Origin of the sequence: Streptomyces sp. NPDC017529 (assembly GCF_044329785.1) — a bacterium.
In the GTDB taxonomy this organism is placed as follows: Bacteria; Actinomycetota; Actinomycetes; order Streptomycetales; family Streptomycetaceae; genus Streptomyces.
The window spans coordinates 518,673-634,015 of record NZ_JBIRJY010000003.1; the positions used below are offsets into that span (position 1 = coordinate 518,673).

Annotated in this window: 86 protein-coding genes and 2 tRNA genes (1 of these 88 only partly in view); 51 read left to right on the forward strand and 37 right to left on the reverse strand. The window is 72.1% G+C overall.

Annotated features, from left to right (window positions below; translation table 11 throughout):
- Window positions 1-122: 122 nt before the first annotated feature.
- The 5 genes from ACH4K4_RS09600 to iolC form a co-directional block, all read right to left on the reverse strand.
- Window positions 123-1,616, reverse strand: a complete 1,494-nt coding sequence (locus ACH4K4_RS09600; RefSeq protein WP_398166019.1) for a CoA-acylating methylmalonate-semialdehyde dehydrogenase — start codon at window positions 1,614-1,616, stop codon at window positions 123-125.
- Between the two features lie 87 nt (window positions 1,617-1,703).
- Entirely contained in the window at window positions 1,704-3,602 is a 1,899-nt protein-coding gene (iolD, locus tag ACH4K4_RS09605; RefSeq protein WP_398166021.1) for a 3D-(3,5/4)-trihydroxycyclohexane-1,2-dione acylhydrolase (decyclizing), read from the reverse strand.
- Window positions 3,599-4,492 (reverse strand): 5-deoxy-glucuronate isomerase, encoded by an 894-nt coding sequence (iolB, locus tag ACH4K4_RS09610; protein WP_398166022.1) that lies wholly within the window; start codon window positions 4,490-4,492, stop codon window positions 3,599-3,601. The genes iolD and iolB overlap by 4 nt, the downstream gene beginning before the upstream one ends.
- Before the next feature lie 30 nt (window positions 4,493-4,522).
- A complete protein-coding gene (locus ACH4K4_RS09615) occupies window positions 4,523-5,416 on the reverse strand; it encodes a deoxyribose-phosphate aldolase (RefSeq protein WP_398166024.1) in 894 nt (297 codons plus the stop codon).
- A gap of 80 nt (window positions 5,417-5,496) precedes the next feature.
- Entirely contained in the window at window positions 5,497-6,522 is a 1,026-nt protein-coding gene (gene iolC, locus ACH4K4_RS09620) for a 5-dehydro-2-deoxygluconokinase (RefSeq protein ID WP_398166026.1), read from the reverse strand.
- A gap of 293 nt (window positions 6,523-6,815) precedes the next feature.
- Between iolC and ACH4K4_RS09625 the strand changes: the two genes are divergently transcribed.
- The 7 genes from ACH4K4_RS09625 (at window position 6,816) to ACH4K4_RS09655 (ending at window position 13,268) form a co-directional block, all read left to right on the forward strand.
- The gene (locus ACH4K4_RS09625; RefSeq protein ID WP_398166027.1) at window positions 6,816-7,736 is read left to right on the forward strand and encodes a sugar phosphate isomerase/epimerase family protein; all 921 of its coding nucleotides are present in this window, start codon (window positions 6,816-6,818) and stop codon (window positions 7,734-7,736) included.
- A 34-nt stretch (window positions 7,737-7,770) separates the two neighbouring features.
- Window positions 7,771-8,796 carry a Gfo/Idh/MocA family protein gene (locus ACH4K4_RS09630; RefSeq protein ID WP_398166029.1) on the forward strand — a complete coding sequence of 342 codons (1,026 nt, stop codon included), beginning with the start codon at window positions 7,771-7,773 and terminating at the stop codon, window positions 8,794-8,796.
- 137 nt (window positions 8,797-8,933) lie between these two features.
- Window positions 8,934-9,107, forward strand: a complete 174-nt coding sequence (locus tag ACH4K4_RS09635; RefSeq protein ID WP_398166031.1) for a hypothetical protein — start codon at window positions 8,934-8,936, stop codon at window positions 9,105-9,107.
- Entirely contained in the window at window positions 9,104-10,612 is a 1,509-nt protein-coding gene (locus ACH4K4_RS09640) for a sugar porter family MFS transporter (RefSeq protein ID WP_398166032.1), read from the forward strand. Before ACH4K4_RS09635 ends, ACH4K4_RS09640 begins: the two co-directional genes overlap by 4 nt.
- A 240-nt stretch (window positions 10,613-10,852) precedes the next feature.
- Window positions 10,853-11,056 (forward strand): MerR family transcriptional regulator, encoded by a 204-nt coding sequence (locus ACH4K4_RS09645; protein ID WP_360122798.1) that lies wholly within the window; start codon window positions 10,853-10,855, stop codon window positions 11,054-11,056.
- Window positions 11,057-11,142: 86 nt separating this feature from the next.
- The gene (locus ACH4K4_RS09650) at window positions 11,143-12,084 is read left to right on the forward strand and encodes a 2-dehydropantoate 2-reductase (protein ID WP_398166033.1); all 942 of its coding nucleotides are present in this window, start codon (window positions 11,143-11,145) and stop codon (window positions 12,082-12,084) included.
- Between the two features lie 122 nt (window positions 12,085-12,206).
- Window positions 12,207-13,268, forward strand: coding sequence for a Gfo/Idh/MocA family oxidoreductase (locus tag ACH4K4_RS09655; protein ID WP_398166034.1), 1,062 nt, complete (start codon window positions 12,207-12,209; stop codon window positions 13,266-13,268).
- A 15-nt stretch (window positions 13,269-13,283) separates the two neighbouring features.
- Here ACH4K4_RS09655 and ACH4K4_RS09660 read toward each other — a convergent pair whose 3' ends face one another.
- Window positions 13,284-14,504, reverse strand: coding sequence for a cation:proton antiporter (locus ACH4K4_RS09660; RefSeq protein ID WP_398166036.1), 1,221 nt, complete (start codon window positions 14,502-14,504; stop codon window positions 13,284-13,286).
- Window positions 14,505-14,515: 11 nt separating this feature from the next.
- The gene (locus tag ACH4K4_RS09665; protein ID WP_398166038.1) at window positions 14,516-15,274 is read right to left on the reverse strand and encodes a DedA family protein; all 759 of its coding nucleotides are present in this window, start codon (window positions 15,272-15,274) and stop codon (window positions 14,516-14,518) included.
- Between the two features lie 228 nt (window positions 15,275-15,502).
- On the opposite strand from ACH4K4_RS09665, the gene ACH4K4_RS09670 reads away from it, so the two are divergent.
- Both ACH4K4_RS09670 and ACH4K4_RS09675 read left to right on the forward strand, forming a co-directional pair.
- Window positions 15,503-15,799, forward strand: a complete 297-nt coding sequence (locus tag ACH4K4_RS09670) for a heavy-metal-associated domain-containing protein (RefSeq protein ID WP_398166039.1) — start codon at window positions 15,503-15,505, stop codon at window positions 15,797-15,799.
- Window positions 15,800-15,804: 5 nt separating this feature from the next.
- A complete protein-coding gene (locus tag ACH4K4_RS09675; protein ID WP_398166041.1) occupies window positions 15,805-18,192 on the forward strand; it encodes a heavy metal translocating P-type ATPase in 2,388 nt (795 codons plus the stop codon).
- 511 nt (window positions 18,193-18,703) lie between these two features.
- Here the strand turns inward: ACH4K4_RS09675 and ACH4K4_RS09680 are convergent.
- The 5 genes from ACH4K4_RS09680 to ACH4K4_RS09700 form a co-directional block, all read right to left on the reverse strand.
- Window positions 18,704-19,993, reverse strand: coding sequence for a citrate synthase (locus ACH4K4_RS09680; protein ID WP_398166042.1), 1,290 nt, complete (start codon window positions 19,991-19,993; stop codon window positions 18,704-18,706).
- 115 nt (window positions 19,994-20,108) lie between these two features.
- Complete coding sequence (locus ACH4K4_RS09685; RefSeq protein WP_398166043.1) at window positions 20,109-22,376, reverse strand: ATP-dependent RecD-like DNA helicase; 2,268 nt, start codon at window positions 22,374-22,376, stop codon at window positions 20,109-20,111.
- Window positions 22,377-22,675: 299 nt separating this feature from the next.
- Window positions 22,676-23,551, reverse strand: a complete 876-nt coding sequence (locus tag ACH4K4_RS09690; protein WP_398166044.1) for a sugar phosphate isomerase/epimerase family protein — start codon at window positions 23,549-23,551, stop codon at window positions 22,676-22,678.
- Window positions 23,548-24,651, reverse strand: a complete 1,104-nt coding sequence (locus ACH4K4_RS09695) for a dihydrodipicolinate synthase family protein (protein WP_398166046.1) — start codon at window positions 24,649-24,651, stop codon at window positions 23,548-23,550. The genes ACH4K4_RS09690 and ACH4K4_RS09695 overlap by 4 nt, the downstream gene beginning before the upstream one ends.
- Window positions 24,648-25,799 carry a Gfo/Idh/MocA family protein gene (locus ACH4K4_RS09700; RefSeq protein WP_398166048.1) on the reverse strand — a complete coding sequence of 384 codons (1,152 nt, stop codon included), beginning with the start codon at window positions 25,797-25,799 and terminating at the stop codon, window positions 24,648-24,650. Before ACH4K4_RS09700 ends, ACH4K4_RS09695 begins: the two co-directional genes overlap by 4 nt.
- Window positions 25,800-25,998: 199 nt before the next feature.
- On the opposite strand from ACH4K4_RS09700, the gene ACH4K4_RS09705 reads away from it, so the two are divergent.
- From ACH4K4_RS09705 to ACH4K4_RS09725, 5 genes are all read left to right on the forward strand, one after another.
- The gene (locus tag ACH4K4_RS09705) at window positions 25,999-27,171 is read left to right on the forward strand and encodes a LacI family DNA-binding transcriptional regulator (RefSeq protein WP_398166049.1); all 1,173 of its coding nucleotides are present in this window, start codon (window positions 25,999-26,001) and stop codon (window positions 27,169-27,171) included.
- Window positions 27,172-27,218: 47 nt separating this feature from the next.
- Window positions 27,219-28,178, forward strand: coding sequence for a GNAT family N-acetyltransferase (locus tag ACH4K4_RS09710; protein WP_398166050.1), 960 nt, complete (start codon window positions 27,219-27,221; stop codon window positions 28,176-28,178).
- 29 nt (window positions 28,179-28,207) lie between these two features.
- On the forward strand, window positions 28,208-29,017 hold the full coding sequence (locus ACH4K4_RS09715) for a sugar phosphate isomerase/epimerase family protein (protein ID WP_398166321.1): 810 nt from the start codon (window positions 28,208-28,210) through the stop codon (window positions 29,015-29,017).
- 499 nt (window positions 29,018-29,516) lie between these two features.
- Window positions 29,517-31,340 (forward strand): glycoside hydrolase family 3 protein, encoded by a 1,824-nt coding sequence (locus ACH4K4_RS09720; RefSeq protein ID WP_398166052.1) that lies wholly within the window; start codon window positions 29,517-29,519, stop codon window positions 31,338-31,340.
- A 216-nt stretch (window positions 31,341-31,556) separates the two neighbouring features.
- The gene (locus tag ACH4K4_RS09725; RefSeq protein ID WP_398166053.1) at window positions 31,557-32,186 is read left to right on the forward strand and encodes a hypothetical protein; all 630 of its coding nucleotides are present in this window, start codon (window positions 31,557-31,559) and stop codon (window positions 32,184-32,186) included.
- Window positions 32,187-32,243: 57 nt separating this feature from the next.
- Here the strand turns inward: ACH4K4_RS09725 and ACH4K4_RS09730 are convergent, their stop codons facing one another.
- From ACH4K4_RS09730 to ACH4K4_RS09750, 5 genes are all read right to left on the reverse strand, one after another.
- Window positions 32,244-33,665, reverse strand: a complete 1,422-nt coding sequence (locus ACH4K4_RS09730; protein ID WP_398166055.1) for a S28 family serine protease — start codon at window positions 33,663-33,665, stop codon at window positions 32,244-32,246.
- A 183-nt stretch (window positions 33,666-33,848) separates the two neighbouring features.
- On the reverse strand, window positions 33,849-37,697 hold the full coding sequence (locus tag ACH4K4_RS09735; RefSeq protein WP_398166056.1) for an ABC transporter ATP-binding protein: 3,849 nt from the start codon (window positions 37,695-37,697) through the stop codon (window positions 33,849-33,851).
- Window positions 37,698-37,828: 131 nt separating this feature from the next.
- Entirely contained in the window at window positions 37,829-38,971 is a 1,143-nt protein-coding gene (locus ACH4K4_RS09740) for an esterase-like activity of phytase family protein (RefSeq protein ID WP_398166057.1), read from the reverse strand.
- A 96-nt stretch (window positions 38,972-39,067) separates the two neighbouring features.
- Entirely contained in the window at window positions 39,068-40,711 is a 1,644-nt protein-coding gene (locus tag ACH4K4_RS09745) for a penicillin-binding transpeptidase domain-containing protein (RefSeq protein WP_398166059.1), read from the reverse strand.
- A gap of 195 nt (window positions 40,712-40,906) precedes the next feature.
- Complete coding sequence (locus ACH4K4_RS09750; protein WP_398166061.1) at window positions 40,907-43,696, reverse strand: discoidin domain-containing protein; 2,790 nt, start codon at window positions 43,694-43,696, stop codon at window positions 40,907-40,909.
- 207 nt (window positions 43,697-43,903) lie between these two features.
- On the opposite strand from ACH4K4_RS09750, the gene ACH4K4_RS09755 reads away from it, so the two are divergent.
- The 5 genes from ACH4K4_RS09755 (at window position 43,904) to ACH4K4_RS09775 (ending at window position 50,869) form a co-directional block, all read left to right on the forward strand.
- On the forward strand, window positions 43,904-44,713 hold the full coding sequence (locus ACH4K4_RS09755; RefSeq protein WP_398166062.1) for an ATP-binding cassette domain-containing protein: 810 nt from the start codon (window positions 43,904-43,906) through the stop codon (window positions 44,711-44,713).
- Window positions 44,685-47,015, forward strand: a complete 2,331-nt coding sequence (locus ACH4K4_RS09760; protein ID WP_398166064.1) for a YhgE/Pip family protein — start codon at window positions 44,685-44,687, stop codon at window positions 47,013-47,015. The genes ACH4K4_RS09755 and ACH4K4_RS09760 overlap by 29 nt, the downstream gene beginning before the upstream one ends.
- Window positions 47,012-47,689 (forward strand): TetR/AcrR family transcriptional regulator, encoded by a 678-nt coding sequence (locus ACH4K4_RS09765; protein WP_398166065.1) that lies wholly within the window; start codon window positions 47,012-47,014, stop codon window positions 47,687-47,689. The genes ACH4K4_RS09760 and ACH4K4_RS09765 overlap by 4 nt, the downstream gene beginning before the upstream one ends.
- A gap of 171 nt (window positions 47,690-47,860) precedes the next feature.
- Complete coding sequence (locus ACH4K4_RS09770) at window positions 47,861-49,555, forward strand: NAD-dependent malic enzyme (protein WP_398166322.1); 1,695 nt, start codon at window positions 47,861-47,863, stop codon at window positions 49,553-49,555.
- 345 nt (window positions 49,556-49,900) lie between these two features.
- A complete protein-coding gene (locus tag ACH4K4_RS09775) occupies window positions 49,901-50,869 on the forward strand; it encodes a nitroreductase/quinone reductase family protein (protein WP_398166067.1) in 969 nt (322 codons plus the stop codon).
- 55 nt (window positions 50,870-50,924) lie between these two features.
- Here ACH4K4_RS09775 and ACH4K4_RS09780 read toward each other — a convergent pair whose 3' ends face one another.
- Window positions 50,925-52,613 (reverse strand): thiamine pyrophosphate-binding protein, encoded by a 1,689-nt coding sequence (locus ACH4K4_RS09780; protein ID WP_398166069.1) that lies wholly within the window; start codon window positions 52,611-52,613, stop codon window positions 50,925-50,927.
- Window positions 52,610-54,103, reverse strand: coding sequence for a sodium:solute symporter (locus ACH4K4_RS09785; RefSeq protein ID WP_398166070.1), 1,494 nt, complete (start codon window positions 54,101-54,103; stop codon window positions 52,610-52,612). Before ACH4K4_RS09785 ends, ACH4K4_RS09780 begins: the two co-directional genes overlap by 4 nt.
- A gap of 142 nt (window positions 54,104-54,245) precedes the next feature.
- On the opposite strand from ACH4K4_RS09785, the gene ACH4K4_RS09790 reads away from it, so the two are divergent.
- The gene (locus ACH4K4_RS09790; protein WP_398166072.1) at window positions 54,246-55,886 is read left to right on the forward strand and encodes a PucR family transcriptional regulator; all 1,641 of its coding nucleotides are present in this window, start codon (window positions 54,246-54,248) and stop codon (window positions 55,884-55,886) included.
- Between the two features lie 29 nt (window positions 55,887-55,915).
- Here ACH4K4_RS09790 and kdpB read toward each other — a convergent pair whose 3' ends face one another.
- Complete coding sequence (gene kdpB, locus ACH4K4_RS09795; protein ID WP_398166074.1) at window positions 55,916-58,111, reverse strand: potassium-transporting ATPase subunit KdpB; 2,196 nt, start codon at window positions 58,109-58,111, stop codon at window positions 55,916-55,918.
- Window positions 58,112-58,744: 633 nt separating this feature from the next.
- Between kdpB and ACH4K4_RS09800 the strand changes: the two genes are divergently transcribed.
- The 3 genes from ACH4K4_RS09800 to ACH4K4_RS09810 all read left to right on the forward strand — a co-directional run bounded on the left by ACH4K4_RS09800 (window position 58,745) and on the right by ACH4K4_RS09810 (window position 65,019).
- A complete protein-coding gene (locus tag ACH4K4_RS09800) occupies window positions 58,745-59,029 on the forward strand; it encodes a hypothetical protein (RefSeq protein ID WP_398166075.1) in 285 nt (94 codons plus the stop codon).
- 207 nt (window positions 59,030-59,236) lie between these two features.
- On the forward strand, window positions 59,237-59,701 hold the full coding sequence (locus ACH4K4_RS09805; protein WP_398166077.1) for a hypothetical protein: 465 nt from the start codon (window positions 59,237-59,239) through the stop codon (window positions 59,699-59,701).
- 194 nt (window positions 59,702-59,895) lie between these two features.
- The gene (locus ACH4K4_RS09810) at window positions 59,896-65,019 is read left to right on the forward strand and encodes a toxin glutamine deamidase domain-containing protein (protein ID WP_398166324.1); all 5,124 of its coding nucleotides are present in this window, start codon (window positions 59,896-59,898) and stop codon (window positions 65,017-65,019) included.
- Between the two features lie 23 nt (window positions 65,020-65,042).
- Here the strand turns inward: ACH4K4_RS09810 and ACH4K4_RS09815 are convergent, their stop codons facing one another.
- Complete coding sequence (locus ACH4K4_RS09815; protein WP_398166079.1) at window positions 65,043-66,044, reverse strand: HEAT repeat domain-containing protein; 1,002 nt, start codon at window positions 66,042-66,044, stop codon at window positions 65,043-65,045.
- Between the two features lie 204 nt (window positions 66,045-66,248).
- Window positions 66,249-67,235, reverse strand: a complete 987-nt coding sequence (gene speB, locus ACH4K4_RS09820) for an agmatinase (RefSeq protein ID WP_398166080.1) — start codon at window positions 67,233-67,235, stop codon at window positions 66,249-66,251.
- A gap of 113 nt (window positions 67,236-67,348) precedes the next feature.
- Here speB and ACH4K4_RS09825 point away from each other — a divergent pair, with 113 nt between their 5' ends.
- Window positions 67,349-68,143 carry a phosphatase gene (locus ACH4K4_RS09825; protein WP_398166081.1) on the forward strand — a complete coding sequence of 265 codons (795 nt, stop codon included), beginning with the start codon at window positions 67,349-67,351 and terminating at the stop codon, window positions 68,141-68,143.
- A 155-nt stretch (window positions 68,144-68,298) separates the two neighbouring features.
- On the opposite strand, the gene ACH4K4_RS09830 is transcribed toward ACH4K4_RS09825, so the two are convergent.
- From ACH4K4_RS09830 to ACH4K4_RS09845, 4 genes are all read right to left on the reverse strand, one after another.
- Window positions 68,299-69,390, reverse strand: coding sequence for a cation diffusion facilitator family transporter (locus ACH4K4_RS09830; protein WP_398166083.1), 1,092 nt, complete (start codon window positions 69,388-69,390; stop codon window positions 68,299-68,301).
- 73 nt (window positions 69,391-69,463) lie between these two features.
- The gene (locus ACH4K4_RS09835) at window positions 69,464-70,348 is read right to left on the reverse strand and encodes an acyl-CoA thioesterase (RefSeq protein ID WP_398166085.1); all 885 of its coding nucleotides are present in this window, start codon (window positions 70,346-70,348) and stop codon (window positions 69,464-69,466) included.
- A gap of 45 nt (window positions 70,349-70,393) precedes the next feature.
- On the reverse strand, window positions 70,394-71,599 hold the full coding sequence (locus ACH4K4_RS09840; RefSeq protein ID WP_398166087.1) for an acyl-CoA dehydrogenase family protein: 1,206 nt from the start codon (window positions 71,597-71,599) through the stop codon (window positions 70,394-70,396).
- 80 nt (window positions 71,600-71,679) lie between these two features.
- Window positions 71,680-72,339 carry a TetR/AcrR family transcriptional regulator gene (locus ACH4K4_RS09845; protein WP_398166088.1) on the reverse strand — a complete coding sequence of 220 codons (660 nt, stop codon included), beginning with the start codon at window positions 72,337-72,339 and terminating at the stop codon, window positions 71,680-71,682.
- 176 nt (window positions 72,340-72,515) lie between these two features.
- Between ACH4K4_RS09845 and ACH4K4_RS09850 the strand changes: the two genes are divergently transcribed.
- Genes ACH4K4_RS09850 through ACH4K4_RS09865 form a run of 4 tightly spaced genes read left to right on the forward strand, consistent with a single transcriptional unit; the run spans window position 72,516 to window position 78,260 of the window.
- Complete coding sequence (locus ACH4K4_RS09850; protein WP_398166325.1) at window positions 72,516-74,147, forward strand: carboxyl transferase domain-containing protein; 1,632 nt, start codon at window positions 72,516-72,518, stop codon at window positions 74,145-74,147.
- 31 nt (window positions 74,148-74,178) lie between these two features.
- On the forward strand, window positions 74,179-76,167 hold the full coding sequence (locus ACH4K4_RS09855) for an acetyl/propionyl/methylcrotonyl-CoA carboxylase subunit alpha (RefSeq protein ID WP_398166326.1): 1,989 nt from the start codon (window positions 74,179-74,181) through the stop codon (window positions 76,165-76,167).
- Window positions 76,164-77,102 (forward strand): hydroxymethylglutaryl-CoA lyase, encoded by a 939-nt coding sequence (locus tag ACH4K4_RS09860; RefSeq protein WP_398166090.1) that lies wholly within the window; start codon window positions 76,164-76,166, stop codon window positions 77,100-77,102. The genes ACH4K4_RS09855 and ACH4K4_RS09860 overlap by 4 nt, the downstream gene beginning before the upstream one ends.
- Before the next feature lie 3 nt (window positions 77,103-77,105).
- The gene (locus ACH4K4_RS09865; RefSeq protein ID WP_398166091.1) at window positions 77,106-78,260 is read left to right on the forward strand and encodes an acyl-CoA dehydrogenase family protein; all 1,155 of its coding nucleotides are present in this window, start codon (window positions 77,106-77,108) and stop codon (window positions 78,258-78,260) included.
- A 79-nt stretch (window positions 78,261-78,339) separates the two neighbouring features.
- On the opposite strand, the gene ACH4K4_RS09870 is transcribed toward ACH4K4_RS09865, so the two are convergent.
- Window positions 78,340-79,953 carry a beta-N-acetylhexosaminidase gene (locus ACH4K4_RS09870; protein ID WP_398166092.1) on the reverse strand — a complete coding sequence of 538 codons (1,614 nt, stop codon included), beginning with the start codon at window positions 79,951-79,953 and terminating at the stop codon, window positions 78,340-78,342.
- Window positions 79,954-80,156: 203 nt separating this feature from the next.
- On the opposite strand from ACH4K4_RS09870, the gene ACH4K4_RS09875 reads away from it, so the two are divergent.
- A complete protein-coding gene (locus tag ACH4K4_RS09875) occupies window positions 80,157-80,432 on the forward strand; it encodes a hypothetical protein (protein ID WP_398166093.1) in 276 nt (91 codons plus the stop codon).
- 72 nt (window positions 80,433-80,504) lie between these two features.
- Complete coding sequence (gene glmS, locus ACH4K4_RS09880; RefSeq protein WP_398166095.1) at window positions 80,505-82,334, forward strand: glutamine--fructose-6-phosphate transaminase (isomerizing); 1,830 nt, start codon at window positions 80,505-80,507, stop codon at window positions 82,332-82,334.
- A gap of 494 nt (window positions 82,335-82,828) precedes the next feature.
- Here the strand turns inward: glmS and ACH4K4_RS09885 are convergent, their stop codons facing one another.
- Window positions 82,829-83,350, reverse strand: coding sequence for a universal stress protein (locus ACH4K4_RS09885; RefSeq protein WP_398166097.1), 522 nt, complete (start codon window positions 83,348-83,350; stop codon window positions 82,829-82,831).
- Window positions 83,351-83,770: 420 nt separating this feature from the next.
- Here ACH4K4_RS09885 and ACH4K4_RS09890 point away from each other — a divergent pair, with 420 nt between their 5' ends.
- From ACH4K4_RS09890 to ACH4K4_RS09905, 4 genes are all read left to right on the forward strand, one after another.
- Complete coding sequence (locus ACH4K4_RS09890; protein ID WP_360122936.1) at window positions 83,771-84,043, forward strand: hypothetical protein; 273 nt, start codon at window positions 83,771-83,773, stop codon at window positions 84,041-84,043.
- A 348-nt stretch (window positions 84,044-84,391) separates the two neighbouring features.
- Window positions 84,392-85,861 (forward strand): GlxA family transcriptional regulator, encoded by a 1,470-nt coding sequence (locus ACH4K4_RS09895; RefSeq protein WP_398166099.1) that lies wholly within the window; start codon window positions 84,392-84,394, stop codon window positions 85,859-85,861.
- 5 nt (window positions 85,862-85,866) lie between these two features.
- A complete protein-coding gene (gene orn, locus ACH4K4_RS09900; protein WP_398166100.1) occupies window positions 85,867-86,472 on the forward strand; it encodes an oligoribonuclease in 606 nt (201 codons plus the stop codon).
- 110 nt (window positions 86,473-86,582) lie between these two features.
- Window positions 86,583-86,658, forward strand: a tRNA-His gene (locus ACH4K4_RS09905).
- A gap of 134 nt (window positions 86,659-86,792) precedes the next feature.
- Here the strand turns inward: ACH4K4_RS09905 and ACH4K4_RS09910 are convergent.
- On the reverse strand, window positions 86,793-87,443 hold the full coding sequence (locus tag ACH4K4_RS09910; protein ID WP_398166102.1) for an NAD(P)-dependent oxidoreductase: 651 nt from the start codon (window positions 87,441-87,443) through the stop codon (window positions 86,793-86,795).
- A gap of 124 nt (window positions 87,444-87,567) precedes the next feature.
- Here ACH4K4_RS09910 and ACH4K4_RS09915 point away from each other — a divergent pair, with 124 nt between their 5' ends.
- The 3 genes from ACH4K4_RS09915 to ACH4K4_RS09925 all read left to right on the forward strand — a co-directional run bounded on the left by ACH4K4_RS09915 (window position 87,568) and on the right by ACH4K4_RS09925 (window position 91,507).
- A complete protein-coding gene (locus tag ACH4K4_RS09915; protein WP_398166103.1) occupies window positions 87,568-88,527 on the forward strand; it encodes an AraC family transcriptional regulator in 960 nt (319 codons plus the stop codon).
- A 239-nt stretch (window positions 88,528-88,766) separates the two neighbouring features.
- Window positions 88,767-89,921, forward strand: a complete 1,155-nt coding sequence (locus ACH4K4_RS09920) for a glycoside hydrolase family 5 protein (protein ID WP_398166105.1) — start codon at window positions 88,767-88,769, stop codon at window positions 89,919-89,921.
- A 170-nt stretch (window positions 89,922-90,091) separates the two neighbouring features.
- Window positions 90,092-91,507, forward strand: coding sequence for a glycoside hydrolase family 6 protein (locus ACH4K4_RS09925; protein ID WP_398166107.1), 1,416 nt, complete (start codon window positions 90,092-90,094; stop codon window positions 91,505-91,507).
- 115 nt (window positions 91,508-91,622) lie between these two features.
- Here the strand turns inward: ACH4K4_RS09925 and ACH4K4_RS09930 are convergent, their stop codons facing one another.
- Entirely contained in the window at window positions 91,623-92,681 is a 1,059-nt protein-coding gene (locus ACH4K4_RS09930) for a LacI family DNA-binding transcriptional regulator (protein WP_398166109.1), read from the reverse strand.
- Window positions 92,682-92,874: 193 nt separating this feature from the next.
- Between ACH4K4_RS09930 and ACH4K4_RS09935 the strand changes: the two genes are divergently transcribed.
- The 4 genes from ACH4K4_RS09935 to ACH4K4_RS09950 all read left to right on the forward strand — a co-directional run bounded on the left by ACH4K4_RS09935 (window position 92,875) and on the right by ACH4K4_RS09950 (window position 97,609).
- Window positions 92,875-94,206: an extracellular solute-binding protein gene (locus ACH4K4_RS09935; RefSeq protein ID WP_398166111.1), complete on the forward strand. Its 1,332-nt coding sequence runs from the start codon at window positions 92,875-92,877 to the stop codon at window positions 94,204-94,206.
- 3 nt (window positions 94,207-94,209) lie between these two features.
- Entirely contained in the window at window positions 94,210-95,148 is a 939-nt protein-coding gene (locus ACH4K4_RS09940; RefSeq protein WP_398166112.1) for a carbohydrate ABC transporter permease, read from the forward strand.
- A 9-nt stretch (window positions 95,149-95,157) separates the two neighbouring features.
- Window positions 95,158-96,000 (forward strand): carbohydrate ABC transporter permease, encoded by an 843-nt coding sequence (locus tag ACH4K4_RS09945; RefSeq protein ID WP_398166113.1) that lies wholly within the window; start codon window positions 95,158-95,160, stop codon window positions 95,998-96,000.
- Window positions 96,001-96,154: 154 nt separating this feature from the next.
- On the forward strand, window positions 96,155-97,609 hold the full coding sequence (locus tag ACH4K4_RS09950) for a GH1 family beta-glucosidase (protein WP_398166115.1): 1,455 nt from the start codon (window positions 96,155-96,157) through the stop codon (window positions 97,607-97,609).
- Window positions 97,610-97,676: 67 nt separating this feature from the next.
- Here ACH4K4_RS09950 and ACH4K4_RS09955 read toward each other — a convergent pair whose 3' ends face one another.
- The 3 genes from ACH4K4_RS09955 to ACH4K4_RS09965 form a co-directional block, all read right to left on the reverse strand.
- Window positions 97,677-98,726: a chitinase gene (locus ACH4K4_RS09955; protein WP_398166116.1), complete on the reverse strand. Its 1,050-nt coding sequence runs from the start codon at window positions 98,724-98,726 to the stop codon at window positions 97,677-97,679.
- A 184-nt stretch (window positions 98,727-98,910) separates the two neighbouring features.
- Entirely contained in the window at window positions 98,911-100,350 is a 1,440-nt protein-coding gene (locus ACH4K4_RS09960) for an ATP-binding protein (RefSeq protein ID WP_398166118.1), read from the reverse strand.
- Window positions 100,351-100,387: 37 nt separating this feature from the next.
- The gene (locus ACH4K4_RS09965) at window positions 100,388-101,083 is read right to left on the reverse strand and encodes a response regulator transcription factor (RefSeq protein WP_398166119.1); all 696 of its coding nucleotides are present in this window, start codon (window positions 101,081-101,083) and stop codon (window positions 100,388-100,390) included.
- 128 nt (window positions 101,084-101,211) lie between these two features.
- Here ACH4K4_RS09965 and ACH4K4_RS09970 point away from each other — a divergent pair, with 128 nt between their 5' ends.
- The gene (locus ACH4K4_RS09970; protein WP_398166120.1) at window positions 101,212-101,793 is read left to right on the forward strand and encodes a hypothetical protein; all 582 of its coding nucleotides are present in this window, start codon (window positions 101,212-101,214) and stop codon (window positions 101,791-101,793) included.
- A 12-nt stretch (window positions 101,794-101,805) separates the two neighbouring features.
- Here the strand turns inward: ACH4K4_RS09970 and ACH4K4_RS09975 are convergent, their stop codons facing one another.
- Window positions 101,806-102,672: a spermidine synthase gene (locus tag ACH4K4_RS09975; RefSeq protein ID WP_398166121.1), complete on the reverse strand. Its 867-nt coding sequence runs from the start codon at window positions 102,670-102,672 to the stop codon at window positions 101,806-101,808.
- A gap of 62 nt (window positions 102,673-102,734) precedes the next feature.
- A complete protein-coding gene (locus ACH4K4_RS09980; protein WP_398166123.1) occupies window positions 102,735-103,289 on the reverse strand; it encodes a hypothetical protein in 555 nt (184 codons plus the stop codon).
- Window positions 103,290-103,520: 231 nt separating this feature from the next.
- On the opposite strand from ACH4K4_RS09980, the gene ACH4K4_RS09985 reads away from it, so the two are divergent.
- A complete protein-coding gene (locus ACH4K4_RS09985; protein WP_398166124.1) occupies window positions 103,521-105,008 on the forward strand; it encodes a tetratricopeptide repeat protein in 1,488 nt (495 codons plus the stop codon).
- A 40-nt stretch (window positions 105,009-105,048) separates the two neighbouring features.
- On the opposite strand, the gene ACH4K4_RS09990 is transcribed toward ACH4K4_RS09985, so the two are convergent.
- Window positions 105,049-105,642 carry a histidine phosphatase family protein gene (locus ACH4K4_RS09990; protein ID WP_398166125.1) on the reverse strand — a complete coding sequence of 198 codons (594 nt, stop codon included), beginning with the start codon at window positions 105,640-105,642 and terminating at the stop codon, window positions 105,049-105,051.
- Window positions 105,643-105,942: 300 nt separating this feature from the next.
- Between ACH4K4_RS09990 and ACH4K4_RS09995 the strand changes: the two genes are divergently transcribed.
- The 7 genes from ACH4K4_RS09995 to ACH4K4_RS10025 all read left to right on the forward strand — a co-directional run bounded on the left by ACH4K4_RS09995 (window position 105,943) and on the right by ACH4K4_RS10025 (window position 112,695).
- Complete coding sequence (locus tag ACH4K4_RS09995) at window positions 105,943-106,869, forward strand: phosphatase PAP2 family protein (protein WP_398166127.1); 927 nt, start codon at window positions 105,943-105,945, stop codon at window positions 106,867-106,869.
- Window positions 106,766-108,055, forward strand: a complete 1,290-nt coding sequence (locus tag ACH4K4_RS10000) for a hypothetical protein (RefSeq protein WP_398166129.1) — start codon at window positions 106,766-106,768, stop codon at window positions 108,053-108,055. Before ACH4K4_RS09995 ends, ACH4K4_RS10000 begins: the two co-directional genes overlap by 104 nt.
- Complete coding sequence (locus ACH4K4_RS10005) at window positions 108,046-109,599, forward strand: hypothetical protein (protein WP_398166130.1); 1,554 nt, start codon at window positions 108,046-108,048, stop codon at window positions 109,597-109,599. The genes ACH4K4_RS10000 and ACH4K4_RS10005 overlap by 10 nt, the downstream gene beginning before the upstream one ends.
- Window positions 109,600-109,625: 26 nt before the next feature.
- Complete coding sequence (locus tag ACH4K4_RS10010; RefSeq protein ID WP_398166328.1) at window positions 109,626-111,005, forward strand: AAA domain-containing protein; 1,380 nt, start codon at window positions 109,626-109,628, stop codon at window positions 111,003-111,005.
- Window positions 111,006-111,227: 222 nt separating this feature from the next.
- Window positions 111,228-111,611, forward strand: a complete 384-nt coding sequence (locus ACH4K4_RS10015; RefSeq protein WP_398166131.1) for a hypothetical protein — start codon at window positions 111,228-111,230, stop codon at window positions 111,609-111,611.
- Window positions 111,612-111,857: 246 nt separating this feature from the next.
- Window positions 111,858-112,553, forward strand: a complete 696-nt coding sequence (locus ACH4K4_RS10020; protein WP_398166132.1) for a hypothetical protein — start codon at window positions 111,858-111,860, stop codon at window positions 112,551-112,553.
- A gap of 68 nt (window positions 112,554-112,621) precedes the next feature.
- Window positions 112,622-112,695: transfer RNA gene (locus tag ACH4K4_RS10025), tRNA-Lys, on the forward strand.
- 78 nt (window positions 112,696-112,773) lie between these two features.
- On the opposite strand, the gene ACH4K4_RS10030 is transcribed toward ACH4K4_RS10025, so the two are convergent.
- A complete protein-coding gene (locus ACH4K4_RS10030; protein ID WP_398166133.1) occupies window positions 112,774-113,997 on the reverse strand; it encodes a M6 family metalloprotease domain-containing protein in 1,224 nt (407 codons plus the stop codon).
- A gap of 387 nt (window positions 113,998-114,384) precedes the next feature.
- On the opposite strand from ACH4K4_RS10030, the gene ACH4K4_RS10035 reads away from it, so the two are divergent.
- Window positions 114,385-115,343, forward strand: partial view of a putative bifunctional diguanylate cyclase/phosphodiesterase gene (locus ACH4K4_RS10035; protein ID WP_398166135.1) — the 5' portion only. It continues 955 nt past the right edge of the window; only the first 959 of its 1,914 coding nucleotides appear in the window; it begins with the start codon at window positions 114,385-114,387; its stop codon lies off the right edge, out of view.

The following is a 115,343-nucleotide window of genomic DNA, read 5'->3' on the forward strand; positions in this document are numbered from 1 at the left end:
CATTTGCTCCCGGCTGCGGCCCGGGCGCCCCAGGGCGCCCCGGGGGGGGGGGGGGGGGTGGCGGGGGGGGGGGGGGGGGGGGCGGGGGGGCGGGGCGCCCCCCCCCCGCCCCCCCGGCCACGTCAGTGGTTGCTGGGGAAGCCCAGGTTGATGCCGCCGTCGGACGGGTCCGGCCAGCGGGTGGTGACGACCTTGCCGCGGGTGTAGAAGTGCACACCGTCGTTGCCGTAGATGTGGTGGTCGCCGAAGAGGGAGTCCTTCCAGCCACCGAAGGAGTGGTAGCCGACCGGCACCGGGATCGGCACGTTCACGCCGACCATGCCGGCCTCGACCTCCAGCTGGAAGCGGCGGGCCGCGCCGCCGTCCCGGGTGAAGATGGCGGTGCCGTTGCCCCACGGCGAGGAGTTCACGAGCGAGATCGCCTCGTCGTAGGTGTCCACGCGGACGACGGACAGGACGGGGCCGAAGATCTCGTCGCGGTAGGCGTCCATCTCGGGCGTGACGTTGTCGAGCAGCGAGACGCCGATCCAGTGGCCGTTCTCGTGGCCGGCGACGGTGAAGCCCGTGCCGTCGATCACGACGTCCGCGCCCTGGGCCGCAGCGCCCGTCACGTACGAGGCGACCTTGTCGCGGTGCGCCTTGGTGATGAGCGGGCCCATCTCGGAGGCCGGGTCCTCGCCGGGGCCGATGATCAGCGCGGCGGCCCGCTCCTTGATCTTCTCGATCAGCGGGTCGGCGGTGCCGCCGACGGCCACCACGACGGAGATCGCCATGCAGCGCTCGCCCGCCGAGCCGTACGCGGCGTTGATCGCGGAGTCCGCGGCCAGGTCCAGGTCGGCGTCCGGCAGGACCAGCATGTGGTTCTTGGCGCCACCGAGGGCCTGCACGCGCTTGCCGTTGGCCGTGCCGGTGGTGTGGATGTAGCGGGCGATGGGGGTGGAGCCGACGAAGGAGACGGCGGCGACGTCCGGGTGCTCCAGGATGCGGTCCACCGCGACCTTGTCGCCGTTGACGATGTTCAGCACGCCGTCCGGCAGGCCCGCCTCGGCGGCCAGCTCGGCCAGCTTGTAGGCGGCCGAGGGCACCTTCTCGCTGGGCTTGAGGACGAAGGTGTTGCCGCAGGCGATGGCCAGCGGGAACATCCACATCGGCACCATCGCCGGGAAGTTGAACGGCGTGATGCCGGCGACGACGCCGAGGGACTGGCGGATGGCGGCCACGTCCACGCGGGTGGAGACCTGGGTGGACAGCTCGCCCCTGAGCTGCTGCGGGATGCCGCAGGCCAGCTCGACGATCTCCAGGCCGCGGGCGACCTCGCCGAGCGCGTCGCTGTGCACCTTGCCGTGCTCGGCGGTGATCAGCGCGGCCAGCTCGTCGCGGTGCGCGTCGATCAGCTCGCGGTAGGCGAACAGCACGGCCGTACGCTTCGCCAGCGAGCTGGTGCCCCAGGTGCGGAACGCCTCCTTGGCGGCAGCGACGGCCGCGTCCACCTCGTCCACGGAGGCGAAGGCGACCTGCTTCTCCTGGGCGCCGGTAGCCGGATTGTAGACGGGGCCGAAGGTGCCGGAGACGCCCTCGGCGGGCTTGCCGCCGATCCAGTGGTTGACGGTCTTCATGCGGAGGCCTTTCTGCGTGACGGCAGCGAGCGGATGTCGTGACGGCGGTCGGACGGTGGCGGCGGGCGGTCGGTGCGGCGGGCGGTGTCAGAGGTGGCGGCGGCGGTCGGCGGCGTGCCGGTCGTATTCCTCGCGGGCCGCGACCGCCGCCGGACGCGTCGCGGTCTCGGCCACAGGGACATCCCACCAGGCTTGGGCGGCGGGCGCGCCCGGCACAGTGTCGGCCGTTTCGGTCTCGACATAGACACATGTGGGGCGCTCGTCGGCGCGGGCCGCGGCGAGCGCGGCGCGCAGCCCGCCGACGGTCGAGGCGCGGATGACGTGCATGCCCAGGGACGCGGCGTTCGCGGCGAGGTCCACGGGCAGCGGGTCGCCGGTGTAGGAGCCGTCGGCGGCGCGGTAGCGGTAGGCGGTGCCGAAGCGCTCGGCGCCGGTCGCCTCGGAGAGGCCGCCGATGGAGGCGTAGCCGTGGTTCTGGACGAGCACGACGTTGATGTTGATGCCTTCCTGGACCGCGGTGACGATCTCGGTGGGCATCATCAGGTACGTGCCGTCGCCGACCAGGGCCCATACGGGGCGGTCGGGGACGGCCAGCCGCACCCCGATGGCGGCGGGGATCTCGTAGCCCATGCAGGAGTAGCCGTATTCGAGGTGGTACTGGCGGCGGGAGCGGGCGCGCCACAGTTTGTGCAGGTCGCCGGGGAGCGAACCGGCCGCGTTGATGACGACGTCCTGGTCGCCGACGGTGGCGTCCAGTGCGCCGAGGACCTGGGCCTGGGAGGGGCGTACGGAGTCGTCGGGCGCGGCGTAGGCGGCGTCGACGAGGGTTTCCCAGCGGGTCTTGGCGGCGCCGTACTCCGCCTCGTAGGCCCGTGTGACGCGATGTCCTGACAGGGCCTCGGTAAGCGCTTGCAGTCCGGCGCGGGCGTCGGCGACCAGGGAGGTCGCGGCGAGCTTGTGGGCGTCGAAGGAGGCGATGTTCAGGTTGACGAAGCGGACGCCAGGGGCGGCGAAGAGGGTGGAGGAGGCGGTGGTGAAGTCCGTGTAGCGGGTGCCGACGCCGATGACGAGGTCGGCCTGGCGGGCCAGCGCGTCGGCCGTGGCGGTGCCGGTGTGGCCGATGCCGCCCACGTCGGCCGGGTGGTCGTGGCGCAGGGAGCCCTTGCCCGCCTGGGTGGAGGCGACCGGGATGCCGGTGGCGTCGGCGAGGGCGCGCAGCGCGTCCTCGGCCTCGCTGTGGTGGACGCCGCCGCCCGCGATGATCAGTGGCCGTTCGGCGGCGCGTACCGCCCGTACGGCTTCGGCGAGCGCGGTGGCGTCGGGCGCGGGGCGCGGCACCCGCCAGACGCGGTCGGCGAAGAACTCCTCGGGCCAGTCGTACGCCTCGGCCTGTACGTCCTGCGGCAGCGCGAGGGTGACGGCACCGGTCTCGACGGGGTCGGCGAGCACCCGCATCGCCTGGAGGGCGGCCGGGACCAGTGCCTCGGGGCGGGTGACGCGGTCGAAGTAGCGGGAGACCGGGCGCAGCGCGTCGTTGACGGACACGTCGCCCGCGTACGGCACTTCGAGCTGCTGGAGGACGGGGTCGGCGGGGCGGGTGGCGAAGATGTCGCCGGGCAGCAGCAGGACCGGGAGGCGGTTGACGGTGGCGAGGGCCGCGCCGGTGACGAGGTTGGTGGCGCCGGGGCCGATGGACGTCGTGACGGCGTGCGCGGACAGGCGGTCGCGCTGGCGGGCGTAGCCGACCGCGGCGTGCACCATGGCCTGTTCGTTGCGGCCCTGGAGGTAGGGCATGGTGTCGGGGCCCGCCTCCAGGAGGGCCTGGCCGATGCCGGCGACGTTGCCGTGTCCGAAGATGCCCCAGCAGGCGTTGACCAGGCGCTGCCGCGGGGGCGCGCCGGGTGCCGCGGAACCGTCCCGCTCCGTGTACTGGTGGGCCAGGAACCGGACCAGTGCCTGCGCCACCGTGAGGCGTCGAGTGGTCATCGGGTGTCTCCCGCGGGGGCGTCGTAGAGGGGCAGGCGGGGGTCCACGGCCTGGTCGGGCCAGGTGTCGCGGATCCAGCCGTGCTCGGGGTGGTCGCAGATCAGCCAGGCGCGCTCCTCGCCGGGACCCGCCATCACGTTGAGGTAGTACATGTCGTGGCCGGGGGCGGCGATGGACGGGCCGTGCCAGCCGTCGGGGATCAGTACGGCGTCGCCGCCGCGCACTTCGGCGAGCACGTCCGTGCCGCGGCCGTTGCCGGAGGGGCTGACGCGCTGGTAGCCGAGCCCTTCGGAGCCGTGGGCCGGGGCGATCTCGAAGTAGTAGATCTCCTCCAGCTCGCTCTCCTCGCCCGGCCGGCACTCGTCGTGCTTGTGCGGCGGGTACGAGGACCAGTTGCCGCCGGGGGTGAGCACCTCGACGGCGATGAGCTTGTCGCACTCGAAGACGCCGGCCGCGCCGAAGTTGTTGACCTGGCGCGAGCAGTTGCCCGTACCGCGCAGCTCCACGGGCACACCGCTCGCGGCGCCGTAGCGCGCGGGCAGCCGGCGCGTGCAGCGGGCGCCGGTCAGCGCGAACCGGCCGCCCGCTGCGCTGCTGATGCGCACTTCGGCGTCGCGCGGTACGTACGCGAAGTCCGTGACCCCGCTGAACACGTCCTTCCGCCCGGCCAGTTCGTACGTCCCGTCTCCCTGGACCGCGACCGAGCAGCCGCCGTTCAGGGGCAGCACGATCCACTCGCTGTCGCCGGTGGCGAACGCGTGGCTCCCGCCGGGCGGCAGCGCGAGGACGCGGAGGGACGAATGGCCCCAGCCCGCCCGCTCCGGGTCGATGTCCAGCTCGTACGGTCCGTCGGCCGCTTCCCGGGCCCTGATGTGAAACTCGGTGCTCATGGCTGCAAGTCTCCTCCTCGCCACTGACAGTTACCGGTGGAGCAGTGACACGGCGGTGTCCACGGCCGCGGTCACGTCCCCGTCGGCCGGGTAGAGCAGCGACCGGCCCGCCACCAGCCCCTGCACGGTCGGCAGCCGCAGCGCCTTGCGCCACTTCTCGTACGCCGCTTCCTGGTCCTCGGCGGTGTCCTTGATGTCGCCGCCGAGCAGTACGGTCGGCAGCGTCGAGGTCTCGCAGACCTGCGCCATGTCGTCCGGGTCGTCGGTGACCGGCAGCTTCAGCCAGGTGTACGCGGAGGTGCCGCCCAGCCCCGAGGCGATGGCGACGGACTTCGTGACGGCTTCCGCGCTCAGGTCGTTGCCGACCTTGCCGTCCACCCGGCGGGAGAGGAACGGCTCGACGAAGGTGGGCAGTTCCCGTTCGGCCATGGCGTCGATGGCGCGGGCCGTGGACTCCAGCGTGGCCAGCGAGCCGGGGTCCTCGTAGTCGATGCGGAGCAGCAGCTTGCCGGCGTCGAAGCGCAGCCGGGCGATGTCCTGGGGGCGGTGGCCGGTGAACCGGTCGTCCATCTCGAAGGAGGCGCCGGCGATACCGCCGCGGTTCATGGAGCCCATGGCGACCTTGCCTTCGAGGGCGCCGAGCAGCAGCAGGTCCTCCAGGATGTCGGCAGTGGCGAGCACGCCGTCCACGCCGGGCCGGGACAGCGCGAGGCACAGGCGTTCCAGCAGGTCGAGGCGGTTGGCCATGGCCAGTTTGCGGTCGCCGACGGCGAGCGCGCCGCGCGCCGGGTGGTCGGCCGCGACGATCATCAGCCGGCCGCTGTCGCCCATCAGGGGACGGCGGGTGCGGCGCGCCGCGGCCTCCGCGACGGCTTGCGGGTGCCGGGCCCGCAACGTCACGAGGTCGGAGATCCGAGTGGTCAAGGCGGTCTCACCTTCTGGGGGCGGGGGCGTACGGGGGTGGGCGCCGCGCCCTGCGGGGACAGGGCGCGCCGGTCGCGGGCTCAGCGCGCGCCGAGGAACTCCTCGACCTCGTCGCACGTCGGCATGGCGGACGAACAGGCCAGCCGGGACGCCACGATCGCGCCCGCGGCGTTGGCGTAGCGCATCATCGGCTCCAGTTCCCAGCCCGACAGCAGTCCGTGGCAGAGCGCGCCGCCGAAGGAGTCGCCGGCGCCCAGGCCGTTGACGACTTCGACGGGGGTGGGCGGCACCTCGGCGGTGCGGCCGTCGCGGTGCGCGGCCAGTACGCCCTTGGGGCCCTGCTTGATCACGGCGAGTTCGACGCCCATGTCCAGCAGCGCCCGCGCGCACCGCTCCGGGTCGCGGGCACCGGTCGCGACCTCGGCCTCGTCCACGTTGCCGACCGCGACGGTCGCGTGGGCGAGCGCCGCCTCGTAGTACGGACGGGCCGTGGCCATCGCCGCCGCCCCGGTGGCGCCGCCGTCTCCGGAGGCGCCGCCCCGGCCGCCCCAGAACATGGGCCGCCAGTCCAAATCGAAGACGGTGGGGCCCGCCTTGGCGCGGGCTTCGACCGCGGCAAGGGTGGCGGCGCGGCTGGGTTCCTCGCACAGGCCGGTGCCGGTGATCCAGAAGACGCGGGCGGCGCGAATCGCGTCCACGTCCAGTTCTTCGGGGTGGATGACCAGGTCGGGGGCCTTGGGGCGGCGGTAGAAGTAGAGCGGGAAGTCGTCCGGCGGGAAGATCTCGCAGAAGGTGACGGGCGTCGGGTACGCCTCGACGGGGGTCACCCAGCGGTCGTCCACGCCGAAGTCGCGCAGCGCCTGGTGGACGTAGTCGCCGAAGGGGTCGCGGCCGGTGCGGCTGACGACCGCGGTGCGCCGGCCCAGTCGGGCGGCGGCGACCGCGACGTTGGTGGCCGAGCCGCCGAGGAACTTCCCGAACGTCTCGACCCGGGACAACGGGACGCCCGTCTGCAGGGGGTAGATGTCCACCCCGATGCGCCCCATGGTGATCAGGTCGAACGGACCGGTCCCGCCGGTCTCTCCGGTCTGCCGCGGCTCGCTCATGTGCGCCCCTTCGGTTCGTCGCTGACCACAGGTCTAACGGGGAGCCCGAGACGGTGTCAATACTTTGTCCTTACATTCTGACGTCGGAGTTCCCGCGGAGAGATCGCCGCCTTGCGGCGCCAGGGGCGGGCGGCGCACCGTACTCACGAGTTACAAAGTCCTTAAGTCCTTATGTCAGGACGAAGTCTTGACACTCCCCGGAGCGGGATGGAGGCTGTGCCCCACAAACCGGCCCCACAACCCAGCCCCGCGCCTTCCCGGTCACCGCCGACCGGCGAGAGGAGAGCCGCAGCATGTCCGTTCCCCATGCCGTCCCGCGCGTCCTGGACCGCCTGCGCGTCGGATCGGCCCCCGACTCCTGGGGAGTCTGGTTCCCCGACGACGAACAGCAGGTTCCCTGGCGGCGCTTCCTCGACGAGGTCGCCGAGGCACAGTACGAGTGGATCGAACTCGGCCCCTACGGCTACCTTCCCACCGACCCCGCCGTCCTCCGCGCGGAGCTCGCCGCACGCGACCTGAAGGTCTCGGCCGGCACCGTCTTCACCTCCCTGCACCACGGCCCGGACGTATGGGACAAGACCTGGGCGCACGTCAGCGAGGTCGCCACCCTCGCCCGCGCGATGGACGCGGGGCACCTGGTGGTCATCCCCTCCTTCTGGCGCGACGACAAGACCGCCGAGGAACTGGAGCCGCGCGAGCTGACCGCCGAGCAGTGGCACCACCTGAACAGCGGCATGGAACGGCTGGGCAGGCGGGTACGGGAGGAGTTCGGCCTCGACATCGTCGTGCACCCGCACGCCGACACCCACATCGACACCGAGGAACACGTCGAGCGCTTCCTCGACGGAACCGACTCCTCGCTGGTCAGCCTCTGCCTGGACACCGGGCACTACGCGTACTGCGGCGGCGACAGCGTCAAACTCATCAAGACCTACGGCGAGCGGATCGGCTACCTCCACCTCAAGCAGGTCGCCCCGGACATCCTCGCGGACGTCGTCGAGAAGGGCACGCCCTTCGGGCCCGCGGTCCGGCAGGGCGTCATGTGCGAACCGCCGCTCGGCGTCCCCGCGCTGCCGCCCGTCCTGGAGGCCGCCCAGGAACTGGACGTCGACCTCTTCGCCATCGTCGAGCAGGACATGTACCCCTGCCCCTCCGACCAGCCCCTGCCCATCGCCCGGCGCACCCGCCGTTTCCTGCGCTCCTGCGGCGCCTGAGTCCCTTCCGTACGGAGCGAGGAGTTCCCACCAGATGAGCCAGCAGCACGGAACGCTGGGCGTGGCGGTCATCGGCACCGGCCGCATGGGCGCCGACCACGTACGCCGCATCAACGACGTCATCAGCGGCGCGCGGGTGGCGGCCGTCGTCGACATCGACGCGGACCGGGCCAAGCGCGCCGCCGACGGCGTCACGGGGTGTACGCCCTACACCGACCCCGCGGCCGCCATGGCGGACCCGGGCGTCGACGCCGTACTGATCGCGTCGCCGGGCGCCGCCCACGAGGACGCGCTGCTCACCGCGTTCTCGCACGACCTGCCGGTGCTGTGCGAGAAACCGCTCACCCCCGACCCGGCCTCCGCGCTGCGCGTCCTGAAGGCCGAGCAGGAACTGGGCCGCCGGCGGGTACAGGTCGGCTTCATGCGCCGGTACGACACCGACTACCTCAAGCTCAAGGCGTTGCTGGACCAGGGCGCCTACGGCCGCACCCTGATGCTGCACAACAAGCACCGCAACGCCGACACGCCCCCCGGCTTCACCAACGCCATGATGATCCACGACTCGGTCGTCCACGAGATCGACGTGACGCGCTGGCTGCTGGACGAGGAGATCACCGCCGTACGCGTGCTGCGCCCGGCCGCCACCGGCAACGCGCCCGGGGGCCTGAGCGACCCGCAGCTGATCCTCTTCGAGACCGCGGCCGGGCAGGTCGTGGACACCGAGCTCTTCGTCAACTGCGGCTTCGGCTACCAGGTCACGTGCGAGGCGGTCTGCGAGGGCGGCACCGCACGGATCGGCGACGACCGCGGCGTATTCGTCAACACCGCCGGCACATGGGGCGGCTCGATCACACCGGGCTTCGTGGAACGCTTCGAGGAGGCGTACGACCGGCAGGTGCAGCGCTGGGTGGACGCCACCCGGCGCGGCGAGGTCGAGGGACCGAGCTGCTGGGACGGCTACGCGGCGGCCGCGGTGTGCGAGGCGGGCGTACGCGCCCAGGCCGCCGCCGGCGAGCGCGTCGCCGTCGAACTGGCCGAGCGCCCCGCGCTCTACCGCTGAGCCGCGGCCGGCTCCCGCCGCGCCCGTGTCACACCCCCTGTTACGGCCGTCGCGCCGCCGCACGGCACGGCGTGCGTTCCGGCCTGCCCTCCGGCCGGAGACGCGGCCCGCGTCACCACCCGAAAGGCCTCCCCCTTGTGAAGATCGCTCTGGACCCGTACCTGTTCCGCCACGTACCACTGCCCGAACTGCCCGCCCTGGTGGCCGAGCCGGGCTACGAATGGATCGAGCTGTCACCGCGCGACGGCGTCAACCCGATCCTCCTGCACCCCCGCATCGACGCGTACCTCACGGCGAACCGGAGCCGATGACGATGGCCGCACCGACCAGGCCGGCGGGGGCCGCAGGCGGGACCGACGCCGCGGGTGCCTCTCCGGCGGAATCCGCGTCCCCCTCGGCATCCGCCGTCTCCCCCGCGGCCCGCACCGCCAGGCGCTTCATCGTCGCCATCGCCGCAGTCGCCGCGCTCGGCGGCGCCCTGTTCGGCTACGACACCGGAGTCGTCTCCGGCGCGCTCCCCTTCATGGAGGCCCACTTCGGCCTCAGCTCGCTGGGCGAGGGCGTCATCACCAGCGCGCTGCTCATCGGCGCGGCCTTCGGGTCACTGGCCGGCGGACGGATGTCCGACCTGCTGGGGCGGCGCGACTCGCTGCTGTGGGCGGGCGCCGTGTTCATCGGCGGCGCCGTCGCCGTGGCGCTCGCGCCCACCGTCCCCTTCATGGTCGTGGCGCGCTTCGCCCTCGGCCTCGCGGTGGGCAGCGCCTCCGTGATCACCCCGCTGTACCTGTCGGAGATCGCACCGCCGCACATCCGCGGCCGGCTGGTCTCCTTCAACTCCCTGATGATCGTCAGCGGCCAGCTGCTGGCGTATCTCGTCAACGCCGTTCTCGCCCGGTGGGAGGCGTGGCGCTGGATGCTGGGCCTGGCGGCGCTGCCCGCCGTCGCCCTGTTCATCGGGCTGTTCTTCCTTCCCGACACTCCTCGCTGGTACGTCGGCAAGGGGCGTACGGAGCAGGCCGCGCGGGTCCTGCGGCGCACGCTGCCCGCCGGGGAGGTCGACGGGGAGCTGGCCCGTATCAACCGGGCGCGGGCCCTGGAGGCCGACGCGCGGCGCGGCGCCTGGCGGGACCTGCGCACGCCGTGGGTGCGGCGCATCCTGCTCGTCGGCATCGGGCTGGCGGCGGTCCAGCAGATCACCGGTGTCAACGCGGTCATCTACTTCGCGCCCAAGATCCTGGCCGGCACCGGGCTGGGCACCGACGCCGCGATCACCGCCACCATCGCGGTGGGCGCCGTCTCCGTCCTCGCCACCGCGGTCGGGATGTCGCTGATCGACAAGGTCGGACGCCGGCCGATGCTGCTCACCGGGCTTTCCGGGATGACCGTGTCGCTGGCTCTTCTGGGCGCCTCCTTCCACCTCCCGAAGTCCACCGGCGTCAGCATCCTCGTCCTCGGCCTGATGGTCCTCTACATGGGCTTCATGCAGGGCACCTTGAACACCGGCGTCTGGCTGCTGCTCGCCGAGATGTTCCCGCTGAAGGTGCGCGGCCTGGCCATGGGCGCCGCGGTGTTCGTGATGTGGCTGGTCAACTTCGCGGTGGCGCTGGTCTTCCCGGTGCTCCTGGACGCGGCGGGCGCGAGCGTCACGTTCTGGATCTTCGGCCTGATGTGCGTGGTGTCCCTGCTCTTCTGCAAGCGGTACGCGCCGGAGACCAAGGGCATGGCGCTGGAGGACCTGGAGCACGAACTTCGCAAGGAGGGTGCGGCGGCGGGCGCGGCGAACGGGAACACCCCGGAACGCCGGACGGAGACGTAAGGCCGAGCACGCGAACCGCCCGCTCCCGCCGCCCATTTCTTCATACCGTGACAGCGTGCCCCATCCGTTACGGCTGTCACCGTTACGCAGGTCTTCCGTCACAGCCGTTCGACAGCCCCTCCCCCTTGCGCGGTCCGCGTCGTTCACCGGGCGCAGGCTGAGTGATCACCAGACCGCCGCAGCTCCCCCGCCGGCTCCCCCGAGCCGCCACTGCGAGCGGCTGAGGGAGGTGCACGACACATGACCGACCGCAGGCTCTGGTCGTACAAGGAAATCGCCGCACACATCCGGGTCCAGCCGGACACCGTGCGCTCCTACCGCAAGCACGGGCTACTGCCGCCACCTGATCTGGTGGAGGGCGGAAGACCGTACTGGTTCGCCGACACCGTACGGGCCTGGGTGGCCCAGCGCCCCGGACACGGCGGCCGTCGCGACAAGACCTGACCTCCCCTCAGCACCCGCCGTCAGCACGGCCCCGCGCCACGGTGCGCGGGGCCTCCCGGGAAGGGACCAGGACTTACGCTCGGTACATGCCACCGATACCCGAACCTCCCACGCCCCGCCGCATCGCCGTGATCGGCGGTGGCGCGATCGGCGGTCTCGTGGCGGCGCTCGCCCACCGCGCCGGGCACGACGTCACGCTGTGCGTCCGGACGCCGCTGGACCGGCTCACCCTCGAATCGGGCGGCGAAGTCACCGACGCCGGTGTACGTTTCGCCGTCGATCCGGCAGCGGCCGTCCCCGCCGACTGGGTCTTCCTGACGACCAAGGCCCAGGACACCGCCGGCACGGCCGGCTGGCTGCGCCGCCTGTGCCACGGCGAAACGGTGGTCACCGTGCTCCAGAACGGCATCGACCACACCGAGCGCGTGGCGCCGCACGTCCCCGACGGTACGGAAATCCAGCCGGCGGTCTTCTACGTCTCGGTGGAACGCACCGCCCCCGGCCGCGTCAAGCACTACGCCGGCAACGAGATCCACGTACCGGACGGCCCGCTCGCCGCCCGACTCACCGCGCTCCTCACGGCGGGCCTGAAGGTCGTGCCGGTAACGGACTTCACGACGGCCCTCTGGCAGAAGCTCTTCACCAATCTCGCGGCCAACCCGCTCACCGCCCTCCTCCAGCAGCGCATGGGCATCTTCTCCGACCCCGGCATGGCCGCGCTCACCCGCGACATCCTGGCCGAGGCCGCCACCGTGGCCCGGGCCGAGGGCGCGGACATCGGCGATGCCGACATCGACCGCGTACTGGAGATGTACGCGCTGGTCCCGCCCGACGGCGGCTCGTCGATGCTCTACGACCGCCTGGCCGGCCGCCCTTTGGAACACGAACACATCACCGGCGCAGTGGTGCGCGCCGGCGAACGCCGGGGCATCCCCACACCCCTGAACGGCATGCTCCTCACCCTGCTGCGCGCGGTGGACCGCGATCTCCGCGCCGCCAGGGAGGGCGCGGCCATCGTCCGGCACTGAGGGGTCCGCGTCCGACCGCACGGACCAAGGGTTGACATCCTAATGTAAGGACATGCACGCTGCGGCGGAGCGCCGGCCCGCCCGGATGCCGCGCGGCGCATCCCTCACAGAGGAGTTGGCACATGAAGATCGGCCTGATCGGCACCGGACGCATCGGCGCGTTCCACGCCGAGACTCTGAAGTCCGTCCCCGGTGTGGAACGCATCGTCGTCGCCGATGCCGACGCGGCCCGCGCCCGGGTGCTCGCGGACACCCTCGGCGTCGACGCCGCCGAGACACTCCCGCAGTTGTACGAGGACGGCCTGGACGGCGTCGTCGTCACCGCCGCCACCAGCGCGCACGCCGAACTGATCCACCAGGCGCTGGACGCGGAGGTACCGGTCTTCTGCGAGAAGCCGGTGGCGCTGGACGTACCGGGCACGGTCGGCGTCGTGGAGCGCGCCGGGGCCGGTTCGGTCCCCGTACAGATCGGCTTCCAGCGGCGCTTCGACCGCGGCTACCGGGCCGCCAGGGAAGCCCTGCGGGCCGGCGACCTCGGCTGGATCCACACCCTCCGGGCCTGCACCAGCGACCAGTCGCCGCCGCCCGCGGTCTACGTGCCCACTTCCGGAGGGCTGTTCCGCGACTGCAGCATCCACGATTTCGACATCCTGCGCTGGCTGACCGGCCGTGAGGTGGTCTCCGTGTACGCCCAGGGCGCCAACCGCGGCGAGTCCTTCTTCGCCGAGGGCGACGACGTGGACACCTGCGCCGCGCTGCTGCGCTTCGACGACGACACGCTGGCCACCGCCACCGCGACCCGCTACAACGGCGCGGGCCACGACGTCCGCCTGGAGGTGTGCGGCTCCAAGGGCACGCGCATCGTCGGCCTCGACGACCGCGTCCCGCTGCCGAGCGCCGAACCGCACGTCTCGTGGCAGCAGTCCGCTCCGTACACCACTTTCATGGAGCGCTTCCACGACGCGTACGTCACCGAGCTCGCCGCCTTCGTGGAGGTCGCCGCCGGCCGCGCGGAAAACCCGTGTTCACCCGCCGAGGCGCTGGAGGCGCTGTATATCGCCGAGGCGTGCGACCGCTCCCGCCGCACGGGCGAACCGGTCGAGATCGCGGACGTACGCGCCGCCGAGGCCTCCGGTGCGGCCGAAGCCGAGGCGCCTTCGACACCGGCCGGCGTCGATCCCTGATCCGGCCCCAACCGCTTACCAGGACTCGGAAGCCCCCTTCCGCGGCCCCTCCGGGACCGGCGCCAGCCCTTCCGCCCCGGCCCGCAACCGCATGGCCACCAGCGGGAAGACCAGTACGGAGATCATCGCGGCGCCCACCATGGCCGCCGCCTCGCCCGCGTCGAGCACGCCACTGTCCTGACCGATCGTCGTGATCGCGACGACCAGGGGCAGCGCCGTCGACCCGTACAGCATCAGGGCGGCCCGGTCCTTGCGGCCGAGGTCGCGGGGCGCGAGCAGGACGAGCGGCAGGCCGCGTACGACCAACAGGAGGACGAGGAAGAGCGGGAGCAGCAGGAGCGAGCGGCCGTTCTCGAAGAGGGACGACAGGTCGAACCCGACACCGGTGACGATGAAGAACAGCGGCACCAGGAAGCCGAACCCCATCGCCTCCAGCCGTCCGAGGATTTCCTGGCTGCTGTCCGGCGCGGCCTCGTGCAGCACCAGCCGCATGACGACCCCGGCAGCGAACGCGCCCAGCAGGATGTCCAGTCCGAACACCTGCGAGATGCCGAGCATCACGGCCAGCAGCAGCACGAACAGGCGGATGGCGAACTGGCCGCTGCTGTGCAGGGTGCGGGCGATGATCCGGTAGAACCACATCGGGCTGGGCTTGAGGGCCCAGTAGACGGCTCCGGCGGTCAGCAGCGCGAAGGCGAAGAGCAAGATGGTCGACTCGCCGGGGTCGCGGCCGCTGAGCAGCAGCGCCATCGCGATGATCGGCCCGAACTCGCCGACCGCGCCGGTCGCCATCATCACCGATCCGAAGCGGGTGCCCAGGTCGCCGGAGTCCCGCAGTACGGGCAGCACGGTACCGAGCGCCGTACTGGTGAGCGCGGTGCCGACGACGATCGCCTTGGAGGCGTCGCCGGCGGCGAAGGCGAAGGCGGCACCCAGGCCGACGGCGAGCGCGGCGAGCCACGCGTATCCGGCCCGCTTGAGGGTGTCGCCGCGCACCTTCGCGAACTCGATCTCGTACCCGGCGAGGAACATCAGCGTGGCGAGGCCGAGGTGGGAAAGGGCGTTGACGACCTCGCCGGGGTGCGCCCAGCCCAGGACGTCCGGGCCGATCAGGATGCCCAGCACGATCTCGAAGATGACCAGTGGCACGGGCAGCCAGCGGCCGATGCCGTAAGCGAGGAGCGGGGCGGCCACGGCGATCGCCATGATCAATACGAGCGTTGCTGACTGCGACATAAGCCGCTTTTCTACCACAAGGTACAGCGCGTTCCCGCTTCGCCGGCCGCCCGCCCCGGCAACCCGCCGGGCACGTCCTCCGGTACGCCGCCGGACCGCTCCCGCGACCCGGCGGACAGGCCGTCAGCCCGCCCGCACGGCGGGCGATCACGCCCGGCCGCGCTTCCTCCGGACACGCCGGGATCCCGCTCTGCGGTGCCGAGGTCCTTAAGGGCGCGGCGCACGGCACACCGGCGCGCCACCCACTGCACCGATGCGCCCGCGGCGGCCATCAGGACCGAGACGCCCACGCCGATGCCGATGGCGTACCACGTGTTGCCCGTCGCGGCGCTGCCGAGATATCCGAGCCCCACCGAGTACGCGGCCCAGACCGACTCGGCCGTTCCGGTGCCCGCCAGGTAACGGCGTACCGGATACCGCACCACCCCCGAGGACAGTGCCCCCACGATCCGCCCGCCAGGCAGAAAACGGACCGCCACCACGAACGGCACGCCGTGCCGCTCCATGTGCGAGGAGGCCCATTCCAGCAACGCCCGCCGCCGCGTCCGGCGAAGCATCCAGGACCGTACGGGACCGCCGAAGCGCCGCGCAACCAGGTGCATCATCAGGTCACCGAGGGTCGCGCCGCCCGCGACGACGAGCAGGACGGCGGGGAGATCCAACGTTCCCCGGGACGCGAGCACCCCGGCGGTCACCAGGAAAGCGGAATTGGGTACCAGAGGGGGCATCGTGGTGAGCGCCAGCAACCAGTACAGGGAGAGCGCGTCCATGGCCCCCGCCTCCTCGCCTCCGCCCTCAAGGCCGATACCCCAAGGCTGACGCGCGGCGGGGCACTCGGCAACGCGACAAGGGCACAGACCTGGCATCCATACCCCCTAGGGGTATAGAGTCGGGTCATCGGGAAGCGCTGGGGCCCTGGGGCAACCGGGCTTCCCTCCGACCACGCGTGCAGGACGACACACACCGAGCACGGCGAACACACGCACCAAGGAGAGACCATGACTGCCGAACAGACCAACGGCTCCTGCTGCTCCCCCGAGGGCACCTGCCACTCGGGTTCCGCCGACGTCCAGGTGGGCGGCGTCACCACCACGTACAAGGTCAGCGGCATGACCTGCGGCCACTGCGAAGGCGCCGTGTCCGCCGAGATCTCCGAGATCCCGGGCGTGAACTCGGTGCAGGCGTCCGCCGCCACCGGCCTGGTGACCGTCTCCTCCAAGGCGCCGCTGGACGAGACGGCCGTGCGCGCGGCGGTCGACGAGGCGGGGTACGAACTCGAAGGTCTGGCGGCCTGAGTCCGATGTCCGGTACGACCACGCAGGCGCGGGTCGAGCTCGCCATCGGCGGCATGACCTGCGCCTCGTGCGCGGCGCGCGTGGAGAAGAAGCTCAACCGGATGCCGGGCGTCAGCGCCACCGTCAACTTCGCCACCGAGAAGGCGCGGATCGAGTACGGCGACGAGGTGTCGGTCGACGACCTGATCGCCACGGTCGAGAAGACGGGGTACACCGCGCAGCGGCCCGCGCCGCCCGAGCCCCCGAAAGCGGACCCGGCCGGCGCCTCCCAGGAGACCGGCCCCGGCCTGCCGGAAAGTACGCAGGACGGCCCCGGCTCCCACGACCGTGAACTGGGCGAACTGCGCCGACGGCTGACCGTATCCGCCATCCTGGCCCTTCCTGTCGTCCTGCTGTCGATGGTCCCCACCCTCCAATTCGACAACTGGCAGTGGCTGTCCCTGACCCTGGCCGCGCCCGTCGTGGTCTGGGGCGCGTACCCCTTCCACCGGGCCGCCTGGACGAACCTGCGGCACGGCGCGGCCACGATGGACACCCTGGTCTCCATCGGAACGCTCGCAGCCTTCGGATGGTCCCTGTGGGCACTCTTCTTCGGCGACGCGGGCATGCCCGGCATGCGGCACGGTTTCGACTTCACCGTGGCCCGCACGGAAGGCTCCTCGGCCATCTACCTGGAGGCCGCGGCCGGAGTGACGGCCTTCCTGCTGCTCGGCCGATATCTGGAGGCGCGTTCCAAGCGGAAGGCGGGCGCCGCGCTGCGCGCGCTGATGGAGCTGGGCGCCAAGGACGTGACGGTGCTGCGAGACGGGCGCGAGGTGCGCGTCCCGGTGGGTCAGCTGGCCGTCGGCGACCGGTTCGTCGTACGTCCCGGGGAGAAGATCGCCACCGACGGCACGGTCGCCGAGGGCACCTCCGCGGTGGACGCGTCGATGCTCACCGGCGAATCGGTACCGGTCGACGTGGCGCCCGGCGACCCGGTGACGGGCGCGACGGTGAACACCAGCGGCCGGATCCTGGTCGAGGCCACCCGCGTCGGCGGGGACACCCAGCTGGCCCGCATGGCCCGGCTGGTCGAGGACGCGCAGAGCGGCAAGGCCGAGGTGCAGCGGCTCGCCGACCGCGTCTCCGCCGTCTTCGTCCCCGTCGTCCTGCTGATCGCGCTCGGCACGCTGGCCGGGTGGCTGCTGGCCACGGGCGACACGACCGCGTCCTTCACGGCCGCCGTCGCCGTACTGATCATCGCCTGTCCGTGCGCCCTCGGGCTGGCGACGCCGACCGCCCTGATGGTCGGCACGGGCCGCGGCGCCCAGCTCGGCATCCTCATCAAGGGGCCCGAGGTCCTGGAGTCCACCCGCCGAATCGACACCGTCGTGCTGGACAAGACCGGCACGGTGACTTCGGGCCGGATGAGCCTGTACGAGGCCGTGCCGGCGCCGGGGGTCACGGAGGAGGAAGTGTTGCGGCTGGCGGGCGCCCTGGAGCACTCCTCCGAGCACCCGATCGCGCGAGCCATCGCGGAAGGGGCGCGCGAGCGCTTGGGCGCACTCCCGGAGCCGGAACACTTCGAGAACGTGGCGGGCCTGGGCGTACGGGGCGTGGTGGACGGCCGCCACGTCCTGGTCGGGCGCGAGCGGCTGCTGCGTGAGGGCACCCAGGGGGTGTCGTTCCCGGAAGCCGGTGGCGTCGCCTCAGGCGGCGCGGACGATGTCCGTACGGACTCCGGAGCCGGCACCCCTTCGGACTCCGCGGCCCACGGTCTTCCGGACGCCCTGGCCGCCGCCAGGGACGCCGCCGAGGCCGCCGGGCGGACCGCCGTGCTCGTCGCCTGGGACGGGCGGCCACGCGGCCTCCTGTCGGTCGCCGACACCGTCAAGGAGACCAGCGCCGAAGCGGTCCGCCGGCTGCGCGCACTGAGGCTTACCCCGGTGCTGCTGACCGGGGACAACAGGGCGGTGGCCGAGGCGGTGGCGGCACAGGTCGGCATCGACGAGGTGATCGCGGAGGTACTGCCCGAGGACAAGGTCGCGGTCGTCGAGCGGCTGCGCGGCGAGGGCCGGAGCGTCGCGATGGTCGGCGACGGCGTCAACGACGCGGCCGCCCTGGCCACCGCCGACCTGGGGCTGGCCATGGGCACCGGCACGGACGCCGCCATCGAGGCGGGGGACCTCACCCTGGTACGCGGCGACCTGCGGGTCGCGGCCGACGCCATCCGGCTCGCCCGCAAGACGCTCGCCACGATCAGGGGCAATCTCTTCTGGGCTTTCGGCTACAACGTCGCGGCAGTGCCGCTGGCGGCGGCCGGGTTGCTCAATCCGATGATCGCGGGGGCGGCGATGGCCTTCTCCTCGGTTTTCGTGGTCAGCAACAGCCTTCGGTTGCGGCGCTTCCGGTGACGGATGTACGCGGCGCGGATTCTTTGCGCCCTTCACAATTCTCCTACAACTGACACAACACCCATACGGAAGGGCCTCGATCTCCAGGTCGAGGCCCTTGACCGCTTTCGCCCAGTTATGGCAAGAGACGCAGATCACAGTCGATGGAACGTAACCATTGTGGGGGGTCGCGAGTCTAACCGTACGGTGCAGGCACCTCGGCGGGTCCTGCACCGCAACGGCCAGGCTGGTCTTGGGGGACCTTGCCCGGCAACGCGTGGCCGGGGCGACGTGCCCGGGGAGCTTTGAGCGGCCCTCCCGTACGTGCGCGTCCCGGCAGATCGCGGCACCACCAAAGCGCCCGGACGGATCCCGTGGGGGGAATCCGACCCGGGGAACAGGGAAGCGCCCCGCGCTCCGGACCCGTGGGGGGATCTGGAGGCGGGGCGCTTTCTGCTGGACGGGCCGGCCCGGGCCGCCACGCGGGCGACCGGCCGGCCGGCAGCTGTCCCGTACCGCCGGGGGTGGCGCGTCAGCGCTCCTCGACCGGGACGAAGTCGCGCTCGACGACGCCGGTGTAGATCTGGCGCGGGCGGCCGATGCGGGAACCCGGCTCCTTGATCATCTCGTGCCACTGGGCGATCCAGCCGGGCAGCCGACCGAGCGCGAAGAGCACGGTGAACATCTCGGTCGGGAAGCCCATGGCCCGGTAGATCAGACCGGTGTAGAAGTCCACGTTCGGGTAGAGCTTGCGCGAGACGAAGTAGTCGTCGGAGAGCGCGTGCTCCTCCAGCTTGAGCGCGATGTCCAGCAGCTCGTCGGACTTGCCGAGCGCCGAGAGGACGTCGTGCGCCGCCGCCTTGATGATCTTCGCCCGGGGGTCGAAGTTCTTGTAGACGCGGTGCCCGAAGCCCATGAGCTTCACGCCGTCTTCCTTGTTCTTCACCTTGCGGATGAAGGAGTCGACGTCGCCGCCGTCGCGCTGGATGCCTTCCAGCATCTCCAGCACCGACTGGTTGGCGCCGCCGTGCAGCGGGCCCCACAGCGCGTTGATGCCGGCCGAGATCGAGGCGAACAGGTTCGCCTGCGAGGAGCCGACCAGGCGCACGGTGGAGGTCGAGCAGTTCTGCTCGTGGTCCGCGTGCAGGATCAGCAGCTTGTCCAGGGCGCTGACCACGACCGGGTCGAGGTCGTACTCGGCGGCCGGCACCGAGAAGGTCATGCGCAGGAAGTTCTCGACGTAGCCGAGGTCGTTACGCGGGTAGACCACCGGGTGGCCGACCGACTTCTTGTACGCGTACGCCGCGATCGTCGGCAGCTTGGCCAGCAGCCGGATCGTCGAGATGTGGCGCTGCCGCTCGTCGAACGGGTTGTGGCTGTCCTGGTAGAACGTCGACAGCGCGCTGACCACCGAGGACAGCATCGCCATCGGGTGGGCGTCCCGCGGGAAGCCGTCGAAGAACCGCTTGACGTCCTCGTGCAGCAGGGTGTGGTAGGTGATGTCCTGCTTGAAGTTCGCCAGCTGGTCGACGGTGGGCAGCTCACCGTTGATCAGCAGGTACGCGGTCTCGACGAACGTGCTGCGCTCTGCAAGCTGCTCGATCGGGTAGCCGCGGTACCGAAGAACGCCGTTCTCACCGTCCAGATAGGTGATCGCGGATTTGTACGCGGCAGTGTTGCCGTAACCGGAATCCAGGGTCACCAGACCGGTCTGGGCGCGCAGCTTCGAGATGTCGAAGCCCTTGTCGCCGACGGTGCTGTCGACGACCGGGTAGCTGTATTCGCCGTCCCCGTAACGCAGTACTACAGAGTTGTCGCTCACGTCATCCCTCACCGACGTTGTGCCTCTTCTTCGAGGTGCCCTGACTGCCTATACCTTCCCCCATTTGGACCTTGCGTGTGCACTCGGGGTCGGCCATAGGGCCTCCGGGCGGCACTCAGTGCCGCTTCAGCTGCCCATCCTGCTCCCCTTCGCCCCGATTGGGGAAGAGGTGACCGCGCATCGCGCCAGCGAGTCGGTGGCGCAGTGCGGTCCACCTCCGCCCGGCGGATACGGTGCGTACAGCCTGCGCCAAAGCCTTGCGGGAGCCGACCAGCACCACCAGTCGTTTTGCCCGCGTAACGGCCGTATAGAGCAGGTTTCTCTGCAACATCATCCAAGCGCCGGTGGTGACCGGAATCACCACTGCTGGATACTCGCTGCCCTGTGACCGGTGGATGGTCACCGCGTAAGCATGCGCCAGCTCGTCCAGCTCGTCGAAATCGTAGGAGACCTCCTCGTCCTCGTCCGTGAGCACCGTCAGCCACTGCTCGTCCTTGTTGATCTTGGTGACGACGCCGACGGTGCCGTTGAAGACACCGTTGCGGCCCTTCTCGTAGTTGTTCCGGATCTGTGTCACCTTGTCGCCCACCCGGAAGGACCGGCCTCCGGAGCGCCGCTCCGGCAGGTCGGGGCGGGCCGGGGTCAGTGCCTGCTGGAGGAGTCCGTTCAGCGCGCCGGCGCCGGCCGGGCCGCGGTGCATGGGCGCGAGCACCTGGACGTCCCGCCGTGGGTCGAGCCCGAACTTCGCCGGGATACGGCGGGCGACCACGTCGACCGTGAGCCGGCCGGCCTCCTCGGAGTCCTCCTCGGCGAACAGGTAGAAGTCGGTCATCCCGGTCGTGACCGGCGGCAGGCCCTCGTTGATGCGGTGGGCGTTGGTGACCACGCCGGAGTGCTGGGCCTGGCGGAAGATCCGGGTCAGCCGGACCGCCGGGACCGGGCAGTTCTCCGCGAGCAGGTCGCGCAGCACCTCGCCGGCCCCCACGGAGGGAAGCTGGTCGACGTCGCCCACCAGCAGGAGGTGGGCGCCGGGCGGCACCGCCTTGACCAGCTTGTTGGCGAGGAGCAGGTCGAGCATGGACGCCTCGTCGACCACCACCAGGTCGGCGTCGAGCGGGCGGTCCTTGTCGTACGCGGCGTCCCCGCCCGGTTTGAGCTCCAGCAGGCGGTGCACCGTGGACGCCTCGACGCCGGTCAGCTCCGAGAGCCTCTTGGCGGCCCGGCCCGTGGGGGCCGCGAGCACCACCTTGGCCTTCTTGGCGCGGGCCAGCTCCACGACCGAGCGGACCGTGAAGGACTTGCCGCAGCCCGGCCCGCCGGTGAGCACGGCGACCTTCTCGGTGAGGGCGAGCCGCACGGCGGCCTCCTGCTCGGGCGCGAGCTCGGCCCCCGTCCGCTCCGCGAGCCAGGCCAGCGCCTTGTCCCACGCCACGTCCCGGGACCACGGCATCCGGTCCTCGTGCGTACGCAGCAGGCGCAGCAGCTGCGAGGCGAGGGAGATCTCGGCCCGGTGGAAGGGAACCAGGTAGACGGCGGTGACGGGATCGCCGCCGTCCGAGGACGGCACGGTCTCGCGGACCACGCCCTCCGGATCCTCCGCCAGCTCGGCCAGGCAGTCGATGACCAGACCCGTGTCGACCTGGAGCAGCTTGACCGACGCGGAGATCAGCTGCTCCTCGGGGAGGTAGCAGTGCCCCTGGTCCGTGGATTGCGAAAGGGCGTACTGCAGGCCCGCCTTGACCCGGTCCGGGCTGTCGTGCGGGATGCCGACGGCCTGGGCGATGCGGTCGGCGGTCAGGAAGCCGATGCCCCAGACGTCGGCGGCGAGCCGGTAGGGCTGGTTCTTGACGACGGAGATCGAGGAGTCGCCGTACTTCTTGTAGATGCGCACCGCGATGGAGGTGGAGACGCCCACCCCCTGGAGGAAGATCATGACCTCCTTGATGGCCTTCTGCTCTTCCCAGGCGTCGCCGATCAGCTTCGTACGCTTCGGGCCGAGGCCGGGCACCTCGACGAGGCGCTTCGGTTGCTGCTCGATGATGTCGAGGGTCTCCAGGCCGAAGTGCTCGGTGATGCGGTCGGCCATGACCGGGCCGATGCCCTTGATGAGCCCGGAACCGAGGTAGCGGCGTATGCCCTGGATCGTGGCGGGCAGGACGGTGGTGTAGTTCTCGACGGTGAACTGCCGTCCGTACTGCGGATGGGAGCCCCAACGGCCTTCCAAGCGCAGCGACTCTCCCGGTTGCGCGCCCAGCAGCGACCCGACGACAGTGAGGAGCTCGCCGGCGCCGCCCGTATCCACACGCGCGACCGTGTAACCGGTCTCCTCATTGGCGTAGGTGATCCGCTCCAGGACCCCTTCGACCACGGCTGGAATGAACATGAACCGACCGTACAGCCCGGGTCCGACATCGCGTTCGGCCTGTGGATAACCCGGTTCGCAGGCTCTGCCGCACGGTCGCGGGCGGGCGCCGCGCCTTCTTCGGCGGGTAGCCCCGGCGGGTACTTCGCGGGCGCTTCGAGGGGCCCGGTCCGACGACCGGGCCCCTCGACTCCCCCTCCGGTCGGCCCCCTGATCCCCCCTCGGATCCCCCCGGTTCCCTCTCCCCTCGGGAGCCTGATGACAAGTACGACCCGCCCGGCCGGGGAACGGTTGCACGGATCCGGTGGGTTATTCCATCGTTACGTGGTGTGCACGAGGTGGGTGGTGAACCGCTCGACCACCTCGGCCAGCACCTGCGCCCCCGGCCGCTCCCAGAGCACCGGGTTGAAGATCTCGACCTCGACGGGTCCCTCGTAGCCGGCGGCGTCCACCCGCTCGCGGAACCACCGAAGATCGATCGAACCGTCACCGAGCTGGCCGCGCCCCAGCAGCACGCCCGCCGGCAACGGCGTGACCCAGTCCGCGAGTTGGAAGGCCGCGATACGCCCCCCGGCCCCCGCGCGGTCGATCTGCGCACCGATCGTGTCGTCCCACCACAGGTGGTACGTGTCCACGACCACGCCCACCCGCTCCGCCGGGAACCGCTCGGCGAGGTGCAGGGCCTGGGCAAGGGTGGAGACCACACAGCGGTCGGCGGCGTACATGGGATGCAGCGGCTCGATCGCGAGCCGCACGCCCGCCTCGGCCGCGTACGGCACCAGCTCCCCCAGCGCTTCGGCGACCCGTTCCCGTGCCGCGTGCAGGTCACGGCTGCCGGGCGGCAGCCCGCCGGAGACCAGGACAAGGGTGTCGGTACCGAGGGCGGCCGCCTCCGCGATGGCGGCCCGGTTGTCGGCCATCGCCTCCGCGCGCTCCTTGGGGTCGCGGGCGGTGAAAAACCCACCGCGGCACAGGCTGGTGACGGCCAGCCCGGCGTCCCGTACGAGCCGGGCCGCCGCGGCCACCCCGTACTCCTGCACCGGAGCGCGCCACAGGCCGACGCCGCGTACGCCTGCGCGTGCGCAGCCGTCGGCCAGTTCGGGCAGGGACCACTGCTTGACGGTCTCCTGGTTGAGGCTGAGCCTGGTGAGCAGGCCGTCCCGCCGCTCCGGCCCGTCTTGCCGGACGCTATTCATTCGGTACCTCCGTACACCGAGGTCAGCCGGCGCATACGGGCAGCCGCCAGGTCGGGGTCAGGGAAGAGGCCGAGGCCCTCGGCCAGCTCGTACGCCCGCTTCAGGTGGGGCAGCGAGCGCGCCGACTGGAGGCCGCCCACCATCGTGAAGTGCGGCTGGTGCCCTGCCAGCCAGGCGAGCAGGACCACTCCGGTCTTGTAGTACCGCGTCGGCGTCTGGAAGAGGTGCCGGGACAGCGCGACGGTCGGGTCCAGGAGCTTGCGGAATCCCGCCGTGTCCCCGCTGTCCAGAAGGCGTACGGCGTCGGCCGCCAGCGGGGCCAGCGGGTCGAAGACGCCCAGCAGCGCGTGGCTGAAGCCGTGTTCGTCCCCGGCGATCAGCTCGGGGTAGTGGAAGTCGTCGCCCGTATAGCAGCGCACGCCGTCCGGAAGGCGGCGGCGCAGCCGGATCTCGCGACCGGCGTCGAGCAGGGACACCTTCACGCCGTCCACCTTGCCGGGGTGCTCGGCGATGATCCGAAGGAACGTATCGGTGGCGGCGTCCAGGTCCGCGCTGCCCCAGTAACCCTCCAGAGCAGAGTCGAACATCGGGCCCAGCCAGTGCAGGACCACCGGTTCGGCGGCCTGGCGCAGCAGGTGCCCGTAGATCTCCAGGTAGTCGTCCGGGCCCTTGGCTGCCTTCGCGAGCTGCCGGGAGGCCATGACGATGGCCTGGCCGCCGGCGCTTTCGACGAGCCCCAGCTGTTCCTCGTAGGCGCCCCGGATGGCGGCCGGATCCGCGGCGGACGCGTGCAGTTGGTCCGTGCCGACGCCGCAGGCGATGCGCCCGCCGGCCGCCGCTGCCTCGGCGGCGGAACGGCGGATCAGCTCGGCGGCCGCGGGCCAGTCCAGTCCCATGCCGCGCTGCGCGGTGTCCATCGCCTCGGCGACGCCCAGGCCGTGGGACCACAGGTGGCGGCGGAAGGCGAGGGTGGTGTCCCAGTCGATGGCGGCGGGCCCGTCGGGAGTGGTGTCGGCGAACGGGTCGGCGACCACGTGGGCCGCGGCGAAGACCGTACGGGAGACCAGTGGGGCATCGGGGGCCTTCCCTCGCTCGTTCATCGCCGCAGCTCCGGTACGTCCAGACGGCGCCCCTCCGCCGACGACCGCGCTCCGAGTTCGGCGAGCTGGACGCCGCGCGCGCCGGCCGTCAGGTCCCAGCGCCAGGGTTCGTCCCGCGCGACGTGCCGCAGGAACAGCTCCCACTGTGCCTTGAAGCCGTTGTCGAAGCCGGCGTTGTCCGGGACCTCCTGCCACTGGTCGCGGAACGACTCGGCGGCCGGGACATCCGGGTTCCAGACCGGTTTGGGCGTCGCGGACCGGTGTTGGACACGGCACCCGCGCAGCCCCGCGACGGCGGAGCCTTCCGTGCCGTCCACCTGGAACTCGACCAGCTCGTCGCGGTGGACCCGCACCGCCCACGAGGAATTGATCTGCGCGACGATGCCGCCGTCCAGCTCGAAGATCCCGTATGCGGCGTCGTCGGCGGTGGCCTCGTAGGGCTTGCCGGTCTCGTCCCAGCGGCGTGGGATGTGCGTGGTGACCCGCGCCTGGACGGTGCGCACAGGTCCGAAGAGTTCGTGCAGGACGTACTCCCAGTGCGGGAACATGTCGGCCGCGATGCCGCCGCCGTCCTCCGCGCGGTAATTCCACGACGGGCGCTGTGCCTGCTGCCAGTCGCCTTCGAAGACCCAGTAACCGAACTCCCCGCGTACGGACAGGACGCGGCCGAAGAAGCCGCCCTCGACGAGGCGGCGCAGTTTGAGCAGGCCGGGCAGGAAGAGCTTGTCCTGTACGACGCCGTGTTTGACACCGGCCGCGTCGGCCAGCCGGGCCAGTTCCAGCGCTCCGTCGAGGCCGGTGGCGGTGGGCTTTTCGCAGTACACGTGTTTCCCGGCAGCAATCGCTTTCTGTACGGCCTCCTCGCGGGCGGCGGTGATTTGGGCGTCGAAGTAGATGTCGACGCTGTCGTCCGCGAGCACCGTGTCCAGGTCGGTGCTCCAGTGCTCCAGGCCGTGGCGTTCGGCCAGCGGCCGCAGCTTGTGCGCGGAGCGGCCCACGAGGACCGGTTCGGGCCAGAGCACGGTGCCGTCGCCGAGGTCCAGGCCCCCTTGCTCCCGTAGCGCGAGGATCGAGCGGACCAGGTGCTGGCGGTACCCCATGCGCCCGGTCACGCCGTTCATGGCGATGCGTACGGTCTTGCGTGTCACGGTCCGGCCCTTCTGGAGAACTCGGTCCGCGTGGCGGGCGCGCGGCGGCTGCCTGGCGCGCACGGCAAGCGGCTGACAACGGTGGGCGAGCCGACGGGAGCGCGGAGCGGCAACGCATAGCAAGCGCTTTCCATCGCGGGAGAAGCTAACCTGCGGCGGAAGGCAGGGACAAGGGGTACGACATGGGGTGGGGCGACCGATGGCAGTGACGCTGGCGGATGTTGCGGCGCGGGCACGGGTGTCGACGGCGACCGTCTCGCGCGTACTGAACGGCAACTACCCGGTGGCCGAGAGCACCCGCGCACGGGTGCTACGCGCCGTGGCCGACCTGGAGTACGTGGTCAACGGCCCGGCCAGCGCGTTGGCCGCCGCCACCTCCGACCTCGTGGGCCTCCTCGTCAACGACATCGCCGACCCGTTCTTCGGGGTCATCGCCTCGGCCGTGCAAGCCGAGATGAGCCGAGGGGTGGAACGGCGGACAGGCGGCGGCACGGGCACCCGAACGGGTGACAACGGCACGAGCCGCACGGGCGCCCCTCTCCGCACGGGCGGCGCAGGCCGCATACCGGGCGACGGTCACCGCCTCGTGCCGGCCGACGAGAAACTGGCCGTCGTCTGCAACACCGGCGGCTCCCCGGAGCGCGAACTCACCTACCTCACCCTGCTTCAGCGCCAACGCGCCGCCGCGGTCGTCATGACCGGCGGAGCGGTGGAGGACCCCAACCATGCGGCGGCCGTGGCCGCCCGGCTGGCGCGGCTCGCCGCGGGCGGCACCCGGGTGGTGCTGTGCGGCCGCCCGCCCGTACGGCCGGAGCCCGCCGTGCCCGCCCCCGTCACCCTCGCCTTCGACAACCGCGGCGGCGCCCGGCGGCTGACCGAGCACCTGATCACGCTGGGCCACCGGCACATCGGCTACGTCGCCGGGCCGGACAGCCGCACCACCACCCGCCACCGCCTGGAGGGCCACCGTGCCGCCCTCGCCGCGCACGGCGTCCCCGACCCGGCCCACCGCACCGTCCACGGCGCCTACGACCGTGCCGCCGGGTACGACGCCGCGCTGGAACTGCTGCGCAGGGACGCGGCTTTGACGGCCGTCGTGGCCGCCAACGACACCGCCGCGCTCGGTGTGTGCGCTGCCCTGCGCGACCGTGGCCTGCGGATACCCGGCGACATCTCCGTGGCGGGCTTCGACGACCTGCCGTTCAGCGCGGACGCGGCCCCGGCGCTCACCACCGTACGGCTGCCGCTGCGGGAAGCCGGGGCGCGGGCGGGCCGGCTGGCGATGGGGCGCGAAGCGCCGCCGCCGGGGGGAATCGCCACGATCCGCGCCGAGTTGATGGTGCGCGAGTCGACCTCCGTGCCCTACTCTTGACTCAGTCAACCTTGACTGGGTCAACGGTAAGACGGGGGGGGTGGGCCATGACCGGCCGAGAGGTCCAGGAGATCCGCAGGTTCAACCGCTTCTACACGAACCTCATAGGCGCACTCGACTACGGCCGCCACCTCTACACCCCGTACACCCTCACCGAGGCCCGGGTTCTGTACGAGATCGCGCACGCCCAGCGGGTGGACGCCGCCGACCTGCGGCTTTCACTCTCCCTCGACGCGGGCTACCTCAGCAGGCTGCTCGCCAGGTTCGAGGAGAGCGAACTGATCACGCGCGGCCCCTCGGAGCGGGACGGCCGGCGGCAGCGCATCACCCTCACCGGCCGCGGCCGCGCGACCGCGGACCTCCTGGAGGACCGCTCCCGCGACTCCGCGGGGACGCTTCTGAACCGCCTCTCCGGCCCTGACCGGGCACGCCTCACGGAGTCGATGGCGACCATACGGGAGCTGCTCGGCGAGGCGGGCGAGCGGCCGGAGCCGGTGCTCCGCCTACGCGGACCGGACCCCGGCGACCTCGGTTGGATGGTGCAGCGCAACGCCGTCCTGTATGCGCGGGAGTACGGTTTCGACCTCAGCTACGAGGCGCTGGTGGCCCGCATCGTCGCCGAGTACGCCGAGCGCTACGACCCGCGCTGGGACCGCACCTGGATAGCCGAGCTGGACGGCGAACGGGTGGGTGCCGTCATGTGCGTACGGGGCGGCCTGGAAGCGGCTCCAGAGGAGACGGACGGGGCGTCGCCTCACACGGCCCGGCTGCGACTGCTCCTCGTCGAGCCGGAAGCGCGCGGGCACGGTGCCGGGCGGGCGCTCGTCTCCGCCTGCGTCGACTTCGCCCGCGAGACCGGATACCGCGAGCTGGTCCTGTGGACGAACTCCGTACTGAGCTCGGCGCGCGTCCTGTACGAGCGTGCGGGCTTCGAGCTGACCGCCGAGAAGCCGCACCACAGCTTCGGCCAAGAGCTTGTGGGCCAGGACTGGCGTTTGCCGCTCTGATTTGTGTTCACATGGATCTCATGAGCGATATGCGATATGCGTTCTCGACTCTCGGAGTGCCCGGGATGCCGGTGGGCGAGGTCGTGCGGCTGGCGGCCGGCGCCGGGTTCGCCGGGGTGGAGCTGCGGGCCCACACCGAGGAACCGGTACATCCGCGCCTCGGGCTGCAAGAACGGGCCGCGGTGCGCGAGCAGTTCGCCGGAGCCGGGGTGGAGATCCTGGCGGTGTCCGGGTATGCGCGGGTGGCCGCGGCCCATGACGAGCGGGGAGAGGAGGAGCTGGCGGCGGAGCTGACCGAGTTGGTCGTGCTCGCTTCGGACCTGGGCGCGAAATTCGTCCGCGTGTTCCCCGGCGGCGCCGACCGGCCGGCCGCAGAAGCCGAGGCGGACGCGGCCCGGCACCTGGCCGCGGTGGCACCTTTCGCGGCGGAACGGGACGTACGTGTCCTCCTGGAGACCCACGACTCGCATCCCCGCGGCGCCGACGCGGCGCGAGTGCTGGGCCCGGTGGGGCACAAGAACATCGGCGCCCTGTGGGACGTACTCCACCCGTGGCGCGCCGGCGAGGCTCCGGTCGACACCTACGCCGCGCTGGCCCCTTACCTCGGCTTCGTCCAGGTCAAAGACGCTGCTTCCGCCGAGGACACCGCTCCCCTGCCACTCGGCGAGGGCGCGGTTCCGCTGGCCGACTGTCTCGGCGTGCTCGCCCGTGCCCAGTGGGACGGCTGGCTGTGCTGGGAGTACGAGAAGCGCTGGTATCCCCGGGCCGCCGACCTTCCGGCGCTGCTGAACGCGGGGCGCGAGCACCTGGAGCGGCTGGTGGCGTCGGCGACGCCCTGAGCGCGGGCGCTTCGGCACGCGCCCGCGCCTGCTCGCCAAGCGCCGCCGGTGCCGCGCTGCGCCTCCCGTAGGCGCCTCAGAAACACATCCCCCCACACCCGTACCATTTCCTCTTATTGGGCCGAACCGGGGAACCCCCCAGGCCCGCCGACCGTCAGACCGGTGTGCTGTGTGACCCCGCAGAGCGGTGTCGGCCTCGCTGCTGGCTGCGTTGCTGACCACCCTCTCCGCCGCCTGCGGCCGGCAGCACCCGCCACCGGTGCACCCCCCTCCATCGCGCCGGTGGCGGATCACCGTCAGGCCGCCCCGCGCCCGCCTCACCACGCGGCCACACGTTCCGCCGCCCCGCCTCCGCCTCTCCGCGCGCCCCGGTCCCCCGACTGGCAGAGCCGTCGAGCATTGACCGGCAAAACTTTTCCGACTATCCGTGACTTCTTGGAAGTTTCCTTCACGCCGCCGGGGCTGCTCCCGGCGAGGAAGCCCTCCGGAAGGAGCGCAGATGCACTCCAGACGTACCGTCCTGACCACCGCCGCAGCCGCCGCCTGTGCCATCGGTACGGGCGGCGGCGGCGTTCACGCCGTCGCTTCCGGCTCGCGCGCCTCCGGCGCCACCGCCTCCCGCAGCCGCCCGGCCCGGCTGGTCTCCCGGATGAACTTGGAGGAAAAGGTCGGCCAGTTGTTCGTGATGCGGGTCTACGGGCACTCCGCGACCGATCCCGACCCGGCCGACGCCGAGGCCAACCGCAAGGAGATGGGCGTCTCCAACGCGGCCGAACTGATCGCCAAGTACCACCTCGGCGGCATCATCTACTTCGGCTGGGCACACAACACCCGCGAGCCCCACCAGATCGCCGACCTCTCCAACGCCATCCAGCGGGCCGCCGCCGCACAGCGCGTACCTGTACCGCTGCTGATCTCCACCGACCAGGAGCACGGAATAGTGGCCCGCATCGGCGCGCCCGCCACGCTCTTCCCCGGCGCGATGGCGATGGGCGCCGGCCGTTCGCGCGACGACGCCCGCACGGCCGGCCGTATCGCGGGCGAGGAGTTGTACGCGATGGGCATCCGGCAGGACTACGCGCCGGTCGCCGACGTGAACGTCAACCCGGCGAACCCGGTGATCGGCGTACGGTCCTTCGGCTCCGACCCGGAAGCGGTGGCGCGGTTGGTCGCCGCCGAGGTGCGGGGGTACCAGAGCGCGCGGGTCGCCGCGACGGCCAAGCACTTCCCCGGGCACGGCGACACCGACACCGACAGCCACGTCGGCCTGCCGTACATCCGGCACACGGCCGAGGAGTGGGAGCGGCTGGACGCGCCGCCGTTCCGGGCGGCCATCGCGGCGGGCGTCGATTCGATCATGACGGCGCACATCGTCGTCCCCGCCTTCGACGCGAGTGAGGACCCGGCCACACTGTCCCGTCCGATCCTCACCGGCATTTTGCGCGAACGCCTCGGCTACGAGGGCGTGGTGGTGACCGACTCGCTCGGCATGCAGGGCGTGCGTGACAAGTACGGCGACGACCGGGTGCCGGTGCTCGCCCTCAAGGCGGGCGTCGACCAGCTGCTCAATCCGCCCGACATCGCCATCGCCTACGCCGGCGTCCTCAAGGCGGTACGGACGGGCGAGCTGGCCGAGCGCGACATCGACGAGAAGTTGCTGCGCATCCTGCGGCTCAAGGAACGGCGTGGGCTGCTCGACGATCCGTACACGACGCACCGCGCGGTCGACCGCACGGTCGGCACGCGGCGGCACCTGGCCACCGCGGACCGGATCGCGGACCGCACCACGACGCTCCTCGTCAACGACGGCGGTCTGCTGCCGCTGTCCCGGCGTGCGCAGCGGCGGCTGCTCGTGGCCGGCGCGGACCCGGCGTCGCCGTCCGGGACCGGCGGACCGCCCACCAAGGTCCTCGCAGAAACCTTCAATCAGCTCGGTTACACGGCTACCGCGCTGTCCACCGGCACCGCACCCACCCAGGAGCAGATCGACCGGGCGGTGGCGGCGCTCGGCCAACAGGACGCGGTGGTCGTGGCGACGTACAACGTCACGGCGGCCTCGTCACAGCGCGCGCTGGTCGCGGCGCTGCTCGCCACCGGCAAGCCGGTCGTGCAGCTGGCCATCCGCAATCCCTACGACATCGCGCGGTTGCCGGGCGTACGGGCGTCGGTGGCCGCCTACTCCTGGGCGGACGTGGAACTGCGGGCCGCGGTACGGGTGATCGCCGGGCGGCGCGATCCGGAAGGGAAGCTGCCGGTTCCGGTGATGCGTGCCGATGCGCCGGGCGCGGTGCTCTACCCGCTCGGGCACGGTCTCTCGTACTGAGCGACGCGGCAGGCCGAACGTTTCAGCGGGGCTCCGACCGGAGCCCCGCACGACTTACGTGGCACACGCCCGTGCGGCCCCCGTACCGCGAGCCCCGCAGCGGTGCGTACTGCGCGGCCCGTACCCGGAGCGCAATGCGTCCGTTACGCCTGGCGTGCGCCCGAATGCGCGGGACACGCTGTGCGTACACGCACCGGGGGACGCAGGGGGGCCGCGATGCGCGGGATCGGGTGGCACGGCGGCGGTGCCGCGCTGGGCTGCGCGGCAGCCACGTTGCTCCTCGTGACGCTGCCCGCCTGCCAGCGCGACGGCAGCGGCAAGGCGGCGAACAAGGACGGCGGCCAGAGCGCGTCGCCTTCGCCCGCCGGCACGTTCCTGGCCCGCGGAACGTGCAGCACCCGCGGGCGTACCGTCTTCTACGAAGTGTCCTGCCGCAGCGAGAAGGCCGCGGCCCAGGTCCTGGCGCGGTACGACGGCCCGCAGTCACAGGGCCCGCTGTGCCCGGACCGCACGGACTTCGTCCTGCACATCAGGGAGCACCGCCCGGATTCCGACGAGAACGGCGACGGTTCGGTGCCGCAGGGCTACGCCTGCATGCGCAACCTGGACCCCCCTCATCCGGGCGACCCGGGCGCGGGTGGCGGCCCGCGCACCATCGTCGGCGACTGCGTTCGCACGCTGCGTGAGGGCCAGGTGAAGGAGACCGCGTGCGACGCGGCCGGGTCCCGAGCGCCGCAGTTCAAGGTGACGGCGGCGGTCCGTACCCGTGCCGCCTGCCCGGCCGACACAGCCCTGTACATACAACTGGGCGGCGGGGCACCGATCGGGTGCGCCCGCCGCCTGTGACCCGGCCGGGAGAACGACACAGTCCCCCGGACCGGGCCGCCGGTCAGCCGTCCCGTGTCACGGGCGCAGCATCGACATCTCCGTCACGTCGCGCTTGTCCAGCTTCTTGTCGAACGGGGCCTGCGGAGTCGCCTTGGCGCCCTCCTCGACCTCGACGCCCGCCCAGTCGAGCAGCTCCTCGGTCGCCTTCTTGCGGTCGGCTTCCTTCAGCTTCGCGATGTTCGCACCGTGGTTGCCGCCTGCGACCTTGAAGACGTACGAGTCCTCGGAACCGGAGCCCAGCCGGAACGGCTCGGCGCTCCACGGGTCCCACTCGCCGTTGACGAACATCATGCGCTCGGCGTCGTGCCGGACCCACCGGTCCACGTCGCGCATGACGTTCTTCTGGAAGTGCATCGGGATGTCGCGCGGGACGAAGGTGCGCGAGTTGTTGATGCCCGGGTAGTGCAGCAGGTCCTTGAGGTGGTCGTACTTGTAGCCGGGCTCGCCGAGCTGGGTGCCCGCCTGGTAGTAGTACGGCGTGTTGGCCTCAAGGCCCTGGTCGGTGTAGCTGTCGAAGCCGCCGATCTTGTCGATCCACTTCCACAGTTCGTCCGTGGTGGCGGTCTTCTTGGGCACCTCGGCACAGGCCGTCGCGGCCGGCTGGTACTGCCAGAAGCCGAACACCAGGTCCGTGACGAGGACCTCGTACGCCTTGTCGGCGTTGCCGACGACCTTGAAGGTCTTCTTGTTCTCCTGCGCCCACTTCGTGTAGCGGTTGACCATCTCGCCGCGGCGCAGCAGCGCCTCGCGCTCCAGCGTCGCGAGGTCGGACCGGCACTGTGCCGTGCCGACGGTCTTGAAGAACCGGTCGTAGGCCGAGTCTTCGTTGTTGTCGACGTCGTTCGGCGCGACGTAGGCGACCGTGCCGTCCATGTCGTCGGGGAAGAAGCGGCGGTAGTACGTCGCCGTCATGCCGCCCTTGCTGCCGCCGGTGGAGATCCAGTTCTGGTCGTAGATCCGGTGCAGTGCCTTGAAGATGCGGTGCTGGTCGTTGGCGGCCTGCCGGATGTTGAGCTTGGTCCAGTCGGCGGGCTGCGGCCTCGACGGCGTGAAGAAACGGTACTCCATCGACACCTGGTTGCCGTCGATGATCTGCGTCGGCTCACTGCGCCGCACTTCGGTGCTGACGTTGTAGCCGGAGGTGAAGAAGACCGTGGGCCGGTCGACGGACTTGTGCAACAGGGTCAGCCGCTGCTGGAAGGTCCCCTTGGAGGGGTGCTGGTGGTCGATCGGCTGGGTGTAGTTCAGGACGAAGAAGCGGTAGCCGTCGGCCGGCTTCTCCTGGACCAGACTCATCCCCGGGATCGCCAGGATCCGGTCCTTGATGTCGGTCGCCTTCGGCTTGGCGGCGGTGGCCGCCGTCGCCGACGCCGTGCCCGCACTCGCCGTGCCTATGAGCACCGCGAGCGACAGCAGGCATCTGATGGCCTTGCGCATTGCACCCTCCCCTTGGGATAGCAAAGGTCTGGGTGAACCTATCGGCGCGGCAACAGTCCCACCAGCCCCCTCTTTTGCGGAGCGGGGGCCGGTGGTCCGGTTTGTACGGGAGCCGGTGGTTCGGCCGTTCCGGAACCGGTGCCGGGCCGGTCCGGCGGCCGTCGGCCGGCCGGCTCCGGGGCCTCAGGCCGCCACCGATTCCTCCTCGCCCGTGAACGTGCGCCACAGTTCGGCGTACCGGCCGCCCCTGGCCAGGAGCTCCGCGTGGGTACCGTCCTCGGCGACCCGGCCGTGGTCGAGGACGACGACCCGGTCGGCGCGGGCCGCGGTGGTCAGCCGGTGTGCGACGACGAGCGTCGTACGGCGGCCGGCCAGCCGGTCCGTCGCCTCGTTGACGGCGGCCTCGGTGGCCAGGTCGAGGGCGGCGGTGGCTTCGTCGAGCAACAGGATGTCGGGGTCGACGAGTTCGGCGCGGGCGAGCGCGAGCAGCTGGCGCTGGCCGGCGGAGAGGTTGCGGCCGCGTTCGGCGACCTCGTGGAGGTAGCCGTCGGCGAGCCCGGCGATCATGTCGTGCGCGCCGACGGCGCGGGCCGCGGCCTCCACCTCGGCGTCGGTGGCGTCCGGCCGCCCGTACGCGATGGCGTCGCGTACCGTGCCGGCGAACAGGTAGGACTCCTGCGGTACGACGCCGAGGCGGTGCCGGTAGCCGGTCAGGTCCAGTTCGCGCAGGTCCGTGCCGTCGACGCGGACGGTGCCCGCGGTCGGGTCGTAGAACCGCGCGACCAGCTTGACCAGGGTCGACTTGCCCGCGCCGGTCTCGCCGACGAAGGCGACGGTCTGCCCTGCCTCGATGGTCAGGTCGATGCCGGAGATTGCCGTGACGTCGGAGCCGTCGGCGCCTCCGTACCGGAAGTGCACGTCGTCGAAGGTGATCTCGCCGGCCAGTTCGCCGACCGGGCGGGGCGCGTCGGCCTGCGGTGTGGCGGTCGGTTCGCGCAGCAGCTCCTGGATGCGGCCGAGCGAGACGGCGGCCTGCTGGTAGCCGTCGAAAACCTGCGAAAGCTGCTGTACGGGGGCGAAGAACAGGTCGATGTAGAGCAGGTAGGCGACCAGCGCGCCCGCCGTGAGCGTGCCCTCGCCCACCCGGCCCGCGCCGACGATCAGGACGAGCGCGGCGGCGACGGAGGACAGCAGCTGGACGAACGGGAAGTAGACGGAGATCAGGAACTGGCCGCGGACCCGGGCCGCGCGGTACGCGTGGCTGCGCTCCGCGAACCGGTCGGCGCCGCTGCGCTCGCGGCGGAAGGCCTGCACGATGCGCAGCCCGGCGACGCTTTCCTGGAGGTCGCCGTTGACGGCGCTGATGCGTTCGCGGGCCAGTTCGTACGCCTTCACGCTCTGCTTGCGGAAGAAGTACGTACCGATGACCAGCGGCGGGAGGGTGGCGAAGACGACCAGGGCCAGCTGGACGTCGATGACCAGGAGGGCGACGAGGATGCCGAAGAAGGTCAGGACGGAGACGACGGCGGTGACCAGGCCGGTCTGCAGGAACGTGGACAGGGCGTCCACGTCCGTCGTCATCCGCGTCATGATCTTGCCGGTCAGCTCGCGCTCGTAGTAGTCGAGTCCGAGGCGCTGGAGCTGCGCGAAGATCTTGACGCGCAGCGAGTAGAGGACGCGTTCGCCGGTGCGGCCCGTCATCCGGTTGGAGCCGATCTGGGCGACCCACTGGGCGAGCACGACGAACAGGGCCAACCCGGCGGCCGTCCACACGCCCGCCAGCTGCGCGCGCCGTACGCCGTCGTCGATGCCGTGCCGGATGAGGACCGGCAGCAGCAACCCGGCCACCGCGTCCACGGCGACCAGCGCGAGGGCGAAGGCGAGCGGGCCGCCGAAGCCGCGCAGGAGCCGCCGCAGGCCGTAGGACTTCTCCGGGCGCGCGGCCCGCTCCTCGTCGATGTCGGGGGTGTCGGTCGCCGGCGGCAGCGCGGCGACCTGGGCGAGCAGTTCGGGATCGGCGGGCGTGCCGGGGGCGGCGTCGGGGGTCGCGGCGGTCTGGCCGGGTTCCCTGTCGGCGCGTACCCACAGGTGCGGGGTGACGCCGTCGACCCGGTGGTCAGGGGCTGCCGCGGCCGGAGCGGCGCCGGGGTACGCCGTGGCCGGGCGCTCCAGCAGGCCGTTCGCCGCGGCTTCGCCGCCGAAGCCCGGGCGGCCGGCGCGGTCCGGCGCGCCTCCGGACCCGGCCGGGGCCGCTGCCTCGTCCGCCGGGCCGTCTTCGGCCGCGCCCAGCTCCTCCGGGTCGGTCAGCAGCCGGCGGTACAGCTCGCAGCGCTCCTCCAGCTCCTCGCGCGTACCGATGTCGACCAGCCGGCCGCCGTCCAGGACGGCGACGCGGTCGGCGAGGGCGAGCGTGGAGGCCCGGTGCGCGATCAGCAGCGTCGTACGGCCCGCCATCACGCCGCGCAGCGCCGCGTGGATCTCGTGCTCGACCCGGGCGTCGACGGCGGAGGTCGCGTCGTCCAGGACCAGCAGCCGGGGGTCGGTGAGGATCGCGCGGGCCAGTGCCACCCGCTGGCGCTGGCCGCCGGACAGGGTCAGGCCCTGCTCGCCGACCTCGGTGTCGTACCCCTCCGGGAGGGCCGATATGAAGCCGTCGGCCTGTGCGGCACGCGCGGCGATACGTATCTGCTCGTCGCTGGCGTCCGGCGTCCCGTACGCGATGTTGTCGCGGAGGGAGTCGGAGAAGAGGAAGCTGTTCTCCGGTACGAGGCCGATGGCCGCGCGCAGCGACTCCAGGGACAGCTCGCGGACGTCGTGGCCGCCGACCAGCACCCGGCCCGCGGTCACGTCGTAAAAGCGCGGCAGCAGGAGCGAGACGGTGGACTTGCCGCTGCCGGACGTGCCGACGACGGCGACGGTCTCGCCGGGCTCGATGCGCAGCGAGAAGTCCTCCAGGACGGGACGGCCGTTGCCGTAGCCGAAGGAGACGTGCTCGAACTCGACGGTGGCGGGCGCGTCGGCGGGCAGTTCGCGCGCTTGCGGGTGCTCCTCGATGACCGGCTCGGTGTCGATCAGTTCGAAGACCCGCTCCACGCCGGCGCGGGCCTGCTGCCCGACGGTCAGCATCATCGCGAGCATCCGCACCGGGGCGACGAGCTGCGCGAGGTAGGTGGAGAAGGCGACGAAGGTGCCGAGGGTGATCTGCCCGTTGGTGGCCAGCCAGCCGCCGAGCGCCAGCATGGCGACCTGGCCGAGGGAGGGCACGGCCTGGAGGGCGGGGGTGTAGCGGGCGTTGAGACGTACGGTGCGGAGCCGGCCGGCGAAGAGGCGGCGGCCGGCCGTGCGCAGCTTGCCGGTCTCCTGCTCCTCCTGGCCGAAGCCCTTGACGACGCGTACGCCGGAGACCGCGCCGTCGACGACGCCCGCGACGGCGGCGGCCTGCCCCTGCGCGTACCACGTGGCGGGATAGAGGCGTTTGCGGCTGCGCTGGGCGATGAACCACAGGGCGGGGCCGACGGCGAGCGCGACGACGGTGAGCAGCGGTGAGAGCACCACCATCACGACCAGCGAGATCGCGAAGAGCAGCACGTTCCCGATCATCATCGGCAGCATGAACAGCAGGCTCTGGATGAGCTGGAGGTCGCTGGTGGCGCGGCCGACGACCTGCCCGGTGCTCAGCTCGTCCTGCCGGTGCCCGTCCAGCCGCGCGATCGACCGGAACATCCGGGTCCGCAGGTCGTGCTGCACGTCGAGCGCCAGCCGACCGCCGTAGTAGCGGCGTACGTACGTCAGCGCGTAGACCGCGAGCGCGGCGACGACCAGCAGCGTCGCCCACGGCGCGAGCGGCCGTTCATGGCTGACGATCACATCGTCGATGATCAGCTTCGGTACGAGCGGGACGAGGGCCATCACGGCCATCCCCGCGAGCGACGAGCCGAGCGCGAGCAGCACGTCCTTCTTGTACTGCCAGCACAGGCGCGTCAACCGCCGCGCCCAGCCCTGTCTCGCTGATTCGGACCCCGTCCCCGTCACGCCCTGCCTCCCGCGTTTCGTCGTTCACCAGGAGGCAACAACGCCGTGGGCAGCGGATTTCATCCCGTCGCAACAATCCGGACGCCGTTACAGGGGCGGGCTCGGCCGTCCTGCCCGGGTGGCGGCGCGGCTCAGCGGCCGCCGGGCCGCACGGTCAGGCCGTACAGGCGGGTGATCTGCTTCGGACTCTCGTTGTCGTCGCTGACCAGGAGCAGGCGCAGCCGGCCGCCGGGCGCGCGGCCGGTGACCGCCATGCCCTCGATGTTGTCCAGCAGCGGGTTGGCCTGCGGCTGGTGGGCGGGCGCGCCCAGGGATGGGCAGGCGCCGAGGTCGGCGAGGAGCTTCTTGCGGGCGGGGCGTACGGCCTCGCCACCCGGCAGCCCGGCCACGCCGCCGACGTCGCTCGCCCGGCTCGGGTCGGCGAGGTAAAGGCGCACGGTGTTGCCGACGCCGGCCGTGAAGCCGCGCTCCAGGACGAGCAGCCGGCCGTCGGGGAGGGCGGCGATCTCGGAGACGCCCAGTCCCGCGTCCACGGGATACGCGTACTGCGTGCCCAGCCGGTACGCGGCGGAGCCGGACCGGCCGCCGCGCCGCTGCCAGGTCTGGAAGCGCAGCAGCGGGCGGCCCGCCGCGTCCTTGCCGTCGCCGGTGAGCTGTCCCTCCATGGAAGCGGTCAGAGTGCCGCCGCCGGGACGGAGGGCGAGGCCCTCGAAAGTCTGGTTGGCCTGGGCGCGGCCGGCCGGCGCGACGCGCAGCGCGCCGGGAAGCGGCAGCCGCCCGAGGAGCGTGCCGGAGCGGTCGTAGCGCCGTACGGACGGCTCGGTCTCGGAGGAGACGAGGTAGCCGCCGCCGGGCTCGACGGCCAGCCCTTCGGCGTCGAGGGCGGCGCCCTTCTCGTCGGCGAGCGGCGCGGTGCGCACGGGGCGGTTGCTCTTCGCGTCCAGGCCGATCAGCGCGGAGCGGTCGGAAAGGGTGGCGATGGAGCCGTCGGTGTCGCGGGCTAGGGCGGAGAGGTTGCCGACGAACGTGCCGTGGAACGTGGTCTTGTCCAGGGCGTCGGAGTAGCGGTCGACCGAGACGGCCGGGGAGCAGCGGCCGCCCCCGTGCGCACGCGCGGAGCCCGCCGACGTCACCGGTCCGGAGGCGGCGGAACGGGCCGCCTCGGGGGCGGCCGGTCCGGAGGCCGCCGGCGGGCTCCCTTCGGCGCATGCCGTGAGGCACCCGGCGGCCAGCACTGCTGCGGTGGCACGGACAACCGCGGAACGTACGCGCACGAGGGGGTCCTCCCGTTCGTCGACGGCCCGGGGCGGGCGCGCCCCGGGCTGCGGGCAGGCCCCGACGCGGGCACGCCCCAGTGTCGACCCTTCCCCTCAGCGGCCCGCCGCGAGCACCCTTCGGACAATCGGGCCCGCCGCGTCGCCGCCGTGACCACCCTGCTGGACGACCGCGGCCGCCGCGGCGTCGTTGCGGTAGCCGAGGAACCAACTGTTGGCGTCGCCTTGGCCGTCGGCCTCCGCCGAACCGGTCTTGGCGCCGATGTCGCCGCCGAGCCCGGCCATCGCCCGCGCTCCGGTGCCGCTGACGGCGGTACGCCGCATCATGGCCCGCAACTGGGCGGCGACCGACGGCGGCAGCGACCGGGTCGCGTGGGCGATCGGCCGGTCGTCCAACTCCTGGGACACCAGTACGGGCTGGGAGAAGTACCCGGCCTTGGCCGTGGCGGCGACGGACGCCATGTTCAGCGGGTTGGCCTGGACGCGGCCCTGGCCGATCAGCGACGCCGGCGTCTCCGCGCCGTCGCTCTGCGGCACGCTGCCGTCGAACGTCGGTATGCCGACCTTCCAGTCCTTGCCGAGCCCGAAGACGTCCTGGGCCTCGCTGCTGAGGTCCGCGCCCGACACCCGGTCCGCCAGGCCGACGAAGGCGGTGTTGCAGGAGCGCGCGAAGCTGTCGGAGAACGTGCCGCCGTTGATCTGGAACATGCCCTGGTTGTGGAAGGAACGGCCGCCCGCCGACGCGTATTTCGGGCACTCGACGCTCTTGCCCGCGGAGACCAGGCCCTTCTCCATCAGCATCGCCGCCGTGACGACCTTCATCGTGGAGCCGGGCGCCAGCCGGCCCTGGAAGGCCGCGTTGAACTGGTCGGAGCGGTGGTTGGCGACCGCGAGGATGTCACCGCTGCCGGGTTTGACCACGACGACCGACGCCTCGCGGTAATCCTTGACCGCCGCCTCGGCCGCCCGCTGCACCTTCGCGTCCAGCGTCGTACGGAGCGTCCCCGGGCGCCCCTTGACGATGGTGAGCAGCGTCTTGCCGGGCTCGCCGCCCTCGCCGATCACCCGTACCTCGACGCCCTGGACGCCACCGGCCTTCTTGCCGTAGCTCTCCCGGAGGGCGGGGAGGATCGGGCCCAGTGACGGCAGCTCTTCGGCGTCCAGTTCGGTGCCGTTGCGGTCCACCGCCTTGACGGGCGGCGCGCCGTCCGAGCCGGTCCGCAGGCTCTCACCGCGCCGCAGGCCGGGATGGACCACGGTGGGCTGCCAGTCGACGAGGGCCTTGCCGGTGGTCTTGCCGCGTACGACCCGCAGCGCCGAATCGTAGGCCCAGGTCGTGTGCGCCCCCTCGTCCTCCTCCTTGCCGACCGCCAGCTCGGCGGTGACGTGGAAGGGGACCTTGTCGCCGGCGCTCTCCCCCGCCTTGAAGGTCACCTTCGACACGCGCGCGTCGGTCCGGAAGCCGTTCAGGGCCTGGCGCGCGCCCTCGGCGTTGTCCGTGAGGAGTGCGGCGCTGTCCACGTCGCCCTTGCTCCAGGCCGCGAGGAAGTCGCGCGCGGTGTCGCGCACCTCTTCCCCGGACGGTGGCCCGGTCTGTCTGGACGCGGCGGCACCGGCCGGCGCGCCGTCGGACGCCGAGTCTCCGCTGAACGCCTCGTAGACGTTGTACGCGCCTACGCCGACCACCCCGACCACCGCGGCAGCCACTCCGCCGACCACGTACTTCACGCCCGTACGCACAGTTCCCTCCCCAGGTCAGACACACCGTGCGTGTCCGGACACTATGTGACGGAAGTGGTCACGGATGTCTCATTCAGGGGAAGAATTGGTCACTTCTGGTCCAGGTCAACGACGGCCCGGACCGCGCTGGTGGTCCGGGCCCGGGCAGCCCCGGACCCCCTGACCACCAGCGTGTCGGCCTTCCCGGCCCGGTGCTTACTCCTTCGGCGCCTTTTGCACCGTCAGCTCGGCGAGGCCGGGCCGCCGGCCGCCCTTCGCCGCTTCGGCGCCGTGCACCGTCAGCCGTACGTAGCGGGCCGTCGTCCGTCCGGCGTATCCGGTCCCGTACCAGTGCTTGCCGTCCATCGAGACCTGCGCGACGTACGAGTCGGGTACCCCGCCCTTCCAGCGCGGGGTGATCTGCCCGATGCGGGAGGGCTTGCCGAGGTCGACGGTCACGCTGCCGTCCGGGCCGTCCGGCACCCAGGAGGTGGCGGCGTTGCCGTCCACCGCGGCGCCCGCGTACATGCCGGGCTCCTCCGAAGTGGCCCACGCCGTCCGGCAGCGGGCCGCGTTGTCCGTCGGCGTGAGGTCGGGGCGGCGGGTCTTGAGCGTCAGGGGCACGCCCCGGCTCACCACCCGCTCGCCCTCGGGCGACTCGACGCGCATCGGCGCACCGGCCGTCAGCCGCACCGTCGTGCTGTGCGCGCCGATCTCCACGTCGTACGTACGCCCCTGCCAGCGCAGCCCGCGCAGCGTGACGCCGTCGGACAGCTGCGGCGGCAGCATCGGGTCCAGGCGCACCGCGTTCTCGCGCATCCGCAGCCCGGTCAGCCCGTTGGTGAAGGTCTGCAGGAAGCCGCCCTTGCCGGTCAGGAAGTCCTGCGCGGGCGATCCGGCGTGCGGGTCGCCCGCGCCCGCCTTGTCGCCACGCGCCTCGGAGAACTGCCCGAAGGCCCCGCGGACGAACGGCTTGATCGAACGCGTCATGTACGTATACGTGGAGCAGCCCGCCTCACCGGCCCCGGCGGCGGCGATGGCGTGCACCGAGTCGGTCATGGCCGGGCCGTCCGGGTCGGTGAGCCCGGCGTAGTGGTCCAGCGTGTTGACCTTGGCGCGCTGCGACATGGGCCAGTCCAGCGGGTACATGAGCAGCACGGTGTCGGCCTGCTTGATCATCGTGTTCTTGTACCCGTCGTACTGCTGGAAGACCTCGTTCTTCGCGTCGTACGGGATGCGGATGCGGTCGGCGATGTCCTTCCATGCTGCGGGGGCCTGCTGACCGAGAAGTTCGGCGGCCCGGCCGGCGTTGCGCAGCGCGGTGACCGCGCCGGCGTTCGTGAAGACGCCGTCGTCGACTCCGTTGCTGTACTCGTCCGGCCCGGCCACGTTCTTGACCGAGTAGCTGCCGTCGGCGTTGCGGGTGACGCGGGACGCCCAGAATTCCGCGATGCCCTTCATCACCGGCCAGCCGCGGTCACGCAGCCACGCGGTGTCCTTGGTGGCGAGGTAGTACTGCCAGGCGGCCAGTGACACGTCGCCCATCAGGTGGTTCTGGGTCTTGCAGTGCGGCGGGTCCCAGCTGTGGCACTCGTTCCACAGGTCGCCCTTACTGCCGCTGGTCCAGGGGTAGAACAGCCCCTTGTAGCCCAGCTTCTTCGCGTTGGCGGCGGCGCCGGCACGGGTCTGGTAGCGGTATTCGACGATGGACTTGGCGAGGTCGGGGTGGGCTGCCAGCAGTCCCGGGTACATCCAGGTCTCGGCGTCCCAGAAGATCTCGCCCGCGTAGTTGTCGCTGGTCAGTCCGGCCGGGCTGATGCTGTCGCGGCTTCCGGACCGGGTGCTGGAGAGCAACCCGTACTGGGCCGCGCGCACCCACGCCTGCATGTCCCGCTGCCCGCGTCCGTGCACCTCGACGTCGCTACGCCACAGCTTCTGCCAGGCCGCGGCGTGTTCGCGGTACAGCGCGTCCCAGCCCCGCTGTGCGGAACGCTGCGCGGCCCGGGTCGCGGCGGCGCGCGGAGTACGGGAGGTGAGGGCGGTGTCGACGCCGACGTACTTGGTCAGCTCGTAGCTGCGTCCGGACTGCACCGGGAACGTGACGCTCTGCCGGTTGCCCAGGTCCTTCGCGGCTCCCGCCCGCTGCGTCGTCGCGCGCTGCGCGGAGATCTGGGGTCCGGGGCGCAGGGCCGAGGCGACCGCGCCGTCCGTGTTCGTGCCGTCCGTACGGAAGGTGACGTCCATCGTCCGGCCGCCCGGCCGCGCACCGCCGCCGGTCTGCGACATCCGGCGCGCGCCGCGCCCGTCGAGCCGGTCGGTGACAGTGGCCCGGCCGCCCCAGTGCGGCGTCATGCGCAGCCGCACGGCACCGGTGTGCGCGCTGGTGCGGTCCGCGAGCACCTCGTACACGAGGTCGGTGGCGCGGCCGTCGGCGGCCGTCCATGTCAGTGACGTACGGACCAGGCCGCAGCGGATGAACTGGGTCTGGCGGTAGTTCGAGATGCGGCCCGCCGGGGTTCCCGAGTCGAAGGTCTGCGGGCGGTCGCCGTCGGCGGTGACGTCGAGGCCCGTCCAGGTGGGCAGCGCGGCGATGGCCTGGCGGCCCTTGAGGTTCTCCGGTCCGCGCGCGTACAGGCCGGAAACGAAGGAGCCGTCGTAGCGCGGCGTCTTCAGCGGCCAGCCGGTGGTTTCGCCCGGGGCCGTGTATCCCGTTCCGTTGGGAGCTATTCGCTGGCCGAGGTAGCCGTTGCCGACGAAGGCGTGGTGGCCGTCCCCGGGGTCGATGCGGGTGGCGGTGGGGGTCCAGCCGTCGCCGTTTCCGGTGCGGGCGCGCGCCAGATCCTGCGGCGCGCAGGAGGCACTGGACGATGCGGCGGACTGCGCGGGCCGCGTTTCCGCGGACGCGGTGGCCGCGGGCGAGGGCGGTGTGGATGCCGACGCCGATGGCAGCGTCGCGACGAGAGTTCCCGCGAGCAGCGGGGCGATCAGTTTGGCCGAGTGAGTCATCGGTCTCCGTCGTACGTGTCCGCCGGTGCCCTCCGTGACGCAACTGCACCACAGATCACACCGAGAACATCACCAACAAACGCCCCAAAAGCATCGGAGCGCCCCACCCGCCACATGACGGAGTTCACAGGATCGCGCGCCGATTGGTCAATAGGCCGGTCCGTACGGCACACTTTTAGACTGACCAGTCAGAACAAAGGAGGGGCCGTGGACACCACCCGCCAGGGGGCGGCGGTCAACGCCAGGGGAATCGGAGTCAAGGGCCCGCGGGGGTGGGCGTTCAGAGACGTCAGCATCACCGCCGACCCGGGTTCGCTGATCGCCGTCGAGGGCCCGTCGGGCTCCGGCCGCACCTGCCTCCTACTGGCGCTCACCGGCCGCATGCAGATCGCCGAGGGCCACGCCACGGTCGCCGGCTTCCCCCTCCCCAAGCGCATGGGAACGGTGCGCAGCCTGACCGCCATCGCGCACGTCCCCGGGATCGCCGACCTGGAACCGGCCCTGACCGCCGCGGAACACCTGGAGGAACAGGCCCTGCTGGGCCGCCGGGTGGCCGGTTCGCTCGGCGCCCGGCTGCCCTGGGGGCGGCGCTACAAGGAGGAGACGCGGGCCCGCGTCGAAGCCGCGCTCGCGGCGGTCGGCCTGGACCCGGCCACGCTGCCCAAGGGACTGCGTACGGCGGTACGGGACCTGGAGCGCATCGAGGCGCTGCGGCTGTCGGTCGCGCTGGCCGTCATGCACGGCCCGCGGCTGGTGGCCATCGACGACGTCGACCTCAAACTCTCCGCCGACGAACGCTCCCAGGTCTGGCAGATGCTGCGGGACCTGGCGCTGAACGGCACGACCGTGGTGGCCGCGACCGGCAACGCACCGAAGGACGCGATCGTCGTCCGGACCGCGTCGGCGACCGCCGAGCCCGCCGCCCCCGCACCCACTTCGACCACCGGCACGGCCGGTCCGACCGACATCCACGAGGAGGAAGCAGCCCATGCGCTCGCCGAAGCTCGCCGCGCTTGAGCTCAAGCGCTTCGGCAGGGGCAAGCTCCCCCGGCTGGGCCTCGTCGCCCTGATGCTGATCCCGCTGCTGTACGGCGCGCTGTACCTGTGCTCGTTCTGGGATCCGTACAGCAATCTCGACAAGATCCCGGTCGCGCTCGTCAACGACGACAAGGGCGCCACCGCCGCCGGCAAGAAGATCCAGGCCGGCGACGAACTCGTCAAGAACGTCAAGGACAGCAAGACCTTCAACTGGGAGGAGGTCAGCTCCGCCGACGCCGAGAAGGGCGTCGAGAACGGTACGTACTACCTCTCCCTGACCGTCCCTGAGGACTTCAGCGAGCGGATCGCCTCCAGCTCCGGCGACCACCCGGAGACCGGTGCGCTCCAGGTCCGCACGAACGACGCGAACAACTACATCGTCGGCTCGATCTCCAAGACGATCTTCTCCGAGATCCGGGCCAAGACCTCGGCGAAGTCGTCGCGCGAGTTCTTCGACAAGATCTTCGTGTCGTTCTCGGACCTGCACGACAAGACGCAGCAGGCCGCGGATGGCGCGGGCAAGATCGACGAGGGTCTGGGCAAGGCCAAGGACGGCACCGACAAGCTCGCGAACGGCCTGGGTACGGCCAAGGACAAGAACGGCGAGCTGACCGACGGCCTGGGGAAGCTGGACAAGGGGTCCGGCGATGTGAGCAAGGGCGCGGGAACGCTGCGGGACAAGAGCGGTGAGCTGAGCAAGGGAGCCGGCGCCGTGAACAAGGGCGCCGAGGAACTCAACGCGGGTCTCGGCACCGCCAAGTCGAAGGGCAAGCAGCTCAGCGACGGCGCCGACCGGGTCGCCGCCGGCACCAAGCAGCTCGCCGACAAGGTGAACGGCATCGCCAAGAAGGACCTGCCCTTCCTGAAGGCGCACAGCAAGGAGATCGGCGACAAGGCACGCGTCGTCGCCGACCTCAGCCAGGCTCTCGACGAGGACCTCGGCAAGCTGCCGCAGAATTCCGCCAAGGCTGCTGCTCAGGCGCGGAAGAACGCCGACGACGCCCGGTCCCTCTACCAGGAGAGCTGCGGTGGCGCCGACACGGGCAAGGCCGACTGCGCGAAGCTGAAGGGCATCGCGGCGGGCACCGCCATCGCCGCCGACGCGGCGGAGAAGGTCAACGGCGTCGTGACCAGGATGGATCTCCAGCACCTCCGCACCCAGCTGCGCGAGCTGCACCGCGGTGCCGAGCTGGTCGCCGACAAGGCCCCGGGCATCGCCGACAACGCGGACACCGCGATCCGCCAGATCAACGACCTGAACGCCGGTGCCCAGAAGGTCTCCCAGGGCGTGGGGCAGTATGTCCAGGGCGTCGGCGCGCTCGCCGACGGCAGCGGCAAGGTGGCGAACGGCACGGGCAAGATCGCCGACGGCAACGGCAAGCTCGCCAACGGCGCCGGTGACCTCGCCGACGGTGCTGGCAAGGTCCACAACGGCATCGGCGACGCCAAGAACGGCTCCGGACGGATCGGCGATGGCCTCGGGAAGCTGGAAGACGGCGCGCTCGACCTCAAGGGCGGCGTTTACCAGCTCAAGGACGGCTCCAACCAGCTCGCCGGCAAGCTGGACAGCGGTGTCGCGCAGATCCCGGACTACGACAAGAAGGACCGCGACGCGCGGACCGAGGTCATGTCGAACCCGGTCGAGCTGGCATCGAAGTCCATGCACAAGGCGCCCAACTACGGCACCGGTCTGGCCCCGTACTTCATCCCGCTGTCCCTGTGGGTCGGCGCGATGGTCGCGTACATGCTGCTCGCGCCGCTCGGCAAGCGGGCGCTCGCCGCGGGGGCGCCGGGCTGGCGCATCGCGCTCGGTTCCTGGCTGCCGGCCTTCGCCATCGGCGTCGTGCAGGTGCTGGCCCTGATGGCCGTACTGCACTGGGGCCTCGGCCTGGAGATGGCACGCTCGGGAGCCACCATCGGCTTCCTGTTGCTGGCGACGGCGGCGTTCACCGCGATCATCCAGTTCTTCGGCGCGCAGTTCGGCCCGGCGGGCCGCGTACTGACGCTCGTCGTGCTGATGCTCCAGCTGACGTCGGCGGGCGGCACGTACCCGGTGCAGACCAGCCCCGGCTTCTTCGGCGCCATCCACCCGTTCCTGCCGATGAGTTACGTGGTGGACGGCCTGCGCCGGCTCATCACCGGCGGTGACCTGGGCATCGTGTGGCAGGGTTCCATCGTTCTGGCGGCCTTCACGGTCGGCGCGCTGGCGCTCACGTCGCTGACCGCGCGCAGCCGGCAGGTCGTACGGATGAAGGACCTGCACCCGGAACTGAGCCTGTGAGCGTGCGTACCGAGCACCTCGCGGGGCAGGGGGGCGGCGTCGTTCGCGGCGCCGCCCCCGGCCCGGGGCCGCGCCGCGGCGCCACCCGGCGCAAGCTGTTCGACGCGGCGGTCACGCTCATCGCCGAACAGGGTTTCTCCGCCACCACCGTGGACGAGATCGCCGAGCGCGCCGGCGTCGCGAAGGGCACCGTCTACTACAACTTCGCCAGCAAGAACGTCCTGTACGAGGAGCTGCTGCGGGACGGCGTCGACCTGCTCGCCGCCTCCCTCCAGGAGGCCGCCGACCGGGCGGTGCGGGCGGACGGCGGCACCCGGGTCGACGCGCTGGACGCGATGATCCGCGCGGGCCTGGACTTCATCGCCGGCTCGCCCTCCCTCACCCAGCTGTACGTGGCCGAGCTGTGGCGGACGAACCGGGTCTGGCAGCCGACCCTGCAATCCGTACGCGGCCGGGCGGTCGCCGTCGTCGAGTCCGTGCTGCGCGACGCGGTCGCCACGGGCGAGCTGAGCGACGAGCTCGACATCCCGCTCACCGCCTCCGCCCTGCTCGGCATGGTGCTGGTGGCCGCGCTGGACTGGCTGTCCTTCCAGCCGCACCGCTCGGTGGAGGACGTGCACGCCTCGCTGTCCCGGCTGCTCCAGGGCCGGGTCAGCCCCCCGCGGCCGGCCTAGAGCCACACCCCCCGTAACCGCAGGCCAGAGCCCTGCCCCCGGATCCGTCGGATGCGGGGGCAGGGCTCTCGCGCGAGACTGGCCCGGCGGGTGACGCACCGGCCGGGCGGCCGGGCGGCGCCCGGCGCGCAGGGTCGGTGAGCGGTGTCGATACGGAAGCGGGTGCGGCGGATGGGCAGGCTGCCGTGGGTGATGAGCGATCCGCTGGCCAACCGCGGCACCGCCTTCACCGCGTCCGAACGCGACCGTCTCGGCCTCGTCGGCAGGCTGCCCGACGCGGTGCTCACCCTGGACGAGCAGGCGCGGCGCGCGTACGAGCAGCTGCGCCGCCAGTCCGGCGACCTGGCGGCGTACATCAACCTTGAGCAGCTGCACGACCGCAACGAGGTCCTGTACCACCGGCTGCTCACCGATCACCTGACGGAACTGCTGCCCATCGTCTACGACCCGACCGTGGGCGAGGCGATCAAGACCTACAGCCACGAGTACCGGCGTCCGCGCGGCGTCTTTCTCTCCATCGACCGCCCCCAGGACCTGCGCCGCTCGTTCGAGGAGCTGGATCTCCGGCCCGACGCGGTGGACCTGCTGGTCGTCACCGACGCCGAGCAGATCCTCGGCATCGGCGACTGGGGCGTGCACGGCATCCAGATCTCGGTGGGCAAGCTGGCGGTCTACACGGCGGCCGCGGGCATCGATCCCGCGCGCTGCCTGCCGGTGGTCCTCGATGTCGGCACCGACAACGAGACGCTGCTCAACGATCCGCTGTACCTCGGCGTACGGCACAGCCGGACGCGCGGCGCGCGCTACGACGCGTTCGTCGCCGCCTACCTGGACACGGTCTCTTCCCTGTATCCGGACGCGCTGCTGCACTTCGAGGACTTCGGCGCGGGCAACGCCCGGCGCTTCTTGGAGCAGTACGGCGAGCGCTACCGCATGTTCAACGACGACATGCAGGGAACCGGCGCCATCACCCTGGCGGCGGTCCGGACCGCCCTGGACGTCGCCGGGTCGCACTTCCGCGACCAGCGCGTCGTGGTTTTCGGCGCCGGGACGGCCGGGGTGGGCATCGCCGACCAGTTGCGCGAGGCGATGATCCGCGACGGCCTGGACGCGGACGAAGCCACCCGCCGCGTCTGGCTGGTCGACCGGCCGGGGCTGTTGCTGGACGACATGGACGGGCTGCGCGACTACCAGCGCGGATACGCCCGGCCGGCGGACGAGGTCGCGGACTGGCCGGGCGGCGGAGCGGCTGGCGGTCCGGCGGGCGGCGAGGCGTCCCGGGAGGGCGTCGATCTGCTGACGACCGTACGGAACGTGCGGCCGACCGTCCTCATCGGTACCTCGACCGTGCGCGGCGCGTTCACCCGGGAGGTCGTGGAGGAGATGGCGGAACACGTCGAGCGGCCGGTCGTCTTCCCTCTCTCCAACCCCACCGAGAAGATGGAGGCGACACCCGCCGACCTGCTGCGCTGGACCGGCGGGAAGGCGCTGACGACGGCCGGCGTCCCGGTGGATCCCGTGGAGATCGACGGCGTGCGGCACGTCATCGGCCAGGCCAACAACGCTCTGGTCTACCCCGGTGTCGGACTGGGCGTCGTGGTGTCGCGCGCCGAGCGGCTGACGCCCGGCATGCTCCTCGCCGCGGCGGACGCGGTCGCCGGACAGGTCGCGGGCGGCGGGCCGGGGGCGCCGCTGCTGCCGCAGGTCGAGAATCTGCGCGCCTGCTCGGCGGCCGTCGCGGTGGCGGTGGTACGGGCGGCAGTCGCCGACGGGGTCGCACGCGTCGCCCCCGGCGATGTCGTACAGGCGGTCCAGGACGCGATGTGGCAGCCGGTGTACGGGGAGACGCCGCGGCCATCGTGTTGACGCTCCTATCCGTGAACGGATCTAATGGGAACGCGTGTGCGCGTGACGTCGGTCAAAGAGCAGTGGGCCGGCCGGCAGTCGGGCGACACACCTTTCACCCAGGGACGACGCCATGAGTTCACACTCCACAGGCCGAGCCTGACCTCACCGCGCCGAGCGCTCCCCGTACCCGTGTCCCGTGACCGGTCTCCGTGACCGGTGGTCGGCGTCCTTCCGGACCAGGTCCGCGTGCGGTGGCTTCGCGCTGTGTGCGCTTTTCCCTGCCACATCCGCCTTTCCCGCGGGAGCATCGGCCCCCGATGAGGCCGTGCCCGCGGAACACGTTTCATGGAGCGCGACACCAGCATGCCCAGTTCCTACAAATCCGGCCCCTCCACGCCCAATTCCTTCAATCAATCGGTCATCGAAGAGTTCCGAGCCAACGGGGGAAAGGTCGGCGGCCCCTTCGAAGGCGGTGACCTCCTCCTGCTGACCACCACCGGCGCGAGGACGGGCGAGCCGCACACCGTGCCTCTCGGTTACGTCCGACACAGCGGCCTGCTGCTCGTCGTCGGTTCCAACCTCGGCGCGCCCCGTCACCCCGACTGGTACCGCAACCTGCTCGCCCGCCCTCAAGTACAGGTGGAGGTGGGCAGTGAGACGTACGAGGCGATCGCGGTGCCCGCCGAGGGCGAACGCCGTGACCGGCTGTTCGAGCAGGTGGTGCGCGAGGTCCCCGGATACGGCGACTACCAGGCCGGGACCACCCGTACCCTCCCGGTCGTCGTACTGGAACCCGCCGAGCCCGAGTACCGGGAAGCGGACGGGGAGCTTCCCCGCGAGGTCACCTCTCTCGCCGGCAAACTCGTGCAGGTCCACACGTGGCTTCGCGCGCAGTTGCGGCACGTACGGGAGGAGGCCGAGGCCCATCTCGCGGCGTCGGCGGCTCACCGGGGGCCCGGCGCACCGCCGGCGCCGGGGCTCGGCATGCAGATCCGGCAGCACTGTCTGGCGTTCTGCCAGAGCCTGGAGTTCCACCACACCGGCGAGGACGGGCACGTGTTCCCCGCCGTCGCCCGGTATCACCCGGAACTCCGGCCCGCCCTCGACCGGCTTCAGGAGGAGCACCGGACGATCGCCCGCCTCCAGGACGGACTGCTCGCTCTGCTCGCGGACATCGGCAGTGCCGATCCAGCGCGTTTCCGCGCCGAGTTGGAGCGGATGACGCGGGAACTGCTGGCGCACCTCGCCTATGAAGAGGAGCAGTTGCTCCCGGCGCTGGCCGACGTCCCGTGGCCGCCGGTTCCGGCCGGGACCACCGCGCCCCGGCCCTGACCACCTGGAGCGGGCCCCGCCGGTACGGTCCGGGGCCCGCTCCTTCCGCCTCCCGTCACCCCGCCCCCGTACCCAGATGCGTCGGCGCGAACATCCGCAACCGGGCGGGGAGGTCGACCACGGAAGGGCCCGGGACGGCGAGGGCCGCGGCCAGGTCGGCCCGCAGGTCTTCCGGACACGTACGGACCGCCGGTACGCCGAAGGACCGCGCGAGGGCCACGAAGTCGGGGCGGGCGAGTTCGGTGGCGGTCGCCTGCCCGAAGGCGTCGGTCATGTACTCGCGCAGGATGCCGTAGCCGCCGTCGTCCACGATGAGCCAGGTGACCGGCAGGCCGTACTGGCGGGCGGTGGCCAGTTCGGCGATCGAGTACATGGCGCCGCCGTCGCCGGAGACGGCCAGCGTGGGGCGGCCCGGGTCGGCGACGGCAGCGCCGAGCGCCGCCGGGAAGCCGTAGCCGAGGCCGCCGGCGCCCTGGGCGGAGTGCATGGCGTTCGCCGTCCGCGGGTCGAAGGCGGACCAGGCCCAGTAGCCGAGGATCGTCATGTCCCAGAAGCTGGGCGCCGCGTCCGGCAGCGCGTCGCGCACGGCGGCCAGCACGGCCTGCTCCGGTTCCAGCCCCTGCCCGTCGATCCGTTTCCTTACGCGGCGGAGCACGCCGGCGACCGCTTCGGCCGCCGCCTCCGTACGGCCCGGACCACCCGCTTCCCGGGCCCGGTCGCGCACGGTGGCCGCCAGCTGTTCCAGGGCGATCCGCGCATCGGCGTGGATGCCCAGCGCGGCGTGGTTGGCCTCCAGTTTGCCGAGGTCGGCCTCCACCTGAACGACGCGGCCGCGCGGGCGGAAGGTGTGGTAGTTCGAGGAGAGTTCGCCGAGCCCGGAGCCGACGACGAGGAGGACGTCCGCATCCTCCAGGAAGTCGGTCGTGTGGCGGTCCTCCAACCAGGACTGGAGGGAAAGCGGGTGCTTCCAGGGGAACGCCCCCTTGCCGCCGAACGTCGTCGCCACCGGCGCGCCCAGCTTCTCCGCGAGAGCCAGCAGCGCGGCCTCGGTCCCCGCCCGTACGACGCCCCCGCCCGCCAGGATCACCGGGCGGTCCGCCTCGGAGAGCCGGCGCGCGGCTTCCGCGATCAGCTCGCCGCGCGGCGCCGGTTTCCGTACGTCGGCCGTGAGTTCCGCGACCACCGGCACGTCCACCGGTGCCAGCAACACGTCCTGCGGGATCTCCAGCCACACCGGCCCGTGCGGGACGCTCGCCGCAGACGCCCACGCCTCGGCCACCGCCGACGGGATCTGTGACGCCGTACGCACCGTGTGCACCGACTTCACCACGCCGCGGAAGGACGCGCTCTGGTCGGGTAGTTCGTGCAGGTATCCGTGGCGTCCACCGCCGAGTCCCGCGACCGGGACCTGGCTGCCGATGGCCAGTACGGCGGCCGAAGCGGCCGCGGCCTCCTGGAGCGCGGGGAGCGTCATCAGGGCGCCGGGCCCGGTGGAGACCAGCAGGGGCGCGACGCCGCGTGTCGTACGGGCGTGGGCGTCGGCGGCGAAGCCCGCGTTGTTCTCGGTCCGCAGCCCGACGTAGCGCAGGGCGGAGCGGCGCAGGGCGTCGAAGGCGCCGAGCGCGTGCTGTCCGGGCAGCCCGAAGACGGTGTCCGCGCCGAGCGCCGCCAGCGACTCGACGACCAGGTCACCTCCGGTGCGCCGCGGCGTTGCCGGCGGCTGGGTGGCGGTGGCGCTGCTCATGGCCGGGATCCGCCTTCCGCCGCGTTTTCCATGGGTGGCTGCGGGACATCGTCCGAGGGCGGGCCGCCGGCGGGATGCCCCACCCGCTCCCGCCACCTCGCCAACACCGCCGCGTCCGTCGGTTTCGTCGCCAGGCTCACCGTCACGTACACGACCAGCGACGCCAGCAGCCCGTACGCGATCGGTTCGTTGGCCAGAACTCCGAACGCGGCCATCAGCCCGACGACCGTCCCGCCGCCCGCCACGACGGCGGCGAGAGCCCCCGTACCCGTTCCGCGACGCCACACCAGGCCGCCCAGGATGGGCACCAGCAGCCCGCCGACCAGCAGGTTGTACGCGACGGTCAGGGCCTGTACGACGTCGTTGAGCGCGATCGCGGCGCCGATGACGGCCACGCCCATGATCAGGATGAACGCGCGGTTGCCGCGCACCTCGTCATGGCCGGGGCCGCGGTCCGGCAGGGCCCTGCGGAGCCGGGTCCAGATGTCGTTGTTGGCCACCGTCGCACACGCGATCAGCGCCCCGGACGACGTGGACATCACGGCCGACAGCGCCGCCGCCAGAACCAGCCCGCGCACGCCGACCGGCAGCGCGTCCGTCACGATCGTGGCGAACGCGTCGTCGGGGCTACCCAGTTCGGGGTACAGCACCTTGGCCGCGGTGCCTATGACGGCGCCGGCGAGCGCGTAGAGCAGGCAGTACGTGCCTGCCGCCGTACCGCCCAGCCGGGCGACCCGGTCGCTGCGCGCGGTGAACACCCGCTGCCAGATGTCCTGGCCGATCAGCATGCCGAAGGTGTAGATCAGCACGTACGTGAAGACGGTCTGGCCGCCGATGCCCAGCGGGGCGAAGTACTCGTGCGGCAGCCGGGCCTCCATCCCGGCGAAGCCGCCCGCCCTGACGACCGCGACCGGCAGCAGGAGCAGCAGCACCCCGATCGTCTTGACGACGAACTGCACCATGTCCGTCAGGGTGATCGACCACATGCCGCCGAGCGTCGAGTACGCGACGACGATCACGCCGCCCAGCACGATCGATACCGTGCGGTCCAGGTCGAACAGCACGTCGAAGATGGTGGCGTACGCGATGGTGGAGGTCACCGCCAGCATCAGCGTGTACGCCCACATCACGACGCCGGAGATCACGCCGGCGGAGCCGCCGTACCGCAGGTCGAGCATCTCGGAGACCGTGTAGACCTTCAGCCGGGCGATGCGGGCGGAGAAGAACACGCTCAGCGCCAGCAGGCCGAGCCCGATGGCGAAGACCATCCACGCACCCGACAGACCGTACTGGTAACCCAGCCCGACCCCGCCGATCGTGGACGCGCCGCCGAGGACGATCGCGGCCATGGTCCCCGAGTACATCGCGGGCCCCAGACGCCGCCCCGCGACCAGGAATTCGCTCTTCGACCTGGCGCGGCGCATGCCCCACCAGCCCATCGCGAGCATTCCGGCCAGATAAGCGGCAATCACCGCGTAGTCCACGGCCATGGGCCATCCCTTCACGCCGCACCGAGGGGCCCCGGCGGTGGGCCGGGGTGGGGGGTCTCGCGGGTTGACCCTAGGAGGCGGCCGGGCGGCGCTGAAGTGTACTTTTCCTCCACCCTGCTTCCCCGGAGTGGATGGTTCGCACATGCTGCACTCGTCTTCGCGCCGGGCCGCGCCGGCACCGCACCCGGCAGCGGCTCCGCCTACCCCGGCCGTCCCCCTCTCCACGCTGCTCGACCGCGCGGACCTGGGCCTGCGGCAGGTCGCGGGGCCGCGCGGGGCGGACGCCGTGGTCCACTGGGTGCACACGTCCGAGATGGCCGACCCGGTCCCGTACCTGCTGGGCGGCGAACTGCTGCTCACGGCCGGCGTCCACTTCGACCCGGCGGTGGCCGCGGACGCGGGACCCGGTACGTACCTCGACGGTTACGTGCGGCGGAGCCTCGCGGCCGGGGCCGCCGCCCTCGGCTTCGGCGTCCTGCCCGTCCACGACGCCGTGCCGGCCGCCCTCGTGGATGCCTGCGACCGGCACGGCCTGCCGCTGCTGGAGGTGCCGCCGGACACGCCGTTCACCGCGGTCGAGAGCGCGGTGTGGCAGGCCGTGACCGAGGCGCGGCACCGTGAGTTGACCCGCCTCAGCGAGGCCCAGCGCGCCCTGTCTGCCGCGGCCGCCCGGCCCGATCCCGCTCCCGCCGTCCTGCGCGCCCTGTCCCGTCACACCGGCGGATGGGCTGCCCTGCTGGCCCCTGGCGGCGATGAACTGGCCACGGCGGGACCGGCGCCCGCCCCCGCCTGCCGTGCCGCCGCCGTACGCCTGGTCCGCATCGTCACCCCGGACGAGCACGACGAGCAATCCACCCTCCCGACCTGGCACCTCACCCCGTCCTCGGCCACCGACACCCTCGCCGACGGCACCCACCTCGCCGTTTACACCCTCACCGGCCCGGCCTCCGGCGACTCCCCCGCCCCGCGGGCCGCCACCGCCCCCGTCCTCGCCGTCACCTCGCGCCCGTACGACGCGACCGCCCACACCGTCGCGGGAGTCGCGGCGGTCCTGCTCTCCCTGATCACCGGGCAGAGCGGCGGACCCGCCGGCACGGCAACGGCGGCGGCCACGCTCGCCGGCCAACGCGCCGCGCTGACCCGCATGTTGCTCGGCGCATGCCCGGCCGACGCCGCTCCGCTGCTCACCCCCTCCCGCTGGACCGTCGTACACGCCCAGCGCCGCCGCGACAGCGACGCCTCCGTCGAAGCGTTGGCCTCGGCTCTGGGTACGTCGTTGATCGACCCCGGCCCGCTTCCGGACCCGGCCGCGCCCCGTCCCGTCGTGCGAGCGCTGATCCCCGGAGACGCCCCCCGCCTCGCCGCCGCACCCGGCTGGACGCTCGGCGCCGGCGAACCCGTACCCGTCGCCGACCTGCCCGTCGCCGACCGGCACGCCGCGACCGCCCTCCGCCGCGCCCTCGCCCGCCGCGCTCCGCTGGCCCGCCACCGCGCCCCCGGCCCGCACAGCGTCTCGGCCCTCGTCGCGCCGCCCGACGCCGAAGCCCACGCCCGCGAACACCTGGGACCGCTCCTGGACTCCCCCGACCTGCTCGTCACCCTGCGCGCCTGGATCGCGCAGCACGGCAGTTGGGATCGCACCGCCACCGCCCTGGCCGTGCACCGCAACACCGTCCGCCAGCGCATCACCCGCATCACGCGGCTGCTCGGAACGGATCTCGACGACGCCGACGTACGCATGGAACTCTGGTTCGCGCTCAAGGCCCTGGACACGCCCCGGTAGGGCCGCGCGCCGGACGCCGCCCCGTCTTCTCAGATGCCCGGCACCAGCTGGAGCACCAGGTCGATGAGTTTGATGCCCAGGAACGGCGCGACGAGTCCGCCCAGCCCGTACACGCCGAGGTTGCGCCGGAGCATCGCGTGCGCCGAGGCCGGCTGGTAGCGGACGCCGCGCAGGGCCAGCGGGATCAGCACCACGATGATCAGCGCGTTGAAGATGATGGCCGAGGCGATGGCCGAGGTCGGACTGTGCAGGCCCATGATGTTGAGCGCCCCCAGCCCCGGATAGGCGGCGGTGAACATGGCGGGCACGATCGCGAAGTACTTCGCCACGTCGTTGCAGATCGAGAAGGTCGTCAGCGCGCCACGGGTGATCAGCAGCTGCTTGCCGACGGCGACGATCTCGATGAGCTTGGTGGGGTTGGAGTCCAGGTCCACCATGTTCCCGGCCTCTTTCGCCGCCGAGGTGCCGGTGTTCATGGCCACGCCCACGTCCGCCTGGGCGAGCGCGGGCGCGTCGTTCGTCCCGTCGCCCGTCATCGCGACGAGGTTGCCGCCCGCCTGCTCCTGCCGGATCCGCGCCAGCTTGTCCTCGGGCGTGGCCTCCGCCATGTAGTCGTCGACGCCGGCCTCCGCCGCGATGGACCTGGCGGTCAGCGGGTTGTCGCCGGTGACCATCACCGTCTTGATGCCCATGGCGCGCAACTCCGCGAACCGGCGCGCGATGCCGTCCTTGACCACGTCCTTCAGGTGGACGGCGCCGAGCACCCGCGCGCCGTGCCGGTCGGCGACGGCCACCAGCAGCGGCGTACCACCGCCCGCGGCGATCGAGTCGGCGATCCAGCCCGCCTCCGGCGGCACCTGCCCGCCGAGCCGCGTCACCCAGTCCCGCACCGCCCCGGCCGCGCCCTTGCGCACCAGGCACCCGCCCGACCAGGCCAGATCGACACCGCTCATACGGGTCTGCGCGCTGAACGCCACCCAGCGCGCGGCCCCCATCTCCCCTTCCGTACGGATCCGGATCCCGTACTTCTCCTGTGCCAGCTCCACGACGGACCGGCCCTCCGGCGTCTCGTCGGCGAGCGAGGAGAGCTGGGCGGCGTCGGCGAGTTGGACGATCGGTACGCCGCCCAACGGCACGAACGAGTCGGCGCGGCGGTTGCCGTGCGTGATCGTCCCGGTCTTGTCGAGCAGCAGCGTGTTCACGTCGCCGGCCGCCTCGACGGCCCGTCCGGACAGCGCCAGTACGTTGCGCTGGACGAGCCGGTCCATCCCGGCGATGCCGATCGCCGACAGCAGCGCGCCGATGGTCGTCGGTATCAACGTGACCAGCAGCGCGACCAGCACGGTCAGCGGCTGCGCGGCCCCCGCGTAACCGGCCATCGGCTGCAGCGAGACCACGGCCAGCAGGAAAATGACGGTGAGCGCGGCGAGCAGGATGTTCAGCGCCAGCTCGTTCGGGGTCTTCTGCCGGGTGGTGCCCTCCACCAGCGCGATCATGCGATCGAGGAAGGTCTTGCCGGAACGGGAGGTGATGCGGACGACGATGCGGTCGGACAGCACCGTCGTACCGCCGGTGACACCGGAGCGGTCACCGCCCGCCTCGCGGATCACCGGCGCCGACTCGCCGGTGATCGCCGACTCGTCGACGGACGCGGCGCCCTCGACCACCTCGCCGTCGCCGGGCACCACCTCCCCCGCGTCCACGACCACGAAGTCGTACGGCTGGAGATCGGCCGCCGGTACGGTCTCCTCCTCGTACTCCCGCTCCGGTATCCCCACCCGCCAACTGCGCAGCCGGCGCGCGACGGTGTCGCTGCGCGTCCGGCGCAGCGTCTCGGCCTGCGCCTTGCCGCGGCCCTCGGCGACCGCTTCGGCCAGGTTCGCGAAGACGACGGTCAGCCAGAGCCAGACGCTGATCGTCCAGGCGAAGACGCTCGGGGCGAGGAGGGCGGAGAGGGTGGTGAGCAGCGCGCCGGCCGCCACGACGAACAGCACCGGGTTGCGCACGAGCGCCTTCGGTTGCAGCTTGCGGAGCGCCTGGGGGAGGGAGGCGAGGAGCTGCTTGGGGTCGAGTACGCCGCGGGCCGGGTGCCGGTGCGTGGGGCGGCGGGTGAGGTCGGTGAGTCGGGTGGGCTCGGCGAGACGCGTGCTGCCGGTGCCGTCCGCCGGGTCGGGGCCGGTGGTGGTCGTACCGTTGTACTGCTGATCCGGAGCCAGGGGCTGCATCAAGGGAGCTTTCGGGGCGAAGGAAACTTTCGGGGCGGCGGAAGGGGAGGGAGAGGAGCCTGCTGAAAGGCGCTCTCCGAGGCCCTTGAAGCTGAGGCGCCCCGCCCGGGTGGATGGGTTCTGGTTCTGAACGGGCCCGGGTCCGGGCCTGGCCCTGGTCCTGGTGTGGAACGGGCCCTGGTGCGGTTCGGTGGGTTCACTCAACCGCTCGCACGCGCCGCGCCGCGCGCCCCTGACGCACTCCTGTTGTCCAACCGGCCACGCCTTACGACCTCTTGACACCGCCCGCCTTCTTCATCCGCACGGGCGTACGAGCCGACCCGCGCACCCCGCCTGCCCGCGCGTGCCTCAAGACCCTCACGCCATTCGTTCCCGCTACGGCATCCACCTCCGCTCTGCTTGGCCGGAACGTCGCCGCCGGAGAGAACCAAACGGGTGTCAGTGGCGTGGGTTAAGTTGACCATCGCTGGCAAAATCGCCGGCGGGACCGACACCAAAGGAGGGGCATCCATGCCAGATCCCGGCATTCCGGGCAACGTTCCCGGTCAGCCACCCACGCCCCCTCCGCCTCCACCGCTTCCGCCGCCCCCCGGCTCTCCACACGGGGGCGCGTCGGGTGACGGTCCGCAGCCGGTGCCGTCCACTCCTGAAGAGGCGCTGGAAATCGGCCGTCGACACTTCCCTGCCATCGGTTCGTCCGGCGGCCCGAGTGGCCTGTTCGTCCACGAATTCGACGTCGGCTACTTGGTGCACGCGAGCTGGCCGCCCCCGGAAGACCCGCAGGCACCACCGACCGCGCCCGGCGGCAGCAACGTGGCCATCTCCAAGATCAACGGCGATGTGACGTTCCTGCCCAACCACCCGCCGGAAGAAGCGGTAAAGATTTACCACCGCTGGTACCGGCCTGGTACGCCCTGAGGGGCACCGGTCGCGTCATACGTACGCATGCACCGGTTCCGTCACCGGCGCCACCGCGCTACCGCGGCACACCGACGTCCGGCCTCGTGCCGGACCTTGGCGACATCTAGACTTCGACAAGACTTTGGCATGAACATCTCTTCGTGCATCTGATGACGGCACGGACGACTCGGGGGCGTTGTGGGAGCAGGCGGTTTCCAGACAGATGTGGAGTCGCTGAAGGCCGAGGGCACCAGCTTCGTGAAGCTGGGTGAGGACTTCCAGGACTCGGTCAAGCGGCTGATGGACGGGCTGAGCGCGCTGGGCGCCGGCCCGCCGGGCACGCCGGCGCCGGGCGGCGGCCAGAAAGAGCCGGAGAAGTCGTTCGGTGATCAGTTCATGAGCGGGCTGACGACGTTCGCCAGCAAGGCCGACGCGCCCCCGTGGGGCGACGACGAGATCGGCGAGAAGTTCGGCGTCGTCTACGAGGGCGTACGCGACGGCATGTACGAGTCGATGGGGCACCTGTCCTCGAAGCTCCAGGAGATCGGCAAGGCGCTGCGCTCCATGTCGAAGAACTACGCGGAGGGCGAGGACTTCAGCGAGTCGCTGATCAAGCAGCACGTGCCCAACCCGCAGGCAGGCGGGTCGGACAAGTTGTTCTCGCGGCTGGAAGGCCCCAGATCGCACTAAGGGCGCGGGGCGCAAGGCGGCCGACCCCGGCGTAAGGGCTACGGCCCCGCGCTCCCGGCGCAGCACACCCGCCGCTACCGCCACCACCGCCCCGTCCTTCTCACCACCAACGCCACCACACCGTCGTCACCACCTCCGCCGGTCGCCGGCGGGTCGAACACGCATTTTCACGGGGGAGTTCCGCCTTGTCTCTCATGCTGCCGGATCCGCTGGAGTGGGTCTTGGACATGCTCGGCTTCAACTGGCCGCATGCCGACGAGGACAAGCTGATCGAGTGCGCGCAGGTGTGGCGCCAGTTCGCCGCCGAGGTCTCCGGCCACCAGGCGCGCGGCAACAGTGCCGCGAGCAACGTGCTGTCGCAGAACATGGGCGACTCCATCGAGGGCTTCAGCAAGGCCTGGGACAAGTTCGCCGACGGCTCCGGCTACTTCGACGACGCCCGCCAGGCCGCCGAGATCATCGCCTTCACCCTGGAGGCCGCCGCCGCGCTGGTCATCGGCATGAAGATCGCCGTGATCACCCAGCTGGTGATCCTGGCCGCCGAGATCATCGCCGCCCAGGCCGCCGCCCCCTTCACCCTGGGCCTGTCCGAGATCGGCGCCGCCGCCGGCACCCTGGCCACCCGCGAAGTCGTCCGCCGCATCCTCAAAGAGGTCGCCAAACAACTCCTGGACGCCATCATGGAGGCGGCCAAGGAACCGGTCATCTCCGCCCTGGAGGCCATGGTCTCCGACCTCATCGCCCAGACCGTCAACCAGAACTTCGGCGCCCAAAGCGGCTACGACCTCGGCCGCACCGCCAAAAAGGGCGTCGAGGCCGGCAAGGACGCCCTGAAGAACACCGGCGAAACCCTCGGCGAATCCCTGCGCGACGGCGCCGGCAGCCGCGCCGGCCGCCGCGCCCGCCACGGCTTGGACTCCGCCGCCGGACACGGCGACAGCACAGGCGACGGAGGCGGTACCGGCGGGGGCACGGGAGACGGCGGCGGGTCCGGCAGCGGCTCACGGGACGGCGGGGGCCGCTCCGGCAACGGCTCCGGCAGTGACGGCGGCTCGGGCTCCGGCAGCGGCTCCGGTGACGGCGGCTCGGGCTCCGGCAGCGGCAGCGGCAGCGGAACGGGTTCGGGCAGCGGCTCCAGTACGGGTACGGGCTCGGGCAGCAGCAACTCGGGCTCCGGCAGCAGTGGCGGCGGCTCCGGCAACAACGGTGGCGGCTCCAGCGCGTCCAGCAGTCGCAGTGACAGTGGCGGCTCGGGCTCCCCCTCCGCCGATCACGGAAACGCAGGCACCTCCCACACCCCCCGCCCCGGCGACACCAGCCCCAGTACGGACTCAGGCTCCAACAACACTCCATCGCCCGCCGCCGCCGACCGCTCCACCCCGGGCCCGGACGGCAACCGAGACGTCCCCCGGGCCCAGCCCCTGCCGCCCCCGGACCAGCGCTCCCCCTTCGACGACGGCTACCAAGGCGGCGACAGCCACAGCCCGTACAGCAGCGGCGCCCACGCCAGCACACCCGACGGCAACACCACCCCCGCCGCGGACCACAACACGCCTTCGGACCGCCACACGTCCCCGGACGCCGCCAGCACGCAGCCGGCCCCCGACCACACCCCGGACGCAGCCCGCCCGAACCCGGACAACAACCCCAACAACGTCACCACGCAGCCCGCTCCGGACACCAGCCGCCCCACCCCCGCCCCCGCTCCGGACTCCATCTCCACCCAACCGGCACCCGACACCACCCCGGACGCGGCCCGCCCCACCCCGGACAACGGCACCACCCAACCGGCCGCCGGCCCGTCCCCCACACCCAACCCATCCCCCGACACCACGCCGCCCCCGGGCCACTCCAACTCCCCCACCCCGCCGTCCCCCGACCCGATCACCGGCAACCCGCCGACCAACACCAACACCGACGCCGGCACCCCATCGGACAACAACTCCGGCAGCGGCAGCCGCGTCTCCACTCCGCACATGAGCGCGCCCCCGCAGGGCGCGCCCGTTCAGCACTCCCCGTCCTCGGGCCAGCCGATCCAGCACCGCGACCCGGCCCCCGGCGACCCCATGCCGAGGGTGGACGAGAGCGACATCGGCGTCGCCACCCAGTCGGCCGACACCATGACCGCGCCCCCGCCCACCCAGCACCACGCGGACCCCAGCACCACCACCCCCACCACCCCGCAACAGCCGCAACAAAACACCCCTCCAGCCGCAGGCCCGGTCATAGGCGCCCCCACTACGCCCCCACAAGGCGCCACCACCCCCCGCAGCAACACTCCTCCCAGCACCACCCCCACACCCTCCTCACCCACCAACCGTCGTCCCGACGGCTCACAGGCAATCCGCGACGTCACCCAGCAGCGCCAGCCCGAGCGCCCCGCCTACAACCGCCGCCTCGACGGCCCGCGCCGCGACACCCCCACCACTCCGCCGCGCGACAACCGCCGCCCGGACGGCTCACAGGCCATCCACGACCACACCCAGCAGCCCCGCCCGGAACGCCCACCCCACAACTCCCGCCCCGACAGCCCCACCCACCCCGAAACAACCAACCGCCCCAATCAGACGCCCACCACCCCGAACCCCCAAACCCCCAGCGCCCCTACCCCCACCACTCCCCACCCGAGCCAGCAGCCGCACAACCAGCAGCCCTCACAGCAACAACCCCACCACCAGCAGAATCCGTACACCCAGCAGCCTGCCCCCCAACCCAACCCGTACCAGCAGCAACCCCATCCCCACCCCAACCAGCCCCAGCCCACGCTCCAAAGCCACACTCCCATCCCCACACCCACGCCCCACCAAACACCTCAGAACCACCAGCAGGCCACGCCACAACACCAGCCCCCGCAGCACCAGCCTTTCCCCCAGCAGCCCACACCGCATCACCCTGCTCCCCACCAGCAGCAGGCCCCGCAGCAACCAGTACCGCACCCACAGGCGCCTCCCCATCAGCAGCCATACCAGGCGCCGATCCCCCAGGACCCCAACCGCCCGAGCATCAACCACGTCCGCGCCAGCCTGAACCACGCGCCCAGCGGCCTGTATTCGCCCTACCCACACGACCAGCAGGCGCTGGAGGCGAACTTCCCGCGGAACCCGGACGGGTCTCCCCGACCGTTCAACGACCCGTTCGCCCCCTGGGCCCAGTACCAGAACGACGGCGGCCCCACCGTTCTCGGCCGCTCCAACAACTGCGCCGACTGCACCCGATCCTTTATGGAGTCCTGGTACGGCAACCCGCAGGTGTCCGCCGTCCGCACGTACGACCCGGACGGCCAAGGCGGCATCGACCGCGCCTCCGGCGAACGCGACGGTACCCGCAACATCGAGCAGTGGGCGGGCACCCAGTTCCGCAACTCCGGCCCGAACTCCCAGGATGCCTACGCGCGCATCGCCGACGAACTACGTCAGGCCGGCCACGGCGCAGCGGCCGCGGTTCTGGTCACCTGGCCCAAGAAACCCAACGGCGACCCCGGGGGCGCCCACGTCTTCAACGCCGTCAACCACAACGGCCACGTCGTATGGGTCGACAGCCAGACCGGCGAAATCAGCCATCAGCCCATCAACACGGCAGCCGATGGCGTCTGGCACCTCACCCTCGACGCCAACCGCACTCCATACGACCCCACCCAGGCCCAAACTCAAACCCCCCACCAGCAACAGCCCCACCTGCACTCTCAGCAGAACCAGTCACAGCACCAACCGCAGAACGCCCCACAACCGCACCAGCAGCAAGCTCCTCATACTTATTCACAGCAACCCCAGCCGCATCCGCAGCCAGGGCCGTATCAACCATCCCCTCAGCTTCACCATCAGCCCTCCCTCTACTCGCAACACCCCCACCCTCAGCCGCCGAACCCGCACAGCCAGTCGAACCCCTATCACCCAACATCGCCATCCGAACACCCCCACCCCGGTGTCCGGCCGGGTTCGCCAGGCCTGCCCAACCCGAGCCACCCGCCCCTCGATCCGGGAAGCGCCCCGAGTCACTCAACGTCTGACGCTGCCAGCCCTTCGCACACGAACGAGAACGATCCCGACCAGCGTCCGTACACTGATCCGCGGGACCGGGGCACGAGTGACACCTCAGCCCAAGACACCGAGGGAAACAGAGTTTCCGAGGCCGAGGATCGGCTCTCTCGCGAGTACGGCCTTACTCCCGATGCCTTGCAGGAGGAACTCCGCAGGCAACGGGACGTTCACCGGGTCGGTCTGGACGATGTTCACCAGCAGCTCAACAACTGGGCGGACAACGGGCAGCTGGCACGAGTTCTGCGTCTCACATCCGGTGATTCCGAGCACCCCGAAGATGTTGGTCGCAAGCCGGCGATGTTTACACGACGCCAGTTGTCCGAATTGCTGCCAGGGTTCGAGCAGATGAAGCACGGCGAGCAGATGGCGGTCATCTCATCGCTCGGCAGGATGAGCCTCAGTTTCCACCGTCGCCAGGGCGTGGGAAGTAGCCCCGAGGCAGTGACGCATCCGTACCGATCGGCGGACGAAGACCCTGCGAAGCCGGGCACCAAGGACAGCAACGCAAAGAACGCCAGGGAGTCGCTCGGCGTGCGCGGCCACCGGAAATCAGGCCGAAAGTATATGTCCGACCTCAAGGACGTGTTCTCTGACTCCAAGAAAGCCAAAAAACACAGCCCCGACTGGACCGACCGGAACTACGCGGTACTGGAGGTGCAGGGGCCTCCTCCGGACCACGAAATCACCTACGTGGTCGACGCCTCGGTTCCGGCCGGCGAGAAGAAGGTCAGTCCCCGCCATTCGGAACGTCATCTCATGCAGTGGCTAGACCGAGTGAACGAGGGTAAGAAGGAGCATGAACAATTCAAGCCGACGGGACTTTACACCGAGCGTGAGCCTTGCGGCGAGGGGCAAGGACATGCCCGCTGTTCAGAAGTCCTGCTTGACCAGCGGTTGGAAGATGTACCGATCTACTACAGCACCACCTATCGCACGGACCCACAGGGCCTCGTCGACCGGGACCGAGTAACCGACGAGCGCGATCAGGTACTCGCGACCGTCCCTGGCCTCACACACGAGCAAACCAGGGATGAAATCGCCCGACGATTGGCAGAACGGTACGGATCAAACAGTAGGCGTATCCCCAAGGCTCTGGCCGAAATCGACGGCAAGGATTTCACGACCGCACAGAAGAAACTCCGGGACGTCATCACCAGCGAATACAAGAAGAAGCGTGACGACGCCCGGACTCACAAGGAAAGGGCAATGGTCGCGGAAATGGACAGGCACGTCAGCGCTCTACAGCAAACCTGGCACCGCCTCCTGCCGCAGCTTGCCTAAAGCCCTACTTCCCAACGCGCGTGTCAGATACGCAATGCTCCCCTGAAACGCGCGTTGGGAACATCCGCGCGGGTGGTGGCCAGCCAGCCATGCAGGCGCATGGTGTCCTTGCGTGCCGATCTGGGGTCGAATGACAACTGAAACGCCGCGTCATGGGCATCCGTGACCCCTTCGGAGAATTGGGCGATATCAGCTGGGGCGACATGGGAGTCCTCCCCCGCATCGATGAATGTTCGCTCGAAAGGAAGCGGCTCTCCGATCCACTCAGGATCACCGTAGGTACTGTACGCTCGAACGACCTCTCCGTACCGAGCGACTCGCCATACATTAGAATTGTCCATGGAATCCACCGAGAAGAACTGCGCTTCGCCACAGTGCCGGCTGAATTCCTCGACCGCGTCAATCCCTGTGTACTCACGCATGAATGCGTCACCGTACATCAGGCGCCAGCCTTGGAAATCTGGAGAGATGAACACGCGGTACGCCGTATCGTCATCACCTCCCCCATCGGACGCCTCTCCGCCGACGCCCTCGATCGCGTTTTCCTTAGAACTTGTCGCTGACAAGCCCATTGCGACCGTGGCCGGCTGGAGGTCGTACAAACCGAATCCCTCGGCAAGCGTGTCGAGACGATCGGCCGGAAAGGCGATCCAGGAGCTCACGGGAAGACGCTCCGGAACTTCATCCAGCAGTTTGATGCGTACAAGGCGCTCAGCAGCGGCCCGGTCCCGGTCACTGAGCGCTTGCGCCCCACCGATATCCGCCAGGACTTGCAGGGCTGGCCTCCGAAGGTGACCTGGCCCAGATCGGCGTATGTCCTGCAGTGTCGGTACTGCGGTCTGCCCCATACGCACGAGCACGTCTTGCGCATCCGCGCCGACCGAACTGCGAGGGCCGACCAACAGTGCCAGCAACCGCGTCACCGCGGGCGCGCCGATATTGAGCAGTGCGCTTTCCGCAGCCCTTCTCGTCGCCCGGGTCCGGGAACCCAGGTCCTGTACGAGGCTCGTCACTTCGTCGCTCATGAGGCGAAACACTACGGTGACAGACTGCTGTATCTCCAGCCGCACTCGATCGACCAAGCCCACTGGCTGGATGAGGCGGAAAGTCCCGTGTTCCCCTGCCCACGGAGGCCACTACATCGGCCCCTGTATGCGAAGCGGGCCGCCGGAGGACGCAGGCGCATCGTAGCGAGCCGCCCCGCGCCCGTAGGGCGCGGGGCGTCAGGTTCAGCCGCGCGCAGCCGCGATCTGGCGGGACATGATGGTTGTGAGTTCGTATGCGGTGTGGGAGGCGGCGACCGAGGTTATTTCGGCGTGGTCGTAGGCGGGGGCGACCTCTACGAGGTCGGCGGAGACCAGGTTGCAGGTGGCGAGGCCGCGGAGGATTTCGAGGAGTTCGCGGGAGGTGAGGCCGCCGGCCTCGGGGGTGCCGGTGCCGGGGGCGTGGGCCGGGTCGAGGACGTCGATGTCGATGGAGATGTACAGGGGGCGGTCGCCGATGCGCTGGCGGAGCTGGTCGGCGACCTCGTCGACGCCGCGGCGCATGACGTCGGCGGACGTGACGATGCCGAAGCCCATCTTCTCGTCGTCGTCGAGGTCCTTCTTGCCGTAGAGGGGGCCGCGGGTGCCGACGTGGGAGAGGGCGGAGGTGTCGAGGATGCCCTCCTCGACGGCGCGGCGGAACGGGGTGCCGTGGGTGTACTCGGCGCCGAAGTAGGTGTCCCAGGTGTCCAGGTGGGCGTCGAAGTGGAGCAGGGCGACCGGGCCGTGCTTCTTCGCCATGGAGCGCAGCAGCGGCAGCGCGATGGTGTGGTCGCCGCCCAGCGTCATCAGGCGGGCGCCGCTGTCCAGGAGGTCGTCGGCGGCGGCCTCGATGGTCTCGACGGCCTCGTTGATGTTGAAGGGGTTGGCGGCGATGTCGCCGGCGTCCGCGACCTGGGCGAGTGCGAAGGGGGACGCGTCCTGGGCCGGGTTGTACGGGCGCAGCAGGCGGGACGCCTCGCGGATGGCGTTGCCGCCGAAGCGGGCGCCGGGGCGGTAGGAGACGCCGGTGTCGAAGGGGACGCCGACCACCGCGACGTCGGTCCGGCCAACCTCGTCGAGGCGGGGCAGCCGGGCGAAGGTCGCCGGGCCCGCGTAGCGGGGGACGCGGGAGGAGTCGACGGGGCCGACGGGTTCCTGGGAGGCGCCGGAAGCGGCGGATGCGGTGGTCATGGGGCTGAGAGTAGGGAGCGGGGGCCCGGGGGCCCATGGACATTTGTGACGTTGTGGCGGCAGCGTATGGACGTCGCGTCCACCGCGGGTTGCTTCAAGGGACAATGAGCCGCATGCCGATACTGCCGCCTGCTCCCAGCCGCGCCGAACTCGTCGACCATCTCGTACGGACCCGGATCGCCGGTGAGGTCGCCACGCCGCGCGAGAACAACCTCGACCACTACCGCAGACTGGCCAACGGAGACCGTCACTACTGGCTCGGGCTGGAGCTCGGGGACCGCTGGACCGACGAGCAGGACGTGCTCGCGGTGATGGCGGAGCGGTGCGGCGTCAACGACGATCCGCACCACCGGATGGGCCAGGACACCATCGGCCCCGAGCTGACGGTGGACGCCCTGGACCGTGCCGCCGCCCGGCTGCGCAAGGCCGCTGCCGGCCGGCAGCGGGTGCTGTTCGCGACCGGTCACCCGGGCGGGCTGCTGGACGTGCACCGGGCCACCGCCGAGGCGCTGCGCGCGCGGGGCTGCGACATCGTCGTCGTACCGGACGGGGTGCAGGCGGACGACGGCGTGGTGTTCCAGTTCGCCGACGTGGCGATGCTGGAGCGCGGGGCGACGCTGTGGCACACGCACTCCCCCGCGCCGATGGCCGCCGTACTGGACGGTCTGGAGCGCGCGGGGCAGGCGCTGCCCGATCTCGTCATGGCCGACCACGGCTGGGCCGGGTGCGCGGGGCAGCGCGGGATCGACGCCATCGGGTTCGCGGACTGCAACGACCCGGCGCTGTTCGTGGGCGAGGCGGAGGGAACTCTGCAGGTGACGATTCCACTGGACGACCATGTGCTGAGCCCGCGGTATTACGACCCGCTGACGGCGTACCTGCTGGGCGCGGCGGGCTTGACGGACTGAGGGAGGGGCGGGGGAAAAAGGGGCGGGAGTGGAGGGGGTGGGATAACAGGGGTAGGGGCCGGGGCCGCGAATCCGCCCCGAGGGGAACCGGGCGGGACTGCGCCCCCCAAGACGGTCCGGACGGGGCTGCGCCTCCTGAGGCGGGCTGGGCGGAGTTACGCCTTTGGCTCGTCCGTCTCCGCCTCCGCCGCTGTCTCCGTCTCCGCCCCGCGCGCCCCCGGCCGCCTCTGGTACGCCCCCGGTGTCGGGTCCAGGAACACCCGCCGGATCGCCGGGAAGCGTTGGCGCAAGCGCTGTTCCGCGTCCTCGCAGGCCCACTCGATCTCCTCGGCGGTGGACACGTCCCGGAAGTCGATCTTTGCGGCCACCAGGACCTCGCGCGGTCCCTGGACGAGCGTGACCAGCTCCAGTACGTCCACGATGTGCGCGACCGAGCGGAGTTCCGCGCGTACGGCGTCGCGCATCGGCCTGGGGAGCGGGCGGCCGATCAGGAGCTGGGCGTTGCTGCGGCCGAGCACCCAGGCCACGTACACCAGCAGCAGCCCGATGCAGATCGACGCGGCGCCGTCCCATGCGCCGGAGCCGGTGAGCTGGCCGCCCAGCAGTCCGCCCGCGGCCAGCACCAGCCCGGCCAGCGCCGCGGAGTCCTCCATGACGACGGCCTTCACGGCGGTGTCCGGGGTGTGGGCCATGTACAGGTGCAGGGAGACGCCGAAGCGGGCGGCCTCGCCCCGGGCCTGGCGTACGCCCTTGAGGAGCGAGGCGCCCTCCAGGAGGAAGGCCAGGGCGAGGATGAGGTAGGAGAGCAGGGGGTCGCCCGGGTCCTCGCCGTGGGTGAGGGTGTGGATGCCGTCGTAGACCGCGAAGACCGCGCCGCCGACGAAGGTGGCCACGGAGGCGAGCAGCGCCCATACGTAGCGCTCGCCGCCGTGGCCGAGCGGGTGGTCCTCGTCGGCCGGTTTCCCGCTGCGTTTGAGGGCGGTCAGCAGGAGGAGTTCGGTGACCGTGTCGGCGGTGGAGTGCGCGGCCTCGGAGAGCATCGCGCTGGAACCGCTGACGGCACCGCCGACGGCCTTGGCCGCGGCGATGCCGAGGTTCGCGGCGGCGGCCACGAGGACGGTGCCGGTGCTCTCCTCCGAGGCGGACGGATCAGGTGCAGCACGCAGGCCGGACGGGTCGGACGGGTCGGACGGAGCGCGCTGGCCGGACGGGTCGGGCGAGGGTACGGAGCTGCTGGAGGCGTCCATGGAGATCCAGTATGCGCACCGGACGGGCCGGAACCTCGCAGGCCCGGAGCCCCGCCGCCCCACGGCGGCTCCCTCACCCCCGCGGCACCCGGATGACCCCCTCCTGGATCACCGACACCGCCAGCTGCCCGTCCGCCGTGAAGATCCGGCCCTTGCCCAGGCCGCGGCCGCCCTGGGCGGTCGGTGACTCCTGGTCGTACAGCAGCCAGTCGTCGGCCCGGAAGGGGCGGTGGAACCACATGGCGTGGTCCAGGCTCGCGCCGACCACGTCGCCGACCGCCCAGCCGCCGCGCCCGTGTGCGAGCAGCACCGAGTCCAGCAGGGTCATGTCGGAGACGTAGGTGACCAGGCAGATGTGCAGCAGCGGCTGGTCGATGTCGCCGTCCAGCTTGCCGTGCGTGCGGAACCAGACCTGGGAGCGCGGTTCGCGCGGCCGGCCGGCGGTGCCGAACGGCGGCTCGTCCACGTAGCGGAGATCGACGGCTGCCCGTGCCTCCAGGAGGCGCTGCGCGACGCCCGGTTCGCGGAAGCGGTCGGCATAACCGGGGAGCATTTCGGCGGCGGTCGGCAGGGTCAGCGGGTCCGGTGCGTACGGCATCGGCTCCTGGTGCTCCATGCCCTCCTCGTACACCTGGAAGGAGGCGGAGAGGTGGAAGATCGGCTGGCCGTGCTGGACGGCGACGACGCGGCGGGTGGTGAAGGACCGGCCGTCGCGGATGCGGTCGACGGTGTAGACGATGGGCGCGCCGGGGTCGCCGGGCCGCAGGAAGTACGCGTGCAGGGAGTGCGGCGGGCGGTCCTCGGGGACGGTGCGCCCGGCGGCGACCAGGGCCTGGGCGGCGACCTGGCCGCCGAAGACCCGGGGCACGACGGAGGGGCGGCTGGTGCCGCGGAAGATGTCCTGCTCGATGCGCTCCAGGTCGAGCTGTTCGAGCAGGTCGGCGAGGGCGTCGTTCACGCGCGTACGGCTTTCACTCGTGCGGGGCGCGGCGGCGGCCGGCCCTCACAGGCCCATGGACTTGGCGATGATGGAGCGCATGACCTCGCTCGTGCCACCGTAGATGCGGGTGACGCGGGTGTCGGCGTACAGGCGGGAGATCGGGTACTCCTGCATGTAGCCGTAGCCGCCGTGCAGTTGGAGGCACTTGTCGATGACGACGGCGGCGCGCTCGGTGGTGAAGAGCTTGGCGGAGGCGGCGTCGGCGGCGGTCAGTTCGCCCGCGTCGTGGGCGTCCAGGGCGCGGTCGACGACGGCCTGCATGGCGTCCACCTCGGACTTGCAGTCCGCGAGGACGAACTTGGTGTTCTGGAAGGAGGCGACGGACTTGCCGAAGACCTCGCGCTCCTGGACGTACTCCTTGGCGAAGCGGACCGCGGCTGCGGCCTGGGCGTAGGCGCCGACGGCGATGCCGAGACGTTCCTGCGGGAGGTTCTGGCCGAGGTAGGAGAACGCCTTGCCCTCTTCGCCGAGGCGGTCCTCGACCGGCACCTTGACGTCGGTGAAGGAGAGTTCGGCGGTGTCGGAGGTCTTGAGGCCGAGCTTGTCCAGCTTGCGGCCGACCGCGTAGCCCTCGGAGGTGGTGTCGACGACCAGGAGGGTGATGCCGCTGCGGCGGTCTTCCCGTGGGGCTTCCTGCGCGGAGCGCAGTCCGTCAGGGGTGGTGGTCGGGCGACGGGTGGGCGCGGTGCGGGCGCAGACGATGACGCGGTCGGCGAGGACGCCGCCGGTGATGAAGGTCTTGGCGCCGTTGAGGACGTAGTGGGTGCCGTCCTCGGAGAGCTTGGCGGTGGTCTTCATGCCGGCCAGGTCGGAGCCGGTGCCGGGCTCGGTCATGGCGATGGCGGTCATCATGTCGCCGGAGACGAAGGGCGGCAGCCAGCGCCGCTTCTGCTCCTCGTTCGCGTATTTGAGGAAGTACGGGAGGCAGAGCGCGGTGTGTACGCCGGAGCCGCCGAAGCTGACGCCCGCCCGCGCGCATTCCTCGGTGATGACGGCGTTGAACTTGAAGCTGCTCTCGCCGGCGCCGCCGTACTCCTCCGGCACCTCGATGCCGAAGACGCCCAGTTCGCCGAGCTTCTTGTAGAAGTCGCGGGGGGCCTGGCCGGCCTGCATCCACTCGTCGTAGACGGGGACGACCTCGGTGGCGATGAAGTCGCGGATGGTCTCCCGGAACGCTTCGTGATCCTCGTTGAACACCGTACGACGCATCCGCCGCCCTCCTCCGGTTCACCGGCCGGCCAGGACCGGCCGTCGACTAAGCGCTTGCTCAGCCGAAAGCTACCCGCCGGTCAGTCGGGCTGTCCAGAGGTGTCCGAGGGGGTGGACGGGCCCGTGATTCCGCCCGCGGCCCCGTCCGCGCCCGCCGCGGCGAACGCCCCGCGCGCCAGCCGGTGCAGCAGCCGCGACATCTCCGTACGTCCCGGGAGCGCGCCCGGACGGCTCAGGTGCGGGGTCGAGTTGAGCAGGCCGAACACCGCGTGGACGGAGGCGCGCGCGTCCGCCTCCGCGCACGCCGGGTACACCTCGCGCACCACCTGCACCCACAGCTCCACGTACTCGCGCTGGAGGCGGCGCACCCGCTTGCGGTCGGCCTCGCGCAGCCGGTCCAGCTCGCGGTCGTGGACGGTGATCAGCGGGCGGTCGTCGAGCGCGAAGTCGATGTGCCCGTCGATCAGGGCGTCCAGCACCGCCCCGGGGGTGTCCCCGCCCGACGCGGCCCGGATGCGGCCACCCTCCAGCAGCCGTTCGCTGATGCCGACGAGCAGTTCGGCGAGCATCGCGTCCTTGCCGGCGAAGTGGCGGTAGAGGCCGGGCCCGGAGATGCCGACGGCGGCACCGATCTCGTCCACGCCGACGCCGTGGAAGCCGCGCTCGGCGAAGAGGCGGGCCGCCTCCTTGAGGATCTGCTCGCGTCGGCCGGTGGCGGCTGGGGCGTGTGTGCTGCTCATACAACTAATTGTAGACAGGCGGGTTAGTGGTCGTTAACCTGAGGGGAATGGAGTTAACGCCCATTAACCGGCGGCGCCGGTCAACCGCCGGGCCACCCCGACGTCCGTGGCAGCCGAGTGAGGGAGCCCTAGCGATGGAGCCGGTAGCGATGGAGCCGACCCGGACGGGGGGACGGATGCGCATGGACCCGACGGAGCAGGCGCCGGTGCTGGACAGCACGGCGGACCCCGCCTCGGACGCCTGGCGTGCCAACGAGGCCGCCCACCAGGAGCTGGCCGAGGAGCTGCGCGACCGCCTCGCCGCGGCCCGCCTGGGCGGCGGCGAGAAGGCCAGGGCCCGGCACACGGCGCGCGGCAAGCTGCTGCCCCGCGACCGGGTGGACGCGCTGCTGGACCCCGGCTCGCCCTTCCTGGAGCTGGCGCCGCTGGCGGCGGAGGGGATGTACGGCGGCGCCGCGCCGGCCGCGGGCGTCATCGCGGGCGTCGGCCGGGTCTCCGGCCGCGAAACGGTGATCGTCGCCAACGACGCCACGGTCAAGGGCGGCACGTACTACCCGATGACGGTCAAGAAGCACCTGCGCGCCCAGGAGGTGGCGCTGGAGAACCGCCTGCCGTGCCTGTACCTGGTCGACTCGGGCGGCGCCTTCCTGCCGATGCAGGACGAGGTCTTCCCCGACCGCGAGCACTTCGGGCGGATCTTCTACAACCAGGCCCGGATGTCCGGCGCCGGCATCCCGCAGATCGCTGCGGTCCTCGGCTCCTGCACGGCGGGCGGCGCCTACGTGCCGGCGATGAGCGACGAGGCCGTGATCGTGCGGAACCAGGGCACGATCTTCCTGGGCGGGCCGCCGCTGGTGAAGGCCGCGACCGGCGAGGTCGTCACGGCCGAGGAGCTGGGCGGCGGCGAGGTGCACTCCCGTACGTCCGGTGTCACCGACCACCTCGCCGAGGACGACGCGCACGCGCTGCGCATCGTGCGCACCATCGTCTCCACGCTCGGCGACCGCGGCCCGCTGCCCTGGACGGTGCGCCCCATAGAGGAACCCAAGGTCGATCCGGCCGGGCTGTACGGCGCGGTGCCCGCCGACTCCCGTACGCCCTATGACGTACGCGAGGTCATCGCGCGCGTCGTGGACGGTTCGCGCTTCGCCGAGTTCAAGGCCGAGTACGGCACGACGCTGGTCACCGGCTTCGCCCGCATCCACGGCCACCCGGTCGGCATCGTCGCCAACAACGGCATCCTGTTCTCCGAGTCCGCCCAGAAGGGCGCCCACTTCGTCGAGCTGTGCGACCAGCGCGGCATCCCGCTGGTCTTCCTCCAGAACATCTCCGGCTTCATGGTCGGCCGCGACTACGAAGCGGGCGGCATCGCCAAGCACGGCGCGAAGATGGTCACGGCGGTGGCGTGCACCCGGGTCCCCAAGCTGACCGTCGTCATCGGCGGCTCGTACGGCGCGGGCAACTACTCGATGTGCGGCCGGGCCTACTCGCCCCGCTTCCTGTGGATGTGGCCGAACGCCAAGATCTCGGTGATGGGCGGCGAGCAGGCCGCGTCCGTCCTCGCGACCGTCAAGCGCGACCAGTTGGAGGCGCGGGGCGAGGAGTGGAGCGCCGAGGAGGAGGCCGCCTTCAAGGCGCCGGTCCGCGAGCAGTACGAGACGCAGGGCAGCGCCTACTACGCGACCGCGCGGCTGTGGGACGACGGGGTCATCGACCCGCTGGAGACCCGCCGGGTGCTGGGCCTGGCGCTGACCGCCTGCGGCAACGCGCCGCTGGGCGAGCCGGGCTACGGCGTCTTCCGGATGTGAGGGAGTGCGGGGAGTGAAGGAACAGATGAGCATGTTCGACACCGTCCTGGTCGCCAACCGCGGCGAGATCGCGGTCCGCGTCATCCGCACGCTCCGCGCGCTCGGCGTGCGTTCGGTCGCCGTCTTCAGCGACGCGGACGCCGACGCCCGGCACGTGCGCGAGGCCGACACGGCCGTACGGATCGGCCCGCCACCGGCCACCGAGAGCTATCTGCACGCCGGCCGCCTCATCGAGGCCGCGCGCCGCACCGGGGCGCAGGCCGTGCACCCGGGGTACGGCTTCCTCGCCGAGAACACCGCGTTCGCGGCGGCCTGCGCCGACGCCGGGCTGGTCTTCATCGGGCCGCCCGCCGAGGCGATCGAGCTGATGGGCGACAAGATCCGTGCGAAGGAGACGGTACGGGCGGCCGGTGTGCCGGTCGTGCCCGGCTCCTCGGGCAGCGGCCTGACCGATGCCCAGCTGGCGGACGCCTCGCGGGAGATCGGCATGCCGGTGCTGCTGAAGCCGTCCGCGGGCGGCGGCGGCAAGGGCATGCGGCTGGTGCGGGACGAGGCGCTGCTCGCCGACGAGATCGCCGCGGCCCGGCGCGAGGCGCGCGGCTCCTTCGGCGACGACACGCTGCTGGTCGAGCGCTGGGTGGACCGCCCCCGGCACATCGAGATCCAGGTGCTGGCGGACGGCCACGGCAACGTCGTGCACCTCGGCGAGCGCGAGTGCTCGCTCCAGCGCCGCCACCAGAAGGTGATCGAGGAGGCGCCGTCCGTCCTGCTGGACGAGGCGACGCGGGCCGCGATGGGCGAGGCCGCCGTGCAGGCCGCGCGCTCGTGCGGCTACCGGGGCGCGGGCACGGTCGAGTTCATCGTGCCGGGCGACGACCCCGCGTCGTACTACTTCATGGAGATGAACACCCGCCTCCAGGTCGAGCACCCGGTCACGGAGTTCGTCACCGGCCTGGACCTGGTCGAGTGGCAGCTGCGCGTCGCGGCCGGCGAGGAACTCCCGTACGGGCAGGAGGACATCCGCCTGACCGGACATGCGGTCGAGGCCCGGATCTGCGCCGAGACGGTGTCGGTCAAGGAGGGCGCGCGCGGCTTCCTGCCGTCCGGCGGCACGGTGCTCGCGCTGCGCGAGCCGGCCGGCGACGGCGTGCGCACGGACTCGGGGCTCGCCGAGGGCACGGAGGTCGGCAGCCTGTACGACCCGATGCTCTCCAAGGTCATCGCGTACGGCCCGGACCGCGCGACCGCCCTGCGCAAGCTGAGCGCCGCGCTCGCCGGGACGGTGGTGCTCGGAGTGCCCACCAACACCGGCTTCCTGCGCCGCCTGCTGGCCCACCCGGCCGTCGCGGCGGGCGAGCTGGACACCGGGCTGGTCGAGCGCGAGATGGACGCGCTGGTGCCGCGGGACGTGCCCGAGGAGGTGTACGCGGCGGCCGCCGCCGTACGGAACGCGGCGCTGGAGCCGGTGCCGGACGGCGGCTGGACCGATCCGTTCTCCGTGCCGGACGGCTGGCGCCTCGGCGGCCGGGCCGCTCCCGTGGCGCACTGGTTGAAGGTACCGGGCCACGAACCGGTGCACGCCACGGGCAGCGGGCACGTCACGCCCGACCGGGTGCGCGTCACCGTCGGCGGTGTCGTGCACACCTTCCACCGGTCCGGTGACTGGCTCGGCAGGGACGGCGACACCTGGCACGTGACGGACCACGACCCGGTCGCGGAGACCCTGCGCGGCGCCGCCGGAGCGCACGGGATGGACGCGCTGACCGCGCCGATGCCCGGCACGGTCACCGTCGTGAAGGTGGCCGTCGGCGACGAAGTGGCCGCGGGGCAGGGGCTGCTGGTCGTCGAGGCGATGAAGATGGAACACGTCATCTCGGCGCCGCACGCCGGCACCGTCAGCGAACTGGGCGTCTCCCCCGGCAGCACGGTCGCCATGGACCAGGTGCTCGCCGTCGTCGACCCGCACGAGACGGCTCCGGACGCGCAGGCGGCGGGGCCGGCCGAGGAGGCAGCGACATGACCGCACCCGGACTTCCGATGCCCGTACCGGCCCCCGGCCTGCCGGCACGGGTCCGCATCCACGAGGTCGGCGCGCGCGACGGCCTGCAGAACGAGTCCGCCGTCGTCCCCACCGAGGTCAAGGCCGAGTTCGTCCGGCGCCTCGCCGGGGCCGGGCTGGCCACCGTCGAGGCGACCAGCTTCGTGCACCCCAAGTGGGTGCCGCAGCTCGCCGACGCGGAGCGGCTCTACCCGATGCTGGACGGCCTCGGCGTACACCTGCCGGTCCTGGTGCCCAACGACCGCGGCCTGGACCGCGCGCTCGCCCTCGGGGCGCGCCGGATCGCGGTCTTCGGCAGCGCCACCGAGTCGTTCGCCAAGGCCAACCTCAACCGCACGGTCGAGGAATCGCTGGCCATGTTCACCCCGGTGGTCGCCCGCGCAAAGGAGGAGCGGGCGCACGTCCGCGGCTACCTCTCCATGTGCTTCGGCGACCCGTGGGAGGGCCCGGTGCCGGTCGCGCAGGTCGTACGGGTCTGCCGCGCCCTGCTCGACATGGGCTGCGACGAGCTGAGCCTCGGCGACACCATCGGCGTCGCCACCCCGGGGCACGTACAGGCGCTGCTCGCCGCGCTGAACGGGGCGGGGGTGCCCACCGACCGGCTCGGCGTGCACTTCCATGACACGTACGGCCAGGCGCTGGCCAACACTCTCGCCGCGCTCCAGCACGGCGTCACCACCGTCGACGCGTCGGCGGGCGGGCTCGGCGGCTGCCCGTACGCCAAGAGCGCCACCGGCAACCTCGCCACCGAAGACCTGGTGTGGATGTTGCACGGCCTCGGCATCGAGACCGGGGTCGACCTGGGCCGTCTCACCGCCACAAGCGTGTGGATGGCCGAGCGGCTGGGCCGTCCGAGCCCGTCCCGCACCGTCCGTGCCCTCTCCCACAAGGAGTGAACGATGTCCCTGGACCACCGCCTGTCCCCCGAACTCGAAGAGCTGCGGCGCACGGTCGAGGCCTTCGCCCACGACGTGGTCGCCCCCAAGATCGGCGAGTTCTACGAGCACCACGAGTTCCCGTACGAGATCGTGCGGGAAATGGGCCGGATGGGCCTGTTCGGCCTGCCCTTCCCCGAGGAGTACGGCGGCATGGGCGGCGACTACCTCGCCCTCGGCGTCGCCCTGGAGGAACTGGCCCGCGTCGACTCCTCGGTGGCGATCACCCTGGAGGCGGGCGTCTCGCTCGGCGCCATGCCCGTCTACCACTTCGGTACCGAGGAGCAGAAGCGCGAGTGGCTGCCCCGGATGTGTACGGGCGAGGTGCTCGGCGCCTTCGGTCTGACCGAACCGGACGGCGGCTCGGACGCGGGCGCCACGCGGACCACGGCCGTACGGGACGGCGACGAGTGGGTGATCAACGGCAGCAAGTGCTTCATCACCAACTCCGGCACCGACATCACCGGGCTGGTCACGGTCACCGCCGTCACCGGCCGCAAGGACGACGGCAAACCCCTGATCTCCGCGATCATCGTCCCGGCCGGTACCCCGGGCTTCACGGTCGGCGCGCCGTACTCGAAGGTCGGCTGGAACGCCTCGGACACCCGTGAGCTGTCCTTCTCCGACGTACGGGTGCCGGTGGGCAACCTCCTCGGCACGGAGGGCCGCGGCTACGCCCAGTTCCTGCGCATCCTGGACGAGGGCCGGATCGCCATAGCGGCGCTGGCCACCGGCCTGGCCCAGGGCTGTGTGGACGAGTCGCTCAAGTACGCCAAGGACCGGCACGCCTTCGGCAAGCCGATCGGCGCCAACCAGGCGATCCAGTTCAAGCTGGCCGACATGGAGCTGCGCGCCCACACCTCCCGGCTGGCCTGGCGCGACGCCGCGTCCCGCCTGGTGCACGGCGAGCCCTTCAAGAAGGAGGCCGCCCTCGCCAAGCTGTACTCCTCCGAGATCGCGGTGGACAACGCCCGCGAGGCCACCCAGATCCACGGCGGCTACGGCTTCATGAACGAGTACCCAGTCGCCCGCATGTGGCGCGACTCGAAGATCCTGGAGATCGGCGAAGGGACGAGCGAGGTACAGCGGCTGCTGATCGCCCGCGAGCTGGGCCTGTAGGAAGGGCGCGTACGGCTTCTCACGGCACAGGGCGGGCCCGGAAACCCGGACCCGCCCTGCCGTCGTTGCCGCTCTCAGATCACTTGCGCCAGGGCACCTGCGGCGACTTGTAGTAGTCGAACCCCTTGGCCTCCCAGCGCGGCGCCTGCGACGCCAGCCGGTGCTTGTAGGTGTCCCAGTCGTGGGTGGACGCCGGGGACCAGCCCAGCTCCGCGATGCCGGGCATCCGCGGGAACGTCATGTAGTCCAGGTGCTGGTTGGTGGAGAGGGTCTCCGTCCAGATGGGGGCCTCGACGCCGAGGATCGACTTCTGGGGTGCGCCCTTGAGGTAGGTCGCGGGGTTCCAGTCGTAGGACCGCCGCACCTCGACGTACCCGGCCCATGCCTTACCCAGCTTGGTGTCCTTGGTGTACTTCATGTCGAGGTAGGACCGGTCGGCCGGGGAGAGGATGAGGCCGGTGCCCTTCTTGGCGGCCGCCACGACCTGCGCGCGCTCCGCGGCGCTGGTCTTGTCGTAGCCCCAGTACTGCACCACGGCGCCCTTGGCGGGCGTGACGGCGGTCAGCTGGTGCCACCCTATGACCTTCTTCTTGTGCTTGGTCACCAGCGGCTGGACCTTGTTCATGAAGGTCAGGTAGTCGGCGTGGCTGGTGGAGTAGGCCTCGTCACCGCCGATGTGCAGGTACGGCCCCGGGGTCAGCGCCGCGACCTCGCGGAAGACGTCGTCCAGGAACTCGTACGTGATCTTCTTGGGCACGCACAGCGAGCTGAAGCCGACCTCGACGCCCGTGTAGATGGGCGGTGCGATGCCGTTGCAGTTCAGCTTCGCGTACGAGGCGAGCGCGGCCTGGGTGTGCCCCGGGGTGTCGATCTCGGGGATGACCTCCATGTAGCGGCTGGCGGCGTACCGCAGGATCTCGCGGTACTGGGCCTTGGTGTAGTAGCCGCCGGGGCCGCCGCCGACCTGGGTGCTGCCGCCGTAGGTGGCCAGCCGCGGCCAGGAATTGATCTGGAGCCGCCAGCCCTGGTCGTCGGTGAGGTGCAGATGCAGCTTGTTGTACTTGTACAGCGCAAGCTGATCGATGTAACGCTTCAGCTGCTCGACCGTGAAGAAGTGCCGGCCGACATCGATCATCCCACCGCGGTATCCGTAGCGCGGGACGTCGGAGATGGTGCCGCCGGCGACCTTCCAGGGGCCGTGCTGCTTGCTGCGCTTCTCGATGGACGGCGGCAGCAGCTGGCGCAGCGTCTGCACGCCGTGGAAGAGCCCCGCGGGCCGCGCCGCGGTGATCGTCACCGCGTGCCGGTCGGAGGTGAGGCGGTAGCCCTCGGCGCCCAGCTTCTTCGTGTCGCCGCCGCCGAGCCGCAGCACGATCCCGTCCTTGCCGTCCTTGCCGGTGACCGGGAGGGGGTAGCCGGTGGAGGGGCGCAGGATGTCCGCCAGGTAGCCGGCCACCCGCCTGACCTCGGCCGACGCCTTCGGCACCCGGATCTGCGTCCGTTTGCCGAGCGTGTACGGGTCTTTGCCGGGCCGGACGGAAGCGGGAGCGGGGATGACCTGGTCGAGGGCTATCGGCTTGGCGTGGCGGGCGGACGGGCTGCCGCGGTCGGCCGCGGCGGACTGCGTCCCGGCCGTCGACAGGCCGGCCGCCGCGACCAGCAGCAGCGAGCAGAACAGTCTGCTTCGTCTCACGAGATTCCCTTCGGTGGGCTCATCGTGCAGGGCCGTGCGTGGGCGTCGTACGTGGCATGGAGCAACCGAACGTCAACATTGAGTACCGCTCTCCCCCCTGGTGGTCAAGGTGCAGTCCACGTCTGGCGCCATCCGGCGTGTCGCTTGCCCGATATCGGGCAGGTTCCTTGCGAAACTCAGAGTGACCCATCAGTATTCATCGGGTGCTCGATCGCCGTTCGCCCCATGAGGACCTCGTCGACCATCTGGTGCGCAGCACGCCGCTACAGCGCGGCGAGGCTGCCCGGGTGGTACTCGACGTGCTCGCGTACTTCGACGAGACGACGGAGGCCTACGTCCGCAGGCGCCACCGCGAGCTGCAGTCCCAGGGACTGCGCAACGAGGCGATCTTCGAACGGATCGGCCAGGAGCTACCGCACCGCGCGGTCTCCCCGCCCAGCCTCTCGGCGCGCCAGCTGCGCCGCCTCGTCTACGGCTGAAGCGGCCGAGCACCCCGGCGCGCGCCGCATCGTGCGCCACCTGTCCAATCGCCTGACCGGGAGGGTCACTACATGTGCGGGATCGTCGGCTACATCGGTAAGCGGGACGTGGCTCCCCTGCTCCTCGAAGGGCTGCAGCGTCTGGAGTACCGCGGGTACGACTCCGCCGGTATCGCCATCCACGCGAAGGGCACCGGCAAGGCCGCCGGCGGCCTGAAGACCGCCAAGGCCAAGGGCCGCGTCCGCGAGCTGGAGTCCCGGCTGCCCAAGCGCTTCGCGGGCACCGCCGGCATCGCGCACACCCGCTGGGCCACCCACGGCGCCCCCACCGACGAGAACGCGCACCCGCACGTCGACACCGAGGGCAAGGTCGCCGTCGTCCACAACGGCATCATCGACAACGCCGACGAGCTGCGCGCCAAGCTCACCGCCGACGGCGTGGAGTTCGCCTCCGAGACCGACACCGAGGTGCTGGCCCACCTGATCGGCCGCTCCCAGGCGCCGACCCTGGAGGAGCAGGTCCGCGAGGCCCTGCGGGTCATCGAGGGCACGTACGGCATCGCCGTGCTGCACGCCGACTTCCCCGAGCGCATCGTCGTCGCCCGCAACGGCTCGCCGGTCGTCCTGGGCATCGGCGAGAAGGAGATGTTCGTCTCCTCCGACGTCGCCGCGCTGGTCTCGCACACCCGCCAGGTCGTCACCCTCGACGACGGCGAGATGGCCACCATCAAGGCCGACGACTACCGCACCTACACCACCGAGGGCTCGCACACCTCCGCGCAGCCGACCACGGTGGAGTGGGAGGCCGAGTCGTACGACATGGGCGGCCACGACACGTACATGCACAAGGAGATCTGCGAGCAGGCCGACGCCGTGGACCGCGTGCTGCGCGGGCGGATCGACGACCGCTTCTCCACCGTGCACCTGGGCGGCCTGAACCTGGACCCGCGCGAGGCGCGCGCCATCCGCCGGGTGAAGATCCTGGGCTGCGGCACCTCGTACCACGCGGGCCAGATCGGCGCGCAGATGATCGAGGAGCTGGCCCGTATCCCCTCGGACGCCGAGCCGGCCTCCGAGTTCCGCTACCGCAACCCGGTCGTGGACCCCGACACCCTCTACATCGCGGTCTCCCAGTCCGGTGAGACCTACGACGTGCTCGCCGCCGTGCAGGAGCTCAAGCGCAAGGGCGCCCGCGTCCTCGGCGTGGTCAACGTGGTCGGCTCGGCGATCGCCCGGGAGACCCACGGCGGCGTGTACGTGCACGCGGGCCCCGAGGTCTGCGTGGTCTCCACCAAGTGCTTCACCAACACCGTGGTCGCCTTCGGGCTGCTGGCGCTGCACCTGGGCCGCATCCGCGACCTGTCCGTCGCCGACGGCAAGCGGATCATCGAGGGCCTGCGCAAGCTGCCCGGCCAGATCCAGGAGATCCTGGAGCTGGAGGACGAGGTCAAGAAGCTGGCGGCCGAGTACGCCGACGCCAAGTCGATGATGTTCATCGGCCGGGTCCGCGGCTACCCCGTCGCCCGCGAGGCCTCCCTCAAGCTCAAGGAGATCTCCTACATCCACGCCGAGGCGTACCCGGCGTCCGAGCTCAAGCACGGTCCGCTGGCGCTCATCGAGCCGGCCATGCCGACCGTGGCGATCGTCCCGGACGACGACCTGCTGGAGAAGAACCGCGCCGCGATGGAGGAGATCAAGGCCCGCAGCGGCCGCATCCTGGCCGTCGCGCACCAGAAGCAGGACAAGGCCGACCACACGATCATCGTGCCGAAGAACGAGAACGAGCTGGACCCGATCCTGATGGGCATCCCGCTCCAGCTGCTGGCCTACCACGTGGCCCTGGCCATGGGCCGGGACATCGACAAGCCGCGCAACCTGGCGAAGTCGGTCACGGTCGAGTAGCCGTTCGACGTGCCGCGGGGGTCCTGTCCACCCCCGCGGTCACGGGCGTTCGTCCGGGGGACGGGCGGCATACGGGGGGCCGCCTGGACGGACGACACGCCCCGAAAAAAAGGGGGCGGGAGGCGGGGCCCCGCGCGTGCCACCATACGCGCGGGGACCCGCCTCCCCTGTTGCCGGCGTCGCCCTTACGCCGGCGGTGGCCGCCTTCCCGGGAACCGTCACCTCCCGGGCGGCAGCACGCTTCTGACGGGAGGACGGCCGGGGCCGCGGACCCACTCGCCCGCCGGGCTCCGCCGACGCCGCCACTCACGGCCGCCGGCACTTCGCCGTCCTGTCGTTCACGCTGTGTTCGCGTCCCACTTGATCGGATTTCTACCCGCGACTGCTGCCCATTCCACCTCTACGGGCCAGTAGATATGCCGGGTGCCCATATCCGCGCGGCTGGTGACACTCCCTCACCTCGCGCCCCACGGGGTGACACAGAGTCAGGACGCTCAGGGGATCACGATCACGGGGCGCTGCGCCCGCCGGGCCAGCCGGCCCGCGACCGAGCCGAAGATCCGGCCCACGATGCCGTGCGTCGAGCCGACCACGATCGCGTCGGCCTCGTACTCCTGGCCGACCTCTTCGAGCTCGTGGCAGATGTCGCCGCCGCGCTCCACGAGGATCCACGGGATCTCCGCCAGATAGTCGGCGCAGGCCAGCTCCAGACCCAGCACCTCGGTGCGGTGGTCGGGCACGTCCACGAAGACCGGCGGCTCACAGCCCGCCCAGACCGTCGTGGGCAGCCGATTGGCCACATGGACGATGATCAGGCCCGAGCCGGAGCGCCGCGCCATACCGATTGCATACGCCAACGCGCGCTCGCTCGACGTGGAACCGTCGAAGCCGACCACGACACCGTGCCGGAAGGCGGGGTCGCAGGAGTGACGTGGCTGTTCCGCCGCTTCGAGGTCAGCCATCGGATCGGCGACCTGCTTGCGGTCCGCGGGTTCGGGGATTTCGTGACCGGCCATGGTGTCTCGGCGAAGGGTGTCCTTGCGGAGGGCGGACGGGGAGCGGCGATTGACTTGATCCGGCAGTTGACTGAGCTGGCTTGATCGAGAGGTCGCCCGCATAGTTCAAAGGGGAACAACACGACCGGGAATCATCTTCCCAATGCCTTACCCCAAGAGTACGGCGCCACTCCCTTGCTGCACAGGGCCCGACGCGGACACCGGGGCCGGGAGACGGGGACCGGGCCCCGCCGCGGCACAGCGCGTGGCGCCCCTCGAACATTCCCCGGAGCATGCCGGAGCGTGGGCCGGATGGCAATGCCCTGGCCTGCCCCCGTACGTACCCATCGGGGTGACTCATGGCCACCGCGGCCGTTGTAGTACCTGCCTGCCTGGAGGGAGTACGCCGTGCCCGGTCCGTCGAACACATCAGCCGATCCGGTGAGCGATCTCGTCCGCTGGGCGGCGTTCAGCTGCGCCGTGGTCCCGCTCGTCCTCGTCCTGTGCGGCTCGTCCGCCGCCGGGGCCGCCGGCACCGCCGTCGGGCTGGCGACGGTCACCTGCGCGTGCCGGGCGCTGCTGCGGCAGTCCGAACGCACCGCGGCCCGGCCGTCCGGCGACGAGATCGCCCCGCACCGCGGCCGGCACAGCCGAACCGGCACCGGTGCCCACCGCGGCGGGCGCCGTTCCGAGGGGCGTACGCCGGAGGAATGACGCGCTCGCAAGCCTGCCCAGGGTCGTTTTCGGCCAACTTCGGGTTCGGGTGCATCCCTTGGCAAAAGCGACCGGCAACCTGGGCCTGAGCTGCGAGGAAAGGACCGACGGGCACGGTTGTGCCCTACGGCTTACGGGCAGAGGCGAGAGGCGTACTTCCCAGCAGGCCCGACGAGTGGAACGCTTCGTGATCGAATGCTTCGCGCCAAGTTGCCATATCGACATACGAGCGGGTGGTGAACTTGGCACTCCATCCTCACGGGACGCAGTAGATTCGATCTTGGCAATCACGGCGGGGGAACAGTGCAGGACCGAGAGGGCGAGACGACCGAGGGGGGCTTAAGTGCCATGAGCCAGGACTCCGCTGCCGTACCAGATGCCGCACGCAAGCTCGCCGCCCGACGACGCCGCGAAATAGTCGCGGTGCTCCTCTTCAGTGGCGGCCCGATTTTCGAGAGCTCCATTCCGCTCTCGGTCTTCGGCATCGACCGCCAGGACGCGGGTGTTCCGCGGTACCGACTACTTGTGTGCGCGGGCGAAGATGCGCCTTTGCGCACCACCGGGGGGCTCGAACTGTCGGCCCCCTACGGGCTGGAGGCGATCGCCCGCGCGGGCACGGTCGTCGTGCCGGCCTGGCGGTCCATCACACAGGCACCACCACCGGCCGCGCTGGACGCGCTGCGCCGGGCGCACGAAGAAGGGGCCCGCATCGTCGGGCTCTGCACGGGGGCCTTCGTGCTCGCCGCCGCAGGGCTCCTCGACGGCCGGCCCGCCACCACCCACTGGATGTACGCGCCGACGCTCGCCAAGCGTTATCCGTCCGTCCACGTCGATCCCCGCGAGCTCTTCGTCGACGACGGCGACGTGCTGACCTCCGCGGGGACCGCCGCCGGCATCGACCTGTGCCTGCACATCGTCCGTACCGACCACGGGGCGGACGCGGCCAACGCGCTCGCCCGGCGGCTGGTGGTCCCGCCCCGGCGCACCGCGTCGGACCTGGGGCACCAGAGGTACCTGGACAGGTCATTACCGGAGGAGATCGGCGCCGATCCGCTCGCCGAGGTCGTGGCCTGGGCACTGGAACACCTCCACGAGCAGTTCGACGTGGAGACGCTGGCGGCCCGCGCGTACATGAGCCGCCGCACCTTCGACCGCCGTTTCCGGTCCCTGACCGGGAGCGCTCCGCTGCAGTGGCTGATCACCCAGCGCGTCCTGCAGGCACAGCGGCTGCTGGAGACCTCCGACTACTCCGTGGACGAGGTCGCCGGACGCTGCGGCTTCCGGTCGCCGGTCGCGCTGCGCGGCCACTTCCGGCGGCAGTTGGGCGCCTCTCCCGCGGCCTACCGCGCGGCGTACCGCGCGCGCAGGCCGCAGAACGGGGTGCCCGAGCAGGCAGGCCGGGCGGACCGGCCGGAGCGCGGCGAGCGCCCCGGTGCCGGCGCGGACCGGTTCGCCGCCGCCGCGGCGGGCCACCTGCCGGCCGGCCACGGCCAGCTGCACCACGGCCAGGCGGCGAGCCATGTCCAAGGGGGGATGGGCCCGGGCGGGCACACGCAAGGTCACCCGCAGGGCGGGCACGGGCCGGGCGGTCATCCGCAGGGCGGGTACGCTCCGGGCGGGCACGGGTCGGGCGGCCAGCCGGGGCACAGTACGGCGGGCCACGGCCAGCCGGTGCACAGCCAGGCCACGGCTCTCGCGCCGACGGAACCGGGCAAACCGGAATCCGACGCCTATGCGCCCCGGCTTCCGGAGCAGTCCCCCGGACGGCCGGGGGGCCGCCCGGTGCTGCCCAGCCAGCGGGAACGCCCCGTAGGGTGAGACGTATGAACGATCGCATGGTGTGGATCGACTGCGAGATGACCGGGCTCTCGCTGGCGAACGACGCGCTCATCGAGGTGGCCGCCCTGGTCACCGACTCGGAGCTGAATGTCCTGGGCGACGGGGTGGACATCGTGATCCGCCCCCCGGCCGAGGCCCTGACCACCATGCCCGAGGTCGTGCGCCAGATGCACACCTCCTCCGGGCTGCTGGCCGAGCTGGACAGCGGCACCACCCTGGAGGACGCACAGGAACAGGTGCTCCAGTACATCAAGCAGCACGTACCGGAACCCGGCCGGGCACCGCTGTGCGGCAACTCCGTCGGCACCGACCGGGGCTTCCTGCTCCGCGACATGCCGAAGCTGGAGAGCCACCTGCACTACCGGATCGTGGACGTGTCGTCCGTCAAGGAACTGGCCCGGCGCTGGTTCCCGCGGGCGTACTTCAACAGTCCGGAGAAGAACGGGAACCATCGCGCGCTGGCGGACATCCGTGAATCCATCGCGGAGCTCCGCTACTACCGGGAGGCGGTCTTCGTGCCGCAGCCCGGCCCGGACTCGGACACCGCGAAGACCATCGCGGCGAAGTACGTCCTGCCCGCGGACTCGTAGTGACGCAGCTCGCTCCCGGTTCCCCCCGGAGCCGGGAGCGAGCACCCCTTCAGACCCTGTACACTTTTCTCAGCCGGTGGGGAACAAGACACCACACAGCACCGGTCATGGTGGGTATAGCTCAGCTGGTAGAGCACCTGGTTGTGGTCCAGGATGTCGCGGGTTCAAGTCCCGTTACTCACCCCAACGAGTAGGGCCCCCGGACGTGAAAGCGTCCGGGGGCCCTACTCGTTGGCGCCTCTGGTCGTCGGCGCCTCGGGGCGTCGGGCCGTGCCCGTCGGGGCGCCGTCCGTTCGGGCCCCGACCGTCCGGGCGGCGGCTCAGTAGCCGACGGTGAAGCGCTCGCCGACGTGCTGCGGCTTCTCGATCTCGTCGAGGAGGGCGGCGGCGTAGTCCTCGGCGGAGATCCGGCTGGTGCCGTCCGCGTCGGTGACCAGGTCGTCCAGGGCGGTGCGGTAGGTGCCCGTACGCTCGCCGGGCTCGATCAGGGCGGCCGGGCTCACGTTGGTCCACCGCACGTCCGTCACGGTGCGGTAGAAGTCCAGCGCGTCGCCGTGCGCGTGCATGATCTGGAGCAGGAACTCCGGCAGGCCCTCGGCGTCCCAGACCTGCGTGCCGTCCGGCTTGCGGAGCGAGCCGGCGCCGCCGACGGTGACCAGCCGGGGCGCGTCCTCGCCCAGGGTGCGCAGGCCGGTGACCAGGGCCTCGGCGGCGGGCTTGATCGTCGCGATGTGGCCCGGCCCGTCACCGCCGCCCACCGCGCTGACCAGCACGTCCTGCCCCTGCGCCGCCGCCGCGACGGAGGCGGGGTCGAGGATGTCGCCGGTGATCACGGTCAGGTTCGGGTCGGTCTTGGAGATCTTCGCGGGGTCGCGGACGACCGCGGTGACCTGGTGGCCGCGGCGCAGCGCCTCGTCGAGGACGCGGCTGCCGATGGTGCCGTTGGCTCCGAAAATCGCAATCTTGGACATTTCACTTCTCCTGTACCCCTGCCGGGGCGCGCTCTGGGTTTCCCTTTTTCCGTCATCAGCCGCGCTGACGTCTTCTACGCTAGAGGCACTAGCGGGACATACCGGGGTAGGCACAGGACCACTGATGGTGAAAAAACGACACGCTTCCGAAGACGGCGGGGAGAGCATCCCGGCGGTCGCGTTCACGGCGCCCGCCGGGCGGCCGGCCGGGGTGGAGGTGCTGACCCTCGCCGAGCTGCGCGGACGCGCGGACACCTGCGCCCTCGCCGTGCCGCACCGTCCCGACTTCCATCACCTGCTCGTGGTGGACCGGGGGCGGCTCCGGCACACGGTGGACTTCCGAAAGTATGAGCTGTCCGTGAATGACTGGATGTGGGTGCGTCCAGGACAGGTCCACCACTTCGGCGACCTGTCGGAGGCCGAGGGCCGGCTGGTGCTGTTCGAGTCCGGGTTCCTCGATTCGGCCACGGCGGCCGCAGCCCGTCTGGAGGACTGGTTCGGCCCCGCGGTGCATCACCCGGAAGGGGCACAGGCGCAGGCGGTGGACAGCGCCCTGCGCCACCTCCACCAGGAATTCGGCGCCCTGCGCGGCCTGCCGCTGGAACTGCACATCGAGGTGCTGCGGCACCTGCTGGCCGTACTGGTGCTGCGGGCCTCCCGGCTGTCGGCGCCCGCAGGGGGTGCGCGGGAAGGGGACGTACGGGATGGAGCCGTACGGGACGGGGCCGCACGGGACGGGGACGGCGTCTGCGAGGCGGGTGAGACCTTCCTGCGCTTCCGTGACGCGGTGGAGCGCGGCTTCACGCGCACCCGCCGCGTCGAGGACTACGCGCGGGCGCTCGGCTACTCGCCCCGCACCCTCTCCCGCGCGACCGCGGCCGCCGCCGGGGTGGGCGCCAAGGAGTTCATCGACCGCCGCGTGGTGCTGGAGGCCAAGCGCCTGCTGGCCCACGGGGACCAGACCGCGGCCCGGATCGCCGTACGCCTCGGCTTCGCCGACGCCGCGAACTTCGCGAAGTTCTTCCAGCACCGCACGGGCAGTACGCCGATCTCCTTCCGTACGGAGGTGCGCGGCCCGGCGTGATCAGGGGGCGCCGGGGCCGCGGGGATTCCGCTATACCAGTGGGAGCGCTCCCAAGCATCGGGACGGGCGGGCGGTCCGTCAAGGGGGAGGCGTCGCGGACGTGACGCCGCACTTGGTACGCCCAGTTCCGGAACTCCCCTGTTCTTCCCGGGCAGTTGGCACTAGCCTCCGAGCAACCAGTGGGAGCGATTCCATCCGTCGCGGGCCGCAGCGCCCGCGCACGATCCGAGGAGTCGCTCATGCGCAGACCCGTACGTTGGTACGCCCTGGCGGTGGCCGCGCTGCTCGCGCTTCCGGGCGCCGCGCCGTCCGCCCCCGCCGTTTCCGCCACGCCGCCCGCGTCCGCCGATTCCGCCGCGGCGCCGCCACCCCGGCTGCATGTCGCGGGCAACCGGTTCGCCGATTCCGGCGGTGCCGAGCGCCGCCTGCTCGGGGTGAACCGTTCCGGCGCCGAGTTCTCCTGCGTACAGGGCCGCGGGATCTTCGACGGGCCGGTGGACGACGCGTCCGTCGCGGCCATCGCGGGCTGGGGCGCCAACGCCGTGCGCGTACCGCTCAACGAGGAGTGCTGGCTCGGCACGGCGAACATCGACCCCCGGTACGCGGGCGCCGCCTACACCTCGGCGGTACGCGACTACGTACGACGGCTCACGGCCCACGGCCTGACGCCGGTCCTCGAACTGCACTGGAGCCACGGCCGCTACACCGGCCCTTCGGCCGGCTGCGCCGACGAGCACGCGAGCTGCCAGAAGCCCATGCCGGACCGGCGCTACTCCCCCGCCTTCTGGTCCTCGGTCGCCACCGCCTTCAAGGGTGCGCCCGAGGTGGTCTTCGACCTGTTCAACGAGCCGTACCCGGACCGGGCCGTGCCGGACACCGAACGGGCGTGGGCCTGCTGGCGGGACGGCGGAAACTGCCCGGGCATCGGTTACGAGGTCGCCGGCATGCAGACGCTGCTGGACGCCGTCCGCGCCACCGGCGCCCGCAACCCGGTGCTGGCAGGCGGTCTCGCGTACGCCAACGACCTCGGCCGGTGGCTCGCGTACGCGCCGAAGGACCCGGCGGGCAACCTGGCCGCCGCCTGGCACGGCTACAACTTCAACGCCTGCGCCGACGAGAACTGCTGGGCCCGCACGCTGGGCCCGGTCGCCGACCGCGTACCGCTCGTCGCGGGCGAGATCGGCGAGAACACCTGCGCGCACGGTTTCACCGACCGCGCCATGCGGTGGCTGGACGGGCGCCGGGCCTCGTACCTGGGCTGGACCTGGAACACCTGGGACTGCGCGGCCGGTCCCGCGCTGATCCGCGACTACGCGGGGACGCCCACCGCGTACGGCGCCGGGCTGCGCGACCGCCTGCGGGCGCTGAGCCGGGCTGCGGCTGCGGCTTCGTGAAGCCGGGCCGGCTGCCGGGCAGGTCCCTTGATCCGGCAGAGCGCTGAACTGACAGAGCGCTGATCTGACAGGGCGCTGATCTGGCAGGGCGCCGGTCTCTCAAAACACGTCACTTCGCGCCGGTCTCTCAAGGCACGTCATTTTCCCCACCGAGAAAGGACGACCCGCACATGAGACGCACCGCTGAACAGCTTCCCGCACGACAGCAGGACCGTTCCTGCACCCCACCCCGGCCCGTCCGGACCGTACGCGCCGCCGCGCTCGCGGCCTGCGCGCTGCTGGTCGCCGCCGGGGCCGCCAACACCCTGCCCGGCACCGCCCACGCGGCTCCGGCCGCACGCGTCGACAATCCGTACGCGGGCGCCGGGGTGTACGTGAACCCGGAGTGGTCGGCCAAGGCCGCGGCCGAACCGGGCGGCGGCAAGGTCGCCGGGCAGCCCACCGGCGTCTGGCTCGACCGCATCGCGGCGATCGGCGGCACCGGCGGCACGATGGGGCTGCGCGGTCACCTGGACACCGCCTTGCGCCAGGCGGCGGGCAAACCGCTCGTGGTCCAGCTGGTGATCTACAACCTGCCGGGGCGGGACTGCGCGGCGCTCGCCTCCAACGGCGAACTGGGCCCGACGGAGATCGACGCGTACAAGACCCGCTACATCGACCCCATCGCCGCCGTCCTCGCCGACCCGAAGTACGCGTCGCTGCGCATCGTGACCACCGTCGAGATCGACTCGCTGCCCAACCTCGTCACCAACACGGGCGGGCGCGCCACCGCCACGCCGCAGTGCGACACCATGCTCGCCAACGGCAACTACGTGAAAGGCGTCGGGTACGCGCTCAACAAGCTCGGCGCGGTCCCCAACGTCTACAACTACGTGGACGCCGGGCACCACGGCTGGATCGGCTGGGACGACAACTTCGGCGCCTCGGCGCGGCTGCTGCACCAAGCCGCCACGGCCGAGGGCAGCACGGTCGACAAAGTGCACGGCTTCATCACCAACACAGCCAACTACAGCGCGCTGAAGGAGCAGAACTTCTCCCTCGGCGACAGCGTGGCGGGCCGTTCGGTGCGCGAGTCGAAGTGGGTGGACTGGAACCGCTACGCCGACGAGCAGTCGTTCGCCCAGGCGTTCCGGCAAGAAGCGGTGCGGGCCGGGTTCCGCGCGGACGTCGGCATGCTGATCGACACCTCGCGCAACGGCTGGGGCGGCAGCGCGCGGCCCGCGGGCCCCGGGCCGCGCACGAACGTGGACGCGTTCGTGGACGGAGGCCGGTACGACCGCAGGATTCACGTCGGCAACTGGTGCAACCAGGCGGGGGCGGGGCTGGGCGAGCGCCCGCGGACGGCCCCGGCGGCGGGGATCGACGCGTACGTGTGGATGAAGCCGCCGGGCGAGTCGGACGGTTCGAGCACGGCGATCCCCAACGACGAGGGCAAGGGCTTCGACCGGATGTGTGACCCGGCGTACGAGGGCAATCCGCGCAACAACTACCACCGGTCGGGGGCGCTGCCGGACGCGCCGCTGGCCGGGCACTGGTTCCCGGCACAGTTCCGGGAGCTGCTGAAGAACGCGTATCCGGCCCTGTAGCCGGGGCGGGGAACGGGCGGGAGGGGCGGCGGTTCGTGTACGCCCCTCCCGTTCGCGTGCTCGCGCTCGGGCACGGGCTCGCGCGCCTGCCGGGGCCGGTTCCGTATGCGTGCCCTCAGGACGAGGCGCGGCGGACCAGCTCGGTCGGTAGCACCAGGTGCGTGCCGGACGGGGCCGCGGGGACGCGCGAGGCCGGCCCGCCGCCACCGGCGATCTGCTCCATCAGCAGGCGCGCCATCGCCCGCCCCATCTCCTCGATCGGCTGGCGGACGCTGGTGAGCGCCGGGTCCATGTGGCGGGCGATCGCGGAGTCGTCGAAACCGACGAGGGCCACGTCGTCCGGGATACGGCGGCCCGACTCGCGCAGTTCCCGGCGGGCGCCCGCCGCCATCACGTCCGAGGCACAGAAGACGGCGTCCAGCGCCGGGCGGCGGGCGAGCAGTTCGCGCATGGCGCGGCGGCCGCCCTCCTCCGTGAAGTCGCCGTGCGCGATCAGGCCGGTGTCCTCGGGGCGGCCCGCGACGCGCACGGCCTGCCGGTAGCCGTCCAGGCGGCAGTGGGCCACGTACATGTCGGGCGGCCCCGCGATGGTGGCGACCCGGCGCCGGCCGCGGCCGATGAGGTGCTCCACCGCGGCCTGCGCGCCGCCCGCGTTGTCGGAGTCCACGTACGCGGCCGTCTCCCCGGCCGAGCGGCGGCCGTTGAGAACCGTCGGTATCGCCATGCCCGCCAGCAGGTCGGGCAGCGGGTCGTCGCCGTGTACGGAGACCAGCAGCACCCCGTCCACCCGGTGGCCCGCCAGGTAGTCGGCGAACCGCCGACGCTCCTTGGACGTGCGGATCAGGGTGAGCAGCAACTGCATGTCGTGGTCGGCCAGTTCGCCGCCGGCGCCGCGGATGATGCCGGAGAAGTAGGGCTCGGCGAAGAGCCGGGTCTCGGTTTCCGGTACGACCAGGGCGACGGTGTCGGCGCGGTTGGCCGCCAGGGCGCGGGCGGCGCGGTTGGGGACGTAGCCGAGGTCGGCGACGGCCTGCTGCACCAGGGTCCGGGTCCGTTCGCTGACCTTGGGCGAGCCGTTGATCACGCGGGAGACCGTGCCGCGGCCGACGCCCGCGCGCGCGGCGACCTGTTCGAGAGTGGGCCGGCTGCCCCCTCGCCGTCCGCCTGGTGTCATCGTCGCCTCCGCTTGCCCGGGCCCCTGTCCCCACATTCAACAACGAACCGCCGCAAGGGCGTTGGCGCGCGATCCCTTGACACGCTCCGGGGGAACGGCGACCCTTCACTTCATCACGACTGGGAGCGCTCCCACAGTACTGGACACCCCGATTCCCGCACCCGAGGTCGGCAGGGCACCAGGAGGAGACGCAATGCGAACAACGATCCGCGGCACCCGTAGACGCGCCGTGGCCTGCGTGGCCGCCGCCGTGCTCGGGGCCGGGCTGCTCGGCGGCTGCGCCGAGGACAGCGACCGGCCCGGCGCGTCGGGGTCGCCGGGCGGCGGCGCGGGGAAGACCACCGTGACGGTCGGCGTCTTCGGCGTCTTCGGCTACAAACAGGCCGGTCTCTACGACGCGTACATGAAACTGCATCCGGACGTCACGATCAAAGAGACCTCCATCGAACGGAACGAGAACTACTACCCGCAGCTGCTCACCCATCTGAGCACCGGCAGCGGGCTCGCCGACATCCAGGCGATCGAGGTCAACAACATCGCCGAGGTCACCGCCACCCAAGCGGGCAAGCTGGTCGACCTCTCGAAGGCGCCGGCCGTACGCAAGGCCGACTTCATCCCTTGGAAGTGGGCGCAGGCGACGGACCGGAGCGGCAAGACCGTGGGCCTGGGCACCGACATCGGGCCCATGGCGGTCTGCTACCGCAAGGACCTCTTCGCCAAGGCCGGGCTGCCGACCGAGCGGGACGCGGTGGCCGCACTGTGGGCGGGCGACTGGAAGAAGTACCTCGACACGGGCCGGCGGTACATGGCCAAGGCCCCGGCCGGCACGGCCTTCGTGGACTCCGCCGCCGGCGTCTACAACGCGGTGCTCTCCAGCAGCGCGGAACGCTATTACGACAAGAGCGGCAAGCTGGTCTACAAGGACAGCCCGTCGGTGCGGCAGGCGTGGGACGCGGCGATGCGCGCGGCGACGGGGAAGATGACCGCCCGGCTGCAGCAGTTCCAGAAGTCGTGGGACCAGGCGTACGCCAACGGCCGCTTCGCGACGGTCTCCTGCCCGCCGTGGATGCTCGGCTACATCAAGGAGAAGTCCGGAAAGCAGGGCGAGGACGCCTGGGACGTGGCCGCCGCGCCCAAACCGGGCAACTGGGGCGGCTCCTTCCTGGCCGTGCCCGAGGCGGGCCGGCACAAGAGCGAGGCGGTCAAGCTGGCGGCCTGGCTGACCGCGCCCGAACAGCAGGCGAAGCTCTTCGCGAAGCAGGCGAGCTTCCCCAGCGCGCGGGCGGCGTACGCGCTGCCCCAGGTGGCGGGCGCCAAGCACCCGTACTTCGGGAACGCGCCGATCGGAAGGATCTTCGCCGCGGCGGCCGAGGGCATCCCCACGCAGGTGCTCGGCCCGAAGGACCTGACCGTCAACCAGAACATCACCGACGTGGGCGTCCTCCAGGTCGACCAGCAGGGCAAGACGCCGGAAGAGGGCTGGCGGGCGGCGGTCGAATCGATCGACAACGCGCTGGACCAGTGAGCCGTGGCCGGCCGAACCCGCCGCTCGGCGGCGGAGCGGCGCAGCCGCCGCTACCGCCGGGACCTGCGCTGGAGCCCGTACGCCTACATCGCGCCCTTCTTCCTCTTCTTCGCCGTCTTCGGGCTCTTCCCACTGCTGTACACGGGGTGGGCCGCCCTGCACCGGGTGGAGCTGACCGCGCCCACCGACATGGAGTGGGCCGGGCTGCGCAACTTCACCCGGCTGCTCGGCGACGACTTCTTCTGGAACGCCCTCGGCAACACCTTCGTGATCGGCGTCGTCTCCACCGTCCCGCAGCTGCTGATGGCGCTGGGCATCGCGCACCTGCTCAACTACCGGCTGCGCGGCTCCATGTTCTTCCGGGTGGCGGTGCTCACGCCGTACGCCACCTCGGTCGCCGCCGCGACGCTGGTGTTCGTGCTGCTCTTCGGGCGCGACTACGGGATGGTCAACTGGCTGCTGGGCACGGTCGGCATCGACGGGATCGACTGGGAGAACGGTCCGTGGAGCGCCAAGCTGGCGGTCTCCACGATCGTCATCTGGCGGTGGACGGGGTACAACGCGCTGATCTACCTGGCCGCCATGCAGGCCGTACCGCAGGACCTGTACGAGTCCGCGGCGCTCGACGGGGCGTCCAGATGGCAGCAGTTCCGGCACGTCACCGTCCCTTCGCTGCGCCCGACGATCCTCTTCACCTGCGTCGTCTCGACGATCGGCGCCACCCAGCTGTTCGGCGAGCCGCTGCTGTTCAGCGGCAGCGCGGGGGCCTCGGGCGGCGCCGACCACCAGTACCAGACGCTGGGCCTGTACCTGTACGAACAGGGGTGGGTGAACCTCCACCTCGGCCGGGCCTCGGCCATCGCCTGGACCATGTTCCTGATCCTGCTGGTGATCGCCGCGGTCAACGCGCTGATCGCCCGCCGGCTGCGCGCCGACCAGTGAGGAGAAGCCATGACGGCACGACGCGCCGGCCGGCAGCTGCACGGCGGGAAGATCACCTACGCGGTGCTGGTCCTCTTCACCGCGGGCTCGCTCTTCCCGCTGCTGTGGACAGCCGTCGCCGCCTCCCGCAACAACACGCGGCTCGCCGAGACCCCGCCGCCCTTCTGGTTCGGCGGGAACCTGCTGAAGAACCTCGGTACGGCCTGGACCGACGCCAACATGGGCGCCGCCCTGCTCAACACCACGGTGGTCGCCACCACGATCGCGGTCGGGACGGTGGTCTTCTCCACCGTCGCCGGCTTCGCCTTCGCCAAGCTCCGCTTCCGGGCGAAGAACCTGCTCCTCCTGCTGGTGATCGGCACGATGATGGTGCCGCCGCAGCTCAGCGTCGTACCGCTGTTCATGACCATCGCCGAGCTGGAGTGGACCGACCAGTTGCAGGCCGTCATACTGCCGACCCTCGTCAGCGCCTTCGGTGTCTTCTTCATGCGGCAGTACCTGGTGCAGGCGCTGCCCACCGAGCTGGTCGAGGCGGCGCGAACGGACGGCGCGAACAGCTGGCGCGTGGTGTGGCACGTCGTCTTCCCCGCGGCCCGGCCGGCGATGGCGGTGCTGGGGCTGCTCACCTTCGTCCAGGCGTGGAACGACTTCTTCTGGCCGATCATCGCGCTGACGCAGAACGGCAACCCGACCGTGCAGGTCGCGCTGACCGGCCTCGGCCGCGGCTACATCCCCGACCAGTCCGTGATCATGGCGGGCGCGCTGCTGGGCACCCTGCCGCTGCTCGTCGCCTTCGTCCTGTTCGGCAAGCAGATCGTCGGCGGGATCATGCAGGGCGCGGTCAAGGGCTGACCCGTGAGCCGCCGCGCCGCTCCCGCGGGCCCGTACGGGCGTCCGTACGGGCCGGACCACCCTCGCCAACCACGTGCACCGCACGCACCACTCGCGCCACGCGCTCCGCACGGCCCGCGCCGTGCACAGCGCCCTCGTGAACGGGAGTACCGCCATGTCCAGCCCCCTCCGTTTCCCGCCCGGCTTCCTCTGGGGTGCGGCCACCGCCGCCTATCAGGTCGAGGGCGCCGCCCGCGAAGGCGGCCGCACCCCGTCGATCTGGGACACCTTCAGCCACACCCCCGGCAAGGTCGCCGGCGGCGACACCGGTGACGTCGCCGTCGACCACTTCCACCGGCGCCACGAGGACGTCGAGCTGATGGCCGCCCTCGGGCTCGGCGCCTACCGCTTCTCCGTCTCCTGGCCGCGGGTGCAGCCGACCGGCCGCGGACCGGCCGTACAGCGCGGGCTCGACTTCTACCGCCGTCTCGTCGACGACCTGCTCGCCCACGGCATCCGCCCGCTGCTGACCCTCTACCACTGGGACCTGCCGCAGGAGCTGGAGGCCGACATCCACGGCGGCTCCGCCTCGGGAGGCGGCTGGCCGCACCGGGACACCGCGCAGCGCTTCGCCGACTACGCGGCGATCGTCGCCGAGGCGCTCGGCGACCGCGTCGAGTGGTGGACCACCCTCAACGAGCCGTGGTGCAGCGCCTTCCTGGGCTACGGGTCCGGTGTGCACGCGCCGGGCCGCAGCGACCACGAGGCGGCCCTGCGCGCGGCCCACCACCTCAACCTCGCGCACGGACTCGCCGCCCAGGCGCTGCGCGCCGCGCTGCCCGCCCGCGGCCAGGTCATGATCAGCCTCAACCCGGCCGCCGTGCGGGCCCGCTCGGACGCGCCCGGGGACCTGGACGCCCAGCGGCAGATCGACGCACTGGCGACGCGTATCTTCACCGGGCCCCTGCTGCGCGGCGCGTACCCCGCCGATCTTCTCGCGGACACCGCGCGTATCACCGACTGGTCCTTCGTCCGCGATGGCGATCTCGCCGTCATCAAGCACCCCCTCGACGCGCTGGGCATCAACTACTACACACCGACATTGGTATCAGGCAGCACTGACAACGCCCCGGTGCCGCGGCACGACGGGCACGGCGCCGGGGCTCGTTCGCCCTGGCCAGGGGCCGACCGGGTGGCCTTCCACCAACCGCCGGGCGACCGCACGGAGATGGGCTGGTCCATCGACCCGACCGGCCTCTACGACCTGCTCATGCGCTGCCGCCGGGAGGCTCCCGGCCTGCCCCTGTTCATCACGGAGAACGGCGTGGCCTGCGACGACCGGCCGGACGCCGAGGGGGCGGTGCACGACCGGGACCGCATCGCCTACCTCCACTCCCACCTCGCCGCAGCGCACCGTGCCCTCAGCGAGGGCGCCGACCTGCGCGGCTACTTCCAGTGGTCGCTGCTGGACAACTTCGAGTGGGCGTACGGCTACGGCAAGCGGTTCGGCGCGGTGTACGTGGACTTCACCACCCAGGCCCGTACGCCGAAGGCGAGCGCGCACTGGTACGCGGACGTCGCGCGCGCCAACGCGCTGCCCGCCCTGGGCCCCGATGCGACCGCCCCGTAAAGGCGGCGGGACACAGCGGTGGGGGGTGGCCGCTGTGTCCCGCCAGGGGGTGGCTCCGCACGGGGCGTCAGCCCTTGTACGTGCCGAACGCCTTGGTGAAATCGAGCGCGCCCTGCGTGATGGAGCTGCACGTCGGCTGCGCCGAGTTCTGAGGTCCGCCGGGGCACGCCTTGTCCCGCGTCGAGGACCACATGGACAGCCAGGCCAGGTGCTTGGACCGGGCGAACTCCACCAGCTCCCGGGCGTCGTCGACCTTGAAGACCTCCTTCTGCACGTCGTTGACGCCGATCATCGGCGTCACGGCGACGGTCTTCCAGGCGGCCGCGTCACCGAGGCCGAGCGTCTTCTTGAGCTGCTTCTGCGTGGCGGTGGCGGCCTGGATGGCGTACGCGCCCATGTCGCCGTCGTAGGAGGCGCCGTAGTCCATCGCCATGATGTTCACCGCGGAGATCTTCACGCCGTTCTTCTTGGCGTCGGCGACCAGGTTCACGCCGTCCTGCGTCAGGCCCTCGGGCATGACCGGCAGCGTGAAGGACGCGTCCAGGCCGGGGTGCTTCTTCTGGAGCTGGGTGATGGCCTGGGCCCTGCGGGCGTTGGCGGCGGCGTCCGGCAGCGCGCCGCCCTCGATGTCGAAGTCGACCTTGGTCAGCGCGAACCGGTCGACGACCTTGCCGTACGCGGTGGCCAGTTCGCCCGCGGACTTGCAGGCCAGGCCCAGCTCCGAGCCGTTGGCGCCGCCGAAGGAGACCCGCACGTCGCCGCCGGCCTTGCGCAGGGCGGGTATCTGCTTGGCCACCGCGTCGTCGCCGAGCGTGCCCGAGCCGCCCCACTTGGGTTCGCAGCCGCCGCCGGAGGTGACGAAGGCGAGGTTGAAGGTCTTCACGCCGGTCTTCTTCGCGGTGTCGGCCATGTCGTACGCGGGGTACAGGGAGGTGTCGACGTACGGGGAGAAGGCAGCAGCGCCGGCCTTGGCCGTCGTACCGGCTTCCGGCGCCCTGGTGGCCTGCGCCGAACCGGTGACGGCGAAGGCGCCGCCCGCCGCCAGCGCGGCGGCCGAGGCCGTGCTGATCAGCTTGGCCTTGCGGCTCATGCGGCGGCGGTGTGCCGAGGAACTCATGTCGTGCCTGCCTGTTCGTCGTGGGGGACGGAAGTGCGGTGGTGCGTCCCGCACGCTAGCGAGCAGCAAACGGACAAAAGCCTGTTACAGGGCGGCAGTCGCAAGGCTTAGGGCGGCCTTAAGGGACCGGAAGGGACCGGTTAAGCGCGGCAGCCGACCGGTACGGCAGGGAGTGCGGGCCCGCTCACTCACCGCTCGCCTGGGTACGGCCGGCCGCGCGCCGCCCCCGCGACCGGCCCAGGCGCCGGCCCAGCCGACGGCGCAGGCGGTGCCCGGCGCGCCGGCGGCGTCCCGCCCGCGCCGTGCGTGCGCCGTCCAGCGCCAGCCACACCCGTACCTCCGTGCCGCCCAGCACGGACCGCCCGATGCGCACGTCCCCGCCGGTCGACTCGGCGAGGCGCCGCACGATGTCCAGGCCGAGCCCGGTGGAGCCGTCCCCGCCGTCCCCGTGGCCGCGCCGCAGGGCCGCGTCCGGGTCGGCGATGCCGGGCCCGGCGTCCGACACCAGGACGATCACCGCGTCCTCGGCGTTGTGCACGTCCACCGCGAAGGCGGTGCCCTCGGGAGTGTGCCGGAAGACGTTGCCCAGCATCGCGTCCAGCGCGGCGGCGAGATCGGGGCGCGCGGCGGGGACGCGTACCGGTCGGTCCGCGCCCGCGACGCGCACCGTGCGCCCCTCGTCCTCCGCGAGCGCCGACCAGAAGTCCATCCGCTCCCGGATCACCTCGGCCGCGTCGCAGCCGGCCGCCGCGGCCGCCTGCTGTGCGTGCGCCCTCTGCTGCCGCGCGGTACGGATGATCTGATCGACCTCGCGCTCCAGTTGGGCGACCGCCTCGCGCGTCTGGTCGGCCGCCGGCCCCTCGCCGAGCGAGGCGGCGTTCAGGCGCAGCACGGTCAGCGGCGTGCGCAGGCGGTGCGAGAGGTCGGCGGCCAGCTCGCGTTCGTTGGCCAGGAGCTGGACGACCTGGTCGGCCATCGCGTTGAACGCGGCGGCGGCCGAGCGGAGTTCCCTGGGGCCGTCCTCCCTGACCCGTACGCCGAGCCTGCCCTTGCCGAGGTCGTGGGCGGCGCCCGCGAGGCGCTCGGCGGGCCGCACCATACGGGTGCCGAGGCGGTCGGCGACGGCGACCGAGCCGACGACGAGCGCCAGGCCGACCCCCGCGAGCACCGCCCACGAGGTACCGACGCCGTTGGTGAGCGCCGCGTCCGGCACGTACACCTCGACCACCGCGATCCCGGAGGCGACCGCGGTGGGCTGGAGCAGCACCGACCCGCCGGGCGCCGGGGCGATGGAGGCGCGGCCGAGTTCGCGCGCGGCCTCGACGTCCTCGGCCCTGGCCCGCCGCGAGCCGATCTCGGCGGGCGGCGCGCCCTTCCTGTCCGCCGGCACATGGACGCCGACACCGCCGCCGGGCCCGGTCTCGGCGCTCGCGACGGCGCGCTCCAACTGGGCGCGGTCGGTGGTGATGGCCAGGACGGGGCCGATGGTGGCCGCCTGCCGCTCGGCGTTGGAGAACGCGCGGTCCTTGGCCATCTCCTTGACGACGAGCCCGAGCGGTACGGCGAAGGCCACCACGACCATCGCGGTGACGGCCAGGCACACCTTGACCAGGGCCCATCTCACGGCGCCGGCTCCCAGGGGACCACGGCCCGCGCCGGCTTCACAGCGGTGGCTCCAGCTTCACGCCCACTCCGCGCAGGGTGTGCAAATACCGCGGCTGCGCGGCCGTTTCGCCCAGTTTGCGGCGCAGCCAGGAGAGGTGGACGTCGATGGTCTGGTCGTCGCCGTACGACTGCTGCCAGACCTCGGCGAGCAGTTCCCTGCGGGGTACGACGACGCCCGGGCGGCCGGCGAGGAAGGCCAGCAGGTCGAACTCGCGCCGGGTCAGGTCGAGCGCCGTACCGTCCAGTTCGACCTGTCGGCGCAGCGGGTCGATGCACAGGCCGCCCACCTGGAGCATCCGGGACGGCGGCTCGCCGCCCGGGGTGACGCCGCCCCGGGAGCGGCGCAGCACGGCGGCCATCCGGGCGGAGAGGTGCTCCACCGAGAAGGGCTTGGTGAGGTAGTCGTCGGCGCCGTCGTTCAGCAGCCGGACGATCTCGACCTCGTCGTCCCGCGCCGTGGCGATGATCACGGGTACGTCGGTGATCCCGCGCAGCATCTTCAGGGCCTGGGCCCCGTCCAGGTCGGGCAGGCCGAGATCCAGGATGACGACGTCGAAGCCGACGTGGGCCACCTCGCGCAGCGCCTCCAGCGCCGTACCGACGCTGCGCACCGTGTGGGACGCCTCGGTCAGATGCCGGATGAGAGCCGAGCGCACGAACTGGTCGTCTTCGACGACGAGCACACTTGCCATGGGCGGCACCGTACGCCATTCGAGTGCTTTTCTTTACCTGAGGTTGACACCGGAGAACCCGGGGTTGACACCGCGGACTCCTCTCCGTCCCGCTGACCGCCTCCGGCGCGTGGTGCAGTATGAGCCGGATGCGCAGAGGACTGGTTCACACGGCAGCCTGGACGCTGGCGACAGGCGCGTCCGTCACCCTGTCGTGGTTCGGCGTGCACACCGTGCTGGCCGGCACGGCGTACGACCCGCCGCGCGCGCTCCCGTTGTCCGACAGCGCGCCGCCCGGACCTGCCGGAACCGACGACGGCGCCACGCCGCGCGCTTCCTCCACGCACCGGCCCAAACCGTCCGGTTCCGCCTCCGCCCGCCCGGGGAAGCCCGGTAAACCGGCAGAACCGCCCAAGTCCGCAGGCGGCGGACCCGGCGGTGGCGGGAACGCCGCGGGACCCGGCCGGCATCCGTCGCCCGGCGGCACCTCGCCCGCCACGAGCGGCTCGGTCCAGAGCTACGCCACCGCGGGCGGCCGGGTGGTCCTCGACATGGGCACCGCGTCCGCCCAGTTGGTGTCGGCCACCCCGGACGCGGGCTGGCAGATGCAGGTGTGGAAGCAGGAGACCTGGATCCGGGTCGACTTCACGGGCGGCGCCGGCCACGTGTCGGTGATCTGCGCGTGGAACGGGCACGCACCGGTGGTCCAGACGGACAGCCACGCAACGTGAGGCGCTCGTCGCTCACTTGAAGACGGCGGGCGGCGGGGCCGGGGAGGCCACCGCGGTCGCGTCCGTCACCGGCTGCGCTCCCCCGGTGAAGTCCAGGAGGGCGCGCCCGTGTTCGACGCGGCCCTGCTGCGGGTCGGTGGCGGCCCGCCGGGTCAGTTCGGCGACCGGAAGCTCCCCGGTGGCGGCGAGCAGGACGGCGTTCCCGAAGCGTTTGCCCCTCAGGACGGCCGGATCGGCGGTCAGGCACACCTCGGGGAAGACGGTGCGGACCGTGGCGACCTGCGCCCGCACGAAGGCCAGCGGCGGGCCGTCCGCGAGGTTCGCCGCGTACCAGCCGCCGGGCCGCAGCGCCCGTGCGACCTCCCCCGCGAACTCGGCGCTGGTCAGGTGGGCAGGGGTGCGAGCGCCGCCGAACACGTCCGCGACGACCAGGTCCGCCCAGCCGTCCGGGATCTTGGCGAGCCCTTCGCGCGCGTCCGCGCCGCGCACCCTGATCCGCCAGCCGCCGTCCAAGGGGAGCTCGCGGCGGACCAGTTGGACCAGCGGCGCGTCGATCTCCACGACCTGCTGGGTCGAGCGGGGCCGGGTGGCCGCGACGTAGCGCGCCATCGTCAGCGCGCCGCCGCCCAGGTGCACCACCTGGAGGGGCCTGCCGGGCGGCGCGGCGAGATCGACGATGTGGCCGAGCCTGCGCTGGTACACGAAGTCCAGGTACGTCGGGTCGTCCAGGTCCACGTGCGACTGCGGAGCGCCGTCGATGAGGAGGGTCCAGCCGCGCGGCCGGTCACGGTCGGGGCGCAACTCGGCCACGCCGCCGTCCACGGTCTCCACCACGGCCTCGGGCCCCGTACGGGACCGGCCGCGCCTGCTTTTCGCCATCCCTCCAGTATGCCGCGTATTCCCAGGTCAGGCCGGGCAGAGGGGCGGGCAGGGAGCGGGGCTCACCGGCAGCGGTCGACGGCCTCGATCGTGCGGGCCGCCTCGCCGAGGGCCGCGCGCAGGACGGCGGGGTCGGTGGACGCGCCGTACGCCCCTTCCGGGGCCACCAGCCAGTCGGTGCCCGTGACGGGTGGCTCGGCGGGGGTGCCGTCGGCGCCGTCGTCCGCCCTCGCGCGCCGGTAGGTCTGCGTACAGGCGCTGCCCGGCAGGTCCCAGCCGTCGGCCGTGCCCGGTGGCACCAGGAAGCCGAGGGTGTCGCAGGCGCCGTCGTGCAGGACCGGGCCGACGCCGTCGCGCAGCCGCAGGATGTCGACCGCCTCCAGGCCCTGGCGGGCCGGCACGGTCACCAGGTCGCAGGTCCTGGGCGCTTCGGGGAGCACGCTGCGCTCCGCGGAGGGCCAGCGCCGGTCCGCCGCCGAACCGGCCTTGGCGGGCCGCCCGTTGGTGTGTGCCGCATGGCCGGCGCGCCCGATGACGCCGCCGTGCGCCGCGCCGTCCGTACCCGCCTCGCCGCCCAGGGCGGTGTTGACGCCGTTGCCCACGCCGGTCTCCCACACGGAAAACCCCTCCTCGCACGCGCCGCTCCCTTTGCCTCCTGTTCAACGTCCGGACACGTCAACGGCTACGGCGGTGTCACGCCGCAAAGAATGGCAGTTCATGGCGGATCGTGCGTGAGATATCCGTTTTGTAGCCAAACCCTGCGTGTCGGGTGGGTCACAGCTAGTACGGTCGTCGCGCCGCACCGCCAGGCCGCGGTACTGCCACGGAGAGGGCTCGGAGGGTCTGCCATGGCGTCGCCAACCGCGAGATCAGTGTCGTCCCGGGATGTTCCCGCACAGCCGAACACCGCCTTCCGGCAGTTGCGCGGCCGGCTGTCACCGGGCGAGTTCGCCGCGGCGGTGCGCCGGGCCGCCCGCGAGATCGGCGAACAGGTCGCGTGCGACGCCCGGTACGTGGGCCGCGTCGAGGCCGGGGAGATCCGGTGCCCGAACTACGCCTACGAACGGGTGTTCCGCCACATGTTCCCGGGGCTCACGCTCGGCGACCTGGGGTTCGCGCCGCGCGAGACGGTACGCGGCCGCAAGGCCCGTACGGCAGCGGGCAACGGGCCGCCGGCCGCGGGCACGTCCGGGCCCGGCCACCGCGATTCGTGTATCCAGACCGGCAAGGAGAGCGACGTGCTGCGCCGCGCGTTCATCACCGGCGGCCCGGCCGCCGCACTGGGGCTCACCGCGCTGCCCCCGTTCAGCCCGCAGGCCGCCGCCGCGCCCCGCGTACCCGGCGCTCGCGGCCGGGCCGGTGAGAGCGAGGCGGCGGCGGTGGAGGAGGCGGTGCGCCGCATCCGGCTGCTGGACGACCGGCACGGCGGCGAGGGACTGTACCGGCGCGCCGCCAAGCCGCTGCGCGCCGCGTACGAACTGCTGGACGCCGGCGTGCACCGCCGGTCGGTCAGCGACCGCCTGCACGCGGGCGCGGGCGAACTGGCCATCTCCGTGGGCTGGCTGGCGCACGACTCGGGCCGCTTCGGGGACGCGCGCTCGCACTACGCCGAGGCGCTGGCCACCGCCCGGGTCGCCGGGGACGCCGCCCTGGAGGCGCACGCGTTCTGCAACACGGCGTTTCTGGCGCGTGACGCGAACCGCCCCCGGGAGGCCGTGCGCGCGGCACAGGCCGCCCAGCAGGCCGCCAAGAAGTCGGGGTCGCCGCGCCTGCTGTCGCTGCTGGCGCTGCGCGAGGCGGGCGGCTGGGCGGGGCTGGGCGAGCGCAGCAACTGCGAGCGGGCGCTGCTGCGGGCGCAGCGGCTCTTCGCCGGGGGGCCGTGCGACCGCGACCCGGAGTGGATGTCCTTCTACGGGGAGGCCGAGCTGGCGGGCCTGGAGGCGCAGTGCTGGTCGGCCTTGGGCGAGCAAGGGCGCGCGGCGGCGAACGCGCGCCGGGCGGTGGCGCTCCAGGACCCGCATTTCACCCGCAACATCGCCCTGTTCACCGCGGAGCTGGCGGGTGACCTCGCACACAGCCGGGCCCCGGAGGAGGCGGCGGCGGCCGGGACGCGGGTGCTCGTGCTCCTGGAGGACGTCCGGTCGGCCCGTATCCGGACGATGCTGGACGCGACGGCGCGGGCGCTGCGGCCGTACCGGCGCGGCGCCGGGAACGGGGACGACGAGGTCGGCGCGTTCCTGGACCGGTACACCGCGGCCCGGCCGCCGGGCCGCAAGGGGGCGCGGCAGGCGGCCGGCGGCCGGGTGGGGCAGCGGGCGGGCGCGCATACGGCCTGAGAGGCGGGCCGGCGCGGGGCCCGCGCCGGGAGGGCGGGGGTCAGCCCAGGTGGCCGGTGTCGTTCCAGCGCTCGATCGCCGGCTCCCCGTACGCCCAGCCCAGCACCGACAGGGACGTCGGTTCGAGGCGGATGCGGGCGGCGAAGGAGACGTCCAGGCCGAGCCAGCGGGCGCCCAGGGAGCGCAGGATGTGGCCGTGCGCGAAGACCAGCACGTCCCGGTCGGCCGAGCGCGCCCACGCGACGACCTCGTCGGCCCGCGCCGCGACCTCGGCCAGCGTCTCGCCCTCGGGGACGCCGTCGCGCCAGATCAGCCAGTCCGGGCGGCCGGCCTTGATCTCGGCCGGGGTCAGTCCCTCGTACGCGCCGTAGTCGACCTCCATCAGCGCGTCCCAGTCCTGCGCCCGGTCGCCGAAGCCGGCCAGCTCGCAGGTCTCCTTCGCGCGCGCCAGGGGGCTGGTGCGGACCTCGACGTCCGGCAGCCCGTCCCAGGGCGCGCGGTGCAGCCGCTCGCCCAGGAGCTTGGCGCCGCGGCGGCCCTCCTCCAGGAGCGGAATGTCCGTATGACCGGTGTGCTTGCCGGAGAGGGACCACTCCGTCTGCCCGTGCCGGGCCAGCAGAATGCGCGGTGCCATGGGGAATACCTCTGGCCGATTGCTCGGCTTTTCCGTCCTCGGAGCCCATTTCAGGGCTCTTGTTGCTCGACTCTTGCCGCCGTTTGGCGCTTCACCTTTGAACGAGTCCGTCCGCTCCATCATCGCGCATGCCCCCGGCACCCGGCGGTGCCCCTCCCCCGGTCGCACCAGTCAGCTATACAGCGTACGGTTGAGGGTCGGCGTCTTTCGCGCCGTCGGGTGCCGCGCCGCGCCGCGCACCCCTCGCACCACGCCCGCAGCCGATCGGTCACGGGCTGCTCACGTTGGAGAACGACCAGGATGGACGCCGCAGCGCGCCGCCCCGCGGCAACCGGCAGCCGGCCCCGCTGGTGGACGGAACTGCCACTGCTCGCCCTCGTGTACGTGGCCTACTCCGCCGGCCGGCTCGTGGCGCGTGGCGACGCGCACACCGCCACCGGGCACGGGCAGACCATCCTCAGGTGGGAGGAGCTGCTGCGGCTCGACCCGGAGCGCGCGCTGAACCGTCTCTTCACCGCCACCCCCGCCCTCGGCATACCCGCCGACTTCGCGTACGCCTCGCTGCACTACCTGGTCACGCCCGCGGTCCTCGTATGGCTGTGGCACCGGCGGCCCGAGCGGTACCGGGCGCTGCGCACCTGGCTGATGCTGGCCACCCTCATCGGGTTGGTCGGCTTCACGCTGCTGCCGACCGCGCCGCCGCGCCTCCTGGACGCGGGCAGCGGGTTCGCCGACACCATGGCGCGGTTCTCCTCGTACGGCTGGTGGGGCGGGGACGCGAGCGCGCCGCGCGGGCTCGGCGGCATGACGAACCAGTTCGCGGCGATGCCCAGCCTCCATGTGGGCTGGGCGCTGTGGTGCGGCGTGGTCCTGTGGAAGCTCGGCCGGAAGCGGCTGACGCGGGCGCTCGGGGTGGCGTATCCGCTGCTCATCGTGCTGGTGGTGATGGGCACCGCCAACCACTACCTGCTCGACGCGCTGGCCGGTACGGCCGTGATGGTGCTGGGCCTGCTGCTGACCCGCCCCGCGCTGCGGGCCGCGGACCGCGTACGCGGGCGGTCCGGGGCCGGCGGGGCGCCCGGTACGCACGCGGATGTCAGTGGCGGATGCGAGACTTCCGCGGGTGAACGTATACCGCGACAGCCGACCCGCCGCGGCCGACCGGCCGCCGGAGCAGCCGACCGCGCCGCCACGGCCGACGACGGGGCTGCGGCAGCGGCTCGGTGAGCTGCGCGGCCCCGGTGTGCGGCCGCGGCCGCTGGACGCCCGCGCGCTCGCCGCGCTGGCCGCCAACCCCGGCTGCCGCCGCCGCGCGCTGCTGGACGGCGCCGGGATCGACAAGGCCGCGCTGGCGGGCGCCCTCGGCTCGCCCGCGCCCTTCGGCCAGTCGCAGTTCGCCCTGTCCCGGGGCAACGCCTTCGAGGCCCGCGTCAAGGCGGACGGCGGCGCCGACCTGATGCGGTTGCTGCACGAGCGCATGGGCGGCGGCGCCGAGGCACCCGAGCCCGGCCGGGTGGCCGTTCCCGACCTGTCCGCCGCCGGTCCCGAGGGCCGCGCGGCCCGTACGGCCCTGGCCCTGCGCGACGCCGCCACCGCCGGGGGCTGGACCCTGCTGGACCACCCCCTGCTCACCCTTGAGGTGGCCGGTTCGCCCGCCTACCTGGAGCCGGACGCGGTCGTGGTGCATCCGGACGGCGGCTGGACCGTCGTGGAGATCAAGTCCTTCCCGATGATCGACGGCGCCGCCGACCCGGCCAAGGTGGGCGCCGCGGCCCGGCAGGCCGCCGTCTACGTACTGGCGTTGCAGCGGGTGGCCGGGCAGGTGCACGCCGGCACGGGCCGTGCGGTGACCGTCCGGGACCGGGTGCTGCTGGTCTGCCCCAAGGACTTCGCGAACCTGCCCACCGCCGAGGCGGTCGACATCCGTAAGCAACTGGCGACGACCCGGCGCCAGTTGCAGCGCCTGACCAAGGTCGAGGAGATCGCGGGCCGGCTCCCGTCCGGCACCACCTTCGACCTGCGCCTCGCGGACGACGGCAAGACGGCGACCCGGCCCGCCGACGAGCTGGCCGAGGCGGTCGACGCGGTCGACGCCGCGTACGCACCCGAGTGCCTGGCCGCCTGCGAGCTGGCCTTCCACTGCCGGGGACGGGCGCGCGCCGCCGGCGCCGTGGAGTCGCTGGGCCGCGGGGTGCGCGGCGAGCTGGGCGGCCTGCGGACCGTCGAGGAGGTGCTGGCGGAGGCGGGCGCCGGGGCCGGTTCGCCCCAGGACGGTGCTTCCCCCGACGCGCCCGCCGCCGAGGCCCTGCGCCGGGCGGCGGCGCTGCGCGCCGAGGCGCTGGCCGCCGCCCGGTGCGGCGCCCCGGGCGAGGGCCCGGCCGAGGGCCCCGAGGAGGTGCCGGCATGCCGTTGACCGAGGTGCTCGCGAGGATGGAGGCCGTGGCGGCAGGCCGCGCCCAGCCGCTGACGACGGTCCGGCACCGGCATCTGTCCCAACGGCCGCTGGTCTTCGTCCCGTTGACGACCTCGGGCGAGGCCGGCGCGCCGCTGGGCGCGCTGGTCGGCACGGACCGCGAGAAGCCGCTGCTGCTCACGGTGCCCCAGCCGCGCGACCGTGACCTGCGGTTCGCCTTCCTCGCCGAACTGGCCGAGTCCGTACTGCCGTACGTGGACGGGTACGCGGACACCGTCGACCTGGAGGAGCGCAAGGAGACCGACCCGGAGACGGGCAGGAAGGTGCCGGTCGAGGTCGAGCTGTGCGCCGACGCGCCGCAGGTGATCGTGCCGAGTGCGGCGGGCGTGGCGTACGTCCGGCTGCTGGGCCGGTCGATGCGGTTTCGCAGGACCGCCGAACAGGAACCGGACACCCCGCACCCGGCGCCGCCCCAGGTGCCCCTGCTGGGCCGCTGGTTCACGCACTTCGGCGAGCGCGCCCGGGTGCCCGGCGCGAGCCTGCTGCTGCCGATGACCGGACTGCTCGCCCGCCACTGGGCGACCGGCCAGAGCAACCTGGAGGACCAGCACCTGGGAGCGCTGCTCGCCTGGATAGACCCTCCGCGGGGCGAGCACGGCGCGGCGGCCGCGCAGCGCGCGGAGTCGGCACGGGACGCGGCGGGCCAGCTGCTGTGCCCGCCGGCCGGCCCGGCCACGGACCCCGCCTTCGACAACAAGCGCCTCGCCCCCGCGATGGCCCGGTACGACGCGGGGCTGCCCGGCGCCGAGGACGAGGTGCGCGACCTGGTCGAGAGCCAGCTGCGCCCGACCTGGGACGCCGTGTGGCACGGCATCGACCTGCTGCGGGCGCTGCCGGAGGGCGCGCGGGTGGCCGACCGCTGGAAGCGCGACCGCTGGTCCTACACCGCGCACCGCGACCGGGTACGGGCCGGCGAGCCGCCGCAGCCCAAGCGGGACGACGCGATCACGGCCGCGCAGAAGCTCTCCTCCCGGGAGACCGCCCAGGCGCAGCTGGACGCGCAGGAGGCGCTGGACGACCCGCTGGTGATGGCGGCCCGGCGGCTCGCGGGAGAGGCCCTGGTGGGCGAGGTGACCGGGGTCGAGATGGCGTATTCCGAGGGCAGGCGGCCGATGCCGCGCCCGCTGGTGACGCTGCGCACGGACGACCGGCCGCAGCTCACCGAGGGCGGCAAGCTCTACCGCCCGCTGCCGGAAGGCAGGAGCCAGCCCGCCGAGTTCGTCGCGTACGCGCCGGACGGCCCCGGCGGGCTGACCGTCCGGCTGACCGGCGGGATGGGGCGCGGGAAGACCCCGGAGCCGGGTTCGGTCCCCGAGGTGGGCGACCGAGTGTGCTGGACCCTGTTCGAGCACCAGCCGCGCGGCGGCCCCGAGCTGCCCGACCCCGAGGACACGCCGTGGACGCACGGCGGGCCGCCCGCGGCCGACGCCGGCGTACGCCCCGCCGACCTGCCCGACCCCGTCACCGCGGAGGACTTCCTGTGACCGAGGCCCGCACCCCGCGCCCCGAGGTGCCCGCCGCGCGGCGGCCGGACGGCCCGGCGTCTCACGCGCCGGGCGCGGCGCCCTTCGACCCCGGTGCCGCCGCCGCCGAGGCGACCGACGCGATCGTGCGCAGCACGCTGCACGGCACACACCGCGGCGTCGTCGTCGACTCGCCACCGGGCGCGGGCAAGTCCACGCTGGTGGTGCGGGCGGCCCGCGAACTGGCCGCGGCCGGACGCCCCCTGATGATCGTCGCGCAGACGAACGCGCAGGTGGACGACCTGGTGCTGCGGATCGCCGAGAAGGATCCCGAGCTGCCGGTGGGCCGGCTGCACAGCAGCGAGCCGGGCGCGTTCGACCCGGCGCTCGCGGAGCTGCCCGCCGTGCGCACGTCGGCCAAGGTCGCCGACCTGGCCGGGCTGGACATCGTCGTCTCGACGGCCGCCAAGTGGGCCTACACGAAGGTGGACGAGCCGTGGCAGCACGCCATCGTGGACGAGGCGTACCAGATGCGCTCGGACGCGCTGCTCGCTGTCGGCGGCCTGTTCGAGCGGGCGCTGTTCGTGGGCGACCCGGGGCAGCTGGACCCGTTCAGCGTGGTCGGTGCCGACCAGTGGGCCGGGCTCGCCTACGACCCGTCGGCCAGCGCCGTGACGACCCTGCTCGCGCACAACCCCGGGCTGCCGCAGCACCGGCTGCCGGTGTCGTGGCGGCTGCCCGCCTCCGCCGCGCGGCTGGTCTCCGACGCGTTCTACCCGTACACGCCGTTCCGCAGCGGCACGGACCACGGCGACCGGCGGCTCGCCTTCGGTGTGCCCTCCGACGGCTCGGGCGTGGACCGCGTGCTGGACGAGGCCGCCGAGTCCGGCTGGGGCCTGCTCGAACTGCCCGCCCGCCACACCCCGCGTACGGACCCGGAGGCGGTGCACGCCATCGCCCGGGTGGTGCGGCGGCTGCTGGACCGGGGCGGCGCGGCGACCAGCGAGCGCGGCCCCGACCCCGCGCCGCTGACGGCCGCCCGGATAGCGGTCGGCACGGCCCACCGCGACCAGGCCGCCGCCGTACGGGCCGCGCTGGCCGGGCTCGGCGTCGGCGGGGTGGCGGTGGACACCGCCAACCGGCTCCAGGGCCGGGAGTTCGACGTCACGGTCTTCCTGCACCCGCTCTCCGGCCGCCCCGACGCGACCGCCTTCCACCTGGAGACGGGCCGGCTGTGCGTGCTGGCCTCGCGGCACCGGCACGCCTGCATCGTGGTCTGCCGGGCGGGCGTGGCGGAGCTGCTGGACGAGCACCCGTCGGCGGAGCCCGTGCAGCTGGGCGTCACGGTCAAGTTCCCGGACGGCTGGGAGGCGAACCACTCGGTGCTGGCCCACCTGAACGAGCACCGGGTGGCGTGGCGGCCGTAGCAGCCGTGGCCGGCGGGGCGTACACGGCGGCGGGCGGCGCGCCGGCGGTGGCGTGCGCCGCGTACGGTCGTACGGCGGTGGTGCGGGGCGCGCGGCAGGAGGGCGCACGGCGTACGGGCGCGCCGTCCACGGCGGGCGGGCGTCCCCGTACCGGGCGCGTCCCGGGCGCACTTGCGCGGCGCGGGACAATGGAACGCGGCACACGACTCAGGAGGTACGTACATGTCCGAGCCGCAACCGGCTCCCGAGCAGCGCGGGACGGCCCCCGCGCCCCGGCGCCTGAAACCGGCTCCGCTGCTCTTCGAGCCTCCGGAGGCCACGGCCGACTCCGAGCACTTCTTCGGTCTGGAGTCCATCGAGGACCCCAAGGAACTGCTCTCCCGCTCCACCGAGCTGGCGCTCGCGTTCCGCGCGGCGGCGGACCGGGCCACGGAGTTCCAGGCGGTGGCGGCGGCCCGGCTCGCCGACCCCAAGCGCTTCGACCGGCTGCCGCTCCCGGCGATCGCGGAGCGCGCCGACTGGACCGAGGACTACGCGGCGAAGATGGTCGAGTTCGGCCGCGGCCTGCTGCGGAGCGACAACGGCCGGCCCGACGCCACGGACTGACCTGACCGACCGGTACGGCTCCGGGAGCACGCGGGGCACACCCGCCCTCCGGCGCTCCCGCCCGCCCGGCACACCTCTGACGGCCCACGATCACCCGGCACCGTGACCGTGGGCCGTTGGTCATGCGCCGTTGATCACGGGCCATTGGCATATGCGGCGCCGGAAGATACCCCACACCGCCCCGTCCTGTCCCGATTTCAGCCATTCCGCAGAAACGGAACGCCACCTACCGGTAGACCTGTGCCCATGAGCGACTGGCCATCCGAGCACGAGCGCCCCCGACGCCCCGCCCCGGCCCCCGTCACCTTCCACAACGCGGCGTACGTCACCCTCCCGGGCGCCGACTGGCTCGCCTCCGCCGACCCGTGCCCGCAGAGCGCGCACGACCGGTGGGCAGCCCGCCCGGACGCGCCGAGCACCCTGCCGTGCGGCACCGTCTTCGACGTGATCAACGCACCCGCGGTCTTCGGCCGCCGCATGGCGGACCGCCTGTGGTCGGCGGGGCCCGGATCGGGGCCGGTCGCCACCCACCGCGGTCGCATCCTGCTGTTCGCCGAGCCCGGCACGGCCCGGCGGCTGCCCGCGCTGCTCGGCTGGGAGGAGTGGTCGGGCTCCGTACCGCCACTGCTCTGCCACGGCACCGGCGACGCGGTGACCATCCCGCCCCTCTACCCCCACCGGCCCCCGCAACCCGACGGGCCGCACCACTCCGGAGGAACCGACGCCCCCGCCCCTTCCCGCTGGCTGGTGGCCCCCGAGGTGCGCCACCCCTGGCTGCCCGGCCCGGGCACGCTGCTCTGGGCCTGCATACGCGCCGCCCGCACTCCCGCGGGGGCGGCCCCGCAGGCCGGCGAGGCGCCCGGCCTGGCCGCCCCCGCCACCCCGGACCGCGGCCCCGTAAAGCTCGCCACACCCGCCGTCACCCCGTTCAGGCGCCGGTGAGAGCCCTGGCGAGCGGAATCGATTTTTGCGCCACGGGATCAGGATGCTAATGTTTTCCACGTCAGCAGGCGCCGCTAGCTCAGTTGGTTAGAGCAGCTGACTCTTAATCAGCGGGTCCGGGGTTCGAGTCCCTGGCGGCGCACCGACAGAAGAAGGCCCCCACCTCGGTGGGGGCCTTCTTCGTGCGCCGGGCACGGGCGAAGGAGCGCGGGCGCCCGCCTCAGCTGCGCCCCACCTTGACCGTCCAGTCCCCCGAGGACGACCGCCCGTACACCTGTACCCGCACCCCGTCCGCCGTGTCGTCCAGGCTCTCACCCTCCCCCAGCGGCGCATCAGCAAGTTGCGGGTAGACGGAAGTCCCCCAACACGCCTCGGTACCGGGGTGCCCGTCGAGAACCTCCACCGGCCCGCTCCCCGACGCGGTCTCGCTGCGCACCCGGTAGACCAGTACGCCCTCGGTGCAGACCCCGTGGTCGTTGCCCGCGGCGCCGCGGGCCTCGACGGCCAGCACGCTGCGCGGCCCGGTGCGGACGGCCAGCAGCCGCGGCCGCCGCTCGTCGCCCGGCCCCATGGGGGCCGACAGCGGCCGCAGCGTGTGCACGGCGGCCCGCCGCCGCCCGGTGAGCGCCACGCACGCCACCTGCCGGTCGCCGAGCCAGCCGACCTTCCACTTGTGCCAGGCGAAGGGGTCGGGGGCCAGCCCGAACTGGCTGCCCATGAGGTCCCAGTCGCCCACGTACGTGTCCCAGTCGCCCTTGCCGTCCCTGGGCCGGTGGTAGAGGTCCGGCAGGTCGAAGACGTGGCCGGTCTCGTGGGCCAGCACGTTGCGGTCCGGCGGGCTCTGCTCGAAGACGGTGACGAACCGGCGCAGGTCCGCGTCGTCGGCGCGCAGCGGCCGGTCGAGGTTGACGACCTTGGTGGCGTCGGAGTCGACGCCGGCCGCGTCCGGGTCGGCGACGAGGTAGACGACGTCGTAGCGGCTGAAGTCCACCGTGCCGTCCGCGGCGGCGACGGCGTCGCGCAGGTAGGCGCCGCGGCGGTCGGCGTCCCAGTCCCTGCGTATGCCGTACGAGCCCGAGGGCTGCGGCATCCGCACCCAGCGCCGCTGGACGGCGGGGCGCAGGGTGAAGCGGCCGTAGGAGGCGCGTTCGAAGAAGCGGGAGGTGGCCGGGAAGTAGTCGGCGGCCAGCTCCGCGGGGTCGGCGACCGGGTCGGAGTCCGGGAAGGACAGGAAGACCATGACGGCGTTCAGGGAGCGGGCGGGCCGGGGGTAGGCCCGGTTCCAGGTGTCCAGGCCCTCGGAGTGGTGCGCTTCGGTGCGCGCCAGGGCGCAGGGCAGCGCGCCTTCGGACGCGGTGGCGGGGCCGGCGATGACGGAGGTCGCTATGACCGCGCTGAGGGAGGTGGCCACCGCGGCCACCCGGCGCAGCGTGTGACGGTCCACCTCCGGAGGTGGCTGGGCGCGTGGCACATCGACCTCCCGGTACGGATTCGGAGCACCCTCACCACCTTGCGGCGATTCGCCCGCTTCCGTCCTGTTCCGGGGCCCCAGATGAGTGACCGGCCCAACTCCCCGCCCCGTAACGGAAAGTCACTATCGATCGTTGACCGGATACGCATGAACACAGCCGGACGGAAATGGCCAAACTTCCGCCATGGGTGCCGATGATCACGGTTACGCCGCTGGATAGGCCCTTGCGGCAGCCTCTATGATCGCCACACTTTCCAGCGCGGATTCCCCCTCCATCACGAGACAAGCGCCATGCGGGAGCGAGCAGTGAGCGGATACCCCGGCGGCACGGGCCGCGCGCCCGGAACGACGCTCTCCGCGGTGACGGAGCGTAATGAACCGACCAAAGAATCCGCCGGAGGCCCGGACGGCGCCTCCGGCCCGGCACCCGCCGACGGCCCCACCGCGGCCGACGGCCGGCCACGGCCCGGCAACCGGCCCGGAGCCCACGGCGACCCACGGGCGGGCGGCCGCCGCGGACCCGACGCCGGCGACGGCTCCGCGGCCTCGCTGCGCGACTACCGCGCCGCCTTCCAGGCCGCCCGCGTCCCGCTGGCCGTACTGAACCGCGACGGCCTGGTGCTCGCCGCCAACCCCGCCTTCGGCGAGCTGGTCGGCGCGGCGCCCGGCGACCTGGTCGCCGCGACCGCGGCCGACCTGACCGAGCTGGGCACCGACCCGCGCATCTGGTCCGCGTACCGCGAGGTGCTGTGCGGCCAGAGCGAACGGCTGCGCTGCACCCGACGACTGAAACATCCGGACGGGCAGTTCCTGTGGGCCGAGGTGACGGTCGAGCCGCTGCCGGACGAGGACTGCGTCCTGCTGTCGGTCTGCGACATCAGCGACCGGCGCGACCTGCTGGCCAGGCTGCGCCACCTCCAGATGCACGACCCGGTGACCCGGCTGCCCAACCGCGCGCTGTTCTTCGAGCGGCTGGCGGGCGCGCTGGAGTCGGCCGCCTTCGAGCAGCACGGCACGGGCCGGGTCGGCCTGTGCTATCTCGACCTGGACGGCTTCAAGGCCGTCAACGACACCCTCGGCCACCGGGTCGGCGACCGGCTGCTCGGCGCGGTGGCCCAGCGCCTGACGCACTGCGCCGAAAGCCTGGCCGAGCGCGGCGCGGTACGCGGCAGCAGCGGCCACCTGGTGGCACGGCTGGGCGGCGACGAGTTCGCGCTCCTGGTGGAGGACTCGGCCGGCACCGAACAGCTGGCGGAGCTGGCCCAGCGCGTCCTGGACGCGCTCCAGCGGCCCTTCGACCTGGCCGGGCAGCGGCTCTC

What these genes read in the sequence shown, in the direction of transcription:
- ACH4K4_RS09810 (WP_398166324.1), top strand. Translation starts at nt 59,896, where the DNA reads ATGCTGCCGGATCCGCTGGAGTGGGTCTTGGACATGCTCGGCTTCAAC.
- ACH4K4_RS09705 (WP_398166049.1), top strand. Translation starts at nt 25,999, where the DNA reads ATGGCAGTGACGCTGGCGGATGTTGCGGCGCGGGCACGGGTGTCGACG.
- ACH4K4_RS09895 (WP_398166099.1), top strand. Translation starts at nt 84,392, where the DNA reads ATGAGCCAGGACTCCGCTGCCGTACCAGATGCCGCACGCAAGCTCGCC.
- ACH4K4_RS09750 (WP_398166061.1), bottom strand. Translation starts at nt 43,696, where the DNA reads ATGACTCACTCGGCCAAACTGATCGCCCCGCTGCTCGCGGGAACTCTC.
- glmS (WP_398166095.1), top strand. Translation starts at nt 80,505, where the DNA reads ATGTGCGGGATCGTCGGCTACATCGGTAAGCGGGACGTGGCTCCCCTG.
- ACH4K4_RS09995 (WP_398166127.1), top strand. Translation starts at nt 105,943, where the DNA reads ATGGACGCCGCAGCGCGCCGCCCCGCGGCAACCGGCAGCCGGCCCCGC.
- ACH4K4_RS09840 (WP_398166087.1), bottom strand. Translation starts at nt 71,599, where the DNA reads ATGCGTCGTACGGTGTTCAACGAGGATCACGAAGCGTTCCGGGAGACC.
- ACH4K4_RS09855 (WP_398166326.1), top strand. Translation starts at nt 74,179, where the DNA reads ATGTTCGACACCGTCCTGGTCGCCAACCGCGGCGAGATCGCGGTCCGC.
- ACH4K4_RS09685 (WP_398166043.1), bottom strand. Translation starts at nt 22,376, where the DNA reads ATGTTCATTCCAGCCGTGGTCGAAGGGGTCCTGGAGCGGATCACCTAC.
- ACH4K4_RS09710 (WP_398166050.1), top strand. Translation starts at nt 27,219, where the DNA reads ATGACCGGCCGAGAGGTCCAGGAGATCCGCAGGTTCAACCGCTTCTAC.
- ACH4K4_RS09860 (WP_398166090.1), top strand. Translation starts at nt 76,164, where the DNA reads ATGACCGCACCCGGACTTCCGATGCCCGTACCGGCCCCCGGCCTGCCG.
- ACH4K4_RS09950 (WP_398166115.1), top strand. Translation starts at nt 96,155, where the DNA reads ATGTCCAGCCCCCTCCGTTTCCCGCCCGGCTTCCTCTGGGGTGCGGCC.
- ACH4K4_RS09650 (WP_398166033.1), top strand. Translation starts at nt 11,143, where the DNA reads ATGCCACCGATACCCGAACCTCCCACGCCCCGCCGCATCGCCGTGATC.
- ACH4K4_RS09850 (WP_398166325.1), top strand. Translation starts at nt 72,516, where the DNA reads ATGCGCATGGACCCGACGGAGCAGGCGCCGGTGCTGGACAGCACGGCG.
- ACH4K4_RS09975 (WP_398166121.1), bottom strand. Translation starts at nt 102,672, where the DNA reads ATGGCGAAAAGCAGGCGCGGCCGGTCCCGTACGGGGCCCGAGGCCGTG.
- ACH4K4_RS09945 (WP_398166113.1), top strand. Translation starts at nt 95,158, where the DNA reads ATGACGGCACGACGCGCCGGCCGGCAGCTGCACGGCGGGAAGATCACC.
- ACH4K4_RS09920 (WP_398166105.1), top strand. Translation starts at nt 88,767, where the DNA reads ATGCGCAGACCCGTACGTTGGTACGCCCTGGCGGTGGCCGCGCTGCTC.
- ACH4K4_RS09655 (WP_398166034.1), top strand. Translation starts at nt 12,207, where the DNA reads ATGAAGATCGGCCTGATCGGCACCGGACGCATCGGCGCGTTCCACGCC.
- ACH4K4_RS10020 (WP_398166132.1), top strand. Translation starts at nt 111,858, where the DNA reads ATGAGCGACTGGCCATCCGAGCACGAGCGCCCCCGACGCCCCGCCCCG.
- ACH4K4_RS09625 (WP_398166027.1), top strand. Translation starts at nt 6,816, where the DNA reads ATGTCCGTTCCCCATGCCGTCCCGCGCGTCCTGGACCGCCTGCGCGTC.
- ACH4K4_RS09845 (WP_398166088.1), bottom strand. Translation starts at nt 72,339, where the DNA reads ATGAGCAGCACACACGCCCCAGCCGCCACCGGCCGACGCGAGCAGATC.
- ACH4K4_RS09725 (WP_398166053.1), top strand. Translation starts at nt 31,557, where the DNA reads ATGCGCGGGATCGGGTGGCACGGCGGCGGTGCCGCGCTGGGCTGCGCG.
- ACH4K4_RS09970 (WP_398166120.1), top strand. Translation starts at nt 101,212, where the DNA reads ATGCGCAGAGGACTGGTTCACACGGCAGCCTGGACGCTGGCGACAGGC.
- ACH4K4_RS09665 (WP_398166038.1), bottom strand. Translation starts at nt 15,274, where the DNA reads ATGGACGCGCTCTCCCTGTACTGGTTGCTGGCGCTCACCACGATGCCC.
- ACH4K4_RS09630 (WP_398166029.1), top strand. Translation starts at nt 7,771, where the DNA reads ATGAGCCAGCAGCACGGAACGCTGGGCGTGGCGGTCATCGGCACCGGC.
- ACH4K4_RS09935 (WP_398166111.1), top strand. Translation starts at nt 92,875, where the DNA reads ATGCGAACAACGATCCGCGGCACCCGTAGACGCGCCGTGGCCTGCGTG.
- ACH4K4_RS09925 (WP_398166107.1), top strand. Translation starts at nt 90,092, where the DNA reads ATGAGACGCACCGCTGAACAGCTTCCCGCACGACAGCAGGACCGTTCC.
- ACH4K4_RS09695 (WP_398166046.1), bottom strand. Translation starts at nt 24,651, where the DNA reads ATGAACGAGCGAGGGAAGGCCCCCGATGCCCCACTGGTCTCCCGTACG.
- ACH4K4_RS10005 (WP_398166130.1), top strand. Translation starts at nt 108,046, where the DNA reads ATGCCGTTGACCGAGGTGCTCGCGAGGATGGAGGCCGTGGCGGCAGGC.
- iolC (WP_398166026.1), bottom strand. Translation starts at nt 6,522, where the DNA reads ATGAGCGAGCCGCGGCAGACCGGAGAGACCGGCGGGACCGGTCCGTTC.
- ACH4K4_RS09885 (WP_398166097.1), bottom strand. Translation starts at nt 83,350, where the DNA reads ATGGCCGGTCACGAAATCCCCGAACCCGCGGACCGCAAGCAGGTCGCC.
- ACH4K4_RS09990 (WP_398166125.1), bottom strand. Translation starts at nt 105,642, where the DNA reads ATGGCACCGCGCATTCTGCTGGCCCGGCACGGGCAGACGGAGTGGTCC.
- ACH4K4_RS09730 (WP_398166055.1), bottom strand. Translation starts at nt 33,665, where the DNA reads ATGCGCAAGGCCATCAGATGCCTGCTGTCGCTCGCGGTGCTCATAGGC.
- ACH4K4_RS09955 (WP_398166116.1), bottom strand. Translation starts at nt 98,726, where the DNA reads ATGAGTTCCTCGGCACACCGCCGCCGCATGAGCCGCAAGGCCAAGCTG.
- ACH4K4_RS09720 (WP_398166052.1), top strand. Translation starts at nt 29,517, where the DNA reads ATGCACTCCAGACGTACCGTCCTGACCACCGCCGCAGCCGCCGCCTGT.
- ACH4K4_RS09825 (WP_398166081.1), top strand. Translation starts at nt 67,349, where the DNA reads ATGCCGATACTGCCGCCTGCTCCCAGCCGCGCCGAACTCGTCGACCAT.
- iolD (WP_398166021.1), bottom strand. Translation starts at nt 3,602, where the DNA reads ATGACCACTCGACGCCTCACGGTGGCGCAGGCACTGGTCCGGTTCCTG.
- ACH4K4_RS09775 (WP_398166067.1), top strand. Translation starts at nt 49,901, where the DNA reads ATGCCCAGTTCCTACAAATCCGGCCCCTCCACGCCCAATTCCTTCAAT.
- ACH4K4_RS09675 (WP_398166041.1), top strand. Translation starts at nt 15,805, where the DNA reads ATGTCCGGTACGACCACGCAGGCGCGGGTCGAGCTCGCCATCGGCGGC.
- ACH4K4_RS09690 (WP_398166044.1), bottom strand. Translation starts at nt 23,551, where the DNA reads ATGAATAGCGTCCGGCAAGACGGGCCGGAGCGGCGGGACGGCCTGCTC.
- ACH4K4_RS09815 (WP_398166079.1), bottom strand. Translation starts at nt 66,044, where the DNA reads ATGAGCGACGAAGTGACGAGCCTCGTACAGGACCTGGGTTCCCGGACC.
- kdpB (WP_398166074.1), bottom strand. Translation starts at nt 58,111, where the DNA reads ATGCAGCCCCTGGCTCCGGATCAGCAGTACAACGGTACGACCACCACC.
- ACH4K4_RS09770 (WP_398166322.1), top strand. Translation starts at nt 47,861, where the DNA reads ATGGGCAGGCTGCCGTGGGTGATGAGCGATCCGCTGGCCAACCGCGGC.
- ACH4K4_RS09660 (WP_398166036.1), bottom strand. Translation starts at nt 14,504, where the DNA reads ATGTCGCAGTCAGCAACGCTCGTATTGATCATGGCGATCGCCGTGGCC.
- ACH4K4_RS09715 (WP_398166321.1), top strand. Translation starts at nt 28,208, where the DNA reads ATGCGATATGCGTTCTCGACTCTCGGAGTGCCCGGGATGCCGGTGGGC.
- ACH4K4_RS09645 (WP_360122798.1), top strand. Translation starts at nt 10,853, where the DNA reads ATGACCGACCGCAGGCTCTGGTCGTACAAGGAAATCGCCGCACACATC.
- ACH4K4_RS09915 (WP_398166103.1), top strand. Translation starts at nt 87,568, where the DNA reads ATGGTGAAAAAACGACACGCTTCCGAAGACGGCGGGGAGAGCATCCCG.
- orn (WP_398166100.1), top strand. Translation starts at nt 85,867, where the DNA reads ATGAACGATCGCATGGTGTGGATCGACTGCGAGATGACCGGGCTCTCG.
- ACH4K4_RS09790 (WP_398166072.1), top strand. Translation starts at nt 54,246, where the DNA reads ATGCTGCACTCGTCTTCGCGCCGGGCCGCGCCGGCACCGCACCCGGCA.
- ACH4K4_RS09910 (WP_398166102.1), bottom strand. Translation starts at nt 87,443, where the DNA reads ATGTCCAAGATTGCGATTTTCGGAGCCAACGGCACCATCGGCAGCCGC.
- ACH4K4_RS09785 (WP_398166070.1), bottom strand. Translation starts at nt 54,103, where the DNA reads ATGGCCGTGGACTACGCGGTGATTGCCGCTTATCTGGCCGGAATGCTC.
- ACH4K4_RS09965 (WP_398166119.1), bottom strand. Translation starts at nt 101,083, where the DNA reads ATGGCAAGTGTGCTCGTCGTCGAAGACGACCAGTTCGTGCGCTCGGCT.
- ACH4K4_RS09780 (WP_398166069.1), bottom strand. Translation starts at nt 52,613, where the DNA reads ATGAGCAGCGCCACCGCCACCCAGCCGCCGGCAACGCCGCGGCGCACC.
- ACH4K4_RS09830 (WP_398166083.1), bottom strand. Translation starts at nt 69,390, where the DNA reads ATGGACGCCTCCAGCAGCTCCGTACCCTCGCCCGACCCGTCCGGCCAG.
- ACH4K4_RS10015 (WP_398166131.1), top strand. Translation starts at nt 111,228, where the DNA reads ATGTCCGAGCCGCAACCGGCTCCCGAGCAGCGCGGGACGGCCCCCGCG.
- ACH4K4_RS09865 (WP_398166091.1), top strand. Translation starts at nt 77,106, where the DNA reads ATGTCCCTGGACCACCGCCTGTCCCCCGAACTCGAAGAGCTGCGGCGC.
- ACH4K4_RS09930 (WP_398166109.1), bottom strand. Translation starts at nt 92,681, where the DNA reads ATGACACCAGGCGGACGGCGAGGGGGCAGCCGGCCCACTCTCGAACAG.
- iolB (WP_398166022.1), bottom strand. Translation starts at nt 4,492, where the DNA reads ATGAGCACCGAGTTTCACATCAGGGCCCGGGAAGCGGCCGACGGACCG.
- ACH4K4_RS09760 (WP_398166064.1), top strand. Translation starts at nt 44,685, where the DNA reads ATGCGCTCGCCGAAGCTCGCCGCGCTTGAGCTCAAGCGCTTCGGCAGG.
- ACH4K4_RS09600 (WP_398166019.1), bottom strand. Translation starts at nt 1,616, where the DNA reads ATGAAGACCGTCAACCACTGGATCGGCGGCAAGCCCGCCGAGGGCGTC.
- ACH4K4_RS09670 (WP_398166039.1), top strand. Translation starts at nt 15,503, where the DNA reads ATGACTGCCGAACAGACCAACGGCTCCTGCTGCTCCCCCGAGGGCACC.
- ACH4K4_RS09985 (WP_398166124.1), top strand. Translation starts at nt 103,521, where the DNA reads ATGGCGTCGCCAACCGCGAGATCAGTGTCGTCCCGGGATGTTCCCGCA.
- ACH4K4_RS09640 (WP_398166032.1), top strand. Translation starts at nt 9,104, where the DNA reads ATGACGATGGCCGCACCGACCAGGCCGGCGGGGGCCGCAGGCGGGACC.
- speB (WP_398166080.1), bottom strand. Translation starts at nt 67,235, where the DNA reads ATGACCACCGCATCCGCCGCTTCCGGCGCCTCCCAGGAACCCGTCGGC.